At 36.1% G+C, this 91,075-nt stretch carries 81 protein-coding genes (1 of these 81 only partly in view); 58 read left to right on the forward strand and 23 right to left on the reverse strand.

Annotated features, from left to right (window positions below; all coding sequences use genetic code 11):
- Positions 1-114, reverse strand: the beginning of a protein-coding gene (locus J7604_RS08460) for a methylmalonyl-CoA mutase family protein (RefSeq protein WP_293894028.1). The gene continues 1,014 nt to the left of window position 1, outside the view; the window shows 114 of its 1,128 coding nt (coding positions 1-114); its start codon is at positions 112-114; its stop codon lies off the left edge, out of view.
- Between the two features lie 290 nt (positions 115-404).
- Here J7604_RS08460 and dnaA point away from each other — a divergent pair, with 290 nt between their 5' ends.
- Positions 405-1,832, forward strand: coding sequence for a chromosomal replication initiator protein DnaA (dnaA, locus tag J7604_RS08465; RefSeq protein ID WP_293894030.1), 1,428 nt, complete (start codon positions 405-407; stop codon positions 1,830-1,832).
- Positions 1,833-1,919: 87 nt separating this feature from the next.
- On the opposite strand, the gene J7604_RS08470 is transcribed toward dnaA, so the two are convergent.
- From J7604_RS08470 to J7604_RS08520, 11 genes are all read right to left on the reverse strand, one after another.
- Positions 1,920-2,156: a hypothetical protein gene (locus tag J7604_RS08470; RefSeq protein WP_293894033.1), complete on the reverse strand. Its 237-nt coding sequence runs from the start codon at positions 2,154-2,156 to the stop codon at positions 1,920-1,922.
- Positions 2,157-2,206: 50 nt separating this feature from the next.
- Entirely contained in the window at positions 2,207-2,602 is a 396-nt protein-coding gene (locus J7604_RS08475) for a hypothetical protein (protein ID WP_293894036.1), read from the reverse strand.
- Between the two features lie 571 nt (positions 2,603-3,173).
- Complete coding sequence (locus tag J7604_RS08480) at positions 3,174-4,022, reverse strand: TIGR01459 family HAD-type hydrolase (RefSeq protein WP_293894294.1); 849 nt, start codon at positions 4,020-4,022, stop codon at positions 3,174-3,176.
- A gap of 65 nt (positions 4,023-4,087) precedes the next feature.
- Positions 4,088-5,131: a hypothetical protein gene (locus J7604_RS08485; RefSeq protein ID WP_293894039.1), complete on the reverse strand. Its 1,044-nt coding sequence runs from the start codon at positions 5,129-5,131 to the stop codon at positions 4,088-4,090.
- 64 nt (positions 5,132-5,195) lie between these two features.
- Positions 5,196-6,545, reverse strand: coding sequence for a glutamine synthetase family protein (locus J7604_RS08490; RefSeq protein WP_293894042.1), 1,350 nt, complete (start codon positions 6,543-6,545; stop codon positions 5,196-5,198).
- Between the two features lie 205 nt (positions 6,546-6,750).
- The gene (locus J7604_RS08495) at positions 6,751-7,206 is read right to left on the reverse strand and encodes a DUF2750 domain-containing protein (protein ID WP_293894045.1); all 456 of its coding nucleotides are present in this window, start codon (positions 7,204-7,206) and stop codon (positions 6,751-6,753) included.
- Between the two features lie 491 nt (positions 7,207-7,697).
- Complete coding sequence (locus J7604_RS08500; protein WP_293894048.1) at positions 7,698-8,639, reverse strand: alpha/beta fold hydrolase; 942 nt, start codon at positions 8,637-8,639, stop codon at positions 7,698-7,700.
- A gap of 59 nt (positions 8,640-8,698) precedes the next feature.
- Positions 8,699-9,352 (reverse strand): hypothetical protein, encoded by a 654-nt coding sequence (locus J7604_RS08505; RefSeq protein WP_293894051.1) that lies wholly within the window; start codon positions 9,350-9,352, stop codon positions 8,699-8,701.
- A gap of 75 nt (positions 9,353-9,427) precedes the next feature.
- Positions 9,428-9,940 (reverse strand): hypothetical protein, encoded by a 513-nt coding sequence (locus tag J7604_RS08510; RefSeq protein WP_293894054.1) that lies wholly within the window; start codon positions 9,938-9,940, stop codon positions 9,428-9,430.
- On the reverse strand, positions 9,927-10,547 hold the full coding sequence (locus tag J7604_RS08515) for a hypothetical protein (protein ID WP_293894056.1): 621 nt from the start codon (positions 10,545-10,547) through the stop codon (positions 9,927-9,929). Before J7604_RS08515 ends, J7604_RS08510 begins: the two co-directional genes overlap by 14 nt.
- A gap of 84 nt (positions 10,548-10,631) precedes the next feature.
- Complete coding sequence (locus J7604_RS08520; RefSeq protein ID WP_293894059.1) at positions 10,632-11,384, reverse strand: hypothetical protein; 753 nt, start codon at positions 11,382-11,384, stop codon at positions 10,632-10,634.
- A gap of 276 nt (positions 11,385-11,660) precedes the next feature.
- Here J7604_RS08520 and mraZ point away from each other — a divergent pair, with 276 nt between their 5' ends.
- The 14 genes from mraZ to ftsZ all read left to right on the forward strand — a co-directional run bounded on the left by mraZ (position 11,661) and on the right by ftsZ (position 27,468).
- Positions 11,661-12,128 carry a division/cell wall cluster transcriptional repressor MraZ gene (mraZ, locus tag J7604_RS08525; protein WP_028979615.1) on the forward strand — a complete coding sequence of 156 codons (468 nt, stop codon included), beginning with the start codon at positions 11,661-11,663 and terminating at the stop codon, positions 12,126-12,128.
- A gap of 9 nt (positions 12,129-12,137) precedes the next feature.
- Positions 12,138-13,040: a 16S rRNA (cytosine(1402)-N(4))-methyltransferase RsmH gene (gene rsmH / locus J7604_RS08530; RefSeq protein WP_293894067.1), complete on the forward strand. Its 903-nt coding sequence runs from the start codon at positions 12,138-12,140 to the stop codon at positions 13,038-13,040.
- 1 nt (position 13,041) lies between these two features.
- Positions 13,042-13,419: an FtsL-like putative cell division protein gene (locus J7604_RS08535; protein ID WP_293894070.1), complete on the forward strand. Its 378-nt coding sequence runs from the start codon at positions 13,042-13,044 to the stop codon at positions 13,417-13,419.
- Positions 13,409-15,511, forward strand: a complete 2,103-nt coding sequence (locus tag J7604_RS08540) for a penicillin-binding protein (protein ID WP_293894073.1) — start codon at positions 13,409-13,411, stop codon at positions 15,509-15,511. Before J7604_RS08535 ends, J7604_RS08540 begins: the two co-directional genes overlap by 11 nt.
- Positions 15,511-16,974 (forward strand): UDP-N-acetylmuramoyl-L-alanyl-D-glutamate--2,6-diaminopimelate ligase, encoded by a 1,464-nt coding sequence (locus J7604_RS08545; protein ID WP_293894076.1) that lies wholly within the window; start codon positions 15,511-15,513, stop codon positions 16,972-16,974. Before J7604_RS08540 ends, J7604_RS08545 begins: the two co-directional genes overlap by 1 nt.
- 3 nt (positions 16,975-16,977) lie before the next feature.
- Positions 16,978-17,370, forward strand: coding sequence for a four helix bundle protein (locus J7604_RS08550; RefSeq protein WP_037574856.1), 393 nt, complete (start codon positions 16,978-16,980; stop codon positions 17,368-17,370).
- A 2-nt stretch (positions 17,371-17,372) separates the two neighbouring features.
- The gene (gene mraY, locus J7604_RS08555) at positions 17,373-18,584 is read left to right on the forward strand and encodes a phospho-N-acetylmuramoyl-pentapeptide-transferase (protein WP_293894082.1); all 1,212 of its coding nucleotides are present in this window, start codon (positions 17,373-17,375) and stop codon (positions 18,582-18,584) included.
- A gap of 7 nt (positions 18,585-18,591) precedes the next feature.
- Positions 18,592-19,950: a UDP-N-acetylmuramoyl-L-alanine--D-glutamate ligase gene (gene murD, locus J7604_RS08560; protein ID WP_293894085.1), complete on the forward strand. Its 1,359-nt coding sequence runs from the start codon at positions 18,592-18,594 to the stop codon at positions 19,948-19,950.
- Between the two features lie 6 nt (positions 19,951-19,956).
- Entirely contained in the window at positions 19,957-21,108 is a 1,152-nt protein-coding gene (locus tag J7604_RS08565; protein ID WP_293894088.1) for an FtsW/RodA/SpoVE family cell cycle protein, read from the forward strand.
- Positions 21,083-22,204 (forward strand): undecaprenyldiphospho-muramoylpentapeptide beta-N-acetylglucosaminyltransferase, encoded by a 1,122-nt coding sequence (gene murG, locus J7604_RS08570; protein ID WP_293894091.1) that lies wholly within the window; start codon positions 21,083-21,085, stop codon positions 22,202-22,204. Before J7604_RS08565 ends, murG begins: the two co-directional genes overlap by 26 nt.
- A gap of 124 nt (positions 22,205-22,328) precedes the next feature.
- Complete coding sequence (gene murC, locus J7604_RS08575; RefSeq protein ID WP_367113560.1) at positions 22,329-23,705, forward strand: UDP-N-acetylmuramate--L-alanine ligase; 1,377 nt, start codon at positions 22,329-22,331, stop codon at positions 23,703-23,705.
- The gene (locus J7604_RS08580) at positions 23,683-24,462 is read left to right on the forward strand and encodes a cell division protein FtsQ (protein ID WP_293894097.1); all 780 of its coding nucleotides are present in this window, start codon (positions 23,683-23,685) and stop codon (positions 24,460-24,462) included. Before murC ends, J7604_RS08580 begins: the two co-directional genes overlap by 23 nt.
- A 21-nt stretch (positions 24,463-24,483) precedes the next feature.
- Entirely contained in the window at positions 24,484-25,794 is a 1,311-nt protein-coding gene (gene ftsA / locus J7604_RS08585) for a cell division protein FtsA (protein ID WP_293894100.1), read from the forward strand.
- Between the two features lie 96 nt (positions 25,795-25,890).
- On the forward strand, positions 25,891-27,468 hold the full coding sequence (gene ftsZ, locus J7604_RS08590; protein ID WP_293894103.1) for a cell division protein FtsZ: 1,578 nt from the start codon (positions 25,891-25,893) through the stop codon (positions 27,466-27,468).
- A 445-nt stretch (positions 27,469-27,913) separates the two neighbouring features.
- On the opposite strand, the gene J7604_RS08595 is transcribed toward ftsZ, so the two are convergent.
- Positions 27,914-30,064: a SulP family inorganic anion transporter gene (locus J7604_RS08595; protein ID WP_293894106.1), complete on the reverse strand. Its 2,151-nt coding sequence runs from the start codon at positions 30,062-30,064 to the stop codon at positions 27,914-27,916.
- A 213-nt stretch (positions 30,065-30,277) separates the two neighbouring features.
- Positions 30,278-30,802: an NADPH-dependent FMN reductase gene (locus tag J7604_RS08600; protein WP_293894109.1), complete on the reverse strand. Its 525-nt coding sequence runs from the start codon at positions 30,800-30,802 to the stop codon at positions 30,278-30,280.
- A gap of 914 nt (positions 30,803-31,716) precedes the next feature.
- Here J7604_RS08600 and J7604_RS08605 point away from each other — a divergent pair.
- From J7604_RS08605 to J7604_RS08620, 4 genes are all read left to right on the forward strand, one after another.
- Positions 31,717-33,111 (forward strand): hypothetical protein, encoded by a 1,395-nt coding sequence (locus tag J7604_RS08605; protein ID WP_293894112.1) that lies wholly within the window; start codon positions 31,717-31,719, stop codon positions 33,109-33,111.
- Between the two features lie 103 nt (positions 33,112-33,214).
- Positions 33,215-33,892 carry a response regulator transcription factor gene (locus tag J7604_RS08610; protein ID WP_293894115.1) on the forward strand — a complete coding sequence of 226 codons (678 nt, stop codon included), beginning with the start codon at positions 33,215-33,217 and terminating at the stop codon, positions 33,890-33,892.
- Entirely contained in the window at positions 33,889-35,142 is a 1,254-nt protein-coding gene (locus J7604_RS08615; RefSeq protein ID WP_293894118.1) for a HAMP domain-containing sensor histidine kinase, read from the forward strand. The genes J7604_RS08610 and J7604_RS08615 overlap by 4 nt, the downstream gene beginning before the upstream one ends.
- Positions 35,143-35,237: 95 nt before the next feature.
- Entirely contained in the window at positions 35,238-35,588 is a 351-nt protein-coding gene (locus J7604_RS08620) for a hypothetical protein (RefSeq protein WP_293894121.1), read from the forward strand.
- 65 nt (positions 35,589-35,653) lie between these two features.
- Here J7604_RS08620 and J7604_RS08625 read toward each other — a convergent pair whose 3' ends face one another.
- The gene (locus J7604_RS08625) at positions 35,654-35,983 is read right to left on the reverse strand and encodes a hypothetical protein (protein WP_293894124.1); all 330 of its coding nucleotides are present in this window, start codon (positions 35,981-35,983) and stop codon (positions 35,654-35,656) included.
- 217 nt (positions 35,984-36,200) lie between these two features.
- Positions 36,201-37,391 (reverse strand): hypothetical protein, encoded by a 1,191-nt coding sequence (locus tag J7604_RS08630; RefSeq protein WP_293894127.1) that lies wholly within the window; start codon positions 37,389-37,391, stop codon positions 36,201-36,203.
- A 186-nt stretch (positions 37,392-37,577) separates the two neighbouring features.
- On the opposite strand from J7604_RS08630, the gene J7604_RS08635 reads away from it, so the two are divergent.
- Positions 37,578-38,177, forward strand: a complete 600-nt coding sequence (locus J7604_RS08635; protein ID WP_293894130.1) for an SGNH/GDSL hydrolase family protein — start codon at positions 37,578-37,580, stop codon at positions 38,175-38,177.
- A gap of 49 nt (positions 38,178-38,226) precedes the next feature.
- On the opposite strand, the gene J7604_RS08640 is transcribed toward J7604_RS08635, so the two are convergent.
- Positions 38,227-39,585, reverse strand: a complete 1,359-nt coding sequence (locus tag J7604_RS08640) for an ammonium transporter (RefSeq protein WP_293894133.1) — start codon at positions 39,583-39,585, stop codon at positions 38,227-38,229.
- A 46-nt stretch (positions 39,586-39,631) separates the two neighbouring features.
- Positions 39,632-39,970, reverse strand: coding sequence for a P-II family nitrogen regulator (locus J7604_RS08645; RefSeq protein WP_293894136.1), 339 nt, complete (start codon positions 39,968-39,970; stop codon positions 39,632-39,634).
- 548 nt (positions 39,971-40,518) lie between these two features.
- On the opposite strand from J7604_RS08645, the gene J7604_RS08650 reads away from it, so the two are divergent.
- The 7 genes from J7604_RS08650 to J7604_RS08680 all read left to right on the forward strand — a co-directional run bounded on the left by J7604_RS08650 (position 40,519) and on the right by J7604_RS08680 (position 53,832).
- Positions 40,519-42,477 carry a hypothetical protein gene (locus J7604_RS08650; protein WP_293894139.1) on the forward strand — a complete coding sequence of 653 codons (1,959 nt, stop codon included), beginning with the start codon at positions 40,519-40,521 and terminating at the stop codon, positions 42,475-42,477.
- Between the two features lie 357 nt (positions 42,478-42,834).
- Positions 42,835-45,045 (forward strand): hypothetical protein, encoded by a 2,211-nt coding sequence (locus J7604_RS08655; protein ID WP_293894142.1) that lies wholly within the window; start codon positions 42,835-42,837, stop codon positions 45,043-45,045.
- 49 nt (positions 45,046-45,094) lie between these two features.
- Positions 45,095-46,894, forward strand: coding sequence for a hypothetical protein (locus J7604_RS08660; RefSeq protein ID WP_293894145.1), 1,800 nt, complete (start codon positions 45,095-45,097; stop codon positions 46,892-46,894).
- A 19-nt stretch (positions 46,895-46,913) separates the two neighbouring features.
- Positions 46,914-47,963 carry a hypothetical protein gene (locus J7604_RS08665; RefSeq protein ID WP_293894148.1) on the forward strand — a complete coding sequence of 350 codons (1,050 nt, stop codon included), beginning with the start codon at positions 46,914-46,916 and terminating at the stop codon, positions 47,961-47,963.
- Between the two features lie 15 nt (positions 47,964-47,978).
- Positions 47,979-49,919, forward strand: a complete 1,941-nt coding sequence (locus J7604_RS08670; RefSeq protein WP_293894151.1) for a hypothetical protein — start codon at positions 47,979-47,981, stop codon at positions 49,917-49,919.
- 139 nt (positions 49,920-50,058) lie between these two features.
- Positions 50,059-52,386 (forward strand): glycoside hydrolase family 3 N-terminal domain-containing protein, encoded by a 2,328-nt coding sequence (locus J7604_RS08675; protein ID WP_293894154.1) that lies wholly within the window; start codon positions 50,059-50,061, stop codon positions 52,384-52,386.
- 84 nt (positions 52,387-52,470) lie between these two features.
- Entirely contained in the window at positions 52,471-53,832 is a 1,362-nt protein-coding gene (locus J7604_RS08680; RefSeq protein WP_293894157.1) for an NAD-dependent succinate-semialdehyde dehydrogenase, read from the forward strand.
- Here J7604_RS08680 and J7604_RS08685 read toward each other — a convergent pair.
- Both J7604_RS08685 and J7604_RS08690 read right to left on the reverse strand, forming a co-directional pair.
- Positions 53,825-54,553, reverse strand: coding sequence for a YdcF family protein (locus J7604_RS08685; protein WP_293894160.1), 729 nt, complete (start codon positions 54,551-54,553; stop codon positions 53,825-53,827). The two genes, J7604_RS08680 and J7604_RS08685, sit on opposite strands and share 8 nt — an antisense overlap.
- Positions 54,554-54,626: 73 nt before the next feature.
- Positions 54,627-57,662, reverse strand: a complete 3,036-nt coding sequence (locus tag J7604_RS08690) for a M4 family metallopeptidase (RefSeq protein WP_293894163.1) — start codon at positions 57,660-57,662, stop codon at positions 54,627-54,629.
- 300 nt (positions 57,663-57,962) lie between these two features.
- On the opposite strand from J7604_RS08690, the gene hutH reads away from it, so the two are divergent.
- From hutH to J7604_RS08815, 25 genes are all read left to right on the forward strand, one after another.
- Entirely contained in the window at positions 57,963-59,501 is a 1,539-nt protein-coding gene (hutH, locus tag J7604_RS08695; RefSeq protein ID WP_293894166.1) for a histidine ammonia-lyase, read from the forward strand.
- Positions 59,502-59,638: 137 nt separating this feature from the next.
- Positions 59,639-60,367 carry a 3-oxoacyl-ACP reductase FabG gene (gene fabG / locus J7604_RS08700; RefSeq protein ID WP_293894169.1) on the forward strand — a complete coding sequence of 243 codons (729 nt, stop codon included), beginning with the start codon at positions 59,639-59,641 and terminating at the stop codon, positions 60,365-60,367.
- A gap of 26 nt (positions 60,368-60,393) precedes the next feature.
- Positions 60,394-61,614, forward strand: coding sequence for a beta-ketoacyl synthase (locus J7604_RS08705; protein ID WP_293894172.1), 1,221 nt, complete (start codon positions 60,394-60,396; stop codon positions 61,612-61,614).
- Positions 61,615-61,634: 20 nt separating this feature from the next.
- Positions 61,635-61,895 (forward strand): acyl carrier protein, encoded by a 261-nt coding sequence (locus J7604_RS08710; RefSeq protein WP_028979585.1) that lies wholly within the window; start codon positions 61,635-61,637, stop codon positions 61,893-61,895.
- Positions 61,896-61,897: 2 nt separating this feature from the next.
- A complete protein-coding gene (locus tag J7604_RS08715; RefSeq protein WP_293894177.1) occupies positions 61,898-62,773 on the forward strand; it encodes a lipid A biosynthesis acyltransferase in 876 nt (291 codons plus the stop codon).
- A complete protein-coding gene (locus J7604_RS08720; RefSeq protein ID WP_293894180.1) occupies positions 62,770-63,678 on the forward strand; it encodes a dialkylrecorsinol condensing enzyme DarA in 909 nt (302 codons plus the stop codon). The genes J7604_RS08715 and J7604_RS08720 overlap by 4 nt, the downstream gene beginning before the upstream one ends.
- Positions 63,679-63,843: 165 nt before the next feature.
- Complete coding sequence (locus tag J7604_RS08725; RefSeq protein WP_293894183.1) at positions 63,844-64,980, forward strand: beta-ketoacyl-ACP synthase III; 1,137 nt, start codon at positions 63,844-63,846, stop codon at positions 64,978-64,980.
- Positions 64,981-64,998: 18 nt separating this feature from the next.
- Positions 64,999-65,457: a hypothetical protein gene (locus tag J7604_RS08730; protein WP_293894186.1), complete on the forward strand. Its 459-nt coding sequence runs from the start codon at positions 64,999-65,001 to the stop codon at positions 65,455-65,457.
- An 8-nt stretch (positions 65,458-65,465) separates the two neighbouring features.
- Positions 65,466-65,858 (forward strand): hypothetical protein, encoded by a 393-nt coding sequence (locus tag J7604_RS08735; RefSeq protein ID WP_293894189.1) that lies wholly within the window; start codon positions 65,466-65,468, stop codon positions 65,856-65,858.
- 8 nt (positions 65,859-65,866) lie between these two features.
- Positions 65,867-66,862, forward strand: coding sequence for a BtrH N-terminal domain-containing protein (locus tag J7604_RS08740; protein ID WP_293894330.1), 996 nt, complete (start codon positions 65,867-65,869; stop codon positions 66,860-66,862).
- A 3-nt stretch (positions 66,863-66,865) separates the two neighbouring features.
- A complete protein-coding gene (locus J7604_RS08745) occupies positions 66,866-67,603 on the forward strand; it encodes an ABC transporter ATP-binding protein (RefSeq protein ID WP_293894192.1) in 738 nt (245 codons plus the stop codon).
- 1 nt (position 67,604) lies between these two features.
- Entirely contained in the window at positions 67,605-68,882 is a 1,278-nt protein-coding gene (locus J7604_RS08750) for an ABC transporter permease (protein ID WP_293894195.1), read from the forward strand.
- A 51-nt stretch (positions 68,883-68,933) separates the two neighbouring features.
- Entirely contained in the window at positions 68,934-69,371 is a 438-nt protein-coding gene (locus J7604_RS08755) for a thioesterase family protein (protein ID WP_293894198.1), read from the forward strand.
- Positions 69,368-70,513, forward strand: coding sequence for a beta-ketoacyl synthase N-terminal-like domain-containing protein (locus tag J7604_RS08760; RefSeq protein WP_293894201.1), 1,146 nt, complete (start codon positions 69,368-69,370; stop codon positions 70,511-70,513). The genes J7604_RS08755 and J7604_RS08760 overlap by 4 nt, the downstream gene beginning before the upstream one ends.
- A complete protein-coding gene (locus J7604_RS08765; protein ID WP_293894204.1) occupies positions 70,510-71,142 on the forward strand; it encodes a hypothetical protein in 633 nt (210 codons plus the stop codon). Before J7604_RS08760 ends, J7604_RS08765 begins: the two co-directional genes overlap by 4 nt.
- Positions 71,143-71,151: 9 nt before the next feature.
- A complete protein-coding gene (locus tag J7604_RS08770) occupies positions 71,152-71,409 on the forward strand; it encodes a phosphopantetheine-binding protein (protein ID WP_028979573.1) in 258 nt (85 codons plus the stop codon).
- Between the two features lie 6 nt (positions 71,410-71,415).
- On the forward strand, positions 71,416-72,624 hold the full coding sequence (locus J7604_RS08775) for a beta-ketoacyl synthase (protein WP_293894212.1): 1,209 nt from the start codon (positions 71,416-71,418) through the stop codon (positions 72,622-72,624).
- 3 nt (positions 72,625-72,627) lie between these two features.
- A complete protein-coding gene (locus J7604_RS08780) occupies positions 72,628-73,680 on the forward strand; it encodes a beta-ketoacyl synthase chain length factor (protein WP_293894215.1) in 1,053 nt (350 codons plus the stop codon).
- Complete coding sequence (locus J7604_RS08785; RefSeq protein WP_293894218.1) at positions 73,674-74,453, forward strand: polysaccharide deacetylase family protein; 780 nt, start codon at positions 73,674-73,676, stop codon at positions 74,451-74,453. The genes J7604_RS08780 and J7604_RS08785 overlap by 7 nt, the downstream gene beginning before the upstream one ends.
- The gene (locus J7604_RS08790; protein ID WP_293894221.1) at positions 74,440-75,087 is read left to right on the forward strand and encodes an outer membrane lipoprotein carrier protein LolA; all 648 of its coding nucleotides are present in this window, start codon (positions 74,440-74,442) and stop codon (positions 75,085-75,087) included. The genes J7604_RS08785 and J7604_RS08790 overlap by 14 nt, the downstream gene beginning before the upstream one ends.
- Entirely contained in the window at positions 75,065-75,703 is a 639-nt protein-coding gene (locus J7604_RS08795) for a hypothetical protein (protein ID WP_293894224.1), read from the forward strand. The genes J7604_RS08790 and J7604_RS08795 overlap by 23 nt, the downstream gene beginning before the upstream one ends.
- 1 nt (position 75,704) lies before the next feature.
- Positions 75,705-76,073 (forward strand): hypothetical protein, encoded by a 369-nt coding sequence (locus tag J7604_RS08800; protein WP_293894227.1) that lies wholly within the window; start codon positions 75,705-75,707, stop codon positions 76,071-76,073.
- A gap of 107 nt (positions 76,074-76,180) precedes the next feature.
- Entirely contained in the window at positions 76,181-77,383 is a 1,203-nt protein-coding gene (locus J7604_RS08805) for a DUF2062 domain-containing protein (protein WP_293894230.1), read from the forward strand.
- Between the two features lie 7 nt (positions 77,384-77,390).
- On the forward strand, positions 77,391-81,245 hold the full coding sequence (locus J7604_RS08810; RefSeq protein ID WP_293894233.1) for a trifunctional MMPL family transporter/lysophospholipid acyltransferase/class I SAM-dependent methyltransferase: 3,855 nt from the start codon (positions 77,391-77,393) through the stop codon (positions 81,243-81,245).
- Positions 81,246-81,254: 9 nt separating this feature from the next.
- On the forward strand, positions 81,255-82,769 hold the full coding sequence (locus J7604_RS08815; protein WP_293894236.1) for an NAD(P)/FAD-dependent oxidoreductase: 1,515 nt from the start codon (positions 81,255-81,257) through the stop codon (positions 82,767-82,769).
- On the opposite strand, the gene J7604_RS08820 is transcribed toward J7604_RS08815, so the two are convergent.
- Positions 82,704-83,870: a hypothetical protein gene (locus tag J7604_RS08820; protein WP_293894239.1), complete on the reverse strand. Its 1,167-nt coding sequence runs from the start codon at positions 83,868-83,870 to the stop codon at positions 82,704-82,706. The two genes, J7604_RS08815 and J7604_RS08820, sit on opposite strands and share 66 nt — an antisense overlap.
- Positions 83,871-84,037: 167 nt before the next feature.
- Positions 84,038-85,297, reverse strand: a complete 1,260-nt coding sequence (gene dctA, locus J7604_RS08825) for a C4-dicarboxylate transporter DctA (protein ID WP_293894242.1) — start codon at positions 85,295-85,297, stop codon at positions 84,038-84,040.
- 167 nt (positions 85,298-85,464) lie between these two features.
- Between dctA and J7604_RS08830 the strand changes: the two genes are divergently transcribed.
- From J7604_RS08830 to J7604_RS08845, 4 genes are all read left to right on the forward strand, one after another.
- Complete coding sequence (locus J7604_RS08830) at positions 85,465-86,349, forward strand: diacylglycerol kinase family protein (RefSeq protein ID WP_293894245.1); 885 nt, start codon at positions 85,465-85,467, stop codon at positions 86,347-86,349.
- On the forward strand, positions 86,346-86,687 hold the full coding sequence (locus tag J7604_RS08835) for a translation initiation factor (RefSeq protein WP_293894248.1): 342 nt from the start codon (positions 86,346-86,348) through the stop codon (positions 86,685-86,687). The genes J7604_RS08830 and J7604_RS08835 overlap by 4 nt, the downstream gene beginning before the upstream one ends.
- Positions 86,688-86,868: 181 nt before the next feature.
- Positions 86,869-87,798, forward strand: coding sequence for a universal stress protein (locus J7604_RS08840; protein ID WP_293894251.1), 930 nt, complete (start codon positions 86,869-86,871; stop codon positions 87,796-87,798).
- Between the two features lie 22 nt (positions 87,799-87,820).
- The gene (locus J7604_RS08845) at positions 87,821-88,207 is read left to right on the forward strand and encodes a hypothetical protein (RefSeq protein WP_293894254.1); all 387 of its coding nucleotides are present in this window, start codon (positions 87,821-87,823) and stop codon (positions 88,205-88,207) included.
- A 2-nt stretch (positions 88,208-88,209) separates the two neighbouring features.
- On the opposite strand, the gene kdsB is transcribed toward J7604_RS08845, so the two are convergent.
- Positions 88,210-88,944 (reverse strand): 3-deoxy-manno-octulosonate cytidylyltransferase, encoded by a 735-nt coding sequence (gene kdsB / locus J7604_RS08850; RefSeq protein ID WP_293894257.1) that lies wholly within the window; start codon positions 88,942-88,944, stop codon positions 88,210-88,212.
- A gap of 243 nt (positions 88,945-89,187) precedes the next feature.
- Between kdsB and J7604_RS08855 the strand changes: the two genes are divergently transcribed.
- Both J7604_RS08855 and J7604_RS08860 read left to right on the forward strand, forming a co-directional pair.
- Complete coding sequence (locus J7604_RS08855; protein WP_293894260.1) at positions 89,188-90,000, forward strand: DUF4905 domain-containing protein; 813 nt, start codon at positions 89,188-89,190, stop codon at positions 89,998-90,000.
- Positions 89,990-90,886: a LysM peptidoglycan-binding domain-containing protein gene (locus J7604_RS08860; protein WP_293894263.1), complete on the forward strand. Its 897-nt coding sequence runs from the start codon at positions 89,990-89,992 to the stop codon at positions 90,884-90,886. The genes J7604_RS08855 and J7604_RS08860 overlap by 11 nt, the downstream gene beginning before the upstream one ends.
- Positions 90,887-91,075: the final 189 nt, after the last annotated feature.

The following is a 91,075-nucleotide window of genomic DNA, read 5'->3' on the forward strand; positions in this document are numbered from 1 at the left end:
GTTCCACGCCAAAGAATCAAGTTTTTGAAGCTTTAATTCTTCTTTTATTTTATTGATCCACAGTTCTTTATCTGTGTTTTCGAAGGGGGTATTTGGAGTTGGTGAATGTTCCACGGAAACTTTTTTTTAAAGCTATTAAAAAAATCAACTAAGGGAGAAAAAGATTACAAAATCATTAGTTTTTTGTTCCTAAATTTACATGTAGTAACATTTTGTTTGTTGCATATTTAGAAGAATTTATTGTTTTATTTTAAGAATATTCAAGGGCTTATTTCGTAATTTACAAGCCCTGAAGGATATGAAAAAGTCAAGTCCCCATTTCATTTTTTTGTTAATTATTTTTTTTACAAATTTGTCTCCCCTCCAAAATCAAGGAGGACGATTTTTTCAAAAACCCTTTAATTATGCTAATTGTAAAAGACTGTAAAGCAGTGTGGAACAACTGTCTCCGTATCATTAAGGAGAGTGTAGGCGAGCAAAGTTTCAAAACTTGGTTCGAACCTATAGTCCCAGTAATGTTACAGAATGACGTTTTGACGATTCAGGTTCCTAGCCAGTTTTTTTATGAATGGCTTGAAGAGCATTATGTTCAGGTTTTAAGGAGAGCGATAGACACTGAATTGGGCGCTGACGGAAGGTTGGAATATTCTCTGATGATGGAAAAAGAATCAGAGCAGTCCAAAACTTTTGTGAACCAAGTTCAGGGAAAACCGAATGGTAATGCAAAATTTGTAAATTATAACTCTCCTCAGACTGTTAAAAGTCCGTTTGATTTAAAAGGGCTGGATAAGTTTTCTTTCAGCTCACAATTAAATGTAAACTATACTTTTGACACGTTCATTGAGGGAGATTGTAACAGACTTGCGCGTTCGGCCGGTTATGCTGTCGCTAACAAACCGGGAGTAACATCTTTCAACCCATTGATGATTTATGGAGGTGTAGGTTTAGGTAAAACCCACCTTGTTCAGGCAATAGGAAACAGAATTAAACAAAACAGTCCTGACAAGTTTGTTCTTTATGTGTCATCGGAAAAATTTACAAATCAATTCCTTGATGCAATTAAAAACAACAATACCCAGGAGTTTGCAAATTTCTATCTTCAGGTAGATGTTCTTGTTATAGACGATGTACAATTCCTGTCTGGTAAAGAAAAAACTCAGGAGATATTCTTCCATATCTTTAACCACCTGCACCAATCAGGTAAACAAATCATAATGACGAGCGACTGCCCGCCAAAAGATTTGAAAGGATTACAGGAAAGATTATTATCCAGATTCAAATGGGGTTTGACTGCAGATTTGCAGCAACCAGATTTTGAAACAAGAATTGCAATTATTCGCAAAAAAATGCAGTCAGAAGGTGTAGAAATCTCTGACAGTGTTGTTGAGTACCTTGCTTATAGCATAGATACCAACGTAAGAGAGTTAGAAGGTGTATTAATCTCTTTGATTGCACAATCTTCATTAACTCAGAAAGAAATTGATCTTGAACTTGCTAAGCAGACATTGCAGAGCATTGTTCAAAACATAGAATCGGAAGTGGGTATAGATTATATCCAGAAGTTTGTTGCCGAATTCTTCAACGTAACTGTTGATTCTCTTAAAGCAAAAACAAGAAAGAGAGAGATCGTGATAGCAAGACAGGTTGCTATGTATTTTGCAAAAGAATACACTAACCTTTCATTGAAGTCTATCGGTTTCCATTTTGGAAACAGAGATCACAGTACCGTAATACATGCTTTAACTTCAGTAAACGACTTAATGGACACTGACAGAAAGTTCAATGCAACAATGCAGGAGTTGATTAAAAAACTGAAGCTGAAAGCTGCTTAATCTGAATTTTTAGGGTTACTTTTTAATATACTGAGATGCCTGGTGGAAACATCAGGCATTTTTTTTCCAGTTTGTAGAATCAGGACGTTAACTTGATTTTTTTATAGATACTCCTCTTTTGGAACCAACTACTGCATCATAATACTCTACCCCATCTTGCATTTCATTGGGCACATTAATACGAGTCCTCTCATTTTCCTTATCATGATCAATGTTGCTGAATTGATTAACCTCTACTTTGCTTGATTTGATGAGCCGCACATACTTCATTTTTGCTTTCGCATATATGACTACATCAGAAGTAAATTGCTTGTCCTTTTTCATGCCTTTAATATTCTATAACTACTCAATAGTTACAACAAAATTTTCAATGATCAGTGTTCTTCATCTTTCACACTATCAGAATTAGGGGTATTGCAATTTTTTAAATCAGGATTTTTATCAAGTGATTCTAATGCCTTGATAAAGATAGTTTCGATCTTTTTCAGTTTTGCTGTAAAAAGAGCTTCTGCTTCAAGTGAATCTACATCTAGTTTGATCTTATCTATATGAATGTCTGTTCCGATTTCTATATTGGAGAAATTAGAAAGCTGTGCTTTAACGGAGATAGAAAAATTTAAATTTTCTGCATCCATGTTGACTTTACCAGCTTTTAAGGAAGGAACTTCCAGAATCATATCTGAATCATTATCAGTTTCCCTCTGAACATTCGGTTGCTCTTCGTTTTCAGAGGAGTCTTCTGCTTTTTTAATTAGTTTTTCCTTTGACATTGAATTCTACTTTTTAGCAGCCTCCTTTAGTTCTTTATATAAATCGGAGATTACTCTAACCTTGTTTACACCATAAATTTTGACAATAAAATAAGTTCAGTCTTAGTTTCTCATCTAAACCCTTATAACTTTAGTTCTTCATTTCTTCTTTTAACTCTGATTTATTAAAGCTTCTAATAGAAAACAAATTATAAATTTCCATGTTCAAAAGTGACCAATTTTCTTTTAATAGCCTTAGATCTCAGATCAGTAAATGGTTCCCAAAGCTCTAATGAAATCTCTTTAAGCTTGCTATAATATTTAAGGGGATGTTCAATTTGTTGAATTTAGTTGGTTTCTCACATATTAAGAAAGTTCGTTACTCAGTTCTTGAGAAGTTTTAAATAAATGAACTTTAAGAATGTATGATATTTGTGTAATTCTTTTTAACACTAAAAAATTTGCTTGCCGATCAACGTTGTATTTGTAGGGATTAGGAATTGATCACTTTTGAGTGCAATAGATTCATTGCTTTTTATTGAAGTACCAGGAACAAACAGAATGCAAAAAGTTCTTTAATCATAAAGCTGTTTTATTTAATAACGGCGGATTCGCAAATATATGTTGGAATGATGCCGGTGCTTCTGATATATTGTTCTGCCATGTCTGGCTGCGTTATACCGGTGAGCATTAATGCAGTATCGAACCCAAATTTATTTCCACCCATTATATCAGTATGAAGTGTATCACCAACCATCAGGATATCATTTTTATCTACAATGCAGTTAGCGCAAGCATGTTCAAATGCGAAATTGAAAAGCTGTGAGTCAGGTTTGCCAAATCTGATAAATTTCTTCCCGACAACATTTTCAATTAATTCCGCTACCCCACCAATAGCAATGGCAACCTGTGATTGCGATACTGGATAAGTAGTATCAGTGTTGGCTACTATTACAGGTATATTTCTGTTTCTAAGGAGGTTTATAGTTTTGTTTAAATCCTTGTTCCAGTCAAATCCTTCATCATCAAGTAATACAAGAGCATTAACTTCTGAAATATTATCAAGCTCAAGCTGACTGATTGGTAAGGTTTTAAGTCCTGATCTTTCTATGTAGTGCGCTGAGTTTTCCGTCCCAAGATAGGCCACAGTACCATGGTTGACTTTCAGATCAAGATATTCTTTAGCCAACATGCCCGATGAAATTATTCTATCTGGGGTAATAGCAAAGAGGCCAAGCTTATGATAGGATTCAGCAAGCTGTGCAGGACTTCTGGAAGCATCATTGGTAAGAATAAAATACTCTTTATTGTTCTCCTGGAGATAATTAAATGTATGTTCTATTCCAGGTATCAAACCCTTGTAATTTTTTAAAACTCCAAATGCATCAAAAAATATGACCTTGTATTTTGAAACGATGGATTTGAAATCTTGTAACTGCACCATTAAGAGTAATAAGTTTTAAGTAATAAGTATAAAGCGTAAAGATTAGTCTTGTTATATATAGTTTACAATTGAAGCTCTTTTAATATTTTATCTGCATTGAATTCTTCATCTATGGAAGGGAAGTATGTTTCATAAGCTTCTCTTTGAAGTTTGGTCGCGTATATTTCATGAAAGAAATATCTGCCATGTTTTATTACATAATTCAGAATAAAGAATCTGTAGGCTTCTTTCAGGAACAGGATTTCATTTCGAGTAAGTGGAAATACTTTATGATACTCTTTCAAGAAAAGGATAAATCTGTCTTCCATCAACGGTCCTATCACATAACTGAATACTGTTCTGTCTCCAATATCTGAAACGACTCTGCTGAAAAAATAGAAGTCTAATACTCTTGAACTCATTCTGAACCAGTCGTAGTCCCAGCGGGAAAATAGTTCAAGTTTATCTGTAACGGAAAAGTTACCGATGTTCCAGTCTACAAATACAGGAATGCTTTCAAAAGATTGATAATTTAATAATTCTATATTCTTAAGAAACGTTTCACATTGGCTCCTAAGATAGTCTACATGCATTCTGTGTTCATATTGACCATCTTCAGTATCAAGTATGTCAAGCAGATGTTCAATATCTGATAAAAGGGTTTTGGATGATTTGGGTAGAACGTTTTTTACCTTAGCACAAGCTTTATGAAATTTAGCTATTTCTCTTCCGAGCTTGACTATATGTTCCTCTTCCAGCCGTCTGGGAAGTTTTTCCATAACACGTATGGGATTATAAAATACTACCCATGCATCTGTAAGTCCTTCCTGATATCGGTAAGTATATACTTTGTTGTTTTTTACCAATGACTTTGCCAGTACATTTTCAAAAGGATAGAGCAGATTGTTGGCCAGTGCGTGAATCAGTCTGTGATCTTCTTTGAAATGCTCGTATTTCCCAAAATAAGATAGTTTTGCTATGATGATATCTTCATCGTCAAAGGTTACTCTGAATACATGATTGGTAGAAACCTTTGCGCTGATATCTTCAATTTTTGCAATGGTCTTGGATGCATCAAAGTTTCTCCAGGCTTCTTTTATAATTTGAGAGTAATCTATGATTTTCATGTTCAGTTATTAACCCCTTTGGCTTGAAAGGTAATATTAAAGTAATGTTGTTTCACAGATTTGATTAAATGATTTCAAAGTATCTTTTTAATTCCCAATCTGTAACATGTTTAGAGAATTGTCTCCATTCCCACTCACGGGTGCTAACATAGTGCTCTACAAATTCGCCCCCAAATAATTCTGCTGCAACCGGGCTGTTTTTCATAGCCTGACTGGCTTCTATAAGGTTAGAGGGTAATTTACCGTTCTCCATATTTTTATATCCATTGCCCTTAGTTGGCAAAAGTTCAAGCTTTAGTTGATGTTTTATTCCATATAATCCGGAAGCAAGGGCTGCAGCCATTGCCAGATAAGGATTACTATCAGATCCTGGGACTCTGGTTTCAAGTCTTGTAAGGTCTTTTGAACTGTTTAATACACGAAGGGCCGTAGTTCTATTATCAATTCCCCAAGTGACAGTAGTAGGTGCCCAGGCGCCTTCAACCAATCTTTTATAGCTGTTAATGGTTGGAGCATACATTGGCAGAATATATGGAAGGCAGTAAAGCTGACCAGCCAGATAATGTTTAAACAGATCGCTCATTTTATTTTCTTTAACAGGGTCAAAGAAAAGATTGTCTGATCTATCAAGGCTCCATAAACTTTGATGAATATGTCCACTGCATCCTGGTAGTTCTTCATTCCATTTTGCCATGAAAGTAGCCATGATACCATTTTTGTAAGCAATTTCTTTTACACCTGTTTTGAATAATGAAGCCTTGTCTGCTGCTTTTAATATACTGTCGTGAAGCAGGGCTGCCTCATAAACTCCAGGGCCGGTTTCAGTATGAAGGCCTTCAAGAGGTACATCAAATTTCAATAATAAATCAAAGAGATTGTGATAGTAGGTAGTTTCGTAAGAGGGTCTTAAAACAGAGTACCCGAACATGCCAGGAGTGAGAGGATTCAGTTTCGTGAATTCTTTGTCTTTCAATGTTTGTGGTGTTTCCCTAAAATTGAACCATTCGAATTCCTGTGCAAATTCAGCATGAAAGCCCATTTCAAGGCATTGTTTCTCTATTAATTTTAGTAAACTTCTCGGACAAGCTGCTACAGGCTTGCAACCAAAATCTGCAATAAAGAATGGAAGATCATTTTCCCAAGGAATTTTTCTAAAAGTGGAAAGGTCTATAGCGCAAGGAGCATCGGGATATCCTGAATGCCATCCTGTTATCTTAACGTTATCATAACAAGCATCTCCACTGTCCCAGCCAAACACGACATCGCAGAAGCCTATGTTTTCTTTCAGACTTTTCAGAAATTTGTCACGATGGATAATTTTCCCGCGAAGCACTCCATCTATATCAGTGAAGGCAAATTTTATTTTCTGAATAGAATTTTTTTCTATGAAATCAATGATTTGACTATGATCCATTTTTACTCCTTAAAAGGATTATGAAATTGAAGTTTTAAAGTTAACTGCAGGGGATCGAATAAGACGATAAAATGCTCCGTATTTATTATACAGAGATTATAAAAATCTACAGATTAATGACCCTTCTACATGTTTTTCAATTTGGTGAAAAACATGTAGAATGTCAACAATCATTAAAAGTGACTTATTAATTCAGGATAACAAATTATTCTCCTTCAGTTTCTTCCCAGGCTTTTTTCAATTCTTCAGCGAATATTTCCTGAGATGCAAATCCTTGTAGTTGGATTTTTTTACCTTTTGCTTTTAAAGCATCCAGAATCTCAAGAGCTAGATCAAGTGGCTCAAGTTCTGTTCCGGTAAGGTCTGTATCCCAGTTGGTACCTGCAAGTAGACCGTCTTCCTGCATTCCTATGCACCAGTTTTCAAGGAAATCAGCCAAAGAAATTGAGGCGGGAGTATATTCAGCCCAGTCTTCACCTGCGCAGGCTGCAGCAGATGCCTCTTCTGACCAGAATGCAATAACATCTGCATCTTCGTATTCCATAGAAGAAGAGGTCGCAAATCCGTCCTCTGTTTCAAGTCCCCATACCAGTTCTGTTTCAACAACCTGTTGAATAAATTTTTTGTGATTTTGGTCAATTGTAGCCTGATCCTGTGCCATTGTGTTAATTGTTTAAACCGACAATTTTAGTAATTTATTCGATTTTCAGCAAAAAGAATAAAGTATCAAATTACTCATAATTAACCTGAAAATTTAATTTTGTTTACTGATTTTCAGATTGGTTATAATAAGATATTTACTTTGTAGGGAGATTATAATTTTTTCTGTTTTAAATTAAAAATTGTCCACATTAATGTTGAAACTTCTTATTTTTCAAGAAAAGGTCATTGAAGTATCGATAAGGGAAGACTGAATAGTCAGAATTTACAGAGTTTAGGTTTTAATGATTTAAAATTAAAAATATGGGAGTTGTCTTTATTATGTCTGATTCAGTTTCTTGGAAATGTCTTTATCAGATATCTTGTCAAAGCTGGCAACTTTAGAAGTGTTTATTTATTATGTTTGTTGCTATTGCTGCTGTTAGTTTCAATACTTCCAATAATCAAATTAGCTAAGATATTGGAGTGATCAGTGTCAAAATAAGAACCAGACTAATTAGTTTTGTTGAGGAAAGAAGCAATATCTCTTGTCCATTCAGTTTTATATTTCAAAAGATAGTTCACATGTCCGGCTAAGGGATAAGTTTTTAGTTCCTTTGAGCAATCCAAATTAGAATATATAGCATCGATTTCTTCTCTGCTAACCCTTTTATCTTGCCCACCATAAAGTAAAAGCGTCTTGCATTTGATTTTTCTTGCATATTCAACAGGGTTATGATCAAATGCCCAAAATCCATTCGTTAATCCTCCCCAGAATACAACAAGCCCAGCCATTGGAAAGATAGGGGCTCCGACAGCTTTAAATCTTGCACAGGTTGCTTCATACATGGTTGCAAAGGGACATTCAATGATAATTCCTTTAGGTTCCAAAGGATAATCTGCCAGAGCTTTCATGATTGCAGCAGCACCCATCGATGTTCCGAAAAGGAAAATATTCTTTTCGCCTTTTTCTTTTATATAATCGTATGCTGTTTTTACATTTTCAGCTTCTTTGTATCCGATTGTGGTTTGCAGTCCTTCAGAGCCTCCAGAGCCTATAAAATCAACCATAAAAACATTATAACCAAGATCAATAAAAACATCTGCCTTATCCATTAAAGATGACTTCTTTCCTCCATAGCCATGGAAAAGAATGACAGTACCTTTGGAAGACTGATTCTTTATGCTCCAACATTCTATTTTCTTATTGCTTTGAAGTACTATAGTTTGAAATTTTTGATGAGGTTTTATTTCATTCAAAGGTTTGGGCATCTTTACTCCCAGTATCATTATCTTAAGTTTTTCTGCAGAGGTTAGTTCCTCGGGTTTCTTGGGTTTGGCAAGATTTTCTGAAGAGAAGTGTGTGAATTTATAGCTATGAAAGATTGCGACAAAATTGGTGAAAATGAAAAATACAATGAATGCAATAAGGAATATTCTGGCTATTTTTTTCATCGGTTTGAAATTGTCTGTCAACAAATTTTTTTGAGAATCTTGAAGTCAAATTATGAATATTAATGAATTGTACCTTTTAACAATTCATCATTATAACCTGATATAATTTTTTCTAAATCCTTAATAAAATCACCATACTTAGCTTCTGCTAAAAGCTTCAAATAAGTATCATTTCCAGCAAATACTTTTTTAAGATCATCTCTGAATGTATAACGTGATAATTTATAAACATTACTGTTTTTTACAATATAGCAACGCTTCTCAATAAAGGTGATACTTGCAGGTGATCCAAAAGGGAGTAGGATTGGACCTGTAGATTTAAGAGATATATTATCATATAGTTTTACAGGCCCATTTACCAATTTTAACATCAAATAAGAAAAACTTCCATAGGAAATTCTATCATAGGTCACAGTATCAATCGATAAATGTTTTATATTATCTGATTTTATTTTAAGAGCTTTTTTATCATTTATACTCCATTTGTATTTTATCTTTCCTTCATAATAGTGCCCTTGATTGAAGATAAAGCAATTGATTGTTTCATCAGATAATGTTACAATTTTGCCCTGTATATATGGTTCTTTCAATTTAACAATTATAGTGTCGTGCTTCTTTCTGGGCTCACCATATAAATCGTCCTGAGCCTGGCTTGAAAAATGCATTATAGAAGATAGAAATAGAATGATTAACTGAGTAAAAATAAATCGCATGATATAGTATTAAGTTGATATTGTTTATCAATGGTATAATGAAATTTTCTAAATAGTAGTGATCCTATGCGAGAATCAATTATTCAAAGATAAATCCCCTGACTTAAGGCTTATAATAATGTAATAAAGAATAAAGCTCAAAAAAACAAAGGTTGATATATATTGCAGTTCGTAAGCATTTTTCCAATGAAAGAAACGAAACCATCTTGCTGAACATACTAATATTAGGATCAGTAATTTCCCCCAATCTAAAGCTTGTTTGGGATGTTTTGAACTAAAATGAACCGTGTATAAAACAACAAAAGATATTATTGCAAGTCCGAAAAGCTGTGCTACACCTGGCCAGTGCATTATTTTAAACATACTCCCTATAAGTACCATCGCTATTGATAAACCTGTAAATCTGGATAAACGGGAATTTTGGAAAGTCCCGTTTTTATATAGCAGATAAAGTCCGGCATATTCTGTAACAATCTCTGCTAGGCTTCCCCAGCTGTTCATTTCTTCGTTTTCAAAAATTATATTGAAAGCAATTACTATAAAGCCTAAGGCAATTGTAGCGATGAGGATTTTATTATTTACCTTCATTTGTACTGGGTTTTGCTGAGGTGTTATATCTTTGAACTAATTGCTCAATATTTTTTAAAATTTGTTGGTCTGTCAAATTTTCAATTTCTTTATTCAATTCCGCGTTATCGAAGAAAATTCTCTTTGCCTGATATTTATTGATACGATCTATTTCATAGAACATATTTCCTCTAACAAGGAAGCGTTTGTATGATTTGTCTTTTGTATAAATAGGCATAGGCGTTCCATTGTAACCAGTTGCAGTGGTATAAATCATATTTTCAACTTGCGCTTTATAGATTTTCACTTCACCATCAATTAACCTAACCATCAAGTAGGATTTTGTGCCATATGGAAACCGGTCTAAAGGAGGATAGCCTTCAATCTCTAGATGCATAACATCCTTTGATTTTATTTTTAATGCCTTTGAAGCATCTGACGTTATTTTATATTTAATATTTCCTTTATTGTAGGAGTCATTATCTCTATCTAGTATAAAGCAAGGAATAGTATCCTTAATTGTAATAATCTTGCCAGATTTATAAATATAGCTAATCGGAGGAAGCTCATCATCTATATGATTTGGAGTTTGAGCATAAAGCTTAAAGGCACCAATTAAAAGTGCCATCAAAATGAAGTTAATTTTAGAACACATGGAATCTTTGAAAAATTTGAATGAATCAGCTAGCAATGCAACAATCGCAGAGGTTTGTTATTGATTTTCATCAGCCTTCTTTTTAATAGAAGTGTTATAGTTTATAATCAATTGTTTTATATTTTTTAAAAATTGCTGATAATCCATCTTTTCAAATTGCTTTAGGAATTCATTGTTGTCAGGAAATATTTTCTTTATATCAGCACTTGACATTCTTCTCGAAACTTTGATTATCAATGATTCTCTCACAAGAAAATATCTGTCAAGATTAGGATTATAAGTGGTGTTCATTCCTCCATTGGTGTAAGTGCCGTAATCATCAAAACCATCTATAGCCGTTTCATAAAGTTTTACATCTCCGTCAACAAGTTTAACCATTAGGTAGGATAATGGTCCATATGGAAGCCTGTCAAAAGGGTCATTGCCTTCTAATTCAAGATGTATGATGTCTTTAGATTTTATCTTTAAAGAGCCTGAGTCATCCACTTTCAGCTTATATTTAATGTTTCCATTAAAATAGTAACTGTTGTCCTTGTCTATAACAAAACAGTCAATTGTATCCCTAGCTGTGACAATCCTTCCAGGCTTATATTCTGAATTTAATGCAGTAGTATCTGAATTACCAGAAGTTTGTGCACTCAATTGAAACGGAATCCAGAGAAAAGCTAAACCCCAAAATACTTTTAATTTCATCATTTCTATTTTTTGTGAACTAAGATTCAGGTTTTGGACTGCTCTTTTTTCCACTTCTTCCAAAAATACAAAATTACGCCGACTATAAACTGATTCAAAAGTGGAAGAATCTCCCATTTTCTCCCACTTTTTTGATTTTTCCTCTCTTTTAAATGATTTTCTAATTATTGTATTGTATTTCAGTTTGTTATGTTCTTTTTAGGTCGATATTGTTGGCTTTGTTTCGAAAAAGGTTTCAAAAAAAGTGGTCAATTTTTGTGCAAAAGTGTAACAAAATGGTGGATTATGGGGTAATTTATCCACAAAGTGGTTTGAAGTGGTAGGAAGTGGTTGATTTTGGAATTTTCTTTTCTATATTTGTATAGGGTGATTCTAGACTAATCCCGATAATAAATGTCCTATTTCTCGAGTGAGTATGACTGTAAGATGGACGCCAAAGGACGCCTTGTCCTTCCGGCACGCATAAAGGCCAATCTACCAGAGGCTTCAGAGAATAGTATTGTCATTACCCGAGGATTTGAACCTTGTCTTGTTGTCTACCCGATGAATGAATGGAAAAAAGTATTCTCAAAAGTATCGGGACTCAATGAGTTCAATGAAGAGTACAGAAATTTCCAGAGAAATTTTTTTAGAGGAAACTCGGAAGTGGAGCTGGATAACAACGGGAGGTTCCTGATTCCTAAGCCCTTGCTGAGACATGCCCAGATAGACAAAGACGTGATAGTCGTTGGATTGGGAAATAGGATTGAACTATGGAATCCTGATTTATATGAGAAATTCCTGATCAAAGATCAACAGGAGTTTGCGAAGCTAGCAGAAAAATACCTGGGCAATGAGCCAGACCAGGCTGACAAAAAATAAAGAATAAGAATGGCATACCACGTTCCGGTTTTACTGAAAGAGTGTGTAGATGGATTGAATATAAAACCTGATGGTATTTATGTAGATCTGACATTTGGAGGCGGAGGGCATTCAAAAGAAATATTGAAGCATTTGACGACGGGGCACTTATATGCCTTTGATCAGGATCCTGATGCCAGGAAAAATGCTGATGAAATAACAAGTAGTTCTTTCACATTTATAGACGCAAACTTCAGATATCTGAAAAGATATTTAAAGCTGCATGGAGTCACTAAAGTTGATGGGATTCTGGGGGATCTGGGAATCTCTTCTCATCAGATAGATGAGGGTACAAGAGGATTTTCCACTCGTTTTGATGCTGAACTTGACATGAGAATGGATCAGCAATCTCCTGTAACAGCAAAGGATATTCTGAGAACATATACCGAAGATCAGTTACACAAGATATTCGGAATGTATGGTGAAGTAAAGAACGCAAAGACTCTTGCCAATGCCATTATTCAGGCAAGAAACAGAGGAAAGATTGAAACGACCGGGGAACTGATTTCTATATTAAAGCCAATAGCACCTCGAGGAGCGGATTTTAAATATTCAGCTCAGGTTTTCCAGGCATTGAGGATAGAAGTCAATGAAGAGTTGAAAGTGTTGGAAGAAATGCTTACTCAATCCGGAGAAGTACTGAGTAAGGGCGGAAGACTTGTAATCATGTCTTATCATTCTCTGGAAGACAGACTTGTAAAGAATTATATAGCTAAAGGTAAATTCTATGGAGATGTGGAAAAAGACATCTACGGAAATTTTGAGAGACCTTTAGAGCCAGTAAATAAAAAACCTTTGGAAGCTGGAGAAGAAGAAATTAAGGCTAATCCAAGGGCAAGAAGTGCTAAGTTAAGAATTGCTGAAAAAATATAATATGGCTGAGAATACAGTTAAAGCTAAACAGCAGCAAAGGGAAGAAAAGAAAAATCTGTTTTCTATGATGGGCAATGCCATCAAGATTGATAAGATTTTTGAAGAGGGATTACCGGTAAAATATCTGCCATACGTGCTTTATATAACAGGTATAATCATTTTCTATATTGGTAATACGCACTATTCTGACAAGACAGTAAGACGAATGGGAAAGCTAAAAGCAGAAGTAGATGATCTTAGAGCAGATTATACCACACTGAAGGCAGATTTAATGTATTACAGCAAGCAGTCAGAAGTTGCTAAAAAAGTAAGTCAGCTAGGATTAGAAGAAAGTTCAGTACCACCATATAAAATTATTTTAAAAGACGGTGAATATTAAAAGATCCATAGTATTGAGAGTAAGAGTGGCATTTCTTGTCATTCTGTTGTTCTCTTTCGCTATCATCGGAAAAATTTTATATATCCAGTTTGTTGACGGGGATAAGTGGAGAAAGCTTGCCGTTGAAAATCTAGTTCAATTCAGAAAAGTAAAGGCTACCAGAGGTAATATCTATTCAGATAACGGAAGCTTGCTGGCTACATCATTGCCTTTTTATAAAGTAGCTATAGATCCAAGGATTGCAGATGATAAAGTCTTTAAGGACGGAATAGATTCTCTTTCAAGATTTCTATCTGCTTTTTTTAAGGACAAGTCTAGTCTGGAATACAAAAGAAAAATTCAGGATGCCAGAGCGAAGCGTAAGCAATATCTGGTTATCAACAGGAAGATGATCAACTTTCAAGCGAAAAAAGAAATGGCTACTTGGCCTATTTTCAGAGAAGGAAGATCAAAAGGAGGGGTGATATTTGAAAAGGTGGATAAAAGATTCAGGCCCTTTTCTTACCTGGCGATGAGAACTGTTGGGTTTATCAATGAAGATAACAAGGGAGCTGGTCTTGAATATTCATTCCATAGGGATTTAGGAGGAACAGATGGAGAAGCTCTGTTTATGAAAATTGCCGGGGGAGAGTGGAAGCCAATGCATGATGAATCTGAAGTTAGACCTAAACAAGGGATAGACATTCAGACGACAATCAATATCAACATGCAGGATGTTGCCGAGTCTTCCTTATTAAGACACCTTACTGCGCATGATGCTGATTACGGTTGTGTGGTATTGATGGAAGTGGCAACCGGTGAAATCAAAGCTATCGCTAATCTGGGTAAACAAGCACCTGGAGTTTATGCTGAGAATTATAATTATGCTGTTGGAAACCAAGGGTTAACTGATCCGGGGTCAACCTTCAAATTAGCTTCTGTAATAGCATTATTCGAAGACTCCAATATTGAGCTGGAAGACAGCGTCGAAACAGGAACAGGTACTTACGAGTTCTATGATAGGTTGATGACCGATTCAAAACCTGAAGGCTATGGAACAATAACCTTTCAGGAAGCTTTCGAAAAATCTTCAAACATAGGGATAAGCAGAAAGGTGAACGAACATTTTGGTCTTAATCCTCAAAAGTACATTGATTATATCCATTCATTAGGATTAGCAGATCCAATAGGATTTCAAATGCACGGAGAAGCTAAACCTTTTATTAAAAAACCAACGGACAGAACCTGGAGTGGTATTTCTCTTCCTTGGATGTCAATTGGATATGAACTAAAAATATCTCCACTGCAAACTCTTATGTTGTACAATGCAGTAGCAAACAATGGTAAGATGATAAAGCCGATAATTGTCAAAGAAACAAAATTGGCAGATAAGACTTTGCAGGCCTATGAGACTGAAGTTGTAAGGGAAAAGATATGTTCTGATAATACATTGGCTAAAGTAAAAAAAATGCTTGAGGGAGTGGTTGAAAGAGGAACAGCAAATAATATTAATAATACAATCTATAAGATTGCTGGAAAAACGGGGACTGCTCAGAAAATTAAAAACGGTCAATATATAAGGGATTACTATTGCTCATTCGCTGGATATTTCCCTGCAGATAAACCTAAATACAGTTGCATTGTTGTTATCGATAGTCCTAAGGGATATAAAAAATACGGAAGCGACGTTGCCGCCCCTGTTTTTAAGGAAGTAGCAGATAAAATTTATGCAACAGATCTTGATTTGCACCAGCCGATTGCAAGGACTAAAGTAAGTCCGGAGATTGGAGTTTTCCCTGTTATCAAGGGGGGCTATCATGAGGATCTGAATTACTTGTGCAATGAGTTAGGAATATCCAACCATTCTTTCAAAGAAGCTGATGAATGGGTGATGGCCAAAGCTGTAAACAATGCTGTAATGTGGCAGCAAAAAGAATTGGTGCAGGGAGCTGTGCCGGACGGTACGGGTTTAACACTGAGAGATGCCTATTATGTTTTTGAAAATGCCGGCCTGAGGGTAAGACATGTAGGACACGGAAGAGTGTCAAGGCAGTCAATGCCTCCGGGTGCAAGAATTGTTAAAGGTAGTACCATTTATATCGAACTTGAATAATGGCTATTCTAAAAGACATACTCTATAAAGTCTCACTTGTCTCTATCTCCGGAATTACGGATACCGAGATTGGTAATATTACTATGGATTCCCGTGCAGTAAAAGAGAAAACTCTTTTTGTTGCTGTAAAAGGTACTCAGGCAGATGGTCATCAGTTCATTGAGATAGCAATTGATAAAGGTGCAAGTGCCATCATTTGCGAAGCAATGCCAGCTCAATTGCAGGAGGGAATTACTTATATAGAAGTAAAGAATAGCAGTGAAGCGCTGGGTATTATCTCATCAAATTTCTTTGGAAATCCATCTTCAAAATTGAGCCTTGTTGGAGTTACAGGTACAAATGGTAAGACAACTACTGTAACACTTCTGCATAAATTATTCAGGAGCCTTGGATACAATGCTGGTCTTCTTTCTACAGTTGAAAATAAAATCAACGAGGAGGTTATACCTAGTACACATACTACTCCAGATGCAGTGACACTAAATCAATTGCTGCATAATATGGTGGAAGCCGGATGTACGCATTGTTTTATGGAAGTAAGTTCACATTCTGTTGTTCAGCACCGTATTGCAGGACTTACGTTTGCAGGTGGAGCTTTTACTAATATTACTCATGATCACCTTGATTATCACAAAACATTCGAAGAGTATATAAAAGCTAAAAAAATGTTTTTTGATAACCTTCCTTCTACAGCATTTGCCTTGGTTAATGCAGATGACAAAAGAGGAATGGTGATGATCCAGAATACAAAAGCTAAAAAGCAAACCTATGGTCTTAAGACTATGGCAGATTTCAAAGGAAAGCTTATTTCCAATACCTTCCATGGAATCGAACTGGAGATAGATCGCAAAGATGTCTGGTTTAAACTGATCGGTAGTTTCAATGCGTATAACCTCCTCGGAATATACGGTATTGCTGTATTATTGGGCGAAGATAGTGAAGAAGTATTGAAGGAACTTTCAAGTCTTGAATCTGCTAAGGGACGTTTTGAACAGATAGTATCTAAGGAGAAAATAACAGCTATAGTAGATTATGCACATACACCTGATGCTTTAAAGAATGTATTGGAAACAATTCAGGATTTGAGACAAGGAAATGAGCAAATCATAACAGTGGTTGGTTGCGGAGGAAACAGAGATGCAGCAAAAAGACCTGTAATGGCTGATATTGCGTGTAAACTAAGTGATAAAGTTATACTTACTTCTGATAATCCGCGAAATGAAGACCCGATGGACATCATTGCTCAAATGCAAAAGGGAGTAAGTTTGATGGATCAGAAAAAAACGATGGTGATCCCTGATAGGAAAGAAGCTATTAAAACAGCCCTTATGCTTGCAGGAGGAAATGATATCCTTTTGGTTGCAGGGAAAGGACATGAGAATTACCAGGAAATAAAAGGAGTAAAGCATCCTTTTGATGATAAAGAAACAGTAAAGGAATTATTTCAACTACTAGGAAAATAAATTATGAGAACGATTGGGGCTAAAAAACAGGATCAACTGGTTGAAAAAACGTTTAAGCTTTCTCTTAGCATTATCGAGCTATATATAGAGCTTATCAGAAATAATGAATTTGAGATATCTGAGAAACTGCTTAGAAGCACAACCAATATCAGAGGTAATGTAGAGGGATCCTTGGCAGCTCTTGACAATCAGGATTACATGGCAAAAATCGCTGTGGCAACTAAGGAGGCTGTAGAAGCGAGATACTGGCTGAAACTTATTCAGATGAAACACACAATCACATGGTCCGGAGATCTTTGTGTAGATCAATTGAATGAGATCATTAGCATTCTTGCATATATGACTCAGAAAGGTACTAAGAGTAATTTAAAACTGGACATTCATAACCTTAACTAAAAATGTTCTATTATCTTTTTAATTATTTAGAAAGGGAATTCGACTTCTTCGGAGCCGGAGTTTTCAGATACATCTCGTTTAGGGCTGGAATGGCAATGATTTGCTCATTATTCATCGCCATGTTTTTTGGTCCCAAGATGATCAATTTTCTGAGAAGGCAACAGATAGGAGAGACGATCAGAGATCTAGGCCTTCATGGCCAAATGGAGAAAAAAGGAACTCCAACAATGGGAGGTGTTATTATCATAGCTGCCATCATGATTCCTGCGCTTCTCTTTGCAAAAGTTGATAACGTTTATGTGATTTTACTCCTGATTTCAACTGTATGGATGGGACTTATTGGATTTCTGGATGACTATATAAAGGTATTCAAAAAGAATAAGGAGGGGCTTCAGGGTAAATTCAAAATCATCGGACAGATAGGATTGGGGCTTATTGTAGGATTAACGCTTTATTTCAATAACCATGTAGTTGTCAGAACATATCTGAACCCTGCAATTAGGAATTCAGACGGATTGATCTCATCAAACTTTGTGGATGAAAAATCAATGATTACCACAATTCCTTTCCTGAAAAACAATGAGCTAGATTATTCACAGTTATTCGGGATTTTCGGAGATCAGTTTATCTGGGTATTTTATGTTGCACTTGTAATCTTTATTATCACTGCTGTATCCAACGGAGCAAATATCACAGACGGTATAGATGGTCTTGCCGCAGGATCTTCAGCGATCATCGGTGTAGCTCTTGCAATTTTTGCATATGTATCTGGTAATGCAATTTTCGCTGATTACTTAAATATCATGTACATTCCTAATAGTGGTGAAATGGTAATTTTCGTCGCCGCTTTTGTAGGAGCTTGTATAGGTTTTCTATGGGTTAACTCTTATCCCGCTCAAGTATTCATGGGGGATACAGGAAGCTTAACTCTTGGAGGTATTATCGGAGTACTGGCAATTGCAATCAGAAAGGAACTATTAATACCCGTACTTTGCGGAATTTTCCTTGTGGAAAATTTATCTGTTCTAATACAGGTAAGTTACTTCAAGTATACTAAGAAGAAATACGGAGAAGGTAGAAGGATATTTTTGATGTCTCCGCTTCATCACCATTATCAAAAGAAAGGGATGCATGAAGCGAAGATCGTTACAAGGTTCTGGATTGTTGGTATCTTATTGGCAATATTAACATTAGCTACATTAAAGCTTAGATAGTTTTTCAATGACAAAAAATCTCGTCATACTAGGAGCCGGTGAAAGCGGTACAGGAGCAGCACTTTTGGGGAAGGCCAAAGGGTTTACTGTTTTTGTATCGGACAAAGGATTGATGACGGATAAATATAAATCTATTCTGGCTGTAGAAGGAATTGAGTTTGAAGAAGGGAAACATGATGAAGCTAGAATTCTGAATGCTGATTTGATTATAAAAAGTCCTGGTATTCCTGAAAAGAATGATCTGATCAAAGCAATAAGGAAAAAGGGTATTAAAGTCATTTCTGAAATTGAATTTGCATCTTATTATACAAATGCCAAATTCATTGCTATTACTGGTAGCAACGGAAAAACGACTACTACACTTTTGACTTATCACCTGCTCAAAAGACTTGGGGTAAATACTGGTCTGGCTGGCAATATCGGAGATAGTCTTGCAAAACAAGTAATAGAAGATAAGTTCGAGTACTATGTCCTTGAGCTAAGTAGTTTTCAGCTGGATGACATGTTTGACTTTAAAGCACATGTTTCAATTCTTCTGAATATTACTCCTGATCATCTGGATAGATATGAGTATAAGTTTGAAAACTATGTAAACTCCAAGTTCAGGATTTTACAGAATCAAACAAGCTCAGATTATTTTATTACGTTCACTGATGATCCTGTAGTTTCAGAGCAATTAAAGACAAGACAATTAAATCCTCAGTTGCTTTCTCTATCTCTTTCTGAAAAGGAAAGCGAAGGAGCATGTCAGTCAGGGGGGGAGCTTAAGTTCTCTTTTAATAAGAATAATTTCAGCTTGCCAGTGAATAAACTTCCATTAAAAGGTAAGCATAATATGGTCAATACGATGGCTGCTGTGCTTGCTGCAAAGGCTATAGGTCTTGATGAGGATAAGTTTGTTGAGGCAATGTCTGATTTCAAAAATGCTTCTCATCGTCTGGAAGATGCAGGTGAGATCAATGGGGTGAAGTTTGTAAATGATTCCAAAGCGACAAACGTTGATTCGGTGTTTTATGCTTTGGATAGTTTCACAGAGCCACTTATCTGGATAGCAGGTGGTTTGGATAAAGGTAATGAATACGGACAAATTGAGCAGTTGGTAAAAGATAAAGTGAAAGCTTTGGTTTGTATGGGAAAAGACAACTCAAAATTAGTTGAGTTTTTTTCAGGAAAAGTACAGAAGCTCGAAGATACGGATAATGTAAAGGATGCTGTTCAAAGGGCATTTGCATTGGCGAGTAAAGGAGATGTTGTTTTACTTTCTCCAGCCTGCGCGAGTTTTGATCTGTTTAAAAACTATGAAGATAGAGGGGAAAAGTTTAAGACGCAGGTGCTTGAGTTAAAAAAAGAATTAATAAAGAATTAATTGAATATGGTAAAAGCCTGGTTACAAAAGAACTTAAAAGGAGATCCTGTGATCTGGGGGATAATTTTGTGTTTTTCATTAATAAGTATACTTGTAGTGTACAGTGCTATTGGTAGTCTTGCTTATAAAATGATGAAAGGAGACACAGAGCATTATCTACTTAAGCATTCTTTCTTAGTGTTTATGAGTCTTGCTTGTATGTGGGGGGCTCACAAAATTAACTATAAATATTATTCAAAGCTAAGTAAGTTGGGGCTTTGGTTGAGCATTCCTTTACTAGTATTTGCATATTTTAAAGGTGGTGATATCAATGGAGCGAGTAGGTGGTTTATTATCCCTGTTATCAATCAATCGTTCCAGCCTTCTGACTTTGCTAAACTTGCATTAATTGCCAATCTGGCAAGTATGCTTGCAAAAAGGCAGGCAAACATAGAAGACTTTAAGGAATCATTTATCCCCATTGTATTGTGGAGTGGATTAATTTGTGGATTGATTGCTTTGTCAAATTTATCAACTGCTGTTCTTTTATTTAGTACTTGCATGCTACTGATGTTTATTGGTAGAGTTCCATTTAAATTTTTGGCTATGCTAGTATTGGTAGGATGTTTATTTGGTGTCACAGCGCTTAGGATTGGGCAAAGATGGGAGACGGCAAAGGCTAGACTTGAATATTTCTTTCTCTCTGATGAAATTCCATTTCAGGCGGAACAATCATATAAGGCAATTTCAACAGGTCTTATTTTTGGGAAGGGGCCGGGGCAAAGTGTACAATCTGACTTTCTTCCTCATAGTTATTCTGACTTTATCTATTCTATAATAATAGAGGAGTATGGATTTATAGGAGCATTTATAGTACTGTTTTTGTATTTAGCATTATTGTATAGAGCAATGCTAACTGTTTCAAACAGTGAAAGAGCTTACGGTGGCTTACTTTCAGCAGGTCTTGCGTTTAGTCTGGTTATACAGGCTATGATCAATATGGGTGTTGCAGTTGGCTTAGGACCTATTACTGGTCAGCCATTACCGTTATTAAGTATGGGGGGAACTTCATTATTATTTACAGGAATTTCGTTGGGAATTATATTAAGTGTAAGCAGAGGAGATATTTCAGAAACTAACTTTGAATCAAAAAATGCCCTCAAAAAACAAACCGTATAGAGTAATCATTAGCGGTGGTGGCACTGGTGGCCATATCTATCCTGCTATAGCTATTGCGAATGCGCTGAAAGCAATCGACAGCTCTACTGAAATTCTATTCGTGGGAGCAAAAGACAGGATGGAGATGGAGAAAGTTCCTGCTGCCGGTTACAAGATAGAAGGTTTGTGGATAAGCGGAATTCAGAGAAGATTAACAGTAGATAATTTATTGTTTCCTGTAAAGATCATTTCAAGTATTTGGAATGCAGGAAAAATCATAAGTGAATTTAAACCTGATATTGCAATAGGAGTGGGTGGCTATGCAAGCTGGCCTTTGTTATTTGCTGCTAACTGGAAAAAAATCCCTACAATGATCCAGGAGCAGAATTCTTATGCAGGTGTTACCAATAAATTGTTGGCAAAAAATGCAAGCAAAATTTGTGTAGCATATGAAAGAATGGAAAGGTACTTTCCTGGTGACAAGCTTGAGCTTACAGGTAATCCGGTAAGAAAAGATATTCTTGATTTTGAAAGTAAAAAGCAGGAAGCCTTTTCATATTTCAATCTTCAGGAGGGGAAACCTGTAATATTAGTAATAGGTGGAAGTCTTGGAGCCAGAACCTTGAACAACAGTATACTTGCCAAGATTGATGAGTTAAAAGCAAGTGGAGTTCAGGTCATCTGGCAAACAGGAAAATTCTACTTTCAGAAAATGAAAGAAGAAGCTGGGCAGAAAAATAATCCGGATGTGAAAGTGCTTGAGTTTATCAGCAGAATGGATCTGGCTTATGCAGCTGCAGATGTCGTGGTCTCAAGAGCAGGAGCACTCTCTATTTCTGAACTTTGCCTTGTTGGTAAACCATCAGTGCTAGTTCCTTCTCCAAATGTTGCAGAGGATCATCAGACCAAAAATGCAATGGCTTTGGTAGAAAAGAATGCAGCTATTATGGTGAAAGACGTTGAGGCTTCTGAAAAAATGGTGCCCGCTGCATTGGATTTATTGAAAGATCTTAATAAACAAAAAGAGCTCTCTCAGAATATCAAAACGCTTGGCAAGCCTGATGCTGCTGTCAATATAGCAAAAGAGGTAATCAGGATAATAGAAGCTAAAAGCTAAAAGCGTAAAGCTTAAAGTATAAAATTATGGGAAGGATTTAGGATGAAGTCCTTCAAGTTATAAGTATTAGGAATCTTTTGATTCTTAAAAAGAGTAAAGCAGATATTTTTATAATAGTTTGAAATTGGAAAAGTTTAACAACGTCTATTTTATTGGTATAGGCGGTATTGGTATGAGTGCATTGGCAAGATGGTTTCGCGGAAGTGGATATCATGTAGCCGGTTATGATCGTACCAGAACAGCTCTTACCGAACAGCTTGAAGCTGAAGGAATGCTCATTCATTATGAGGATGACGTTAAACTTATTCCTATTGACTTCATAGATGATGCACTGATTGTATATACACCTGCTATTCCTTCTGACCATAAAGAGCTTAATTATTTCAAAGCTCAGGGAAGACAGTTGTGGAAGAGGTCTGAGATTCTTGGAAGGATAACTGAAAAGGTATTTACTGTTGCAATTGCCGGAACGCATGGCAAGACAACAACGTCTTCAATGGTTGCCCATATACTAAAATATGCAGGTAAAAATGTATTTGCATTTGTAGGTGGAATCACTCAGAATTATAAATCTAATCTTTTGGTTGGAGACAAGGATGCGGGGGAGCAGATAATGGTAGTGGAAGCTGATGAGTATGACAGATCTTTTTTACGATTAAGTCCTGCTATCGCAGTCATTACCGCAATGGATCCGGATCATCTTGATATTTATAAAGATGAAGCTGATTTTGTTGATACCTTTAATCAGTTTGCCGGACAGGTTAAAAACAATGGCGTTGTTTTTGCCCAAGGTAATTGTCCTGTAAGAAAACTTGATAACAACAGAACTTTAAATTCTTACGGGAAGTCCGATTCTGATTTCTCGCCATTCAATAAAAGAATTGAAAAAGGCTATTATATCTATGATCTGAAAACACCTGCAGGAGCTATAACCAATATTGCTTTGGGTGTTCCTGGAGATCATAATGTTCAAAATTCCATTGCGGCATTTGCGGTTGGACTTCAATTGGGTATCCCTGCTGAAACAATTAAAAGTGCTTTAAAGGAGTTTAAAGGTGTAAAGCGCCGTTTCGATTATATATACAGATCTGAAAAGATAACGTACATAGATGACTATGCACACCATCCAACAGAAATCAAAGCATTTCTGAGTGCAGTGAAGGAAGTTTATAAAGATAAAAAGGTAACTGCAATTTTTCAGCCGCATCTTTTTTCAAGGACGAGAGATTTTATGGATGGGTTTGCTGAAAGTTTATCAATACCAGATGCGTTAATTCTTCTTGAAATATATCCTGCAAGAGAATTACCGATACCCGGAATAACATCTTCAGTTTTACTTGACAAAGTAAATCTGACAGAGAAAAAAGTTGTTTCAAAGTCGGATCTGATGAAAACACTTGAGTCAACAGATACTGATATACTTGTTACAATCGGAGCAGGAGATATAGATCAGTTTATAGAACCAATAAAAGAATTACTTGAAAAAGAAGCCGGTCGTTAATCGTTTCAGGGTAAAGAGGAAAGTGTATTACATCCTCGGGTCCATAGTGCTTTTCGCTCTTATAAGCTTTGTTGAAAAAAAGCAGGCGGATAAAGAGATAAAGGCTGTCAATGTTCATATCGATTATGAATATGACAATTATTTTGTGACAGAAGAAAAAGTATTAGACCTAATATCAAAGAACGGAACAGATCGTATAATTGGTGCTTCGTATAATGATATTGATCTTAAAACGCTTGAATTGAGAATAAAAAGTCATAAATTTGTAGAAGAAGCTCAAGTGTATAAAGATCACAAAGGCAATATAATAGTTGAAGTGAGCCAGTGTAGGCCAGTAGCAAGGGTTGTGCAGTCAGATGGACCGCATGCATATATTGGAAGTACAGGCAATACACTTTCAACTTCAGATGAGTTTACTGCAAGAGTGTTACTGATAGATGGATCAGGTTCTGCTAAACTTACCAAGAAAGAATTTTTCGAATCTGAAGAAGGCAAGCCATATCTCGATCTGATAAATTTTCTGGATCAGGATAAATTCTGGAAAGCGCAGATCGCTCAGTTGACAGTGGAGAAAAATGGAGACATTTCAATGTATACTCAGGTTGGAGATCAACTCATATTGTTTGGTAAACCCGACGAGGTAGAGAGTAAATTCAAGAGGCTGAAGATTTTTTACAAAGAGATTCTTCCGACCAAAGGATGGAATTCCTACAACAAAGTGAATCTTAAATTCAAGGATCAAATTATTTGTGAATAATATTATTACTTTTTACATCCTATGCAAAAAGATAAAATAGTAGTCGGTCTGGATATTGGAACAACCAAAATCTGTGTAATAGTAGGCCGCAAGAATGAATACGGAAAACTGGAGATTCTCGGAATGGGAAAAGCAGTTTCCGAAGGTGTGATACGTGGGATGGTAACTAATATTAATACCACAGTAAACGCTATATCCAAAGCTATTAAGGAAGCTGAAGAAGCATCAGGTATAGATATAAAAGTGGTCAATGTCGGGATCGCAGGGCAACATATTAAAAGTTCCATGCACCATGGCAGCATTACACGTCAAACTACTGATGATGAAATCACCGTAGAAGATATAAACCGAATTACTAATGACATGTACAAAACTGTCATGCCATTCGGTTGTGAGATCATTCACGTGATGCCTCAGGATTATGTTGTTGATTACGAAGAAGGAATTAAAGATCCTGTTGGTATGACTGGCATTAGACTGGAAGCTGATTTTCATGTAATCACTGCTCAGACAAATGCTATCAGTAATATCAATAAATGCGTATTAAGATCTGGTCTGGAAATTGATAACTTGATTCTTGAGCCTTTGGCTTCAAGTCTTGCGGTTTTAAGTGATGAAGAAAAGGAGGCCGGTGTAGTGCTTGTTGATATTGGAGGTGGAACAACGGACATCGCGATTTTCCATGACAGTATAATTCGACATACAGCAGTAATTCCTTTTGGAGGAAATATTATCACTTCTGACATCAAGTCGGGTTGCAATGTAATGCAGAATCAGGCAGAGCTTTTGAAGATTAAGTTTGGAAGAGCAATGGCAGAGGAAGCTAACGGTAATGAAATCGTTTCAATACCTGGATTAAGAAACAGACCTCCAAGAGAGATTTCTATAAAAAATCTTTCTCACATCATTCAGGCAAGAATGGAAGAGATCATTGAGTTGGTTCATTCTGAAATAATCTGTTCAGGGTATGAAGGTAAGCTTGCAGGTGGTATTGTCATCACAGGTGGTGGTTCTCAGTTGCAGAATGTAAAGCAACTATTTGAATACATGACAGGTATGGATGCAAGAATCGGTTATCCTAACGAGCATCTTGGAAAGAGCAAAGTCGAAGCAGTAAAGAGTCCGATGTATGCAACTTCTGTAGGCCTTGTGTTAGCCGGCTTCCGTGCTATCGATGACAGAGAGAACAGATACATGGAAATGGATTCAACCGGAAAGCAGGTGAATCAACAAAAGAAAAAAGAGGATAACAGTACTCAATTTTTAAAGAGAATCATTGACAGAACAAAAGGTCTTCTGATCGATGATCTTGATGATAAAGGTGATTATTAATCAAAAGAAAATTATTAATTTTGTAATAATACCGGACTGTTTAAGTTTAAGTAAGTAAAATTCAAAGTAATCAATATAACTCTTAATAGAAGCATTATGTCACAGCTTTCTTATAAGTTCGATTTACCCAATCATCATAAATCCATCATCAAGGTTATTGGTGTTGGTGGTGGGGGAAGTAATGCTGTCAACCACATGTATGGAATGGGCATCAAAGACGTTGAATTTGTTGTCTGCAATACTGATGTTCAGGCATTAAAGGCGAGCCCTGTACCTACTAAGATTCAGATAGGGGTCAATCTGACAGACGGACTGGGAGCTGGGGCAAATCCAGAGAAAGGTAAGAATGCTGCTATTGAAAGTAAAGAAGAGATCCGTGACTTTTTAAGCAATAATACAAAAATGCTTTTCATCACTGCCGGAATGGGTGGTGGTACTGGCACAGGAGCAGCTCCTGTTATTGCAAAACTTGCAAAAGAAATGGATATACTAACTGTTGCTATCGTAACTGTTCCATTTTCTTTTGAAGGTAAAAAGAAAAGACTTCAGGCTGATCATGGTATTGCTGAATTAAAGCAGTATTGCGATACAGTACTTATTATTCTTAATGATAAGTTAAGAGAAATATATGGTAACCTGGCAATCAGAGATGCATTTGCACAGGCTGATAATGTCCTTACCAATGCTGCAAAAAGCATAGCAGAGATCATCACTGTAACCAGTGAAGTGAACGTAGATTTTGAAGACGTTAAAACTGTTATGTCTAATTCTGGCGCTGCAGTAATGGGATCAGCTGTTACAGGTGGTGAAAACAGAGCAAGACGTGCTGCTGAGGAATCATTGTCTTCACCATTGCTTAATAACACAGACATTCACGGTGCTAAAAAGATCCTTCTTTCTATTATGTCCGGTGATCAGGCTCAACTTACCATGGATGAGCTTACTGAAATCACAGACTACATTGAAGAAAGAGCGGGTGATGATGCTGAAGTTATTTTTGGAGAAGGTATCGATGCAGCTCTTGGAGATCAGATTCGTGTTACTGTTATTGCTACTGGCTTCCAGGAAAAGGAGTTTGTGCCGGTAAAAAAAACAGTTATCGATCTTGAATCAGAGCGTCAGATAAATGTTGCAAAGCGTGAAGTTTTGCCAACGCAGCAGTTTACAACTCCTCCTGTTAACAGAATGGATCCACAGCCTCCGGCTAATCAAAACAATGGCAGAAGGAATCCAGGAGAAACATTGTCTTTTGAGTTTGATAATCAAAAATCTCAATCTCCTGAAACTAAAAGTTATGATTTTCAAGATGAAAGAAGAAATGCTGATCCATACTTCGAAGGACCTAAGAAAACAGAAGATGCTCCAAAGTATCATTCATTTGATATGAAGAAGCCTCAGTCTAATGAGGATTCATTTTATGAGGAAGAGAAAAAGAAGCAATTGATGCAGCAGGCTAATGAGAGAATAAAGAAGTTGAAAGGGCTTAGCAGCATGAATACATCCATGAACCCTGATGAGTTCAAAGAAAAGCTGGATGTACCTGCTTATATGAGAAAGAATGTAAATCTTCAGGATTATCCTCATTCTTCTGAAAGAAATATATCAAGGTTCAATTTGAATGATGATAATGAAATTCTAGGAAACAATAAGTTTCTTCATGACAATGTAGATTAATTGTCAGGACAGGTTTTATTTTTTTGTCAAAAAGTAACCCTAAACCAAAAGCTTTGTCGCAAGACAAGGCTTTTTTATTTAATGACAGATGTATGTCAAGAAGAGAAAGCCTTTCATAATGGGATAAAGGCATGAGAATATTTTTGAAGAGGAAATTCACCAACGAAGGGAAAAGTATACAATGTAGTTTATTTCTTAGGTGAATTAAAATCCTTCTCCTTTAGACATAGCCGTCACCTTAACAGAATCTTTCCTTTGTCATTCTGAGCTCTGCGAAGAATCTGGGCTTTCAAAATGAATAAAATTAAGCTATCCGGCAGAATAATAGTTAAATAACAAATTTTTTGAGACAAACAGATCCTTCGCAGAGCTCAGGATGACCAAACAGCCTATTGTTAGGTTGAGGTCTTTATTTGAAATTAATTTAGCACTAGATGTATAGAGGTTAAATTTTAAACTTATAGATTTCAGGTATTGATGAGGTTGCTTGAATATTAACATCCAGATCTTTTAATGACCCATTGGCAATGTCATAAACCCAGCCATGTATAATCGGGAATTTACCGTTTTTCCATTCCTCCTGAATTACTGACATTTTGGAAAGGTTATAAACTTGTTCAAGTACAACAAGTTCAACCATCCTATTAAATTTGGCTTTTTCATCTTCTATAGCATCAAGTTCTTCCTGATACTTATCGTAGATATCCTTGATATTACTTAACCAGTTATCTATTAATCCTAGCTTTTGATTGCCCATGGCGGCTTTAACTCCACCACATTCATAATGGCCACATACGATAACGTGTTTTACCTTTAATACGCTTACGGCATATTGCAAAACACTCATCAGATTAAAGTCTGTTTTAATAACAAGGTTTGCAATGTTCCTGTGTACGAATATATCACCTGGATCAGTCTGTGTTATTTCGTCTGTAGCAACACGACTGTCAGAACAGCCTATCCAAAGAAACTTAGGTGCTTGACCTTTTGCCATTCGTCTAAAGTATTCGGGATCAAGATCGGTTCTTTGTTTAACCCATTCCTTATTTCTATCTAGCAATGCATGAAAAGCATTTTCATCAGAATCAAGTTTGTATTGAGTTTTGATCAGTTCAGTTTTTCTTTGTAAGTGATCAGAGGCAGTTTTAAAATCTTCAATTACCTCAGCTATATCATTGTCAATGAACGAAGCCTTAGAACCATCAATGATTACGTTTTTAGACTTTGGGATATTGTTTAATTTGGTAATCAGCTGTGGCTTATTAAGAAAGGATACATCTTTATTTAACCTGACATATACAGTATCTCCCGTACCGTCTCCTTCAACAGAGATAGCAGAATGGAAGTTTGTTCTGACTACTGATATAACTCCTGCAATACTTCCAATCAGAATTCCTATAAGCAGGTTGGTAGCAAGGGTGGCAATTATTGTTATCGCAAATGGGATAAAAGTAGCCCAACCAAGCGAAAATTCTTCTTTAAAAATCGCTGGTCTTACAAGTTTGAATCCTACACCTATAAGCACCGCTGCCAGAACACCAAGCGGGACGTGATGCATGAATTGCGGTATTAGAAGAACAGCTAAAATCAGAAAGATACCATGAATAATTGCAGATACTTTTGTCTTGGCCCCGGAATCAGCATTTGCTTTACTTCTTACAATTAAAGCAGTTAATGGCAAGCCACCAAGTAATCCTGATACAATGTTGCCGGCGCCTTGGGCTAGCAGCTCATGATTTACATGTGGTTGCCTTTTGTGGGGATCAATTTTTTCGATTGCTTCCAGAGTGACAAGGCTTTCAACAGAAGCAACTAATGCTAGAGTAAAAGCCAGATAGATTATTTTTCCGTTAAATAATAATGAAAAATCAGGCAACTTGAATCCATGAAATAAATTGGTGTCGGGAATAGAAACAAGTTCGCTTTCGGGTAGCTGTATATTAAAGTATAATTCAAGTATCGCATAGAACAATGTACCTGTAAGCATTGCTACAAGCGCAGATGGAAACCATGAATACTTTCGTTTAAGTACTATATCCCAAAAGATATATACTCCTAAACTCACAAGGGTTACCAAAAGTACGTGAGGATTAACATGTTCAAGTGCATTAGTGATCATTGAGAATTTGCCATTATCTCCAGAGTCCATAAACTCATCTACTCCGAATATTTTAGAGTGATATCCCAGTGCATAAGGAATCTGTTTTATGATAAGAATAAGTCCTATCGCAGCAAGCATTCCTTTTATGACGGAGGATGGAAAGAAGTATGCGATAATTCCTGCTCTTATCACTCCAAAAAGTATTTGTAATATACCTGCAAGAATGATAGCCACAGTAAAAGCTTCAAAGCTTCCCAGGTCTTTGACTGCCCCTGCTACGATTATAGCCAGCCCAGCTGCAGGGCCGCTTACGCTTAATTGTGATTTGCTGATTAATGATACTACGATTCCGCCGACTATCCCAGCTATAATGCCAGAGAATAAAGGAGCATTGGAAGCGAGACTAAGCCCCAAGCATAGCGGTAGTGCTATGAAAAAGACAACTAGACCCGATGGCAGATCATGTTTTAGATCTGATAATTTGTAGTTAACCATAAAATGTAAAATCCCTCTGTTGTATGAAAAGTTTAAAAAATAAGGCCTGGCCTGTTATACAAATTTTTCCCTTGAACTTTAGCTATTTCAAGGTCTTTATACTTAAGTTCAAGATAAGAAAGAGTTTTGTATGGACTCTTAGGCGCATTAATTATGCCAAACAGAGGATATTAGAGAGTTTTAATGGTACTTTAACAGGGTTTTAAGAACTCTCTAAAACTCTATTAATGCGGTGACCTGAGCTTCTATTAATCCTGAGACAAAAGAGTCCAGAATTACCCCTTCTTTGAAGTTGTTTTCTACCCTTGATATTCTTGGTTTTATTGCAAGTACATTCATTCCTAAATAATTCAAAATGTCGGTGAGATGGCTCAATGCCAAGGCTCCTCCCATAACTCCTGACGATATTCCCACAAGTGCCCCTTTCTTATTTTTGAAAGTATTGGGATAACTTAGCCCGTCGATAAATCCTTTTAAAACGCCAGGGAAAGAGTTGTTATATTCCGGAACTATAAATACAAATTTATCCGATTCTTTAACATAGTCAGATAGTACATTAAAATCCGGATCCTTTCCAGTATTTTCATATAGCGCCGAGAAAATAAACCTTTCAGGCAATTTGCTCAGATCAAGGATCTGACTTTCTGCTCCGTGTTTCTTTAAAAGCTTTTGATAATATTCTGCGATTTTAATCGAATTAGATGGAACCCTATTAGTTCCTGATATTATTGTAATCATAAAATTTTATTGACCCGTACTTGCAATTGCCTGATGAATTGGTCTTTTCAGGAAGGCTTTCTTTCTTATTTTAATATTTAAAGAAAATATAAAATTTTCATAAATATAAATATTTGAAAGAAAAGGTTAAGTTCTAATGATTTGGGTGTATTCCCATATTAAAACTAATCCCTGAATTTCAATTAAGACTGAAAATCTATTTGTTCTATTTTAATTTATTGGAATAGATGTATTTTCTCATCAACTATCAGGAATAGGGAAAAATAAAGATTTGGTAAATCTTATTTGGTCTTTATTTTTCCTTGTCTGAATGTGTTGTAAAGTCTTTTGCAGATTGTTGATTTTGAGTTAGGAAGGCCTTCTGTTTACTCAGATTTACTTCAGAATCCGACATTAAATTTGATGCGATGCTAACGTAAATTCAAATATGAAAGCAGAAATTTCATCATTGGGACTTCCTCAAGCCGGTTTTGGGGAGGTCTAATGCAAATCTGGAAATCGGATATGTTGTACGGTTTTCTGGTATTTCTTATACCATGTCTTAGGATAGCTATGGTTATTGCTGGCATTATGACAGCCATTGCAAGAAGGATATTAAAGAGCTTTCTTTAATAAAGATCTCCTGAGATGTTTCGAACAAAACACATTTTACAATGTTGAAAGTCTCATAAATGAAGTAGTGATTTATAAATCAGAAACTTTACTGTCTGTGTATGAGATACTCAAACTACTTAACTTTTCTAAGACATTCTTAAATAAAGTATCTAAGCAACAACTACAGGAATCAAAATAAATTTGTAAGAAACACTAGTGTTCATTAATATTAGGGTTGTCTCATTTTCAAACTAAAATAAATTCAGTTTAGGCCAATTAATGAATGAGACCGGCCTTTTTATTTAAATGTTAAATTAGTAATGAAAAAAAAAGCATCCCTTACTATTCTTGTGTTTTTGGTTTCCCTTTATATGTTTGCGCAAACAGATAGTCTGAAATCTCCAGCAAGTGTTGTTCATGTTGAAGATAAACCTTTAAAGTTTTCTCTGAACAAAGATGGGTCAAGATATTTTCAGATTACTTTCTTGAATCAGACCTGGGTTAGGTTTAATGAAAGTAACCCTGGAACTACTGTATTTGGAGATCTTCAGGAAAATACCTTTGATATAGGATTGAGACGTACACGAATGCAAATGTACGGGCAGGTTACGGAAAGGGCGTTTGTTTATTTTCAGTTTGGTTTGAATAACTTCAATCGTACCTACCAGATGGATAACAACAGAAAAATTCAGTCGTTCTTTCATGACGCAGTAGGCGAATATCGTATTACCAAAGGCAATGAGCTTAAACTTGGAGGAGGCCTTACAATAGCCAACGGTCTTTCAAGATTTTCAAATCCGAGCGTAGGAACTATCATGACGCTCGATCTGCCCGTATTTGCTCAGGCAACAGTGGATCAGACAGATCTTTTTTCCAGGAAATTAAGTGTATATGCACGTGGTCAGTTAGGTAAGCTGGATTATAGAGTAGTATTGAGCGATCCGTTTTCGGTAAATTCAGCCGGAACTTCTGTTGTTACCAATGCAGCCGGAAATATTCAGGCTATAACTAAAAAAGCTCCTGACTCTAAAGATGCTACATTTGCAAATATTGGCCATACATATCAATACCAAGGTTATTTTTCCTATAACTTTTGGGAAATGGAATCAAACCTGACTCCATATATGACCGGTACTTATCTTGGGAAAAAGAAAGTGCTGAATCTTGCAGCAGGTGCAATCTATCAGTCGAAGGCAATGTGGAGACTTAGCCAGGACTCTGCTACAACTTATGATGATATGTTTTTGTGGTGTGTGGAGGGTTATCTTGATAGCTATATTAACAAGGATAAAAATGATGCTATTTCAGTTTACATTGGTTATTTCAAATATAATTTCGGTAAAAACTATTTAAGGTATAATGGCATAATGAATCCTGCAAATGGTCTGGTAAATGCAGCGAACGCCCCTTCGGGTTCTTTTGGGAATGCAGTTCCTATGATGGGCACGGGACAAATTGTTTATGCTCAACTAGGATATTTATTTCCACATGAATCTAGTAAACCTGGGATTATGCCTTTTGTAAGTTATACTCGTTCTGATTTTGATAAACTTAAAGAACCAGCGAATCTTTATGATGTTGGAGTAAATCTCTTGATGAATGGACATAAATCAAAATTGTCATTTGATTATCAGAACAGACCTGCATTCAATGCAGATTACAAAGTAAGTCAAAGAAGGAGTTGCTTTATATTGCAATATCAGATTTTCATATAGTATTAGTAAAGTAAGTTTGTTTAGTTTGTTTATTTATTTGTTGGGGAAGAAGGCGTAATAGTCTTCTTTCCCTTTTGTAAAAAGGGACTAATAGTTTATTGATATGAAAGTTTTAATAATTGAAGACGAAAAGGAGCTTAGATATGATATGGTGAGCTATCTTTCGCAGGAAGGCTTTCTCTGTGAATCTGCCAAAAACTATAGCGAGGCAATTGATAAGATTGGCGTTTATGAATACGACTGCTATGTGGTGGATATCATGTTGCCAGGAGGCACAGGGCTAGATCTTGTTAAGGCTATAAAGTCCCAAAAGCATCAGGGTGGTATTATTATAGTTTCAGCAAAAAACTCAATAGAGGATAAAATCGTGGGGCTTGAAATAGGTTCTGATGATTATCTTACAAAACCGTTCCATTTGTCTGAACTCAATGCCAGAATAAAATCAATTATCAGACGAAGAAGTTTTAATGGTAATAATGAAATTCAATTCAACGAAATCAGAATACTGCCGGATTCTAGACAAGTCTATATTAATGGGAAAGAAATTGCACTCACTGCAAAGGAATATGATCTATTACTGTTTTTTATTGCCAACAAGGGAAGAGTAATTCCGAAGGATTCTATAGCAGAACACTTATGGGGTGATTATATGGATCAGGCAGATTCCTTCGACTTTATTTATACTCACATAAAGAATTTAAGAAGAAAACTAGTACAACAAGGAGCGAAAGATTATCTTAACACTGTTTACGGTATAGGATATAAGTTTCAATCTGAATGAAGTTACTACAACGAACTACTTTATATTACCTTTTATATTCACTTTTTATATTTGGAATAGGAACCATACTATTCTATATTTTTATTAAAGTCATTCTATTAGATGGAATTGATGAGGCTATTCACCAAGAGAAAGTTCAGCTTGTTGCTAATCTTAATTATGAAAAAATAGGTGAGGGGCTTCAACCGAGTAAAGATGTGTTGATTATGCCGGCTCGGGAAGCGGAGGTTGAAAAGGATAAGTATAAAACAATACCTATTTACGATTCACTCTCTAAAGAATATGTCGACTATAGGCAGTTGACATCCTATCATAAAAATGAAGCAAATTGGTATAAGGTAACAATAAGACAGCCGCTGGCAGAAGCAGAATCATTGCTTAACAGTATTCTACCTGTAGAAATAGGTCTTTTCTTGATTCTGTTAGGTGGAGTATTGCTCATGAATAGGTTTATACTTGCTAAAATTTGGCAACCCTTTTATGTGCTTCTGGATAAATTAAAAAAGTATAATCTTGAGACGACGAAGATTATTCCTTATGAATCCACTGATATTATTGAATTTCGGGATCTGAATATCAATGTCGAAAAAATGACAGAGCGTATATATAAAGATTTTCTTACTCAGAAGGAATTTAATGAGAACTCTTCACATGAAATGCAGACTCCGTTGGCCATTATTAAAAACAAGTTGGAGCTGATCATTCAGTCAAAAAACCTGACGGAACAAGAGATGATTCATATTCAGTCTATATTCAGTGCAGTAAAAAGACTGACATTATTAAACAAAGGATTATTACTTCTAAGTAAGATTGAGAATAGACAATTTACTCAGAAAGAAAATGTAAATCTGGGAGAATTGCTCCAGTCTATCTTTAATCTTCTGGAAGAACAAATCAATGATAAAAATATAAGCACTGAAATAGAAATTAAAAGTAAGGACAAGCTTCTGACAAACCGGGTACTTATAGAAGGATTGTTCAATAATCTTGTCTCCAATTCTATTAAGCATAATGTCCAAAATGGTAAAATCATGGCAGAGCTTACAGACAAACATTTTATTATCACGAATACAGGCACCCAGCTCAACTTTCCTGCTGACGAGATGTTTGAACGTTTTCGAAAGGATTCTGCTGTTGAAAACTCAGTCGGACTGGGTTTGTCAATTGTGAAAAAAATATGCGATTTCCTGGATTATAAAATTATTTATATACATCAGGATGGTTTACATACATTGGTGGTAAATTTCTAACATCGTATAGATCGTTAAGTGTTTTCACTTAGATATCAGCTTCAAAATGTTTTCAGAATTCCAAATTACCTTTGTAACCATAAATATTAAAGGTGATGAAAACATTATTCTGGACGCTCATTATGACCATTGTTGTGATATTGTCAGTTGCCGGATACACGGTTGCCAATAGAAAGATTTTGGTTTCACCCGTTCTTGTGGCTCTTGGTACTGAAGAGTTACTTCAAAAAATTACACTAACATGGATTCAATTACCCATTCAGACCAGAAAGTATATTTCGGACCATTTTTCGGGTTGCAGAATAGAAGAGATGAATGAGTTGAAATCTCAGAAATCAGATAAAATAGAAGTGTTTTTATTTAAGGATCACTATAGGTATGAACTTATTTTTAATAAGGAAGGTGAGCTCTTGAAACAAATTAAGCACGTAAAGCAAAGTCAATAATTAAGTTAAGTTTGTTTAAGGTAAAGTAGAGTAAGAGGCTGTTTATAGAAAGCAGTCTCTTTTTTTTAATAGCCTAATAATTTTTCTTCAATCACCTTCCAGTCTGTAAATTTAACAGATACCTTCAGCTCCGAAAAATCAGGAGTACCAAGATATAATTCATCGAATTCTATACCATTTGCATCGAGCCATTCAAGGGTAACTTTTCCAATATTTTTAATTCCGGAATTGTAAGAGGAAAGATGTCGTTTAGTGAGGATAATAATATAATGTCCGGCTTTTCTAAGTTTGTTGATCTTTTCTTTTGCCCCAGGAAAGGGTATTAAGTTTTCAAAGGTTTCATCTTCTTTTTTGACTGGACATATTGTCCCATCAAGCGTTATAAATATTCTCATCAGTTTATATCCCTCTTTACAATAGAACCGGATTTTCTCTGTTTGGTTAATCTCCCAAAAAAATGAAGGGAGAACAATTTGAATCATCAGGGTGTTTTTTAAATAGAGATTATATTTATTTTACTTTATATTTCTTTGTGTAATCAATGGTAATTTTGAGGCTGTAAATCTTCAATATCTCATCCTCTGAAGATTACAGCCTCTTATATTTTTTAATTTATGCTTTTGAATAAAGCTTTTTGTCGATATAATCTTTTACAATTGTCTGGAAAACTTCAGCTTTTCTTTCCCATGAATTTCCTCTTGCGCGTTCATATCTTTTTTCTTTTTTTTCTTTTGAATCGAGGGTTAACTCTTCTTTAATTGACTTTAACATCTCTTCCTTCGAACTGCAAAATCTTACAACATCTTTATAATCCTTGATAAAGTTGTAATTAAATGCTATGACAGATTTCCCTGCGGAGAGATATTCGTTTAGTCCTACCTCAAGTGGTAAGTGGGAGTCTCCTTTGTTTAGTATTATGCCAATGTCAAAACTTGATATCAGTTCTGTAAACTCATCTCTTTTTCTATTTCCAATATGAGTGAAGTTAGGATACTTATCTAGTTTTTTTAATACGGAATTGTCAAGCACTTTACCTGAAAAGACGAAGTTGATATCTTTCAGGTTTTCAATTAGATATGTTGCTAAGGCAATATCAAAATCTTTATCTATAACCCCTATAGAACCTACAGTTAAAGATTCTGATTTTTGGATAGATAAACTACGTTTATAGAAGTCTTCAAATCTTACACCGTTTCTTATAAGAAAAGTCGCATCCTTGAAAGATCTGATTTTGTTGTATAAGACTTCAGTATTGGTAATTACTACATCAGTGGCTTCTATATACTCTCTTTCAAATAATGCCTGTTCATGAGATTCTTCTTCATCTGTGCCCTCAAATGTATAATAAACATTCAGACTGTCATTAAATTTTTTCATAAGGGCCAATCCGTAATCAGGATTAGCCCCAGAAATGAAAATGATGTCTGTAAGATTTAAGAAGTGAATACTCTTTCTTAATTCTGTTTCTAAAATGCGGGCATTAAATGCAAGAAGTTTTTTATAGATCTCTTTATCCCTTATCTTGTTTAAGGGTAATACAGGAGGAGGAGTTAATATGTAAACATTCGATCCTGTTCGTGATTTTTGAACCCTTAACCTTTTATCTAGATTAAGCATTTTTCGCACAGGAACTTCTTTTTTTCCTTTGATGCTGTCGAATATATCGCTGATTGAGTATTGATTTTCTATATAAAGGACAGTATTTTCCCGGCTTAGTTCATGCATGATCTCTATTAGAGGAGAAGGGTTGCCACATTCCCAGTGCTCATTTCCGAGACATATAAATGTTAGGCCTTTTGTCATACACTTGTTGTTTGAATTTCAAACCGGGGTGTTTTATAAAAGTTTGTTGGTATTGTTAAATTTACTTTGAATGCATTGGCTTTTTTTAATATCTCTATCCATGTTATAGGGAAAAATCCATTAAAGAGACTTCCTGTTTTATTTGTATATTGGTCTATGAAAATTATTTGAAGGGATATAAATCAGATGAATAATATTAAAATACTTGCACTGGGTGATTCCTATACAATAGGAGAGGATGTTCCTCAAAGTGAAAGCTGGCCATATTTACTTAAAAGAAATTTAGAAAACAGAGGATTTTCAGTTGGATTAAAAGTCGTAGCTAAAACAGGTTGGACTACTGATGAGCTTGGACTTGCAATAGAGCAAAGTGATTTAAAAAGAGAATATGATTTGGTGTTTCTCCTTATTGGAGTAAATAACCAATATAGAGGATATTGTATTGATAAATATCGTAGTGAATTCAGAAGACTTTTACTGAAAGCAAAAGAATTCTCAGTAAATAACTCTGTTTTCATATTGTCTATTCCAGATTGGTCCTGTACTCCATTTGCCTCGGAAAAGGATAAATCAAAAATTTCTGAGGAGATTGATGCTTTCAATAGGGAGAACTTCGAAATATCTGAATCTGAGGGTGCTCTTTATCTTAGTATTACAGGAATTAGTAGACGATCAGCTGACGATACGAGATATACAGCTTCAGATGGTCTTCATCCCAGTGGATATCAATATGAGAAATGGGTTGAGAAGATTATGCTTAAGATAGATTGGCCAGCTTCAATCTAATTTGAATTTTCAATATTATAGGTTGTACTGGCCACTTTTGGATAAACGCTTATTTCGCATTGTCAATGTGATAAGCTCTCATACCATGAATGCCAATGTCAAGTCCTTCAAGCTCTTCTTTAGCTGTAACTCTAAGTCCTATCGTTTTATCTATTAGAATGAAAATAAAATAGGTTATAGGAAAAACAAACAGACCTGTCGATGTAATGCCTATTGCCTGACTGATAAGCTGCTTTGTTCCATGGGTTTCAGCTAGGTCCCCCATGAATCCTACCGCAAGAGTTCCGAATATACCACAGATAAGGTGAACTGAGATTGCCCCTACAGGATCGTCAATCCTTAATTTATCAAAGAGGAGTACAGCAAGTACTACTAAAGAGCCGGAAGTAAGTCCAATGATAATAGCTTCTGAAGGATTCATCTTATCTGCTCCGGCAGTAATTGCAACGAGTCCTCCAAGTATTCCATTTAAGACCATGCTATGGTCAATAGTTCTTGTTGTTATAAAAGAAGTTGTTAGAGCTCCGATTGCTCCAGCCGATGCGGAAAGACAGGTAGTGACAAGAACAAGAGAGACGAGTTTAGGATTTGCTGATAAAACAGAGCCCCCATTGAATCCAAACCAGCCAAACCATAATAGAAAGGCGCCAATGGTAGCAAGCGGCATACTATGGCCGGGCAGTGGAATTATTCTATTGTCCACATATTTGCCAATTCTTGGTCCAAGCACAATAACACCAGCAAGTGCAGACCATCCACCTACAGAATGTACAACAGTGGATCCAGCAAAATCATAAAATTGAATATCCATTTTTTGCAAAAAACCTCCGCCCCAAGCCCAAAAGCCAATTATAGGATAAATGATGCCCACAAGTAAAAATGAAAACAGAATAAAACTCCAGATTTTAATACGCTCAGCTACTGCCCCTGACACAATCGTCGTAGCTGTAGCGGCAAACATAGCTTGGAAGAGAAAAAATGACCAGAATGTGTAGCTACTTGCTTCCGCGTTTGGATTATCTTCTGGAGCTGCAATTCCAAATCCCGAAAAGCCTATAAAATTACCTTCAAAAAAGCTACCAGGATACATTAGATTATAACCCCATAGACCGAATATTAGGATTCCCATTGCAGGAATTATAGTATTTTTAAATAAAATATTGGTTGTATTTTTTGACCTGGAAAGTCCTGATTCAATGGTTGCAAACCCCAGGTGCATAATGAACATTAGAGCAGTAGCTACCATCATCCACAAGTTGTTGGAAAGTAGAGCATTTCCGGCAATTTCAGCTTTGAGACTATTAATGATTTCAGCATTTGTAAAAAGGGAATCATTAGACACTGCAATAATATTTGAAGTTGAATCAATAGCTTCAGTTGCAGAAGTATCGAGTAATGGCTGGTTCATTTGGAAAGTGGAAGTGTTATTTAGTAAGGTTTGATTATGGTAAAGGTTAAAGTGCCGTAATATCTCGTTCTCCGGATCTTATTCTGATGGCTTGTTCAATAGGTGAAATAAAAATTTTTCCATCTCCGATTTCCCCTGTTCTTGCACTGCATAAAATAGCATTGATTATTTCATCCACCGATTCATTTGATGCAACTATAGTTATTTTTGTTCTGGCAATTGAACCAAGATCATATTCTTGTCCTCTGTAAACTGTTTTTTCACTTTTCTGATTGCCAACACCTTTAACATCTTGAAAGGTGAAAAAATCTATACCTATTTTGTGCAATGCGTCTTTCACAGGATAAAAGTGTGATGATCTGATTATCGCTTCAATTTTTTTCATATACCTCTGTTTTATAAATATTATCAGTTACTTCTCTGATAAATTTTTAATCTTAAATTAATTATATAATTATGATTTGTTTATTAAGTTAAAAAAATAACGACAATTTTCATAATTTATATATAATATTTGATCTATGCCTTCTATCAAAGACTCAAATAAACTAAAAAAATAGGTATAATTAAAATTCAGTTAAATAAAATGACTGTCTATTTAATATTTTGATTTTTTAATGTTTGGGGGTTATATTATAAAAAGTAAATTTTCGTAACTCTAGGTGAGCTTTTAATAATGATGTAAGGGGAAAATCTAAGCTATTGGATGGGATGGATTGGATTAAAATTTGCAAAACTTAAAACAATAAGCATTGCAAATGTTTTATAAAATAACTTCGTTGAAAGTGTTTTTAGATGAAATTTCCCGTCTTTTTAAAATTTATTCTCCTAATACAGATATTGCTGTTTTTTGCTCTGCAAACTTTTGCGCAGGTAGAAAAGACGGATTCTCTGTCATTTTTAAATAGGGATACTTTATTTAAAAAACTTTCAGTGAAAGAACTCTTTATTTCCAGAAAAGATACTTTTTTCTCAAAAAATGATACATTAATTGTAGTTAAGGATTTGGTAATCAGAGAAAAGGATACGCTGGTTCAGTTTCTTAAGCCAATTCTGAAAGATGGAAAAATTGAATTTATTGAGAGTAAGGAAATTTTACCCAAAATTGATACAGTCATTGTTCATCAGGATACTATTCGCACAAAAAATGAACAAGTACTTAAGGAAATACAGCAGTTCTCACAAAAAAAGAATTTTTTTTCCCAGCTAATTAAAAATTTCCTTGTTTTTGAAGATAATGATGTAAATCAGGCTAAACCGGAATCCAAGGAAAAAAGTGATGAACGATATGCAAGTTATGAAAACAAGATTATCAGAAAAATTGACATTCGTGTCTTAGGCGTATTCGGGCCATCTGTGGATAATCCAGACAAAAAACCAAAAGGGGTTCTCGAGAAAAGTGGAAATGCACTTCATATTAAGAGCCAAAAGTGGATGGTAAAAAGGCGATTGCTTTTTGCCAGAGGAGATAAGGTAAATTCTCTTACACTTAGTGAAACGGAAAGATTATTAAGGGCAACAAGTTATGCATATGATGCCAAGGTGGTAATTGTTGACTATGAAGGAAAAGATAGTGTTGATATAATTGTTCTGGTGCAAGATGTATGGAATATTTCTGTAGGAGGTGGTTTTGATCAGAAAACAGGTTCAAAAGGTTTTTTTATTCAGGATGCCAACTTTGCGGGGTTAGGTCAACAGTTGCTTACTGATTTTACTTTTAATAACAGATATCCCAAAGGGATGAATTTTTATGGGAACTACAATGTCAATACATTTCAAAAAGGACTTATCAATGCAAGTTTTTCTTACCGTTATGCATTTGGACTAAATAGTTTTATCTCTGGTATTAATAGAGAATTTCAGACACCGGAGATAAAATGGTTGGGTGGGGTTAACTATTCAATTTTGGAGCTTTGGCCCTATAATCTTCGATTCGACAGTTTTACGGTTAATCAGAAGATAAAACTTAATATGGGAGATGTTTGGGCAGGATATGCATTTCCTTTTCTGGAAAATACTAAAAATGGAGAGGGGAGCAGATTGATTTTCGCTGTTAGGGCCGTCAAGTATTTATATGAAAATGTACCTGAAAAGAAAGCAGGCAAATATTTTACTTACTATTCTTCTGAAAGTGCTTTTGCTGGATTGACTTACATTAATAGACGCTTTTACAAAGACAGGTATATTTTCAGGCTAGGAAGGACGGAAGATATACCAATAGGTAAAATGCTGGGAGTAACAACAGGGGTTAAGAAACGAGATGGGCCGCTTCTGCCTTATGGGGGTATCAATTTTACTATTGCCGAATTTGTGAAAAAGATCGGGTATATTTCTGTTACAGGTGGATATGGATCTTTTTGGCGAAATGGAAAAATGGAGGAAGGGGTTTACTATGGAAGATTGCTGCATTTCACCCCGCTAATCAATTTTAAAAACTGGAAGTACAGAAATTACATAAGTTTCAGATATACTAAAGGCTTAAATCAGCTTGATGGATACTATGTAAATATCAATCGGGAAAATGGGTTAAGAGGTTTTATTTCAGAGGGAGTTGTTGGGACTAAGAAATTTGTAATTAATATAGAATCCAATTTTTATCCTCCATTAAATTTGCTAGGATTCAAAATGGCATTTGTCCTTTTTGCAGATTTTGCATGGATAGGGCAGAATAAAAATTTATTAACTAGATCAAATTATTATTCAGGATTTGGTCTGGGACTTAGATTTAGAAATGAACACCTTGTATTTAGTATGGTCCAGGTAATGGTTGGCTATTATCCTGATGCAATCAAGCTTAATAAAACTCCACTTCAGTTTTATGAGCGATCAAGATTTTTTTATAACTTTTTAGATTTCAACTATTCTCGTCCTGGTCAGGAACCTTATCTGTAAAATGAATCTGATGTGATTTTTTTAATTCAGAATTAAAACCTGCTGTTATATAATTTTTTTATTATAAAGTAGGATTTTAAAGTAATTAATAGAAAAAAAACTCTTTCTTATTTGAAATTAAAAATATAATATTGCAACCTGTAAATAGGCATGTCCTTGCTAAGCAAAAGTTGAAATAATTTATGCTGGCATTCAGGCTTAGCTTTTTTTTAGCTTTTTTAATCGAGGGGATTTGGCTGAAAGAGCTTTTACTATACTAATACAAAGAACTTATATAAAAGTTCATACGAATTTGATGTATTTAATTTACTTAATACAAAATAAGAATTTAGTTCACTTAAATAAATTGTTTATCGTTTGAAAACGCGTACTAAACTAATCATCTTTTTATTGGCATGTTTCCCGGGGTTTTTTGCCTTTGCGGGAGATCCACCATCTGAAAAGGAAAAGAGCTCAGCGCCAATGCTTCTCAGAAAATTGCCTGTTAAAAAATTACTGGGACTTAAATCAACTGCTTCGAATGCGGAAACTCCTGCCGGAGGCTACAAGAGGTGGTCTGGTTTAAAATATTCCGGATATGTGAGATCCTTTACACAGTATCGTGTAATGCCTACCCATTATACAAGCAATCCTTCCTTATCTGAAAAATCATTGGTTTTCAATGGTGTTGAAGCATACAACGGGTCGCTTCAGGGATACCAGGAACCATTGTTTTTATTAAGACTTGAAGGAAATCCTACAGCAAGAACATTCTTTAAAGTAGAATATGCTATGGATAACCAACTAACCGGAATTATAAAAGATAACGGTGGGGTTATTGAAGGAACAAACACTGCTTACAACAGAAGGATTTCTACCTATAGAATTTTGCAGTTTGAAGGAGGAGCAAGCACGGGAATTGGAGATTTTAAACTAACAGCAGGTGGTGGCGTTCTTTGGCACAGAGTGAGCCCATTTACATTCTGGAACTATGAGTACCGCGATGACCTTTTTGAGCGTTATCCATGGGAGCCGGAAGGTGCATCATTTAACAGATACAACCAGTTCTATGCAACTCAAAACATTGCCAGAGATGCACGTTGGGGAAACACTGCAACTCAGGGCTTTATTTTAGAAGCTAAAAACTTACCATTAGGATTTGGGGGTAATATCGTTTATGGAAAAACTGATAATAGTGGTGGATTTACAGCTGTTAAAACCAAAAGCCCAAGAAACCTGGTAGCAGGTAGAATAGATAAAGGTTTTGGAATGCACAAATTCGGTCTTAACTATTTTAATCAGTTTGGATTTTTGGATATTCAAGAGCTTTTCCGAATCAGACAACAAATCGCGACAATTGACGGAAGAATGAATCTTAATAATGTTAAGATTTATTTTGAAGGTGGAGTTGGTCGTTTTCAAGACTTCATAGCACAAAGAGATCAGGATGGAGTAATTATTAATAATTATTCTAAAAGCAATGTCCTTGCTCCATTAGCTCCAGTCAATGTTAAGGAAGGTCAAAATTATGGTGTGGATTATAACTGGGCACCTGCTATCATGACACAGATCGACGTGACTAAAGAAGCTTTTAATGTGCCGGTTAACCTAATGTTGTTTTACATTGACAAAGCTGTAACTAATATCAATAGCCAGGTTATGAATACTGCTAACCCCCATGCACTGGGAACTGCAGAAAACATAGGTTCAATTTATGATATAACTACTTACTACGGTGGTGTAACAGATATTCAGCAAATGGCCAATAACAGATGGGGAGGATATTTGAAGCATGAAGATACTTATGGTAAATTGAAAGTTAATATTGGTACAGGCTTCGCACAGGAGATTGAAAACCTATACGACTCTATAAGTTTCCAGCATAGAGCAAACTCTTTTACAAGATCTAGATTTGCATTTTTTACAAGAAACAATGGCCCGTATTCTAACATAATGAATATCTACAGAAGGGCTTTTGAAGTAATGGCAATTACAGATACGATTAGTGATTATAAAAAAGGTTTTAATAGCATTGATCTTAATCTAAAATATAAACTTTCATTTTTGGGTAGAGAATTAATTCTTGCTAACTACAATAATTATAGCTCTGTTCAGCCTGGGTTTTCTGCGATACCAAAATTCTCTGACGATGCTTTCTTACGCTATTTCTACGAGGAGTTCATGGCATTTTATGCTTTGAGACCAAAACTTACTTTGATAGGATTTGTAAGTTATGAAAGAGCATTAGGAAATGATAGAACAAGTCAGGCATATGTTGCTGACGACCCAAACGGTTTATTTAAAAAGGGAGATTTGATTGCCGGTGAAAATGGAAAGCCTATTTCCAATGCTCAGAATCTGCAAAATATTACAGAATATAATGCAGTCAACGTCAATCAAAAGACTTTTGTTGAAGGAAAAGGCATTAATCAAAGAGGTTACGGTTTTGGATTAGGATTCGATTACGATTTTTCTGGTAGAGCAGGTCTTTATGTAAGACACAGAGTGTTTAGTCACAAAGATGTAAATTTTATAAAAGATAAATTTAATGGTCAGGAGACTACTGTCGAACTGAAAATATTCTTTTAACTATTATTGAAAAAATTAAGAACTGATTTAAATGATAACATATAATATAATGAGCAAGAAATTTTTACTTGGTTTAGTAATTTTTATTGCTGTCTGTTTACAAAATGCAAATGCTCAGACAGTTTATTTCAATGGTCTGGGAAGAGCACTTGTAACGACTGATCAAATGAAAGGTAATGCATTAACTGTCAATCAAGGTGGGGTTCCTAAACCTGACACTCTTTCTGGAAGAAGAGCAACAGGAGGATATACAATTTTTGACCTAGGTGTGAATGCTCAACCTAATGAAAACCTTAGAGCTAGCGCTATCCTTAGGATAAGAAATGATTTTGGGGGATTTTATGGTAACGGTAGTTCTGTATTCTTTAGACAGTTACGTATTGATGGGGTTATTGCAAAAATTGTAAAATATGAAATTGGTGATATTGATTTAGGTTTAACACCATATACTCTTTATAATTTCGATGAGTCTTATCATGATTATGAAGCTGATGTATTTGCAATCAGAAGAAGTATAGTGAATTATGAAAACTTCAATTTTGGAAATAAGTGGAGGCTTCAAGGTGCTCATGCAAATGCAAATTTCAGATTCACAAAAGGTATCGAAAAAATTGGAGTGAGAGTATTTGCTGCCAGAGCTGGTAAAAAAGATGTTTTGGATCTGGTAAATCCAGATAGAGTTAACTGGGGTGGAAGAGTAGATCTTGTTCAAAGTAGATTTTTCCATATAGGTGCAAACTATATCCAGATGCTTGATTTGGCAGGAACAGTTCCTGTAAATTCCTTCGAATTTGATAATAAAGTAGGAACAGTTGATTTTAAGGTTGGATATGACAATGATCAGATTGGAGCTTTCGTTTATGGTGAAGCGGGATTTTCTAAATATTCATTCTTCAAGGCTCTGAATGATACTACTGTAAAGAAAGACGGAAATTTTTATGATATCGGTGTGTCAGGAGAATATAAACCTCTGAAAATAAAAGTATTCGCTTCATACAGAAACGTAAGTGATAATTTTAATAGTCCAGGAGCACAAACAAGAAGAATCTTTGATTACGGAGTCCCTGATTTATTTCCATCAATAAAAGGAGGTCCGGATGCAAATGGTGTTCAGGGAATCAGACAAGTTGGGTTGCTAGATAGAATTTCTGATGAAAGTGTTAGAAACTTAAATATCATGCCGGTGTTAATGGCTTATAGACCTGAATATAATAATATAACACCTTATGGTACAGCTACTCCTAACAGAAAAGGTATATCGTTCGGAGCTTCTGTTGGTGAAATGGAAAAAGTAGTAAAAGGAGATGTGAAAGTAGATTTACTATCTGAAGTTGTCGGAGAAGGATCTACAGATACAAGAAAATTCACTGGTGTTAGAGGAGGATTATTTTTTAACATTAATAAGCTGATTAACTGGGAAAGAGCACTTGGAATCAACTTTGGTTATAGATATGAGCATACAAAAAGAGACGGAGGAAATCAGATTGATCTGAAAAGTTCGTTATTAGATGCAGGAATAAATGTAGAGGTAGTTAAAAGTTTTGATCTGATTGCTGGCTATAAAATGCTTAGTGCAAAAGGAAATGAATATATTCTTGTGAGAAATGAATTTAATACACTTGTTACTCCAGTACAAGCTTATAGTGATGTAGATCAGCCTAATACAATCCTTAGCCAAGGATTTAACCAAGGATTATTAGCTGCAGGTATCAGATACAGATTTACTAAAAACACATATTTCACTGGACAAGCAGTGTTCTATAATAACAAAAGTAAATTACAAACATCTTTAGGAGATTTTGATTACAAAATCAACCAAATTTTCTTAAATTATACAATGGTATTCTAAAATTTAAAGACCATTTATTATGAATAGATTTAGAAAAAATGTACTGCTAGGATTTTCAGCTATTGCTGTTATATTTTCTGTCAGTTGCAAACGCGATAAACATCCTGAAAATCTGATTGGACCAGAATACAAAAACGCTGATCCGGGATTTTATGTGGTAAATAATTCATTTACAGCAGCACCTTCGGATCTAATTGATTTTACAAAAACTCAAGTAGGCTTTAATGCCCAGTTTTCTCAGGAGGTTACGTATTTTCTGACACTTAGAAGTGAAAAAGGAGCAAGTGTTACCTTTACTGACAAAGCAGCAGATCTGAGTAAGGTTAAATGGGATGGAGGACATAATGGTCTTTATTTCTTTAACGCAAATGATAAAGTGTTTGCTGAATTAAGTTTTTTAGGAAGTAATGTTAAGCTACAGGATACTTTAACAGTTAAGACACCTAAATCTTATGGAAGACTTGTTGAAGATTTTGAAGCTGCAACCCCTGGACATTTAAAATTTCCTGCTGGCTGGTATACTTTTGGAAAAGAGGCAAGTGCAAAAGCAGTTGATGAAGACAAATACTATAATGGTGTTGTAGCATTTGCTGCAAATAATCCGAAAACAATTCAACCTCCTTCCGGAATCAAATACTTTAAAGTTATGGGAACTGATGCCAACGTTGACTTTTTTATAGATGGCGCAGGTTTTATCAGTAGACTAAATTTAGTTACCGCTAATACAGATAGCATATATTTTAATATGTTTGTTTATGGTACAGGTAATGTTTCTGACAAAGGATCCATAAAAATTGGAGAGGATGATAATGGTAAAGGAGGGGTTCAGGATTTAGTTGAAGATGAGCTTTTCTATGACTTTAAAATCAACTGGACCGGTTGGAAGCTAGTATCTGTGAAATACAGTGATTTCTCTTTCACTGCTGCTAATACAGGAAATAGAATTAGAGAGCCTAAAAAAGCAGGTAAAATGGGATTTGCACTATTGTCAGATCCAAGTGGGGCTAAGACGAGTCTGATCTTCGACTACCCAATCTTTACCTACGGTAAACCTTTACCTCAAAATTAATAAGGAAATTAACCAATGAAGAAATTCTTTAAATATTCAATAAAGGTACTTTTATTACCTGTCATATTCAGTGGCTGTGTAAGCCTTGAGAAAGCCACACTGGATGACAGTCATCAACTTGCTGTAGCTGAAGATCCTGAGTTTGGAACCCCGGTTTTAAAATTTAATAAAGGAGTTGTAGAAGGATTTTCAAATGAAATCTATAGCTGGTGGGTGGCAAACGACCAATTGGCCTTGGCCAAAAAGGGAGATACTCTTAAAATTGTTATGAAAAATGTGGGTCCGAAATGGGAATGTTTCGGAAGCCAGATAATGATGCTGGACTTTACTGAAGCTTCGGTCCTTAAATTAAGAATGCGTTCTGAAGGCGCAACTGCTCCTAATGTAAGTATCAGATTCCGTGATGCTAATGGGTACATGGCTGATATGATACCAAATGTTAAAGTACCCAAAACTGGCCCATATCAGGATTTTTACTACAACTTTACAGGCAAATGGAAACAAGCATGGCCTGAATCTAAAGATGTAGATCCTAGAATTATCAATGAGGTTTTATTCTTTATCAATGGAGGAGGGTCTCCTTACACGGGAACACTTTATATTGATGAAATAAAAGCTATTCCTCTTTCTGAATTACCTGCTGCTGGTCCTGCTGCTGTCGGTGGAGTCATTGATGATTTCTCTGAACCAATTGATTCTTGGTGGGCTGCAGATAAAATAAATTTGATGACCGAGAGGGAAGAACTTGCGATCACAGCTACTGGTGCAGGTCCTGGATATGAGTGCTTTGGTAGAGCATTTACAGTTAAAGATTTTACAAAAGCTGATATTGTAAGAGTAAGAGCAAAAGCTATTGGAGACAGCGAGCCTATCCTTAGAGGTGATGTTAAAGATGCCGATGGTAGAGTTACCAATGCCAATGTAGTTTCTCACAAAATTGCTTTGAATGAATACAGAGATTATTTCTATGATTATAATGGGAAATTCTCTCAGGTTTATCCAGATAATCAAACTGTAAATCCTGCTCAGATTAAGGATATCTTATTCTTTATTAACCCAGGTGGACCAGCATTTGAAGGAAAGATTTATGTTGATGAAATCGAAGTAATTACAAGACAGAAGTACAATGAGTTAACAGGTCAGGGAAAAGTTGAGGAGAAAAAAGATGAATCATCATCTTCGTCATCTTCTTCTAATACAACAACTCCTTCAACGGAAACTGCAGAAGCTAAGGAAGCTCCAGCGCAACCTGTAGCTGAAGCACCTGCTGTTAAGGAAACTACTAAACCTAAAGAAGCTCCTAAAACTGCAACTGCTACAACAGAAAAGAAAGCTGTAACTGCAGAGAAAAAAGCTGTTGTAGAAACTAAACCCGTAGCAGAGAAAAAGGAGGAAGCGCCTGCAATTCTTGAAGCTACTGTGAAAGCAAAAGAGGAAGAAGTGGTATCAGCTTCTTCTACTCCTGTAAATTCTAAAATTGTTAATCTTGATAATTTCAAGGATGGGATTACAAAGTGGTATGGCGGAAGTGATAAAGTGAAACTTTCAAAAGCCGGAGAAGATCTGAAAGTAGAATTGAATGGAGTTGGTCCAATGTATGAAACATTTGGAAGAGGCTTTTTATCAACTGACTTTACAGAAACACCTGTTGTTAAAGTAAGAGTTAAAGCTGATAAAGCAGGTCAATTAAGACTTGATGTAAAAGATATTGATGGGTACTCCACAAATCTTAAGCCTGTAGTGCAGACTATTGCTGCTGGAGCTGATTTTGTTGATTTGTATTTTGATTTTACTGGTAAATTCGAACAGTCTTTCCCTACTAAACAAAAAGTAAATCCTGCTAAGATAGTTCAAATACTATTTTATGTTAATCCTGGAGGAAAAGCCTATACAGGAAGTCTAGTGATTGACGAAATCAAAATGATGACTGCGGAAGATGCAAAGGCAAAGAAATAATTTAGCCTGAACCATTTTAACTCTACCATTATTTTTCGGATTTAAATAAAAATATAATTAGCTTTGAAGCTGTTTCCGTAAGGGAACAGCTTTTTCTTTTTATTAAACTTATCTTAAAAAGCATCATTTAAAACATTTTATGGAGAAACGTTTATTTTCATTGAAAACCTTGATCGGTTCAATGATATTTTTAGCCACCTTGCTAGGCCCCGCTTATGGGCAGAAAAAAGGATCTAAAACTCCTGCGGCTTCTGCACCTGTTGTATTGACAGATGCCGAAGTGGAAGCCAAAGTTCAGGAACTGTTGGGTAAAATGAGTATTGAGGAAAAGGTTGGCCAGATGACTCAGGTGAACCTTAACGTTGTCCTTAAAGGCGGTTACGGTAACATGGATGGAACTATTGATCCTGAAGCTTTAAGAAAAGCCGTAGTGGATTATAAAGTTGGTTCTATACTTAATGCAATTAACCATGCATACTCTGTTGAAACATGGCATCAGATCATTACAGCTATCCAGGATGTTGCCACTAAGCAAACTGCTAATAAAATCCCTGTGCTTTATGGTATCGATGCTATCCATGGTGTGACTTTTACTTCGAAGTCAACTTTATTCCCTCAGAATATTGGAATTGGAGCAACTCGTAACCCTGAGCTATCAAAACTTGCAGGAGAAATCACTGCTAAAGAAACAAGAGCATCTGGTATCAGATGGAATTTTGCTCCTGTTTTGGACGTAGGTAGACAGCCACTTTGGCCTAGATTCCCTGAAACTTATGGTGAAGATGTTTACTTAGTAAGCCAGATGGGGGTTGCTTCTATCATCGGAATGGAAGGTGACGGAAACCTTAACAGAATTGACAGAGTGTCTTCATGTATGAAACACTATATCGGATATTCTTTGCCTCTATCTGGTAAAGACAGAACTCCTGCTTATATACCTGAAAGAATTTTAAGAGAATATTTCCTCCCTCCATTCAGAGCTGCTGTAAATGCGGGTTCAAGCACTATCATGATCAACTCAAGTGAAATTAATGGTGTGCCTGTACACGGCAGCAAATATTTATTGACTGATGTGTTAAGAAAAGAACTGGGCTTTAAAGGCCTTGCTGTTTCTGACTGGGAAGATATTATCAGACTTCATACTAAACATAAAGTTGCTCAGACTCCTAAAGAAGCTGTTAAACTTGCTGTAAATGCTGGAATTGATATGAGCATGGTTCCTCACGATTATTCATTTTATGAGTACCTTGTAGAACTTGTAAAAGAGGGTGCTGTTTCTCAGGCGAGAATCAACGAAGCTGTTGGAAGAATTTTAACTCTGAAATTCAGAACCGGACTTTTCATCAATGCATATCCAGAAAAAGATGCAATGAAGAATTTTGGTTTGCCTGAATATAAAACTGCTGCATTAGAAGCTGCAAGAGAATCTGTAACCCTTTTGAAAAACAAAGAAAACATTCTTCCTCTTGCTAAAGGCAAAAAAATATTAGTTACTGGTCCTGCAGCTAAATCAATCACTGCTCTTAACGGTTCATGGTCTTATACTTGGCAAGGAAATGAATCTAAATATTATCCAGATACTACTGCCTATATTTTCAATGCTATAAAAGCAAAAAATACAGGTGGAACAACTCTATATGCTAAAGGATCGGAGTTTGATAAAGAGGCAGATGCTAAAAAAGCAGTAGAGCTTGCAAAATCTGTTGATTATGTTGTGGTATGTATTGGTGAAGATGCTTATGCAGAATCTCCTGGAGTTATCGATGAACTAGACCTTCCAGAAGCTCAGCAAAAATTAGTAGCTTCTCTTTATGAAGCTGGTAAGCCGGTAGTAATCGTTCTTGTAGAAGGAAGACCTAGAATTATCAGAAAAATTGAAGACGGTGCAAAAGGTATCATTGATGCTTATATCCCAGGAAGTCAAGGCCACAACGCAATTGCTGAAGTCCTTTTCGGTGATGTAAACCCAAGCGGTAAGCTGCCATTCTCTTATCCAAGATTTAGTGGAGATATTATTCCTTATGACCACAAATACAGCGATAAAGTTACTGAACTTTCTCCTGGACAAATGGGAGAAGGTGGATATAAACCTCAGTGGCCATTCGGTTTTGGTTTGAGCTATACTAAATTTGAATATTCAAACCTTAAAGTAAGTTCTCCAACACTTAAAGGAAACGGTTCTATTAAAGTAACTGTAGATGTGAAAAATGCTGGTTCAAAAGCTGGTAAAGAAGCTGTAGAACTTTATACAAGAGATCACTTTGCTACAATTACTCCTTCATGGATGAGATTGAGAAAATTCAAGAAGATTTCTTTGACTCCAGGACAGACTCAAACTGTAGAGTTTGAACTTACCAAGAGTGACCTTGCTTTCATTGGCATGGACGAGAAAACTTTCATAACTGAGCCAGGTGCATTTGATGTAATCGTTGGCGAGCAAAAAGCTTCATTCAACTACGAAGACTAATCCAAAATAAAAAAAATAAAAAAGGGCTTTCCGAAAGGAACAGCCCTTTTTTATTTTAGTTATTCAATTATTAATTTTTCAACTATGGGAAAAATAAAATCTGTAAATCCCTTTTCAGGGCAGCTATTGAAAGAATATGAGTCTTATTCTGATGATAAAATGAATGAGGTTTTGGCTTTTTCGGAAAAGGCTTTTAAAGTTTGGAAAGACTATTCTTATGAAAAAAGAAGTTCTTTATTCAATAAAATAGCTGGAAAACTCAGGGAGAAAAAAGGATATCTTTCTATTCTCATGACTTCCGAAATGGGCAAACCCATAAAGGAAGCAGAAGCAGAGATAGAGAAATGTGCATGGGTTTGTGAATACTATGCTGAGAATGCCGAATTTTTCCTTAAAGACGATTTGATAATTTCTGATGCTTCTGAAAGTTATGTTGAGTTTGATCCATTAGGATGTGTCCTTGCAATTATGCCATGGAATTTTCCCTTTTGGCAGGTATTCAGATTTGCTGCTCCGACAATTATGGCTGGAAATACAGGTATCCTGAAACATGCTTCCAATGTACCTCAATGTGCATTGGCGATACAAGATTTATTTGAAGAAGCTGGTTTTCCCAAAGGAATATTTCAATCTGTATTAATTTCAGGAGAAGAAACGGACAAACTTATTGCCCACAAAACAATTAAGGCTGTGACTCTTACTGGGAGTGAACAGGCAGGTATGAAAGTGGCAGCATCAGCTGGTGCGAATCTTAAAAAAACTGTCCTTGAGCTGGGAGGTAGTGATCCCTTTATTGTTCTGAAAGATGCCAATATTGAAGATGCAGCTATGTGGGCGGTAAAGGCAAGAATGATAAATAATGGTCAAAGTTGTATCGCCGCTAAACGATTTATTGTAGTGAATTCAGTTAAAAATCAATTTGTTGAGTCAATGACTAAGGCAATAAGTGGTTTAAAACTTGGAGATCCATTGTTACCAGAGATTCAGGTTGGACCACTTGCAAGAAAGGATCTGGCCGAAAGTCTTTTTGGTCAAGTTCAAAAAAGTATAGCATTAGGAGCTTCTGTGGTAGTTGGAGGAATACCTCCGAAAGGTGCTATGTTTTCACCAACAATACTTGAAAATGTTAAACCAGGTATGCCAGCTTTTGATGAAGAGCTTTTTGGCCCTGTAGCTGCCATTATAAGTGTTACGAATGAACAGGAAGCGATCAATATGGCAAATCAAAGCAAGTATGGACTTGGAGCTTCTATTTGGACAGAGGATTTTGAAAAGGGTAAAGCTTTAGCGCGACAAATAGAGTCCGGTTCAGTATTTATCAATGGAATGGTAAAATCGGATCCAAGACTTCCATTCGGTGGAGTTAAACTTTCCGGATATGGAAGAGAGCTTGCTGCATTTGGTATCAGAGAGTTTGTAAATATTAAATCAGTTTGGGTTAAGTAGGAATACTGTAACCCATCATTCTATAAACCCAATATCCTAATACTTCATGTATTAACAGACTCCACTTTGAGAGCGCCCTTTCTGAAGGAATTATAAAATAATCAGGGGTAAATTTACCATCGGTAGAATAATAGTCTGCGGGATATGGTGTAACTGCAGTACCTACTTTTTTAAAACATCCTTTTGCCCTTTTCATGTGAAATGCAGAGGTAACAAGTAGGAAAGGGCCTTTTAAATTTAGTGAATCAATTATTTTTTTTGTAAACAATGCATTCTCTCTTGTATTTCGGGATTCTGTCTCAAGAATTATTGCATTTGAAGGAATTTTTGCATCGAGAAATGTTTTTTTTAGACTTTCAGCTTCCGGAATTTGCTCTCCGATCATCAATGCAGCGCCTCCTGAAATGATGGTAGATTTTACTTTACCCGCTCTATATAACTGAAGGGTGTGAAGAACTCTGTCAGCTCCTTTATTATAGTAAATACGATCTTTGGGAGACTTGTTTGACTCTGTTACTCCTGTGAGTAAGATAGCTGTATAGCCTGTTTGCAGATTAGCTATTGAAACGGGTGGTTCTTCCCAAAATAAGAGGGCTTTATTAACAATGTATTCATTAGAGAAAAAAAGAAGTAATAATGTCGCAGAAATAACAGCTATTTTTTTTCTTCTAACATCTCTGGTGAATAATGAATAAATAAGAATGCCAATGATCCAGATCATTGGCATTACTAAGTAGAATAATATTTTGGATAGTATAAAGAACATTCCAATTCGTATTTGCGAGAACTCTAATCTATAACTTCAACAATTTGGATGTGAATATACCATCTTTTGAAACGATTTGAATAATATAAGTACCTGCTTTGAGCTCAGGCAATGTAAGTTTATGCTGGATGAAACTATTCAGATTCAGTTTTTCCTGATATATATTCTGACCTAAATTATTGATCAATATAATCTCAGCCTCGCCAATTGGATTGAAGTCAATAGTTAGTTGGTTGTCAAACGGATTTGGATAAATTCTAAAGTCCTGAGACTTTGTTTGTGGCTCATTACCAAGAACCCTGGCTCCGTTTGCATAGTAATTAAAATATTTTCCGGTAATGGTTGGGTCATAGAATCCATCGATCGGAGTAATTTTATCTACATCCATATTTACATAAGCAAAGACTGTATCTTGTATTCTTGCACCCATTGTAGTAAAACCAATTTTAGTGTCGGATTTATTAAAGCTTGGAAAACATAACATCCCATTATTGCCATTCAGGATAAAATTACCTTCAGATGTTTCAAGGTTAGTAGAGACCATATCCACATAGCCGACAGATTCATCTATTATCTCATACACAATAATATTTGGTGAGTTTTTGGAAAATGAAGGATTACCAATGCTAATGTCTTGGGGAAGGTCGGCATAGAGTTTGGTTACAGTTCCATCAGAAAAATCATTTTCAGCATTGTCCCATACTTTTATAAAATTGACATCCCAGAATACTACACTATCCTTGTTCCCTTTGATAAGATTATAACAATCATACATAATCCTTTCTCCAAAGTGATCCCATTCCAGGGCATCAGCATATTTGGGACCGTTAGATTTAATTTCTACTGAATCCGGAGTGAAGGTTGGGTTGTATAAAATAAAGCGTATCCATGGAGATCCTGCAGAAGTTTTCCTTACATAAATAGAAGAATCCTCATCATCGGTTACTGCAGCTATTTTAGTCCCGTCTTTTGAAACGGATACATTATTCCACTTTCTTGAATTATCAAAGGTTACTTCTGAATTACCGACGGTGTATATCTGTTTAATAATACCTTCCGGCGTGACAAAATACATGACACTTCCATTATCGGAGATACTTGGTTTTCTTCCGACTTTAGTAGAAGTTATCAGAGTTTTTGTTGAAGTAGCTGTTTCTATGGTTTCAAGCCTGTAATTGTCTTTTAATGTTTTAGTCACAAGTAGATACTCATCTCCTGGATTTTCAGGAAGGCTTTCCTCAACTTTGGTTGCCTGTCCCTCAAAAATTCCAACCTGATCAAAAGCAGATTTGGCTTGAGTAACTTCATTGGAGTTTTCTCCATAAAGTTCAGTTGCTGCACCAACTACAGATATTCTCAGGTCAATAAAGCGAGAAGAGGCAAACAGATATTTAGTCATAGCCAGATAATAAACCTTTTCGGCTTTTTCTTTGGTGACCTGGGTTGCAAATAAATAAAATGCCTTGTTTGGAATACCACTGTTTGTATGCACACCTCCATTATCACTAGTAGTATTCACGAACTCATCCATATGTTGTGGTTGCCAGCAATAATCAGTTTTGGTAGTCCCACCATTATGAGGATTGGATAAATCTCTCAATGCCCCGGAAGGGAACAAAGTTAAGTTTTTTGTAATCGCTTCTCCAATTTGCCAGTCATCACGATCAACCAGGGAACCGAAAATATCTGCTAGGGACTCATTGATAGCGCCAGTTTGCCCGGAATATTTAAGGTTGCAGCTATTTTGGATCACGCCATGCGTCATTTCATGTGCAGCGACATCAAGAGCTCCAGCCAAAGGTTTGAAATAAGAGCCTCCATTACCATATGCCATAAGCTTACCATTCCAGTAAGCATTTTCCATAGATTTCCCACCATCAGTTACGTTTATAACCGATATAATATTTCCACCTTGTCCATTCAGTGAGTTGCGATTATGAGTATTTTGGTAATAGTTATAACAAATTTTGGCATTGCTATGAGCTGATACTGCAGTTGGCGTCCAAGAGGAAGCAGTAGTAGATGTTATCTGCGCAATGCTGGTAAGGTCTGTATTTTCAGCACTCATCGTCCATATAGCACCTACAGGTTGTTCTGGCAAATCTGATTTTGTAGCATTGAACATAGGAGTAGAGGTATCAATAAGATAATAGGTCGTACCGTCCAGATAGCTTATTACTGACTGGTTAACTCCATTCAGGTCAGGTGCCGAGCCAGTTGCATGCACTGCTGTACATGTATGGTTTTCTTTAAAGATTATTTTTCCTGTAACAGCACTTACATAATAGTGATAGTGATCGATTAGATTAGGTCTTATGCTAACCTCCCATGCCAACTCATACAGTTTAATCATTTCGGATCTCGGCACAATTACAAGAGTTGCTTCAGGGCCTTCATATTCGAGTATCTGTTGTTCCTTCGCGGTTAAAGTCCTTACAGATATTGTTTTTTTGAGATCGTAAACAGCAGTTTTAATTACCTGTTCTACACTAACAGATGGGGTTGTATTAAAGTTAGCATCTACGTTTTCAATTTGTCCATGAAAAGTATGGTTGCCATCCTCTCTTAGGTGGATAATACCATCCCCCCCTAATACTGGAACCCCGCCAACCTTTTGTGTAAAACGAATATGTCTTAAATCTCCTTCTTCAGTATTTTGAATTTCAAATTCATTGGCACTGTTGCGAAGTTTTAACACAGGGTTAATTTCATTAAGAAAGTTTGCAGCTTCTTTTTTGCAAAGCTCGGGGACAATCAGGGAAAGTTTTCTAGTATTTTTGGCTCCTGATGATTTTCGCTTTATAAAGTAAGGGGTCTTTTTTTCCTGATCAAAGGAAATCAAAAAGGCTAGATTTTCTGGACTTGCAGGAGCGCTATAGAGTAGGTAAGGAAGAGCATTCCTATTTAGTCTACCATCGATTGTTATATCTGAAGCTTTTCTGACGGATGCATGTGTTTGTGGCTTTCTTTTTTTTGCAGAAAATAAATCAGGGTTGGTATTTTGAGCAATCGCTACTTTCAGAATCAATACTGAGAGTGAAATAAAAAAGGTTAATTTTTTCATCTTAAATAATTAAGTATTGAGGTATTTGGATGATCAAACGATTGAAATCGACGTATTTTTATTAATGAAGTTTCATTTTGAATATACTTTACGCAACTTTGAAGAAAATTTTTTTTAAAGGTCGAAAGTTACATTAATTTTGAACCCTGATTTTTAATCAAAGGTAAAAAAGCTTATGTCCCTGGAAAAGTTTTAAGTTTTTTTACAATTAATCATATTGGGAACTAATATTGTTTTTTTACGATTTACCGCTTCTATAGGGTTAGTAAAAAATAATCTAAAATTGATTTTATAAGTCTGATGGTTACTATTGGAGAAAAAAAGCTCGATTTGTCGGAAATTGAAAGAATATTGACGGGTAAAGAGCTTATTGAAATTCATACATCTATTGAAGAAAGAATAAGAAAAAACCATGATTTTTTGAGCTATTTTTCAAAAGATAAACTGATATATGGAATCAATACTGGATTTGGGCCAATGGCTCAATATAGAATTGACGAAAAGGACCAGATAGATCTTCAATACAACCTTATAAGAAGCCATTCTTCAGGTGTTGGAGCAGTATTGCCTGATATATACCTGAAAGCTGTTATGATAGCTAGGCTTAATTCACTTTGCCAGGCATGTTCAGGTATTCCTAACAGTGTAGTTACCCTGTTGAAAGATTTGATTAATAACGAAATATATCCGGTTATATTTGAACATGGCGGTGTGGGAGCGAGCGGTGATCTTGTTCAGTTGGCTCATTTGGCCCTTGGCTTGATAGGAGAGGGAGAGGTTTCTTCAAAAAAACAGCTACGACCTGCTGCCGACGTTTATAAAGAGTATAAAATTTCCCCTTTGAAGGTAAGTGGGAGAGAAGGCCTTGCCATTATGAATGGTACTTCATGTATGACAGGAATAGGATTGGTAAACCTAATCCAAGCTCAAAAGCTGGTAGATTGGAGTACCTATGCATCCTGTATGCTGAATGAGCTTGTTAATTCATATGATGACCATTTTTCTAATGAATTAAATCAGGTAAAAAGGCACAGAGGCCAAAGAGAAATAGCCGAGTCGATGAGAAATATTCTTCACGACAGCAAGCTTACACGAAACAGGCAGAAAGAGCTTTATAAAAAGAAAGTAGAAGAGTATGTGCTAGAAGATAAGGTACAAGAGTACTATTCACTAAGATGCGTTCCTCAGATTCTGGGACCGATTAAAGACACGATCACTTATGCAGAAGAAGTTTTAATAAATGAATTGAATTCTGCAAATGATAACCCGGTAATTGATTCAATTGCAGAAAACGTATTCCATGGAGGTAATTTTCATGGGGATTACATTTCTCTAGAAATGGATAAATTAAAAATTGCTATCACGAAGCTTTCTATGCTTGCAGAAAGGCAATTGAATTACCTGATGAATAATAAGCTGAACGGTAAAATTCCTCCATTTGCAAATCTTGGAAAGTTAGGCTTGAACTTTGGAATGCAAGGAGTACAGTTTACTGCAACTTCCACTACTGCAGAAAATCAGGTTTTAAGTAATCCAATGTATGTTCACAGTATTCCTAATAATAACGATAATCAGGATATTGTAAGCATGGGGACCAACTCAGCTTTACTTACTAAAAAAGTCATTGAAAATACCTTTGAAGTATTATCAATCGAGATGATGTCCATTCTTCAGGGAATAGATTACCTGGGAATTTCTGACAAACTATCGGGCAAGACAAATAAGGTTTATAAAGCGTTAAGGGAAATTTTCCCAAGGTTTGAGAACGACCTTCCTAAATATGGTGATATTAAAAAAGTCAAACAGTATCTGATTGATAATAAGCCTGATAATGTTTGAAAAATAGGGAAACCCTTGAAATAAGGGCTGGGTAGAAATATATTTTATTATATTTGTAGATAATGTCTACACTTATCCTAAATCATTAACCTGATTTGCAGGAAATTGTTTGAAAGAAATAATAAATTTTTTAAATAATGAAATACGCTTTAGTTACAGGAGGTTCAAGAGGAATTGGAAGAGCTGTGTGTCTGAATCTCGCAGAGATGGGCTATAAAATTCTCATCAATTTTCAATCAAATGTTCAGGAAGCAGAAAAGACACTTGAACTAATAAGAGAGAAGGGAAGTGATGGTGAACTAATGCAATTCAATGTTTCTAAAAAAGAAGAAGTTGAAGGTGTCTTGGGGAGCTGGCTCGAAAAAAATCCTGATAAAGTAATAGAAATTTTAGTCAATAACGCTGGAATCAGAAAAGATAATCTTCTGATGTGGATGAGTGAAGAGGAGTGGCATGGTGTTCTTGATATTAGTCTTAACGGCTTTTTTTACATAACCAGACTGGTTGTGAAGGGAATGTTGGTTAATAAATATGGAAGAATTGTAAACGTTGTATCTCTATCAGGAATCAAGGGAATGCCGGGACAAACAAATTATTCTGCGAGCAAAGCAGCAATAATAGGAGCAACAAAAGCCTTGGCTCAGGAAGTTGGAAGAAGGGGAGTCACCGTCAATGCTGTAGCGCCAGGCTTTATTGTAACAGATATGACAAAAGATATTAATGAAAAAGAATTTAAATCATTAATTCCTTTGGCCAGATTTGGAACTGCGGAGGAGGTTTCGAATGTTGTATCATTTTTAGCCTCAGACAAAGCATCATATATTACCGGAGAGGTAATATCTGTAAATGGAGGATTGTATACCTAGTATTTAATAAGAATCACCTAGTATAAATGAACAGGGTAGTTATTACTGGAATCGGTATTTATTCCTGCCTGGGAACAGGACTGGATCAAGTGCGCGATTCTCTTTTCAAAGGAAAGTCAGGAATTGTATTTGATGAAGAGCGAAAAATTATGGGTTTTCGTTCGCCACTTACTGGTATGGTTGAAAAACCGGTTCTAAAAGGAATACTTGACAGAAGACAAAGAATAGGTCTGGCAGAGCAAGGTGAATACGCTTACCTATCTACTTTGGAAGCAATAAAAAATGCTAAGCTCGATGAGGAAATTATTGACAGAAACGAATTTGGCGTGTTGTTTGGCAATGACAGTTCTGCAAGAGCTGTGATTGAAGCAACTGATATAATAAGAGATAAAAAAGATACTACACTTGTTGGTTCAGGTTCTGTATTTCAGTCAATGAACTCTACAGTAACCATGAACCTTGCAACAATATTTAAGCTCAAAGGTGTAAACTTCACAGTTAGTGGTGCCTGTGCCAGCGGCTCTCATGCTATCGGAATAGGTTATTTTCTGATCAAACATGGGCTTCAGAAGGGGGTAATTTGTGGAGGCGCTCAAGAAATCAATCCGTTCTCAATGGGTAATTTTGATGCGTTAAGTACGTTTTCAGTAAGAGTTGACGAGCCTACAAGGGCATCAAGACCTTTTGATAAAAACAGAGATGGTTTAGTCCCTAGCGGTGGTGCTGCTACTGTAATTATTGAAAGCTATGAATCGGCAATAGAAAGAGGTGCGCCGATCCTTGCTGAAATTATAGGATACGGTTTTTCTTCAAACGGAGGCCACATCTCGCAACCAAATGTTGAAGGTCCCGTAAGGGCTCTGGAAATGTCATTGAGGGATGCAGGAATTCCAGCAGATTTAATAGATTATGTAAATGCTCATGCAACATCTACACCTGTAGGCGATATGTATGAAGCAAGAGCTCTGGATTCTGTTTTCGGAGGTTCCAAACCACTAGTAAGCTCAACCAAGTCTATGACAGGACATGAATGCTGGATGGCAGGAGCAAGTGAAATAGTGTATTCATTGTTGATGATGCAAAATGATTTTGTTGCACCAAACATTAATCTTGAAACCCCTGACGAGGATTCCGCAAAACTAAACATCGCTACAAAAACAGTTGAAAAGAATATCGACACATTGCTGTCTAATTCATTCGGCTTCGGAGGAACCAACTCCTCACTAATATTAAAAAAGGTAAAATAAAAAACATACTTAGAGGTAAAATGAAAAATCAGGAAATTATTGAAAAAATTAATGGCTTTTTGGTTGAAGAGTTTGAGGTAGATGCTGATAAAATAACTCCCGAAGCTAACCTGAAAGAAACCCTTGGTCTTGATAGCCTGGACTATGTAGACCTTGTAGTTGTTATTGAAAGTAATTTCGGATTTAAAGTTAAAGGCGAAGATTTCGTTGGAATAGTTAACTTCCAGGATTTTTATAACTACATTTTAAGTAAGGTTGGCGAGAAACAGGAAGCTAAGTAATAATGGCCTGGAAAGGAAAAACCCAGGGTTCCTTATTAGGACACAAAATATTTGTATTCCTGATCAGGCACCTTGGTCTTAAAATCGCATACCTGGTACTTCGGTTTGTTGCACTTTATTATTTGTTTTTCTCATTAAAGTCAACAAAATCATCATTCCATTTTTTTAGAGAAATTCTCAAATATAAGTACTTCACAGCCTGGCTTAAAGTATATAAAAACTATTATGTTTTTGGGCAAACCCTGATAGACAAAGTTGCTATTATGGGGGGAATCAGAAATAAGTTTACCATTAATCATGATGGTCAATTTCATCTCAGGGAAATCGCAGCTCAAGGTAAGGGTGGAATTTTTATCAGTGCTCACATCGGAAACTATGAAGTAGCAGGGCATCTCTTGAATGAGATCAAAGCAAAGATAAACATAGTTATGTTCGATGCAGAGCATGAAAAAATTAAAAGTTATTTCTCTGAAATATATGGAGAAAGACCTGTTAATATAATCCCTGTTAAAGACGATCTTTCTCACATCTTCGAAATTAACAAGGCTTTAAAAAATCAGGAAATTATCTGTATCCATGGAGACAGATATGTAGAAGGGGGAAAGGTAATTACAACTGATTTTCTTGGAAAAGAGGCTCTATTTCCACTTGGTCCTTTCCAGCTTGCAAAAGCTTTAAAAGTTCCTTATAGCTATGTATTTGCTGTGAAAGAGACAGATAAGCATTATCACTTCTTCGCAACACCACCAAAGATTAGCAATGGAAATGTGGAAGAAATGGTGAGGGAATATGTGACAGAAGTGGAAAGGATGGTAAAAACTTATCCGGAACAATGGTTTAATTTTTATAACTTCTGGGCAAAAAACTCGCATTCATGAAAAAAGTACTTGTTCTTTGGTATTCACAAACCGGTCAATTGACAGCAGTGGTGAAGTCTGTTTGTTCAGGAATGAATAAAAAAGATGTAGAATTTACTTTTGAGCAACTTCAACCGGAAAATAACTATAACTTTCCCTGGTCTGCAGATGAATTTTTAGACGTGTTTCCTGAAACAGTTCATCAGGAATCTATAAAGCTGAAGCCTTTACAAATAGAGAATTCCGATTTTGACCTTGTAATATTTGGATATCAGCCATGGTATTTGTCACCTAGTTTACCTGCGTGCTCATTTCTCCAAAGTGACGAAGCAAAAAGAATTTTAAAAGGTAAGCCGGTCATAACAGTTATAGCTTGTCGCAACATGTGGATTTCGGGTCAGGAAAAGGCGAAAGCTTATATAAAAGCTGCTGGTGGGAATCTTGTAGGGAACATTGCCTTGTTCGACAAATCACATAATCTGGTAAGTCTTGTTACGATCATTGGCTGGCTGATGAAAGGAAAGAAGGCAAATTATTGGGGATTTTTACCGGCTTCAGGGGTAGCAGATTCAGATATTAAAGGAGCTTCGGCGTACGGAGAGATCATCTATAAGTATTTATCCGGAAATCAATTGGATAACCTTCAGGATTCTCTGGTGAAAGCAGGTGCTGTAGAAATCAAACAGCCATTGATGACCATGGAAATGACTGGGTCTAAGATATTCAAAATATGGGCTAAAGCTATAAGCAAATTGGGGAGGTCAGGGAGTCCAAAAAGAAAAGCAGCTTTATCATTTTTTCTATATTATCTAATATTTGTGATCATCATTGGTACTCCAATTATGTTTATGGTCGCAAATATTAAAAGAATACTGCTTTGGGCGCCAATGAAAAGGAAAGTGGCCTATTTTTCCGGGGTGAAATAGAGCTATTCTCAATCCAAACCGGCACTAAATTTAATATTTTAAGTATTATTTTTAGCGATTCTTAAGAGGAAATCCATTAGTTTTACTGTTTGTTTGACTTAAGCGTTTAGTTGACTGCGGGTTTTCCACCGGTTCAATTAGAGTTTTTCATAAGAGAAGTTATTAATGAAGGAAGTATTTATAACAAGGGTTGCGAAATATTTGCCTAATAATCCGGTTTCAATTGATGAAATGGAGACTTATCTGGGATTTATTAATGGCAAACCTTCGAGAGCTAAGAAGATAGTATTAAGGAATAATGGCATTAAAACACGATATTACGCGCTTTCCAAAGAGGGTAATATAACTCATAATAACGCTCAGCTGGCAGCGGAAGCTGTCAGATCTTTATTTGACAGTTCTTTTAATCAGGATGATATAGAGCTGCTTGCTTGTGGTACCTCATATCCTGATCAAATTATGCCATCTCATGCAATTATGGTTCACGGATATTTGGGAGGGAGACCGATGGAAACTTTCTCTCCAATGGGAAACTGTTGTTCGGGGATGCATGCGCTAAAGATTGGCTTTATGTCTATCCAGGCAGAAAATACTTCTAATGCCGTGATCGTAGGGTCAGAACTTTGTTCACCTATGCTTCAGGCTAAAAATTATGAAGAGGAAGCAAAAAAGATCGGGGAAATGGAGGAAAACCCAATTCTCGCTTTTGAAAAAGATTTCCTGAGATGGATGCTTTCTGACGGGTCCGGCGCTTTTCTTTTGGAAGATAAACCTGCTGAAAAAGGTTTGTCACTTAAGATAGAATGGATAGACAGCATTTCTTTTGCAAATGAAGTAGAGACATGTATGTATGCTGCTTCTGACAAAGATGAAAATGGAAATCTCATAAGCTTCAAACAAATGGATCCTAAAGTAATTGCCGAGAACTCTGTAATGGCAATGAAACAAGATGTCAAATTGCTTGATCAGCATATTTCTCTTTTAGCAGCGAAGGCTCTAAAGGGAATCTGTAAGAAGAGAAATTTTGATGTTAAAGAAATCAAGTATGTACTTCCCCACCTTTCATCAGAGTTCTTCAGATTTAAGATTGCAGAAGAATTAATAAAGTATAATCTTGAGATTCCTCAGGAAAAGTGGTTTACAAATCTTACCAGTGTCGGAAATATCGGCGCGGCTTCAGTGTTTGTAATGGTAGAGGAAATTTTAAGTTCAGGGAAATTAAATATAGGCGATAAATTATTGCTGGCAGTTCCTGAAAGTGCACGGTTCTCATATTCGTATGCACTTCTAACTGTCTGTTAAGTTTTAAATTTTATTAAAATGAATACCAATAGTCCAATTTACGAAGGCGATGTAGTTATTAACATGGTTCCTCAAAAAGAACCATTTGTAATGGTAGACAAGCTTTTGTTTTCTGATGATGTAAAAACTGTAAGCGGACTGACCTTGAAAGAGGATAATATTTTTTCTTATAACGGCTTTTTCAGAGAGCCTGGGCTAGTGGAAAACATGGCTCAGACGGCTGCCCTTCGCATGGGGTATGAAATTAATAGACAAAAATCTGACAATAACGGTGAGTTAAAAGGCGCTCCTGTAGGCTACATTGGAGCAATTAAAGGATTGAAGATTCATTCACTGCCTCCTGTCCATTCTGAGCTAGTGACTGAAGTGAGATTTGAAAATGAAGTAATGGGAGTCCTGCTTATTAAAGCATTTTGCACTTGCAACGGAAATGCAGTGGCTGAATGTGAAATGAAAATTTTCGTCAAAAAAGATTAATAGCTTTTATGGAAAAAGATCAGGTTCCTCAAGATCATGGTGTCCTGGAAGGCGTCAGGAAGGTTATATATGCAACTGATAAAAATGGCACTTATACTAAAGTAAAGACTGCTGGTTGGGAACCTGAAAATGTCGCTCTGGATCAAGCCTGGGAAGTAATCAATGAAAAGGTTGAAGCTGCCAGACAAAAAGTATTGGCAGGTAAAGCCAGTCCATTGCTTTTTCATCTTGAAAAAAATATGATCACCAAAGGTATGCTTGCAGAACTAAGCGGCATTTCGTGGTTCAAAATTATCTGGCATTTGCGTCCTTCCGCATTTGCAAAGTTGAACCAGAAGACCCTTGAAAAATATGCTCGTGCTTTGAATATTTCTGTGGCACAACTAAAAAAAACTGAATAACCTTGGAAGTGCAATTTGAACATAATCAGAGTGCGCACTGTGAAAATGGCGCAGTATCTAATCTATTGAAGTTTCATAACCTTGGAATTTCTGAACCAATGGTTTTTGGTATAGGTTCAGGTCTGTTTTTTAGCTACCTGCCATTTGTTAAACTAAATGGATTACCTGTTACATCCTACAGAATACTTCCAGGATGGATATTTAAAAGGGTAAGCTCCCGGCTTGGGATTTCAATTCACTCTACAACTTTCAGAAGTGAAACAAAAGCAATGGAAGAGCTGGATCGTACATTGGAAAAAGGCTTGCCTGTTGGGTTATTGACAAGTGTGTTTTACCTTCCTTATTTACCTAAAGCTTTAAGATTTCATTTCAACGCTCATAATATTGTTGTTTTTGGAAAAAGAAACGGAAAATACCTTGTGAGTGATCCTATCCTTGAAGAAACTTGTGAAATAGACTATGATGATTTGGTGAGAGCCAGATTCGCCAAAGGGACAATGCCTCCGAAAGGAAAGATGTATTACCCAACTGTAGTGCCAACTTCATTTGATTTTAAACCCGCTATAGTGAAAGGAATCAAGCAGACAGCAGGCGATATGCTGAATGTACCTATTCCACTTTTTGGCGTAAAGGGAATCAGATTTCTGGCTAAAAGCCTGAAAAAATGGCCGGATAAACTTGATGAAAGAAGAGCTATTTTATACCTGGGTCAGGTAATAAGGATGCAGGAAGAAATCGGAACCGGAGGCGGAGGGTTTAGATTTATATTTGGGGCGTTTCTTCAGGAAGCATCTAATCACCTTCAGCAGCCATGGCTTCAGGAAGTAGCTCAGGAAGTTACTGAAACCGGAGACAGATGGAGAGATTTTGCATTTGAGGCGGGAAGAATCTGTAAAGGAAGAGCTTCTTCCGCAGTATCTTATAAAACATTATCAGATATATTACTGGAATGCGCAGATCGTGAGAAGGCAATATTTACCAAACTGAAAAAAATTACCTTATAAAAAGTGGTTCAGGTAAATAATCTTTTCAAAACCTATAAAAAGGGATTTGCTCCTGCGCTCTCGGGGGTAAATCTGACAATTCAAAAGGGCGATTTTTTTGGATTACTTGGTCCTAATGGAGCAGGAAAAACAACTTTGATTTCCATTATCTGTGGATTATCACCTGCTAATATCGGCACAGCTTATATGAATGAAACCGATATTTTAAGATATCCAGAGAAAATAAAAAAATACTATGGCCTGGTTCCGCAAGACATAGCTTTGTATCCTTCACTGACTGCGGAAGAAAATCTACGTTTCTTTGGTCGCATGTATGGCATACCTGGAAATACTATTAAAAGTGAAGTCGATTTTTGGCTTCCTAAAATGGGGCTGTCGAATCACCGTCACAAAAAAATAAACGAGTACTCTACAGGCATGAAGAGACGGGTGAATCTTATTGCCGGTATCCTTCATAAGCCTTCCATCATAATTCTTGATGAGCCTACAGTAGGCGTCGATGTTCAATCCAGAGTGCTTATTTTGGAAACATTAAAAGAAATTAACAGCAAGGGAACTACTGTAATTTATACAAGTCACTACCTGGAAGAAGCCGAAGATCTTTGTAACAGAATTGCTATCATCGACAAAGGAAGAATCATTAAAGAAGGAGAGCCAGCTCAACTGATAGCTCAGGAAAATCCATGTTCTAATTTGGAAGACCTGTTTATTAAACTTACAGGAAAGGAATTAAGAGATTAGCATGAGAGTTTTCTTTGCCATTTATAAGGAACTTTTGATCCTGATCCGAGACAAGGCTGGTTTGGCAATCTTGTTTCTGATGCCTTTAACAATGATCATCATCATGGCATTGATTCAGGATGGTCCTTTCAGAGATTATCAGCAGGCTGAAATAAAGGTTATATTCTTAGATCAGGATGGAGATGAATGCGGAAAGGCAATATCACAAGGTCTGAACCAGGCAGGGATATTTAAAATAACACAGGCGGAATATTCAAAATACGATTTAAACAATATCAGGGAAGAAGTAAATAAAGGAACTTATAAAGTTGGAGTAGTAGTTCCTCCCGGTACTTCTCTGATGCTTCAAACTCATATAAGCAGAGACATCAGCAGGGCTTTTGGTGAGCTTACCAATGGTCCGTCTGAAGATATCAAGGATTCTCTGCATGCAGCCATTCAGGTAATTTATGATCCTGCATTACAAGCTTCATTCAAAAAGTCGGTGCAACTGGCTTTGGATAAAATTCTTGATGGATATCAGGCTAGCCAGTCTATAAAGGTCATCTCACAACATTTATCACAGTATTTTCCTAATGGGAATCAGTTTAATATAGATACCAGAAGGTTTATACAATTAGATCAGAAAACTGCGGTACCTGAATTACAAGGCCTGTCTCTGAATTCCGTTCAGCATAATGTTCCAGCCTGGACTATTTTTGGTATTTTCTTTATCGTTCTTCCATTGGCTGGCAGCATCATTAAAGAAAGGGAAGATGGTAGCACCTTAAGGTTAAGAACGATTCCAGGAACTTCTTTAGTTGTAATGATTGGGAAAGTTCTGGCTTACTTATTAATTACGCTTGCACAGTTTGTACTGATGATGTTGGCAGGAATTTTCTTAATGCCACATCTTGGATTACCTGCCCTAGAAATAGGTGGAAATCTTTCAGCACTTTTGCTGGCAGTAGTGTCTATAGGGCTGGCAGCTACAGGGTTAGGCGTATTACTTGGTACCGTATTTAAAACTCATCAGCAATCTTCCACATTTGCAGCCGTTTCTATTGTAATCCTTGCAGCGATAGGAGGAATCTGGATACCGGTTTTTGTAATGCCGGAAATATTGAGAAAAATGAGTGTCATATCTCCCCTGGGATGGAGTATGGAAACTTTCAATAACCTATTTCTTAGAGGAGCAGGGGTGGAGGAAATATTGCCTGAAATTTCAGCATTAACCGGTTTTTTTGGAGCAATGCTAATTATGGCCTATTTTTATAATAAATTTAAAGTCAGAAGTTAATGAAGACTAGGCTTTATAATTAAAAAGAATTCGGATTTTAATAAATAAGAGTTGGAAACAAATTTACTAGTTGCCAGAACAGAGATAAAAGTCAGGTTTTGTGAGGTGGATGCGATGGGTATTGTCTGGCATGGAAATTACCTCAAATTTTTTGAAGATGGCAGGGATGCATTCGGGAAGGAATTTGACCTCGATTTTGTTGAATTGTACAGTTCACAGGGGTATTTAACTCCTCTTGTAACAGCAAACTGCGATTATAAAAGGCCTCTAAGACTTCAGGAGAAAGCAATTGTAGAGACTACATTTGTTCCAACAGAAGCTGCAAAAATCATATTTGATTATAAAATCTACAGGGATACTTCAAGGGGACGGGAACTTCTTACGACAGGAAAAACCATTCAGGTTTTTCTAAAAGATGGGGAACTTTCAATAACAAATCCGGATTGCTATCAGCAGTGGAAAGAAAAGTGGCTTTATAAAAAAGGATGAAATCAGTTTTTTTAATATCGGATAATGTTATCACCTCCCTAGGGTTTAATACCGGGGAAAATGCTGCAAAAATGAGGGAAAGATGCTCCGGAGTATTGCTTTCGGAAGATCATTTTATTTCCCCTACTCCATTTTATGCATCATTGGTGAAGACTCCTATATTAGAAGAATCTTTCGGCAGGTTAAATTCAAAAGAAGGGTATACAAGACTTGAGAAAATGATTATCACAAGTATTTCGGATGCTCTGAATAAAACTAAAATTGATCCGGCATCTAATGATACTTTATTTATCATTTCCACTGCCAAAGGAAATATAGATCTTCTGGAAAATAAATATAAAGAGAGAGTCCCCAAAGAACGTTTAAAGCTGGCTGTAATGGCCAGAGTTATAAGTTCTTTTTTCAAAAATCCTAACCAGCCACTTGTGATATCCAATGCTTGTATATCTGGCTCTGTGGCAATACTGTTAGGGAAGAGAATTTTAAATGAGGGTAAATATAGAAATGTAATTGTAGCTGGAGGTGATGTTATTTCTGAATTTACAGTATCAGGTTTTCAGTCTTTTAAAGCGATTGGAAGTGGACCTTGCAAGCCATATGATGAAGGCAGGGATGGGATAAGCCTGGGAGAGGGTGCAGGAACTGTTATTCTTTCTGTTGAGCCGGAAAACAACACTTCTATTGCGGTAATAGGTGGAGCGATCACCAACGATGCCAACCATATTTCTGGTCCTTCGAGAACAGGAGAAGGTTTGTTTCTTGCAATAGATGGGGCTTTAAAAGATGCCTCAATTTGTGCAGAAGAGATTGATTATATATCTGGGCACGGCACTGCTACAAATTATAATGATGAAATGGAGTCTAAGGCAATTCATTCTGCCAAACTGGAACTAGTGCCGATGAACAGTTTGAAAGGATATATTGGACATACGCTTGGAGCGGCTGGTATAGCAGAATCTGTTATGGCAGCTTATTCCATGAAAAATAATATTCTGTTTGCAACAGCAGGTTTTTCCAAAATGGGAGTTACCCAGCCCGTAAATGTACTGAGTGATTGCATAGAGAAGAAGGTCAATAGAGTTTTAAAAACAGCTGCCGGTTTCGGAGGATGTAATGCAGCGTTGATTTTTGAGAAACAATGAGCAGTATAGGTTTTATAAAATCATATTCGATCATAAGAAATAATCAGGCCATTTTGAATGGTGAAGAATTTCTTAAAGGGGCTCCGGAAGATGACTTTGCTACCTTTATAAGAAGTCTTTATAAAAAGCTTGAAATAACGCATTCCCCATTTTACAAAATGGATGATATGTGCAAGCTTGGATTAATGGCAACCGAGTTGATTCTAAAAGACTCTGCGATCAAAGAAAAATATACTGATACGGAGATTGGTGTGGTACTTTCGAACTCCAGTTCGAGTTTGCATACTGATGCTTCTTATTATGAAACAGTTAAGGATAAAAGTAATTACTTTCCAAGTCCTGCTGTGTTTGTTTATACTTTGCCAAATATAGTTATCGGGGAAATTTGTATCAGAAATAAGATAAAAGGTGAAAATACTTTTTTTATTTTTGAAGAATATAATCCTGAGTTTATTACAGATTATGTTAATAACCTCTTCTCTTCGGGAAAATTAAAATCCTGTATTGCCGGTTGGGTAGAGTTTTGTGAAGGCAAATATGAGGCCTTTTTATATCTTGCTGAAGCGGCTCAAGCAGAGAACTTGATAACTCATACAGCAGAACAAATTAAAAAAATATATAATTTTTAAGTTTTTATTATGGAAGATTTAGTAAACCAATTAAAGGTTCAAATTATAAAGGCCCTTAAGCTGGAAGATGTAAAACCTGAAGATATCAATCCTACAGCTCCTTTGTTTGGAGACGGACTTGGTCTTGACAGTATAGATGCTCTTGAGCTTATCGTTCTTCTTGAGAAGGAATATGGTTTAAGAGTAGAAAATGCAGCTTCAGCTAAAAAGATATTTTCATCGATCAAGTCGATGGCAGACTATATTGCAGAGCATAAAAAAGCATAATCAGGAATGAGTAAAAAGGTTGTCATTACCGGTCTTGGAGTTATCTCTTCCATTGGAAACAATGTACAGGAGAACTATAACTCATTGACTTCTTTAAGGCCTGGTATAGGGCATATTCAAAACCTTGATACTGTTCATAAAAATATCATTCCTGTTTCGGAAGTAAAGCTTTCCGATAAGGATCTTGGTCAAATGGCCGGATTTGATATGAATCGGCCAGTGACAAGAACTACTTTGTTAGGAATCATTGCTGCAAGAGAAGCATATCTTGCCGCTGGCCTGGATAAAGTTGCAAAACTCAGGACGGGTTTTATATCAGCGACTTCTGTCGGTGGAATGGGCAAGACTGAAATGCTTTATCAGAGATATCTTGATCCTGCGGACAAGGGAGATTTTATGAAATTTCTGGAAACCCATGACTGCGGGGAAAGCACTGAAAGAATCGCTGAGGCATTGGGAATTAAAGACTTCATGACGACAATTAGCACTGCATGTTCCTCTTCTGCCAATTCTATCATGCTTGGCGCAAGAATGATCAAGGCAGGAATGATTGACAGAGTTGTGGCTGGAGGCGTTGATTCCCTTACAGTATTTACCATCAATGGTTTCAATACATTGATGATTTTGGATAAAGAGCATTGCAGACCGTTTGATGATAGCAGACAAGGCTTAAATCTCGGAGAAGGGGCAGGCTACATTGTGATAGAGTCTGAAGAAGCAGCAAAAGCCGGAAATAGACCTATTCTAGCTGAAGTTGGAGGATATGCCAATACCAATGATGCTTATCACCAGACTGCAAGCTCTCCTGACGGACAAGGAGCTTTCCTTGCTATGAAAAAGGCTCTTGAAGTGGCTGGATTGACAGCTGAGGAAATTGACTATATCAATGTTCATGGTACTGGAACTCCAAATAACGACTTATCTGAGGGAACGGCGATGACAAGACTGTTTGGCAATCAAGTTCCGAAATTCAGTTCCACAAAATCATATACAGGCCATACTCTGGGAGCATGTGGTGGTATTGAGGCTGTTTATTCTACGTTATCAATTATGAATAAAACCATCTTCCCAAATCTTAATTTTAAGGCGAAGATGAAAGAGCTGGACCTTGCTCCTGAAACTTCATTACTATCAGGTGTAGATATCAAAAGTGTACTTTCCAATTCATTTGGTTTTGGAGGGAATAACTCAGCTCTTGTTTTTAAGAAGATTTAAATTATGCAGATTTATATTAATGGTCTTGGTAATGTCTCTCCCCAGAATACTCTGGACAATTCCTCTTTTCTGGAAGAGATAAAATATCATCAGGACTATTTCAAAGTGGTAGAACCAAATTATAAGGAGTTTATATCCCCTGCTGCTGCACGAAGAATGGGAAAGGTTATAAAAATGGGTGTCGCTGCTGCTAACTATTGTCTTAGAGATGCAAAGGTTGAAAATCCTGATGCAATCATTACAGGTACTGGTATGGGCTGCCTTGAGGACACTGAGAATTTTCTTTGTAATATCCTTAATAATAAAGAACAGTTTTTAACCCCAACCTCATTTATCCAGTCTACTCACAATACTGTTGGGGCTCAGATTGCATTGCTGCTTACCTGCAATAATTATAACTTCACCTATGTTCACAGAGACCTTTCTTTCGAAAGTGCTTTTGTGGATTCTATACTTCTGCTAAAAGAAGGCGAAGCTTCTAACGTCCTGTTAGGCGGGGTGGATGAAATTACACCTAACCATTATTCTATTCATGCCAAAAAAGGTTTGTGGAAGACTGGGGCTCAGACTTCTGAGTTTTTTAATAAAAATTCTGACGGGACGATTCCTGGAGAAGGAGCTACATTCTTTTCACTCTCTTCAAGCCCAAAGGATCCTTATGCAACTGTGCTGGCAGTAGAAATGCTGTTTAATACAAATAGCAAGGAAGATCTAAAAAAGGTTCTGGACAGAATTCTTTCTTCTAACAACATACAATCTAAAGATATTGATCTGATATTGTTAGGTGCTAATGGAGATAAGGAAGGGGATAGAGTATATTCAGAATTTAAAGAAAACTTCTTTAAAGAAAATAATTCAGCTGCCTTCAAAAATCTTTGTGGTGAATATTCAACATCTTCTGCGTTTGGAGTTTGGTTGGCTTCCCAGATACTAAAGAAAAAAGAAATTCCTACATGTGTTTCTGTGAGTCGCACTCCTGACAAGGAAGTGAATAAGATTCTTTTGTATAATCATTACTGCGGAAATCATTCCCTCATATTACTATCCTCATGTTGAGGTTTAAACTTGTCAGCACATTATTTTTTATAATTTCGGCACTGCTCCTTTATCTGGCGATCGAAAAAGGTTTTTCTTTTTGGTGGCTGGTACTTTCAGTATTAGCTTATTCTGGAGTGGTATTTTATGGAGTAACCTATTTGAGTGCAGGCTTTTTTGTAAAAGCTGTTTGTGCCGGTCCTGACATTAAGAAGGAATTATGCATAACCTTTGATGATGGACCCCATCCTGAAATAACCCCGAGAATATTACAAATTTTAAAAGAGCATTCTGTCCCCGCAGCATTTTTTGTTATTGGAAAAAATATCGAGGGGAATGAAGCTTTATTGAAAAAAACATATCAGGAGGGGCACATAGTCGGAAATCATACTTTTAATCATTCTTTCTGGTTTGACCTGAAATCACCTTCAGGCATGAAAGTTGAATTGAAGCAAACCGATGATAAGGTGAAGGAAGTTTTGGGAAAATATCCGTTGTATTTCAGGCCGCCATATGGGGTAACAAATCCTCCTTTGTATAAGGCGCTTAGAAATTCAAGATATTCTGTAATTGGTTGGAATGTTCGTTCCTTTGATACTGTTGTAATGGATAAAAACAGTTTACTTGATAAACTGAAAAAAGCTCTGAAACCAGGAGCTATCTATTTGTTTCACGATACAAACGACAGGACTGTTGAGATATTAGAATCATTTATTCTTTATGCAAAGGAAAATGGCTATTCTTTTGTATCAATTGAGAAGTTTGTAAATAAAGATGCATATGCTGTTAATTAAGAAATTCGGATTTATTCTTTCACTTATTTTTGGTCTTACCACAATTGCTTTTAGTCAGCACCCTGGTTTTGGTCCGCTTACAGATTCGGTTTCATTTAAGAATAATCTTTCAAAAACTGCGAAAGAAACCAAGACCATTCAAAGTGATTTTGTTCAGGAGAAAAACTTGAGTGTACTTGCAGAGAAAATTATTACCAAAGGCAGTTTCATGTTTAAGAAGGACAACATGCTGAGATGGCAGTATACAGATCCGTTTCAGTATTTGATTATCATGAATAAAAATAAAGTCTATATCAAAGACGACTCAAGGGAAAATAAGTACGACATGCAGTCAAACAAAATGTTCCAGGAGATCAACAACATGATTGTCAATAGTGTACAGGGGAATGTATTGAACAGCAAAGATTATAAAATCAAGTACTATCAGAATGAAAAGTATTATCTGGTAGACCTTACTCCTCTGAATAAGAATATGAAAGGGTTTTTAAAAAGCATCAGTTTATATTTTGATAAAAAGGATTTTACAGTTTCCAAACTGACAATGACTGAGCCATCAGGAGATTATACCAATATCGCTTTCACTAATAAAAAAGTAAATGCCGAAATTCCGGATGAGAAGTTTCATATTAAGTAGTATTCTGATTGTTTTGCTTTTCTCTTGTAAGGGCTCTAAAACAGCTGTTACTGGAGAAGAAAGAAGACCACTGAAGTCAGATGAGCTGATATCGCTATTTAAAAGTGATAGTGGAGCTTTTGTATATAAAACTGCCGTAGATGTCTATGGTCATTACCTTAGCGGATTGTTAATTATAAAAAACACAGAACCGGATAAGTACAGACTTGTATTTACAACAGAAGTAGGTGTCAAACTTTTTGATTTTGAGCTCGGCCCCTCTGATTTTTTTAAGGTACACTACTGCATTGACCAAATGAATAAAAAGGTTGTAATTAACCTTCTTAGGGACGATTTTAGGCTGTTGCTTATGAATCCATTAATTGCTTCAGAAGCAGTTGTTTCAAAAGATAGCACGCATGTAATTTACAGGCTCAGAGGAAAGAAGGAAGAAAATGCCTATTTTTACAAACTTGATGACGGCAAGTTGTCAAAAATAATGACGACTTACGGAAAGAAGTCCAAGACAAAGGTGGAGATTTTATTCACTGATTATTCAGGTGAAGTACCTTCCAATATTCTGCTAGATCATCAGAATATTAAGTTGACAATTAAGATGAGTCTTTTGAAAAGATAATATGTTACAAGAGAATAATTTCTATAAAGTACAAACAGTAGAGCCGATCGCAGAAGGCTCTTTAAAAGTCAGAGTGGAACTGAACGAAAAGCATAAAATATTTGAAGGGCATTTCCCGGGAAATCCTGTTGTGCCGGGAGTATGCATGGTGCAGATGATTAAAGAAATGCTTTCTTCAGCTTTAGAAAAAGAACTGATTCTGGTTACAGGCGATAATCTGAAGTTTATGAATATTGTAAATCCGAAGGTTAATAAATTCCTTGATTTCGATATCAATTATAAGCATCAGGATGATTCTGTTATCAAAGTGAATAATACCATATTTTTTGAAGATAAAGTATTCTTTAAGTTTAGCGGAACCTTCAGATAATAGCCATAAGGGACTGATTAATATTTTTTGCTTTTGAGGAATTAAACAGGCGGGGAATACGTTATTTATCAGTTTTTTGACTAGTAATATTCAATATCAAATTATTCATGCAATCTCTGAAAGATAACTATAGGGAAAAGTTTGACAAGCTTAAATGTTGTGTGCTGATTCCTACATACAACAATGAAAAAACTTTGTCCAATGTGATCAGGGATGTGTTGGAATATACGGCAAATGTCATTGTTGTTAATGATGGCTCTACAGATTCTACGCCAAGCATTCTTGAGTCTTTTACCCAGGTTAAAGTAGTTCACCAGCCTCAAAATATGGGCAAAGGCATGGCCCTTCGCACAGGATTCAAAGTGGCTTTTGAACAGGGATATCAATATGCCATTACTATAGATTCAGATGGCCAGCATATGGCATCGGATCTTCCTGTATTTATAGATAAGATTGAAAAAGAACCAGGGACACTTATTGTAGGTGCAAGGAATATGGAACAATCTTCTGTGCCAGGCAAAAGCAGCTTTGGACATAAATTTTCTAATTTCTGGTTTTGGTTTGAAACAGGAGTGAAGCTTCCCGATACCCAATCAGGATACAGGCTTTATCCCTTGGAGCCATTATATAAAATGAAATGGTTCTCAAGAAAATATGAATTTGAAATTGAGAATATAGTAAGAGCATCCTGGAAAGGCGTAAAGGTTGATTCAGTGCCAGTGCAGGTATATTATGGCAAAGAACGGGTAACACACTTCAGGCCCTTTAAAGATTTCAGCAGAGTCAGTGTCCTGAACACAGTATTGGTTGTGATTGCTGTTCTTTTTATCAAACCTTTTAAAGTAATCAGAAGTCTCAATAGAAATAGCATAGCTGACTTTTTCAAAAAGTATGTTTTCAACAGAGATGAATCTGATGTCAGAAAAACGCTTTCGGTGATGTTTGGTGTTTTCATGGGGATAGTGCCTATATGGGGTTTTCAGCTGATTGTCGGAATTACGCTGGCACACCTGATGAAATTAAATAAGGTGTTGTTTGTAACAGCTGCACACATTAGCATACCTCCAATGATTCCCATTCTTATTTTCCTAAGCTATAAGTCAGGAGGTATGGTGTTACCTAATGGTAAAGATGTTTTGATATTCAACAGAGATATAACATTAGAAAATGTTAAAGCAGATCTCTTCCAATATACCGTAGGAAGCATGTTGCTTGCAGTAGCGGCAGCTGTGTTGTTTGGTCTTATTACTTATTTGTTATTAAAAGTTTTTCCTGCAAGGCAAAAGCTAAATACTGAAATTTCAAGCTGAAATATTAATGTCAGATCTGTTTCTTAATCTTTATAATTTTTTTGAAAAACGTAGGTGGCTGCTTGCAGTCATTATCTGTTCAGTCATTGCTGTAGCTGCGTTTTTCGCTTCGGGCATCAAAATGGAGGAAGATATTTCCAAGATAATGCCGAAGGATGAGAAGATCACAAAGATGAACCTGATCTTCCAAAACTCTAAATTTACAGATAAGCTTATCTTCCATTTATACCTGAATGATACTACTGTAACTGATCCTGATAAACTTGTTGGTTTCTCCGAAAATCTGGCAGAAGTGCTGAAGGAGAGATATCAGCCTGAATATATCAAAGACATCAATTACAAAGTGTCTGACGATATGATGGCTCAGGTTTATAATACCTTCTATGAAAATATTCCCCTTTTTCTGGATGAGAAGGATTATAAAGACATCGATCTGTTGACAGGAAGACAACATCTGGACTCCACAATGGTACGGAATTACAAAACATTGATTTCGCCTGCCAGCATTGTGATGAAGCAGTTTATTGTCAAAGATCCTGTAGGTATTACATTCATTGGCTTAAAAAAACTTCAGAATCTTCAATATGAAGATAACTATGAATTATATAATGGAAGTATTGTAACTAAAGATAAAAAACACCTGGTATTTTTTATTGACCCTGCTCATTCAGGAAATAAAACAGCAAAGAATTCAGTATTTCTAAAAGGTGTAGATGCCGCTATCGATAGTTTACAAAAGATAGAGGGTGGAAAAGTAAAAGCAGAATATTTCGGTGCAATGGCTATGTCGGTAGGCAATGCCGAAAGAATCAAAAATGATATTACAATTACTGTATCAATAGCTATCTCTATACTTGTAGTATTCATCAGCTTGTTTTTCAGAAGGGCAGCAATTGTATTTCTGATATTCCTCCCGGTCGCTATTGGCGGACTAATTTCACTAGCAATTTTGACTTTCTTCCGACCAAATATTTCTGCTATAGCTCTGGGCATGGGATCGGTGTTGCTTGGTATCACCATAGATTACTCACTCCATATATTTACGCACTATAAGAGTACAGGCTCTCCGAAGGCAGTTATAAAGGATGTAACTACTCCGCTTTTGCTAAGTTGTTTAATCACTGCATCTTCATTCTTCTGCCTGATGTTTGTAAAAAGTGAAGCCTTGCAGGATCTTGGTTTATTTGCAGCTATCAGCTGTATTAATGCGGCTTTGATAGGTTTAATTGTACTTCCTCATTTTCTTAAGAAAAAGAAAGTTGAAGAGCATAAAGCTGAAGATCATGGAAGTCTTTCTTTTGTTCATAAATACACTTCATACGAGTTTGATAGAAATCCCTTTATCATAGGGGCTATCGCTGTGGTTTCTATAATCTGTGCATATACATATCAATTGGTGGAATTCGAAAGCGATATGCTCAAGATGAACTATGTGTCGGATAAGCTTTTTGTTGCTCAGGAAAATCTTAATAAAATCAGTTCAGCCTCCTCTAAATCAGTTTACCTTGTCTCAAGCGGAAAAACATTGAATGAGGCGCTGGCCAGCAGTGAAAAAGTTGCGGACCAGGTTGAAAAGTTGAAGGAAGAAGGAATCGTCCGCAAGTATACATCAGTAAGTAAAATGCTTATCAGTGATAGTCTGCAAAAGGAAAAGATCAAAAGATGGAATAATTACTGGACTGATGAAAAGAAAGCTTTACTAAAAAAGAATCTACTGGAATCTTCTGCAAAGTATAAATTCAAACCTGAGGCATTTGCAGGATTCTTTGAACTTCTGGATAAGCAATATCAGCCAGTGACTATGGAAGATCTTGCGGATGTCAGAAAATTATTCTTTAATGATTTTATCACGGAAAGCAAAGATCTGACAACAGTTGTAACCTTGTTGAAAGTTGATGAGGAGGATAAAAAACAGGTCTATGCTGATATTCATGAAAATGATAACCTCACTATAGTTGATAAGAAATATCTTACTGACAAGTTTATTGAAATTTTGAACAGAGATTTCAGTCTTCTGGAAGTATTGTCCCTTGGGTTAGTGTTTTTTATACTGGTTGTATCTTACGGAAGGATTGAACTAGGTATGATAGCATTTGTACCTATGTGTCTGAGCTGGCTCTGGACACTTGGATTGATGGGAATGCTCGGTATTAAATTTAATATAGTTAATATCATCATCTCTACATTTATTCTCGGGCTGGGTATTGACTATAGTATATTTATTATGTCTGGTCTTCTTCAGGAATATAGACTGGGACTGAATAATCTTGCTTCATATAAAACCTCCATATTCCTTTCGGCATTTACCTCTATAGTTGGAATAGGTGTATTAGTATTTGCTCAACACCCGGCACTGCAATCCATAGCGTTCTTATCGATTGTAGGAATGTTCTCGGTAATCATCATATCCTATACCGTTCAGCCTTTGCTGTTCAGACTTCTGATCACAAATAGAACCAGAAAAGGATTTGATCCATACACTGCGGAAGGCTTGTTTTTTACAGCTGTTGCATATACTTATTTCCTTTTAGGATGTCTTCTTTTAAATGTAGTTGGTCCTATTGTGTTGTATGTACTTCCTGCTAAAGCGAGTAAGAGAAAGCTCATACTGCATTATCTGCTGATGTATTTCAGCAAGTCCATGATTTATATTATGGGAAATGTAAGGAAGAAGATTATCAATGAAACCGGTGAAAACTTTGAGAAACCTGCTGTAATCATCGCGAATCATCAATCATTCCTGGATATTCTGGTTACTATTATGCTTTATCCAAAAATGGTAATGGTAACGAATGAGTGGGTATGGAATTCTCCATTCTTTGGAAGAGTTATTCGCTCAGCTGATTTTTACCTTGCCAGCTCAGATCATGAGGCAGGTTTGGAAAAGTTAAAAGCATTGGTTGATGAAGGTTATTCAATTATAATTTTCCCTGAGGGAACAAGAGCAGCAGACAAGAAAGTTGCCAGATTCCACAAGGGAGCTTTTCTTATGGCAGAACGCTTAAAGCTTGATATTATTCCGCTTCTTTTACATGGCACAGGGGATACCATTGCGAAAGGTGACCTACTCCTGAAGAATGGAAGGATAACAATGAAGTTACTTCCAAGAATATCTTCAGAGGACAAGACATATGGAGAAACATACTCTGAAAGAGCAAAATTGATCGGAAGATATTTCAGAGGTGAATATCAGAAATTGAGAGATTTTGAGGAAACAGTAAATTATTATAAGGATAGGCTAATCAAGAACTATATCTATAAGGGGCCAGTTCTTGAGTGGTATATGAGAGTAAAATTGAGACTTGAGAATAACTATGAGTTTTTCAATACTATTGTGCCTAAGAAAGCTGTGATCACGGATTTGGGATGTGGTTATGGGTTTTTATGCAATATGCTGGGCTTCCTTTCTGATGAAAGAAAAATAGTTGGAGTTGATTATGACTCGGAGAAGATAGAGGTAGCAGAGAACGGATTCGCAAAACCTGCAAGTGTTAGATTTGAAGCAGCGGATATTACAAAGTATGATATTCAGAATTCAGATGTGATTATACTGAATGATGTGATGCATTATCTTCCTGAAGTAGTACAAACGGAGTTGTTAGATAAATGCTTTGATAAGTTAAATCCAGGAGGAATGTTGATTTTGAGAGATGGAGACTCAGATTATCAGGAAAGACATAAAGGCACTAAGCTAACGGAGTTTTTCTCTACTCGTTTTGTCAAGTTTAACAAAACGGAAAATCCTCTTTCGTATCTTTCTGGTAAAGCTATCGTAAAACAGGCGAAAGACAAGGGACTTGATGTTGAGATTGTAGACAATACAAAACTGACCTCAAATAGAATTTTTATCATAAAAAAATAATTTTTTAGAATGCCACAATTTGATTATGTAATTATTGGAAGTGGTTTGGGGGGCTTATTATGTGCATACACACTTACCAAAGAGGGTAACTCTGTCTGTGTTCTCGAAAAGAACAGACAAATAGGGGGTAATCTTCAGATATTCGTGAGGGACAAAGCAATATTTGATACTGGTATCCATTATATAGGAGGCTTGGATGAAGGACAAAATCTGAATCAATACTTCAGATATTTCGGTCTTATGGAAAAGCTAAAGCTGAAGAAACTGGATGAAGAAAGCTTTGATGTGGTTTCATTTGATAAAGATGAAAAGGAATATTCCTATGCAATGGGATATGAAAAGTTCAGTGAAAAGCTAATTGAACAATTCCCATTGGAGAAAGATGCCATTCATAATTACTGCGCAAAGCTGAAAGAAATAAGTAATTTTTCTCCTCTGTATAATTTAAGGTATAGTGAACAAAGTTTTTTTAATACAGAATATTTATCGGTAAATGCAAAGCAATACATCGAATCTATTACTTCAAATACATTGCTTCAGAATGTGCTTGCTGGCACCAACCCATTATACGCAGGCATTGGAGAAAAAACACCTCTTTATGTACATGGCCTTATCATCAATAGCTATATTGAAAGTGCTTATAAATGTATCGGAGGTGGGGCTCAGATTGCAACAATTTTAACAAAATCAATAAAAGAAATGGGTGGTGAAATCCGGAATTATTCGGAGGTTACTAAATTCTGTTTCAAAGGTGATGAGATTGAATCAGTTGAGTTAACAAACGGCGAAAGAGTGGAGGGGAAAAGATTTATATCCAATATCCATCCAAGCAATACGCTTGATATGGTAGAGTCTGGAAAAATCAGGAAAGCTTACTCTACAAGGATTCACAGCCTTGAAAATACCAGTTCTGTATTTATTCTTAACATAGTCTTAAAACCTAAAACCTTAAAGTACAGGAATAGCAATATTTACCATTATAAAAATGAGGATGTATGGAATACTCTGAATTATAATGAGGACAACTGGCCTTTGGGTTATGCACTATTCTTTCCTGTAAGCAGGCAAGATGAAGAGTATGCGGAAAGCCTGACTATAATGGCTTACATGAAATATGAAGATGTGGCTCCCTGGGAATTTTCTTTTCATACGATACCGCACCATCGAACCAATAGAGGGGAAGGTTATGAGGAGTTTAAAATAAGAAAGGCGGAAAAGCTGATTGATGAACTGGAAAAAAGAATTCCAGGCCTAAGAGGCAAGATCAAATCCTATAATACATCTACTCCTTTAACCTACAGGGATTATATAGGTACAAAAGATGGAAGTATGTATGGAGTGATGAAAGATTACAACGATCCGATCAAAACTTTCATACCAACACGAACTAAAGTGCCGAATCTTTTCTTCACAGGTCAGAATATAAGTTTGCATGGTGTATTAGGTGTTACAATTAGCTCAGTTACTACCTGTTCGGAGTTTTTTGGAATGGAATATCTGATTGATAAAATTAGAAAGGCTTAATTCTGTCATTGCAGGAGCTGCCGGACTGGTTACAAAAATTTTGTCATTGGAAATAAGAAACTTACAATCAGGTTTTTTTTTCATAGAATAATTGTTCTTACATTTTTTTGCCTTCAGATAGCAACAAGTCTCATTGTCTGCAGGCAATCCGTGAAGTACCTGATCATAAAAATGTTTAACGGATGGTGCAAGATTCAGAAGCTCGATATCAATAAAAAAGCTGTGTTTATGGCCTGCAACATTATCTAGTCGAACATATGTTGCATTTTCAGCAAGAGGTTTCCTGTGTTTTTTCCCCAGATAACTCTTGAATGTCAGGAAATAGGCCCCGGTGAGGATTATATCACGTCTATTTGAAATGATGTAGATGTTTTTCTGAAATGATATATCTTCAACCCATTGTGAATGCTTTCTTTGTTTGACAGCAGGTGCATTCATCACTATGTTTTCAAAAACTATTGAGGAGTCCTGAAGACCCTTAGAATTTCTGATCAATACATTTCCGAGACTATGTAAAAGCAAGGTGTAGTGGCCATTGGTATTATGTAATGCACGATAGGTTTTTACTTCGTTGATCATTTTGCCAAATGAAGTAACTGCATTGTTAACATTGATAATGGAAGTATGAAAATTTCTCCAGAAGGGTAATTCTTCGTCTTTGGTTGGATAATCAAAAGCAACAAAGTTAACACTATACAGAATACTCATGCGTAAGCCTCCTTCGAGCACATCAGGAAATGATTTGCCATCTCCGTGAACATAGAATAGAAAGTCTTTATTGGAAGGCATCTCTAAAGCAGCTTCTTCAAATGAATTTTTAATTTCGAGATTCCATGATTTGTTTTTCAGCCTTGCAACAACATAATGCAAATGACAGGGGGCATCCTGATCTTTACTAAATAACTGTATTTTATCTGAAAAAAATTTTCTTGTAGTAATGATGATCACAACCGTATCAGCAACGTTTTTTTCTACGTCGTTAATCTTAATTTTTTCCCAGGGAATATAAGTATTGCCAGGTTCTTTCACCTGCGCTTTGGCAGCATTTTCAGAGATGAATGAAAAGATAAAGAAAAACAGATAAGCCAGTTGTTTTAACATAAATTCAATATCTCCCCGGATTCGTACTTATTATTAAAGTAAGTCGGTAGAGAGGAGAATTGTTTTATAGTTGACCTATGGCATTGTTGTCCAGTTTGTTAAAGAGTTGTCTGTTGGGCTAACTTTTACTTTATCCTGATTAAAATTTGATCTTTTTTGAAATCAGATTATTTAAGGTTTTCAGAGTATTCACTTGGTTTAAACTCCTTTTCCCATTTCGCAATAACCAATGTAGCTACGGTATTTCCTATAAGATTTGTAATTGCTCTAGCCTCTGACATAAATCTGTCAACACCCAAAAGTAGGGCGATACCAGCTACGGGCAGTTTATGAATAGATGAAAGTGTTGCAGCAAGGACAATAAAACCTCCACCTGTTACAGCTGCAGCTCCTTTGGAAGTAAGCATGAGAATGCCAAGCAATCCTATTTCATCCCAGAGGCTTATTTTGGTGTTGGTTGCATAGGCTATAAACATGGTAGCCATAGTCAGATAAATAGAAGTTCCATCAAGATTAAAAGTATAACCGGCCGGTACTACTAAGCCGGTAATGGATTGGGAACAACCTGCATTTTCCATTTTTTTCATTAATCCAGGTAAGGCGGGCTCGGAGGAACTGGTACCAAGTACAAGAAATATTTCTTCCTTTATATACTTTAAAATCCTGAAGATGGAAAAGCCTGCCAACCAACACATTATTCCTAGAATTACAAAAACAAAAAAGAAGCAAGTCAAATATACGGAAGCCATAAGTTCTCCCAAGGATAATAGGCTTTCAATACCATATTTACCAATAGTAAAAGCCATAGCGCCGAAAGCCCCTATGGGCGAGGCTTTTAGAATAATTGCAACCACTCTAAAGAAGAAACTATTGAAGTAATCTATTCCCTTGATAAGGGGCTCTCTGTATATGCCCATCCGCGATATTGCGAATCCGGATAGGATGCCCAGAAACAGCACCTGAAGGATTTTACCCTCTGCAAAAGCTCCGAAAAAAGAGTCAGGTATAATGTCCAGCAAAAAGGTAATTGTATCAAATTTTTTGGCTGATTCGGTATAGCCTTGAATGCCTGAAATATCAAGGGTAGCAGGGTTGACATTCATTCCTTTGCCTGGTGTAAGGAGTTTGGCTACAATAAGCCCAATTACAAGGGCAAGAGTACTCATTACTTCAAAGTATATAAATGCCTTAAAACCTATTCTTCCTATTTTCTTGTTTTCTTTTACATTAGCAATACCTGCAGCGACAGTGGTGAAAATAACTCCTGGAACAATCATTTTGATGAGTTTGATAAAAGCATCTCCGAACGGCTTTAGCTGTGCTCCGGTTGAGGGAAAGAAATACCCTATAAAAACACCTGCACCAATTGCAATCAGGACATAAAAGTAAAGTGTATGGTAAAATTTTTTAGAAGAAGTGGTCTCCATCTGTATATAAATTTAATAGCAGCCCAAATAAAAAATAAAATTAAGCAATTATACTATTATAAAAATTCAGCGCTTGAATATCCTTGAAAATAAGAATATATATGTGAAATGAGGAATATGTCGTATTTTCGAGCAACTGATTTGTTGGTTTGAAAAGGGTAAATTAAATGAAACAAAAACCAGAGAGATTTTTCTTTATTATTAATCCTATTGCAGGCGTAAGAAGCAAGGAAGATATCCCACAAAATATAAAAGAAATTTTCAACGACTCCGGAAGGTCTTATGAAATAGCCTTCACCAAATGCAAGGGGCATGCAACAGAGCTGGCTCTGGAAGCGGTGAATCAAAATTTTGATGCAGTAGTAGCAGTAGGTGGAGATGGCACTATCAACGAAGTAGCCACCGGTCTTATTGGCCAAAAGCCTGCTTTGGGAATTATTCCACTAGGCTCCGGAAATGGTCTTGCCAGACACTTACAGGTTCCGATTAATATTCAAAAATCTATCAAATACCTTCTTGAAGCAGCTCCAATTTCAGTAGATCATTGTACATTGAATGATTTACCTTTTTTTTGCACTGCAGGAGTAGGCTTTGATGCTCTGATCGGAAAAGTCTTTGCTGAGCAGAAAACCAGAGGATTTTCGACCTATTTAAAAACAGTTGTTACGCAATATCAGAGCTATAAATGTGAATCTTATAAAATCACGCTTGATGGAAAAGAGATAGAAATGAAGGCTTTTCTTTTAAGTTTTGCCAATGCATCACAATACGGTAACAACGTATTTATAGCTCCTCAGGCCAGTCTTCAGGATGGGTTTATTGATGTTTGTATGATGCATCCTTTTCCATTGAGATCTCTTTTGAATCTTGGTTTTAGGTTATTTACTAAAAGAGTAAATAAATTTCACTATCTGGATATTGTCAAAGCCAAAAATATTGAAATCGAAAGAAGGTCATCTGGTCCGGTGCATCTTGATGGAGAACCGGTGAATATGGAAGCCAGATTAAAAATATCTATTGTGCCTAACAGCTTAAGAGTTTTGTCAGTATGAAAAAAAGTAAAAAGAACAGAGACGGAGTTGTATTTTCTACCAACCCCGAGTTTGAGTTTCAATACAATCAGGGAGAAGAAATTACTACCTTACCTCCTCAGCAACAAGACCTCAGAATTCAGTTGGACAGAAAAGGCGGAGGAAAAGTTGTTACAGCTATCACTCAATTTGTTGGTAAAGTTGAAGACCTTGAAGCATTAGGTAAAGAGTTAAAGCAAAAATGCGGAGTAGGCGGAAGTGTTAAAGACGGGGAAATATTGATACAAGGTGATTTCAGAGATAAAGTTATGGCCCACCTTCAAAGCAAAGGTTATAAAGTAAAGAAAATAGGTGGTTAAACGCCTTAAGTTCAAACAATTTTATAAAGCTGAGAACCAGAAAAATCTGATCTCAGCTTTTTTTTGTTTTAAAAAATTTTAAGATATGTCTAAATGGCTTGATTCTCAGTGCGATTTGGAGGATGGTTCCAACAATTTGATTTTTAAAACTGTTGCATTTAAAGACATAAGGAACTGATTAATGGAAAGAATACTGGTGCCCGTGGATTTTTCAATTTACTCTCAAAAGGCTATTGAAGCAGCGGCATACATTGCTTTGCAAAAGAACTGTGAAGTGAAGCTGCTCCATGTTGTGCAGCAGGTTTATGTACCAAAGATTGGTTCTTTCGGTGATCCATTGTTTGAAGATGAGTTGCAGATGGATTACCAGGCTAGGATTATGGAAGTAAAGCAAAGGCTGCTGAAAGGCTTTGAAGATCGCTTGAAATCAAAAGGGGTGAAGTGTAGTGGAGATATAGTACAGGGAAAAGTTTCTAAAGAAGTCCTCCTGCATGCAGCTGAAGAAGATATAGATCTGATAATCGTTGGCAAAAAGGGAGAAAGTGATTTTGAAGAAGTTTTATTTGGATCTACTACTTTAAAGTTGATCAGAAAGTCTAACATTCCTTTACTGATATTGAAGAATACAGAGGCCGCATTCAAAATCAAAACCATTGTTTTTGCATCGAATTTTGAAGAGCCTGTTCATAAAATAATCACGAAGGTTAAAAGTATGTCACAAGCATTTGGGGCAGACCTACATTTTCTTAAAGTCAATACCCCATCAGGAAATATTCCAGAAGCAAAGATCCAGAAGACACTTGATGAAATCAGAGATGATTTTAAGCTGGAGAACAATCCTGTTCATCTAGTTACTGATAAAACAGAGGAGGAGGGCATTTTGCATTTCACCAAACAAGTGCAAGCAGATGTGCTTTGTCTAGTTAGTCATGAAAAGAAAGGGCTTGAGAGGTTTTTTAGCGATAGTATTTCAGAAAATATTGTAAAGGAATCAGATTGTGCGATAGTAACATATAAACTCAGAAAAGATATGTACGCCGGAAAGGCGGCAGTTAAACAAGAAAGAAAACTTAGTATAAAAGACAGACAGCGAAATAAAGAAGAATTGTGAGTTCGATAAAGTGATGAAAGAGATGAAAAAGATAAACATAGTTACTTCTGTTATAGGATTCGCCTTTATTGGTGGAATTTACCTTTCGGGGTGTGAAGAAAAGAAAACAGAAGCAGGACATGCTGATACCGCAACTTCAATGTATTCTCAACAGGAAAAGAAGGAAACTTCAAAAGCTGAAATGGAAGAAGAAAAAGAGAAGTTAGAAAATAAAATAGAAGCCTTGGAGAAAAAGGCTGATGAAAAAGCAGACAAAGGCTCCAAAGTAGTAAAACAAAAATTTACAGTTTTAAAGAAGCAAGTGAAGGACTATAATTTCGATTCTACAAAGGTAGATGCGGAAGAAGGATGGACTCGCTTTAAGTTAAGAATAGAAACTGCTGTAGACAGCCTTGAAAAAAAGATCTGATTTTAAATCAGATCTTTTATTTTTTCCAGGTCAGAAGGCACATCAATCCCTACGCTCTCATAAGTTGTAATCTCCACCTTTATTTTGAATCCATACTCCAACCATCTTAATTGTTCCAGAGATTCTGATTTTTCTAGACTGCCCGTTTCAAGTGAGGTAATAGCCTTTAGTATATCTGATCGATAAGCATAGATACCGATATGCTTATAAAATTCTGCTTTTGACAGCCACTGCTCTGGCTCAGCTCCTCTAATATATGGGATAGTCTGACGGCTGAAGTAAATAGCTTCTTTATATTTATTAAAAATGACCTTTGGAGTATTTGGATTAAATAGAGTTTCCTGGTCTTCAATCTTTTTAACCAAAGTAGCCAGTTCCGTTTCTTTGTTAAGTGCGGAAGCCAGAAGATCAATTTGTTCAGGATGAATGAATGGCTCATCACCTTGTATGTTAATCACAAAATCAAATTTCCCGGCAGTTTTCTCCAGTGCTTCAAAACATCTGTCAGTGCCACTTGGATGATCTTCTCTTGTCATTACTACATTTCCTCCAAAGCTTTTCACATGGCTAAATATTTCGTTGTTGTCTGTAGCAACAACAATTTGGGAAAGTAGTTTGGCTTTTCCTGCCTGTTCATAAACCCTTCTGATCATTGATTTTCCACCTATTTCTACCAGAGGTTTGGCTGGAAATCTTGTGGAAGCATATCTGGCAGGAATTATTCCTATTATATTCATTCTTTAATTTTAGCGTTACTAAATCAATTAAATTTTTTGATTATGTATTCGGTTTCCTCACCGTGCGAAATAGACCTCATCCTAAATCCTTCTCTGAAGATGAAGTATTTCAATATTTGCATGCAATCTGCTATCATGCTTCAATTTATGTTCACTTTTCACTTTCAGCTTTACGCTTTCTGCTTCTTTTCCTTTGTAAACCTTTTCAAATGCTTATTTTTGCAGAAAAATTACAAATAAAGCTTGTCGACGCAAAATCTAACTTCCTTTTCTTTTGACGGTTTGATCTGGAAAGTAATTCCCGATGAAGTAAATCATTTGCTTGTAGTGGAATACAGAAATTCAGATAAGCACCATGCAGATTTCAGTGCTATTGATTTAAAGAAGAAAAAAATCAAATGGCAGGGAATAAAAAAGAATGAACCCTGGTGGGTCGGATTGGAAGCTGTTAAAGACGGTTACATCTATCTTCACGGTTTTAAAGACATACAGAATCCGGAGCATAGAGGAATTATTTCTGTATCATCAGATTCGGGAAAGGTAATGTGGGAAGAAAAAGTATTAAGTTTTGGCGGTGTATTTTCTGAAGGTATTCTTGCCCTCCAAAATGAAGAAGAAGAAAATAAGGTCTACTTTTTGCTTGATCTCAAAACCGGAAAGCAAAAGAAAGAATATTCTGATGTAGAAGTTTTAAAAAAACTTAATCAGGTCTTTCGAGAAAAGCAAAAAAGTAACATTCAGAATGCACTACATTTTACTCAGGAGAGCGAATATTTTCCAAAACTATCTGAATATGTGCACGAAGTAACGGGAGAGAAAACCTCATTGGCCTTTGACTATGCGGAGTATAAAAATTTTATAATTATTTCTTATTATATTTACTCAGATAATAAACTTCAAAATCTCCTGTTAATAGCCAATGAAGAGGGAGAGGTGCTTTTGAAAGAAATTCTGGACAAAAGCCCTAAGGGTGTAGGTATGGATACTTTCTTTTTGCTGGAGAATGCTGTAATTTTTGTTAAAGAAAAAAAGGAACTGATAATTTATGAATTATAAAGCTGTATCTCTCTTGAAGTATTTTTTGGTCCTGATTTTATTTATCTCATTGTCAAATGTGTTTGCGGGTATACAAGATTCTATTGGTGTAGAGAAGAAGGATTCGAAAGTATTTGTGCTTCATAAAGCAGATCCTAAGGAAACTTTATATTCTATTTCCAGAAAATATAAAGTAACTGTAGATGAGTTAAATAAAAGTAATCCTGAATTGTCAGCCGGACTAAAAGTAGGGCAGGTTTTGCGTATTCCATATAAAGGATCGGTTGTGGCGGTTTCCCATGCTGCAGAAACTTCTTCTTCAGCTTCTTCGGGGAGTGCTGCAGGTACACATACAGTTGAACCAAAAGAGACACTTTATTCTCTATCCAGAAAATACAATGTTTCTGTGGAAGAGATCAAAAAAGCAAATCCAGGCCTTACAGATTTAAAGGTAGGTCAGACGATAAATATACCTGGGAAATCAGGTGCGGTGAGTACAGCAAGCGCATCTAAAGAAGCTCCAAGATCAGAAGCAAAAAAGGATGAACCTAAGGCTTCTGCAACTTCAACTCAAAAAGCTGTTACAAAAAATAATAAAAGTCAAGAACAGGTATTTGTACCGCCTACAGATAATTTTAATAAAGTCACTGAAAGCGGTTTTGCTGAAGTCATTGAAGGAAATAATGATTCCCCAAAATATCTTGCTTTGCATAAAACTGCCCCAATAGGTACCATTATCCAGGTGAAAAATGAGGCAAATGGGCAGAAATTGTTTGTACGTGTGATTGGTAAGCTTCAGAACGGAAATGTGGAAGATAAGGTCATCATCAAGATTTCTCAAAAAGCTTATGAGCGTTTGTCTGGGGTAGATAAGAAGATTCCTGTTCAGATATCATATATACCGTAAAGCTAAAAGTTAAAAGAAGGTCTTTGATTTAGCCACACTAGCTTAAGGTTCACAGATCAAAATGTATTTAAGACTTTTGTTAGCTCTTTGCTATCGATAATATAAACTGCTAATTAATTATTTCCATGATTGTCTCTTCTCTTTCAGGACATAGCTGTCAACTTAGTGATGAGACAAGTAAAAAAATAG

The sequence above is a fragment of the Sporocytophaga sp. genome, from assembly GCF_017745095.1.
Lineage (GTDB): Bacteria > Bacteroidota > Bacteroidia > Cytophagales > Cytophagaceae > Sporocytophaga.

What these genes read in the sequence shown, in the direction of transcription:
- J7604_RS08720 (WP_293894180.1), top strand. Translation starts at nt 62,770, where the DNA reads ATGAAAAAAGTACTTGTTCTTTGGTATTCACAAACCGGTCAATTGACA.
- J7604_RS08630 (WP_293894127.1), bottom strand. Translation starts at nt 37,391, where the DNA reads ATGACAAAAGGCCTAACATTTATATGTCTCGGAAATGAGCACTGGGAA.
- J7604_RS08535 (WP_293894070.1), top strand. Translation starts at nt 13,042, where the DNA reads ATGGCTGAGAATACAGTTAAAGCTAAACAGCAGCAAAGGGAAGAAAAG.
- J7604_RS08780 (WP_293894215.1), top strand. Translation starts at nt 72,628, where the DNA reads ATGCAGATTTATATTAATGGTCTTGGTAATGTCTCTCCCCAGAATACT.
- hutH (WP_293894166.1), top strand. Translation starts at nt 57,963, where the DNA reads ATGGTTACTATTGGAGAAAAAAAGCTCGATTTGTCGGAAATTGAAAGA.
- J7604_RS08820 (WP_293894239.1), bottom strand. Translation starts at nt 83,870, where the DNA reads ATGTTAAAACAACTGGCTTATCTGTTTTTCTTTATCTTTTCATTCATC.
- J7604_RS08680 (WP_293894157.1), top strand. Translation starts at nt 52,471, where the DNA reads ATGGGAAAAATAAAATCTGTAAATCCCTTTTCAGGGCAGCTATTGAAA.
- mraY (WP_293894082.1), top strand. Translation starts at nt 17,373, where the DNA reads ATGTTCTATTATCTTTTTAATTATTTAGAAAGGGAATTCGACTTCTTC.
- J7604_RS08775 (WP_293894212.1), top strand. Translation starts at nt 71,416, where the DNA reads ATGAGTAAAAAGGTTGTCATTACCGGTCTTGGAGTTATCTCTTCCATT.
- J7604_RS08790 (WP_293894221.1), top strand. Translation starts at nt 74,440, where the DNA reads ATGCTGTTAATTAAGAAATTCGGATTTATTCTTTCACTTATTTTTGGT.
- J7604_RS08485 (WP_293894039.1), bottom strand. Translation starts at nt 5,131, where the DNA reads ATGAAAATCATAGATTACTCTCAAATTATAAAAGAAGCCTGGAGAAAC.
- J7604_RS08685 (WP_293894160.1), bottom strand. Translation starts at nt 54,553, where the DNA reads ATGATCTGGATCATTGGCATTCTTATTTATTCATTATTCACCAGAGAT.
- fabG (WP_293894169.1), top strand. Translation starts at nt 59,639, where the DNA reads ATGAAATACGCTTTAGTTACAGGAGGTTCAAGAGGAATTGGAAGAGCT.
- J7604_RS08845 (WP_293894254.1), top strand. Translation starts at nt 87,821, where the DNA reads ATGAAAAAGATAAACATAGTTACTTCTGTTATAGGATTCGCCTTTATT.
- J7604_RS08785 (WP_293894218.1), top strand. Translation starts at nt 73,674, where the DNA reads ATGTTGAGGTTTAAACTTGTCAGCACATTATTTTTTATAATTTCGGCA.
- J7604_RS08660 (WP_293894145.1), top strand. Translation starts at nt 45,095, where the DNA reads ATGAGCAAGAAATTTTTACTTGGTTTAGTAATTTTTATTGCTGTCTGT.
- ftsZ (WP_293894103.1), top strand. Translation starts at nt 25,891, where the DNA reads ATGTCACAGCTTTCTTATAAGTTCGATTTACCCAATCATCATAAATCC.
- J7604_RS08470 (WP_293894033.1), bottom strand. Translation starts at nt 2,156, where the DNA reads ATGAAAAAGGACAAGCAATTTACTTCTGATGTAGTCATATATGCGAAA.
- J7604_RS08710 (WP_028979585.1), top strand. Translation starts at nt 61,635, where the DNA reads ATGAAAAATCAGGAAATTATTGAAAAAATTAATGGCTTTTTGGTTGAA.
- J7604_RS08675 (WP_293894154.1), top strand. Translation starts at nt 50,059, where the DNA reads ATGGAGAAACGTTTATTTTCATTGAAAACCTTGATCGGTTCAATGATA.
- J7604_RS08490 (WP_293894042.1), bottom strand. Translation starts at nt 6,545, where the DNA reads ATGGATCATAGTCAAATCATTGATTTCATAGAAAAAAATTCTATTCAG.
- mraZ (WP_028979615.1), top strand. Translation starts at nt 11,661, where the DNA reads ATGTCCTATTTCTCGAGTGAGTATGACTGTAAGATGGACGCCAAAGGA.
- J7604_RS08495 (WP_293894045.1), bottom strand. Translation starts at nt 7,206, where the DNA reads ATGGCACAGGATCAGGCTACAATTGACCAAAATCACAAAAAATTTATT.
- J7604_RS08610 (WP_293894115.1), top strand. Translation starts at nt 33,215, where the DNA reads ATGAAAGTTTTAATAATTGAAGACGAAAAGGAGCTTAGATATGATATG.
- J7604_RS08635 (WP_293894130.1), top strand. Translation starts at nt 37,578, where the DNA reads ATGAATAATATTAAAATACTTGCACTGGGTGATTCCTATACAATAGGA.
- J7604_RS08520 (WP_293894059.1), bottom strand. Translation starts at nt 11,384, where the DNA reads ATGGGAGATTCTTCCACTTTTGAATCAGTTTATAGTCGGCGTAATTTT.
- J7604_RS08805 (WP_293894230.1), top strand. Translation starts at nt 76,181, where the DNA reads ATGCAATCTCTGAAAGATAACTATAGGGAAAAGTTTGACAAGCTTAAA.
- J7604_RS08860 (WP_293894263.1), top strand. Translation starts at nt 89,990, where the DNA reads ATGAATTATAAAGCTGTATCTCTCTTGAAGTATTTTTTGGTCCTGATT.
- J7604_RS08505 (WP_293894051.1), bottom strand. Translation starts at nt 9,352, where the DNA reads ATGCGATTTATTTTTACTCAGTTAATCATTCTATTTCTATCTTCTATA.
- J7604_RS08620 (WP_293894121.1), top strand. Translation starts at nt 35,238, where the DNA reads ATGAAAACATTATTCTGGACGCTCATTATGACCATTGTTGTGATATTG.
- J7604_RS08625 (WP_293894124.1), bottom strand. Translation starts at nt 35,983, where the DNA reads ATGAGAATATTTATAACGCTTGATGGGACAATATGTCCAGTCAAAAAA.
- J7604_RS08750 (WP_293894195.1), top strand. Translation starts at nt 67,605, where the DNA reads ATGAGAGTTTTCTTTGCCATTTATAAGGAACTTTTGATCCTGATCCGA.
- murD (WP_293894085.1), top strand. Translation starts at nt 18,592, where the DNA reads ATGACAAAAAATCTCGTCATACTAGGAGCCGGTGAAAGCGGTACAGGA.
- J7604_RS08515 (WP_293894056.1), bottom strand. Translation starts at nt 10,547, where the DNA reads ATGGCACTTTTAATTGGTGCCTTTAAGCTTTATGCTCAAACTCCAAAT.
- J7604_RS08800 (WP_293894227.1), top strand. Translation starts at nt 75,705, where the DNA reads ATGTTACAAGAGAATAATTTCTATAAAGTACAAACAGTAGAGCCGATC.
- J7604_RS08810 (WP_293894233.1), top strand. Translation starts at nt 77,391, where the DNA reads ATGTCAGATCTGTTTCTTAATCTTTATAATTTTTTTGAAAAACGTAGG.
- dctA (WP_293894242.1), bottom strand. Translation starts at nt 85,297, where the DNA reads ATGGAGACCACTTCTTCTAAAAAATTTTACCATACACTTTACTTTTAT.
- J7604_RS08715 (WP_293894177.1), top strand. Translation starts at nt 61,898, where the DNA reads ATGGCCTGGAAAGGAAAAACCCAGGGTTCCTTATTAGGACACAAAATA.
- J7604_RS08615 (WP_293894118.1), top strand. Translation starts at nt 33,889, where the DNA reads ATGAAGTTACTACAACGAACTACTTTATATTACCTTTTATATTCACTT.
- J7604_RS08500 (WP_293894048.1), bottom strand. Translation starts at nt 8,639, where the DNA reads ATGAAAAAAATAGCCAGAATATTCCTTATTGCATTCATTGTATTTTTC.
- rsmH (WP_293894067.1), top strand. Translation starts at nt 12,138, where the DNA reads ATGGCATACCACGTTCCGGTTTTACTGAAAGAGTGTGTAGATGGATTG.
- J7604_RS08605 (WP_293894112.1), top strand. Translation starts at nt 31,717, where the DNA reads ATGAAAAAAAAAGCATCCCTTACTATTCTTGTGTTTTTGGTTTCCCTT.
- J7604_RS08665 (WP_293894148.1), top strand. Translation starts at nt 46,914, where the DNA reads ATGAATAGATTTAGAAAAAATGTACTGCTAGGATTTTCAGCTATTGCT.
- J7604_RS08690 (WP_293894163.1), bottom strand. Translation starts at nt 57,662, where the DNA reads ATGAAAAAATTAACCTTTTTTATTTCACTCTCAGTATTGATTCTGAAA.
- J7604_RS08565 (WP_293894088.1), top strand. Translation starts at nt 19,957, where the DNA reads ATGGTAAAAGCCTGGTTACAAAAGAACTTAAAAGGAGATCCTGTGATC.
- J7604_RS08815 (WP_293894236.1), top strand. Translation starts at nt 81,255, where the DNA reads ATGCCACAATTTGATTATGTAATTATTGGAAGTGGTTTGGGGGGCTTA.
- J7604_RS08795 (WP_293894224.1), top strand. Translation starts at nt 75,065, where the DNA reads ATGAGAAGTTTCATATTAAGTAGTATTCTGATTGTTTTGCTTTTCTCT.
- J7604_RS08730 (WP_293894186.1), top strand. Translation starts at nt 64,999, where the DNA reads ATGAATACCAATAGTCCAATTTACGAAGGCGATGTAGTTATTAACATG.
- J7604_RS08510 (WP_293894054.1), bottom strand. Translation starts at nt 9,940, where the DNA reads ATGAAGGTAAATAATAAAATCCTCATCGCTACAATTGCCTTAGGCTTT.
- J7604_RS08475 (WP_293894036.1), bottom strand. Translation starts at nt 2,602, where the DNA reads ATGTCAAAGGAAAAACTAATTAAAAAAGCAGAAGACTCCTCTGAAAAC.
- J7604_RS08760 (WP_293894201.1), top strand. Translation starts at nt 69,368, where the DNA reads ATGAAATCAGTTTTTTTAATATCGGATAATGTTATCACCTCCCTAGGG.
- J7604_RS08735 (WP_293894189.1), top strand. Translation starts at nt 65,466, where the DNA reads ATGGAAAAAGATCAGGTTCCTCAAGATCATGGTGTCCTGGAAGGCGTC.
- J7604_RS08765 (WP_293894204.1), top strand. Translation starts at nt 70,510, where the DNA reads ATGAGCAGTATAGGTTTTATAAAATCATATTCGATCATAAGAAATAAT.
- murG (WP_293894091.1), top strand. Translation starts at nt 21,083, where the DNA reads ATGCCCTCAAAAAACAAACCGTATAGAGTAATCATTAGCGGTGGTGGC.
- J7604_RS08835 (WP_293894248.1), top strand. Translation starts at nt 86,346, where the DNA reads ATGAAAAAAAGTAAAAAGAACAGAGACGGAGTTGTATTTTCTACCAAC.
- J7604_RS08640 (WP_293894133.1), bottom strand. Translation starts at nt 39,585, where the DNA reads ATGAACCAGCCATTACTCGATACTTCTGCAACTGAAGCTATTGATTCA.
- dnaA (WP_293894030.1), top strand. Translation starts at nt 405, where the DNA reads ATGCTAATTGTAAAAGACTGTAAAGCAGTGTGGAACAACTGTCTCCGT.
- kdsB (WP_293894257.1), bottom strand. Translation starts at nt 88,944, where the DNA reads ATGAATATAATAGGAATAATTCCTGCCAGATATGCTTCCACAAGATTT.
- J7604_RS08600 (WP_293894109.1), bottom strand. Translation starts at nt 30,802, where the DNA reads ATGATTACAATAATATCAGGAACTAATAGGGTTCCATCTAATTCGATT.
- J7604_RS08645 (WP_293894136.1), bottom strand. Translation starts at nt 39,970, where the DNA reads ATGAAAAAAATTGAAGCGATAATCAGATCATCACACTTTTATCCTGTG.
- J7604_RS08545 (WP_293894076.1), top strand. Translation starts at nt 15,511, where the DNA reads ATGGCTATTCTAAAAGACATACTCTATAAAGTCTCACTTGTCTCTATC.
- J7604_RS08550 (WP_037574856.1), top strand. Translation starts at nt 16,978, where the DNA reads ATGAGAACGATTGGGGCTAAAAAACAGGATCAACTGGTTGAAAAAACG.
- J7604_RS08725 (WP_293894183.1), top strand. Translation starts at nt 63,844, where the DNA reads ATGAAGGAAGTATTTATAACAAGGGTTGCGAAATATTTGCCTAATAAT.
- J7604_RS08770 (WP_028979573.1), top strand. Translation starts at nt 71,152, where the DNA reads ATGGAAGATTTAGTAAACCAATTAAAGGTTCAAATTATAAAGGCCCTT.
- J7604_RS08830 (WP_293894245.1), top strand. Translation starts at nt 85,465, where the DNA reads ATGAAACAAAAACCAGAGAGATTTTTCTTTATTATTAATCCTATTGCA.
- J7604_RS08705 (WP_293894172.1), top strand. Translation starts at nt 60,394, where the DNA reads ATGAACAGGGTAGTTATTACTGGAATCGGTATTTATTCCTGCCTGGGA.
- ftsA (WP_293894100.1), top strand. Translation starts at nt 24,484, where the DNA reads ATGCAAAAAGATAAAATAGTAGTCGGTCTGGATATTGGAACAACCAAA.
- J7604_RS08670 (WP_293894151.1), top strand. Translation starts at nt 47,979, where the DNA reads ATGAAGAAATTCTTTAAATATTCAATAAAGGTACTTTTATTACCTGTC.
- J7604_RS08595 (WP_293894106.1), bottom strand. Translation starts at nt 30,064, where the DNA reads ATGGTTAACTACAAATTATCAGATCTAAAACATGATCTGCCATCGGGT.
- J7604_RS08840 (WP_293894251.1), top strand. Translation starts at nt 86,869, where the DNA reads ATGGAAAGAATACTGGTGCCCGTGGATTTTTCAATTTACTCTCAAAAG.